Consider the following 115343-nt stretch of genomic DNA (forward strand, 5'->3'; position numbering starts at 1 on the left):
AGCTCACCCCGGTCGAGTTTGAGACCATCTACACGACCGCAGCAGCGGCCTGAGAAACAGTCAGCTCCGGTGTCAACCGAAGTCTGGGCAGACCCGAGTCCCCTTAGCTCCACAGACGTATTTTGGACACATGACGTCGATTGACTCGGTTTCGTCATGTAGACCGGTTCGGTCGATGATTGATCAGGGGCCGATGCTGCCCGGTGTCGCCTGAGCGAACGCCGAGGTCGACACCCATTCATCAATCAGGTCAGGACGGGCATGAGCAGTCGGCCGCCGTTTTCGCCTCCGTGACAGAGGTAGCGGGGTCGACAGCGTCTCGCCTGGGGTACAGCACGCGTTGACGCCGCAGCAGGCGCTGGCGGTGTCGTTGTCGGCGGTGCTGTTTGCTCGGAGCCAGCGGGTTTGGTGGCTCGGATGATCGCGGAGTGCATCCCGTCGGCAACTGTGGGGGTCGGGTGACCTGGATATCGGAAACCCTGCGGCTTCCAGGCTGGCGCGGTACTCGGCGAAGGCGAGCGCTCCGGCGATGCAGCCGAGGTGGCCGCCGCGTTCGGCGCGCTGCTCCGGGGTGAGGTGGGCGTCGGTGATGCCGACCCGGCCGCCTCGCACCAGGACGCGGTGGGTCTCGGTGAACACGGCGGGCTTGTCGACGGACAGGCAGCCCGCGGGGCGGTGCAGGTGGACATCGGGTGGTCGCGCGATTCCACGCGCTTGAAGTGGTCGCTCACAAGCCGGGACTGGACCGCCAGAGGATCGCCTGTTTCATGAGCGGCCACCTATCAAACGCATCGTGTCCGTGACCGCTTGCGTGGTGGTTATGGTCCGGCCGTTGCGGTGCGCTCGCGGTTGGCGCGGATCTCGTCGTGGTGGTCGGCGGCCCAGCCGATCAGCGAGGTGACGATCTCGTGCAGGCCGCGGCCCAGCGGGGCGAGGGTGTACTCGACGCGCGGGGGTACCTCGGCGTAGGCGGTGCGGGTGATCAGGCCGTCCTGCTGGAGCTGGCGAAGGGTGAGGCTGAGCATGCGCTGGGAAATGCCCGGGACCTGCCGTTGCAGGTGGGTGTAGCGCAGCGGTCCGGACTCCAGGACCGCGATGAGCAGCAGGCTCCACTTGTCGCCGACGCGGTCGAGGGTCTGGCGGATGAACTCCATGTGCTCGGCGGGGATGGCCGCGCACGGCCCGATCGCCGCCGCTCGTGCCGTCACCTCTGCTCCGTCGGCCGTCTCCATGACGCACATTCCTCTCCGGTACGCACACCGGTGTGCCTTTTGTATCGCCTTCCATACTGGTCCACCATGGCGTTACACACAAGTTGTAAGAAATGGAGGTGCGTGATGAAGGTGGACATCTGGTCCGAGGTGACCTGCCCCTGGTGCGGCCTGGGGAACCACCGGGTGGCCAAGGCCATCGAGCGGTTCGAGCACGCGGACGAGGTGCACCTGGTCCACCACTCGTTCCCGCTCAGCAGCAGCTTCCCCGAGGGCGACACCTTCTCCGTCCGCGAGGCCCTGCTCCGCCGGCACGGTATGGGCGGCAGCCAGGCCGAGACCTCGACCCGGCGGATCGAGAAGCTCGCCGAAAGCGAGGGCCTGATCCCCTACCAGGTGCTGGACAACAAGGTCGGCAACACCGACCTGGCCCACGAGTTCCTCGCCCACGCCGGCGCCCAGGGCAAGAACCGCGAGGCCTGGGACGCGATCTTCACCGCCTACTTCGGCAAGGCCGAGCCGGTCTTCTCCCTGGACGATCTCCTGGTGCTCTCCGACGAGCTCGGCCTGGACCGCGAGCAGAGCCGCCAGGCCCTCACCGACCGCCGCTACCGCCGGCAGGTCCGCGACGACGCGGCCCGCCCCCAGCGCCTGGGGGCGACCGGCGCGCCGTTCATCGTCGTCGACGACCGCTACGGCGTGCCCGGCGCCCAGGACAGCGACAGCTTCCTTGAACTGCTGCGCGAGGCCTGGGACGACAGGCGCCCCCTCACCCTCGCCGGCGATGCCCCGGTCTGCGGACCGGACGGCTGCGCCGTCCCCGAGCGCGCCTGATCCCGGCCCCACACGTGCTGATGCCGGCCCCGCTGCTCCCGACGCACGAGGCGTCCATGACCAAGTCGCACGACGAGGCCCGCCGCCTGGGCTCTGCCCTGACCGGTCGGCCGGCCGCCTGATCCACCCCTGAACTCCCCGAAAGGCATTTTGATCACCATGAGCAACCTCCTGGTCTTCGGCGGCAGCGGCCGCACCGGCGCTCACGTGCTGGAGTACGCAGCCCGACGCGGCCACCACGTCCGCGCCCTCGTCCGCAACCCCGACACGGTGCGGGCACCGGCCGGCGTCGAACTGATCCAGGGCACCCCTGCCGACATCGACGACATCCGCCGGGCCGCCAAAGGCACCGAGGCCGTGATCAGCGTGCTGAACAACGGCCGTGCCTCCGACAACCCATGGGCCAAGCCGGTCAGCCCGCCGACGTTCATGACCGACGCCGCCCGCCACACTCTCACCGTCATGGGCGAGCAGGGCATCCGCCGCATCGTGTTGACGTCCACGCAGGGCGCGGGCGACGACTGGGCCCGGCTCAACCCGCTGGTGAAGGCGTTCATCAAGCTGTCGAACATCAAGGCAGGCTTCGCGGACCACAGTGGCGTCGACCAGGTCATCCGCGCTTCGTCCGGCATCGACTGGACCCTGGCCCGTGCCGTCACCCTGGCCGACAAGCCCGTCGGTGGCCCCGTGCGGGCCGCCGAGCCCGGCACCGAAAAGCCCGGCGCACGGATCAACCGCGCCGACCTCGCCCAGTTCCTCGTCCAGACGATCGAGGACGACGCATGGATCCGCGAAGCGCCCCTGGTCTGGACACCCGCGGCTGACCCGTCCCGTGGTTATCTCTGCGGTTTCCGACGCCATTTGACGCCCACTATCGCCATCGTCGGTGCCGGCCCAGGGCTGGGCCTGTCCATCGCCAAGGTGTTCGGCCGCAACGGCTTCTCCGTGGCACTCGTATCGCGGCCCCAGGACAAGCTCGACCGTCTCCCGGCATCACCATGTCCGGCCCGATGGACGCGACGGTCTGCTGTTCACCACATGTTCGAGCTACCTAGCGGACGACTCAGCCCCAATTACTTGACGCTGTGTCACAAAGGTCTCCAGTGACCATTCGGCCGGCATCCGAAGTCCGAGCTATCGCGAAGCAGTGCCGCGAGCCAGCGCACAAGCCTGACTCGCGATCCGCTGCATCTCAGAGCAATCAAGCCTCTTCCCGTGCCAGCTGCTGAGCCGCCCGCTCGATGGCCGTCTCGACCGCGCCTACTCGGTCGGCCAGCAGGCCCACCGCGCCGACCGCTCGGCTCAGTGGGTCCTTGCCGTCGCCGCCCAGGGCCTGCTCGCGTACGTATGCCGCCTTTACGTCGGCCCACCGCTGAGCCTGCGGAGGGGACAGCCGTCCCCGTAGCTCGGCCAGTTTGAGCAGGTTTGCCTCGGCGCCCGACGTCAGCGTCTGCGCCTCGCCTGCGTAGTGGTCGTCGATCAGGGACTCGAGCTCCGTGTCGTTCATCGCCGGCACTATCCGCTCGGTGAGCTTGTTCATGTTCCGGTACGAACCCTGTAGCTGGAACGGCGGTTCGGTGCGTGAAGCGTCTGCCTGCGCCGCTGAAGCGATGTAGGCCTGGTTGTTCGTCAGCACGGTTCGCTGGACCCGCAGGAGTTTCCGGAGAACTGACAGAATCTGCTCCAGCTCCGTGCCCGAGTACGCGTGCGAGAGCTGGTCGGCGCGCACGGAACCGTCGCCGCGGGCCATTCGGACCAGGGTGTCCACATCGGACCGCTCGCGGGACACGAGGGGCGCCAGTACGGCGTTCGACGTCAGCGCGTTCTCGACGTAGCTGAGCGCGAAGAGCTCTTCCTTGCCGGACAGCACGTCGCCGAGGTTCCAGACGTCCGCGCGGTTGGCGAGCATGTCGGGGATGCGGAAGCGCTTGCCCTGCTCGGTGTACGGGTTTCCGGCCATGCACACCGCGAAACGCTTGCCGCGCAGGTCATACGTCCGCGTGCGGCCCTCCCACACACCCTCCATTCGCCGCTGCGCGTCGCACAGGGAGATGAACTTCTGCAGCAACTCCGGCGACGTGTGCTGGATGTCGTCGAGGTACAGCAGCACGTTACTGCCCTGCTCCAGCGCGAACGAGATCTTCTCGACCTCCTGCCGCGCGGTCGCGTTGGGCGCGTCCGCCGGGTCGACCGAGGTGACGTCGTGGCCCAGCGCCGGCCCGTTGACCTTGACGAACACCAGTCCGAGGCGGCTGGCGACGTACTCCATCAGCGTCGTCTTGCCGTACCCCGGCGGTGAGATGAGCAGCAGCAGACCGGACTGGTCGGTGCGCTTGGCGTCGCCGGCTGCGCCGAGCTGCTTGGCCAGGTTGTCGCCGATCAACGGCAGGTAGACCTCGTCGAGCAGCCGGTTCCGCACGAAGGCGCTCATCACCTTCGGCTTGTACTCCTCCAGCCGGAGCCGGTCGCGTTCGGCCGCCACCAGGTCGTTGCGCAACCTTTGGTACGCGCGGAAACCCGGCACGCGGTCGCGGCGGAAGCGCTGCGTCCTGGCGAGCGTCTCGTCGAGCCGCACCGTCACCGACCGCCCGGTGATCCGCGGGTGCGCGCCGAGCAGACCGTCCACAGTGGCCGTCAGCGTCGCCGACGAGTCGTACCGCGGCAGGTCGCACAGCTCGATCGCGACGGCTTCGGGCAGCTCGTCGACCGGCAGCCCGGCCGAGTCCGCGAAGGACCGCAGCCACGCGTCGGCGAGCTGGTACCGGTCCGCCAGGTCGTCGAGGGAACCCAGGTCTTCGGCGAAGCTCCGCCGGTCCAGCCGGAACTTGTCCAGCACCGCCCGGGCGCCACCGCTGGTGACGAACCCGGCCGGCGCGACGGCGAGCTCCTCGACCAGGTACTCGCCCGAAAACTCGGTCTCGAGCCCAAGTCCGCCGGTGAACGCCGTCACCGCCTCCCCGAGCTCCCGTGCCAGCTCGTCGAGTGCGGGCACAGAACCGAAGGCCTCCCGCACCCGCGCGAGCGATGCGGCCCGCGTCGTCCAGGCAGCGCGCGCCCGCTCGTCGGCGCCGAACGCCCAGAACAGCTGGGCCGCCGCCCGGGCGGACGGCGGGTAACGCAGGAGCCCCGCGGCGGACCGCAGCCGCAGCAGGGCGCCCAGGATCGCGGCGGCGTCGTGGTCGTGGACCCCGCGCGCGTACCCCTCGTCGTACCGCTCCGCGGCCACGCTCCGGACGACGTCGAGCAGGTCGGCCTCGACCAGCTCGGCCGCCGGCCGCTCGGCGAGGATCGACGTCGCGAGGTACTCGGCCCGGTAGACCTCCGGCGACTCCGAGACCAGTAGCTGCTCCCAGTACGGCCGCGTCGCCTCGAACGCGGCGTCGCGCACCGGCGCCCGGTAGTCGGTGCCGGTGATCGCGAACTTCATCGTCCCGTCGTGCGGCACCAGCGTCAGGTCGATGTCCTGGGTGTTGACGGCGAAGGTGTTGCGGCCGAGGCGGATCGTCTCGCCGCCCTCGCCGTAGAGGTCGAGCCGGTCGCGCAGGGCCCGGCCGGCCTCCTGGCGAGCGGCCTTCACCCGGCCTTCGAGCTCCTCGGCCCGCACCTGGTCGCCGAGCGCCCGCAGGTCCTCGACGACGCTGCGCAGCTTCGAGACCATCGGATCGGCCGCGAAGTAGGTGTTGATCTCCTCCGCCGAGCCGAGCGAACCGACCCGGCGCGTCACGCTGCCGAGGATGCGCCCGGCCGACTCGACCAGCCGGTCCGCCCGCCGCGCCCGCTCGTCGAGCAGCGCCTGCTTGCGCGAGGAGAACGCCTCGTAGACGTCGGTGCGCTTCTCCCCGAGCGAGGTCAGGAAGTCGTCGAACTCCCCGAACCGCGATTCGAGGTTCTCCAGCTGCAGCAGCAGCCGGCCCAGCTGCTCGTCGCAGCGCTCGGGGGTGTCCGCGACCGCGAGCCCACCCGTGATGGCCTGCGCGAGCAGCGCGAACTCGGCCGCGAACTCCGCCCGCCCCTCGGTCTCCAGGAGCTCCTTGCGGCGCGCGTCGAGCGTGGCACGGGCGCGGTTGACGGCGCCGATCACCTCGCCGACGCGCTCCAGGATCTTGGTCCGGACGACGGCGTCGGCGATGTCCAGCCCGCCCACGACGTCGGTGAGGACCTCCAGACCGGCGGACTGTTCGTCGAGCTGCTCGGCGACCGGACCCGCCTCGGCGACCGTCTTGATCGCGCCCGCCGCCGCGATGAGCCCGTCCACTTCGGCGTAGTAGCCGGTGAACGCCTCCTCGCCCTGCAGGAACCGCACGGCCCGCTGCGCGGCCTCGGAGAACTCGGTGTCCAGCCCGGCGATCAGCTCGTCCACGCGGGTGGTGTCGGCGTACCGCAGTTCCCGCACGGTGACCAGCCGCCCGCGCGCCCGGTGCATCTCGGCCAGGCGCCGCACCCACGCGTCCGCCGCGTTCAGCGCCTCGCCCCGCACCCGCCGCACGAGCGACGCCGTGTCGGCTGCCGCGGTGTCGACGGCTTCGGCCGCCTGTGCGGTCAGCGAGGTGACCGTCTCGAACTCGTCCAGCACCTGCTCGGCGGTGACGCGGACGTCGGACAGCGGCGAGCGCAGGTCACCCAGCTCGCTCTCGCCCAGCCAGTGGTAGTGGTCGAAGACCCGCCCGCAGGCGGCGATCAGCGCCTCGAACACCGCCGCCGACGGCGCCATTTCCCCGATCATCCTGGTGATCGACAGGCAGTCGGAGATCCCGCGGACGAGGTCGGCGTTCCCGACCCGCTCGAGCGGTCCGGTGCCGGTCGGCTGCGACGCGGCGTAGGTGTCCGACTGGAACGGCGTCCGCCACACCTGCATCGGGTGGACCCGGCTCGGTTCGTCGGACAGCGCGCGGAACAGGATCATCGTGCCGTCGTCGAACAGCGAGTACCCGTGGCACGGGATCGGGTTGGCGACTTCCTTGCGGATCACGTTGTAGGGCAGCAGGAGTGAGCGCCCTTCGGCCCGCGCGTGGAAGACGTACAGCACGTCCTCGCCGTTGGGCGAGCGGATCACGCGCTCGAACTCGAGACCGTCCACAGTGGTGTCGAACGTCTTGCTGACGCCGGTGTCGAGGTAGTAGCCGCCGGGGAAGATGATGCCGTGGTCCTCGGGGAGCCGCTGGCAGGCCTGCCCGATGCCGTCGAGCCGCACGACGTCCTGGGTGCGCGTGTTGAACACCAGGTAGCGGTTCGTGGTTTCCTTGTACGGCAGCATGCGCAGCAGGATCAGCGGGCCGATCCGGGCGTAGGATACCTCGGCGTCGGCGAGGCTCTGCAGCGGCTCGTCCACCGGCTCGGCGTACACGCCGGCGCCGGTCTCGGTGTTGTTCTCGACCTTGACCGTCAGGTTGCCGCCGACGGTTTCGACGAAGACCTCGTCCTCGATCGAGATGTGCGGGTGCCGGCCGAGGACGTGGTCCTCGCGGGTCGTCTCGATCCACTCGAAGTCGTGCGACGGCGGGAACACGTGGTCGCGCTCGCCGCGGCTGTCCAAGTAGGACACAGTGCCGTCGGCCGCGACGGCCCAGCGCAGCACCCGGATGTCCTCGGTGCGCGGGCCGATCTGGAACACCGCGAGCAGCTTCCCGTCCAGCCGGCGCAGCTGCAGCAGCTTCGCCTGCCGGTAGTACCGGTACAGCTCGCCGAAGTCCCGCCCGAACTGCTCGTCACGCAGCAGTTCGGGCAGTTCCTCGGCGCTGACGTCGTCGAAGCGGAACGCGTCTTCGTCGCGGCTGAAGCGCTGCAGCGAGAAGACGTCGTCGATCGCCGTCTCGGGCTTCAGGCCGATGAAGACGTTGTAGCCGAACAACATCCGCCCGTCGACCGCGACGATGTCCCGGGGCACGCAGTTGTTGGCGGTGCGGATGCGTTCGGTGCCGACCAGCGCGAGCTGCGCGCTGCCGAAGACCTCCAGCCGCCGCGCGTTGAGCTCGTCCGCGCGTTTCGCCAGCTCGGCGGCCTGGGCGGCCAGCCGGACGCGGAGCACGTCATAGGTGCCCGCGTCCAGCTCCGTTGCGGCCGCCGTCACTGCTTCGCGGCGACGACGGTGGCGACCGACGTCTCGGCGAGGCCGAGCTTCTGCGCCGTGGTCATCAGCTCACGGAGCTTGTCGCTGTCCGGCCCGCCGGCCTGCAGCTGCTTCGCCAGGAAGGCCGACAGCGTCAGGTTTTTCACGTCTTCGGTGCTCACCGCGCCGATCAGCTTGGCGAGGTCGTCGGTGAAGCTGGCCGACCCGTCGAGGTAGGGCCGCGCGAGCGACTGGACGACGTCGGAGTGCTGCACGAAGCCGTCCACGCTCTTGCCGAGGCCGATCGAGCCGACCACCCGGTCGAAGAACATGGTCTCGCCGCCGACGATGTCGATGTCGGCCTTCTCCAGGCCGGCGCTGAGCACGACCGCCTGCGCTTCGGCGACGTCACGCTGCACTTCGAGCGCGGCCAGCCGGATCTCCTTCTCGGCGTCCAGCCGCAGCCGGTACTCCTCGTGCTCCCGGCTCGCGCTGTCGAGCGCGGCCAACGCGGCGGCCTTGTCGGTGAGGCCCTCGGCTTCGCCCTTCAGCTTGTCGCGCAACGCTTCGGCGATCACGACGGCCTTCTCGCGCTCGACGATCGCCTCGGCGCGGCCGACCTTCTCCAGCGCGACGGCGTCGCGTTCCCGCACCTGCGCGGCGGCGAGCCCGGCGGCGGCCTCCTCGGCCTGGATGCCTTCGGCGAGCCGGATCTTGGCCCGCGTCTCCAGCTCGGCGGTCTGCTGGCGCGCCTCGGCGAGGGTCAGCTCCTCGCGGGCCTTGTGCTTGGCGGCCTGCTCCGCGGCCTCGGCGGCCTTGATGCCCTTGACCAGGTTCTCCTGGGCTTCGGCCTCGGCGCGGATGACGACCGCCTCGCGGGTGCGCTGGGCCTCCTCGACCACCCGCAGCTTCTTGATGTTCTCTTCCTGCTCGGCGACGGTCTTCTCGACGGCGATCCGCTCCCGGATCACCTCGGCGATCGACCGCTTCTCGGTTTCGAGTTCCTTGTCCTTCGAGATCCGGGACAGCTCGGTCTCGCGCTCGCGGCCGATCACCTCGAGCAGGCGGTCCTTTTCGATCCGCTCGGACTCGATGGCGATGACGCGTTCGCGGTTCTTGCCGGCGACTTCGATCTCGCGCTGCTGGTTCTGCTGCTGGATGCCGAGCTGCTCGTCGGTGCGCAGCTGCGCGGCCTGCGACTTGAGCCGCTCCTCGGCCTGCACCTTCGCGATCTCGGCTTCTTCGCGCGCCCGCATGGTCTCGACTTCGCGACGCTGCTTGATTTCCGCGTCGGCCTGGCGTCGCTCGAGTTCGAGGATCGCCTCCCGCGCGTCCACGTTCTGGCGCGTGATCTCTTTTTCTTCGTGGCGGCGGAATTCGTTGGTGCGCACGTGCTCGATCGCCGTCAGCTCGGTGATCTTGCGGATGCCCTGCGCGTCGAGGATGTTCGCCGAATCCAGCGAAGCCATCGGGGTCTGCTCGAGGTAGTCGATCGCCGCGTCTTCGAGGCTGTACCCGTTCAGGTCGGTGCCGATGACGCGGATGATCTGGTCGCGGAACTCGTTGCGCTTGGTGTAGAGGTCGACGAAGTCGAGCTGCTTGCCGACGGTCTTCAACGCCTCGGAGAACTTCGCGTTGAACAGTTCCTGCAGGGTCCCCTGGTCGCTCGCGCGTTCGGTGCCGATCGCCTGGGCGACCTTCACGACGTCCTCGACCGTCTTGTTGACCCGCACGAAGAACGAGATCCGGATGTCGGCGCGGATGTTGTCCCGGCAGATCAGGCCTTCCTGGCCGGTGCGCTCGATGTCGATCGTCTTCACCGAGATGTCCATGACCTCGGCCTTGTGCAGCACGGGCAGCACCATCGCGCCGGTGAAGGTGACGTCGACCTTGCGCACCTTGGAGATGATCAGCGCCTTGCCCTGCGGCACCTTGCGGAACAGCCGGCTCACGACGAACAGCAGCACCAGGACGATCAGGGCCACGACGGCGATCAACACGCCGGCCCCCAGGCCGATGGCATCCATTCCGGTTCAGTCCTTTTCTGCTTCGAGTTCCATGGGACCGACCCAGAAGAACTCACCCGCGGAGTCGTAGTCGTAGAGGACAACGCGGCTGCCCACGCCGAGGTTGCCTTCGCCCGCCAGTCGAATTTGGATGATCGCCGACGAGCCGTCGGCAGCGGTGGCTTCGGCCTGCCCGAAGTCCTCGGTGACACTCGACGTCCGCACGACGGCGACCCGGCCGACGAAGTCCTGCCGCGTCGGTTCGGCCCCGGCGAAGACGCGGCGCAACGGCACGATGACCAGCCGGGTGCCGAGCGCCCCGCCCACGAGCGCTCCGGCCAGGACGCCGAAGCCGAGCGGGATCCGCAGGGGCGAGTCTTCGATGAGGACCGTGCCGACGAGGCTGAGGAACCAGCTGAACGCGACGAACAGCGACAACGAGAGGGACAGCGGGACGCCGCCGAAGAACCCGATGTCACCGTCTTCGATGTCGAGGACGCCGAGCAGGGCCAGCCCCCAGTAGCCGATCACGACGACCAGCAGGAAGCTGAAGAGCACGGCAGGAAATGCCAAAGCCGCGGAGACGAACCCGCTCATCGTTTTTCTTCCCCCCAAGGACGGGCCCGGCAGTGCAAGGCCCTGGCCAGCGACTATATCGGGCAAGCACGAGGGCGGGTGAACATTTCGGACACGAAGCGGTCACGCGCGAGACGGCTCGAACGAGACCTGGGGGTGACACTTCGCTTCTGAGTGGTCACGTTTCGTCGACGCAGAGCACCGTCGACGAGCGTGCCGGTTGATCCGTGTGGCGGGTCGGACCTACTCTTCAGCGTCGATGATTGCCGAGGAGGACCCATGCGAGGCGTCAACCGTAGCCGTGGCCACTTGGTGATCATTTCTTGCGCCCTGTCCGTAGGTCTGCTGGCCGCGACGAGCACGGCGGCTGATGCGGCACCAGCGCCGCGGTACTCGCCCGGTGCGTCGGGCGCCGGGGATCCGTACTTCCCCGACATGGGCAACGGCGGCTACGACGTCGGCCACTACGACATCCGGCTGGCGTTCAGCCCCAAAACCAAGGCGATCGACGCGACCACGACGATTTTCGCCACGGCCACCCAGGATCTCTCCCGCTTCGACCTGGACTTCCAGGGACCGCTGACGATCAGCAAGCTCTCGGTGAACGGCCAGAACGCCACCTTCACCCGCAGCGGTGCCCAGGAGCTGGTGATCACCCCGCCGTACGGACTGCGGAAGGGCAGCCCGTTCGTCGTCTCGGTGAGCTACACCGGCGTCCCGCAGAAGATCGACGATCCCGCGCTGGGCCTGTCCGGCTGGGTCGCCACCAAGGACGGCGCGATCGCGCTCAACCAGCCGATCGGCGCGGCGACCTACTACCCGGTGAACGACACCACCGACGACAAAGCGACCTACACGCAGACCATCACCGTCCCGACCGGACTCACCGTGGTGGCCAACGGCGAACCCGGGCCCACCACCACGCGCGATCACCAGACCACCTTCCGCTGGAGCATGAACCGCCCGATGGCCAGCGAGCTGGCCATGATCGCGATCGGGAATTACAACGTCACCCGCGGCGTGACGGCCGGCGGCCTGCCGAACATCACCGCGATCGGCCAGTCGATCGACACCAAACCCGGTCAGGGCAAGGTGTTCAACCAGACCACGGCGCAGGTCATCCAGTGGGAGTCGTCGGTGTACGGGCCGTACCCGTTCGACTCGACCGGCGGCATCCTCGCCGACGTCGGCGTCGGCTACGCCCTCGAGACCCAGAGCCGGCCGGTCTACGACCAGAGCACCAGCGACGTCGACGGCGACCTGCTCGCCCACGAGCTCGGCCACCAGTGGTTCGGCGACAGCCTCACTCCGGTGCACTGGTCGGACATCTGGCTCAACGAAGGCTTCGCGACCTACTCGGAGTGGCTGTACCAGGAGAAGTTCAACGGCGTCCCGGTGCAACAGACTTTCGCGAAGACGTACGCCGACGAGAAGGACTGGAGCGGCGCGGTCGCCGACCCCGGACGTGATCGCATCTTCGACGACCTGGTGTACAACCGCGGCGCGATGACACTGCAGGCGCTGCGCATGAAGATCGGCGACCGCGCTTTCTTCGGAGTGCTCAGGTCATGGCCGACGGCTCACCGGTACGGCAATGTCTCGACGCGGCAGTTCATCCAGTTCGTCGAGCGGCAGACCAACCGCAACCTCGATTCGTTCTTCCGCACCTGGCTCTATCAGCCGGGCAAGCCGACGCTTTGAGCCCTTCGCCGCCGAGGTCAATCACTGGTCCGAGCAGTACCGGTCCCGCGCCGTCGACGGCGAAGTTGCCAGGGAGGCAGCGGTGGTCTTGTTGCGAACATCTGCAGGCCTCAGTGTGAACGCGCCTGACGAGAGCAATATTCGTGCAGTCCTGGAAGGACTACCTCGAGGTGGTCACGTCATCCTTGAACGCGAGAAAAGCGCTAGCGGCAGTGAGCACTACATTCAAGTGCGACTTCAACCTGAAGGTATCTATCAACTGGAGTACCGAGAAGGGAATTCGGACAATCACTACCAGACTTTGACCATTTCGCGCGAGAAGGCGGGAGATGCTCTCATCGGCTGGCTTGCACCCGAAAGTTCCTGGCGTGAAAAGTTCCAATGGAAGTCAATCGGTGATTGGCTTGCCGGGAGGCAGTGACCGGACGACCTCGGACAGCGGCAAGCTCCCGTGGAGTTCGTGGTTGCCGATGAGGTCATCGCCCAGTGCCCTCATTGCCGGGTCGCTGCAGGGATGGCGTTGTCGATGAGGATGGCAGCGATGGCCGCGGCCGTCGGGAACGTTTCGGTGTTGGTGGCTCGGTTGCGGGCTGACGCGCCGTCCAGGAGTAGGGCCAGTTGTTCCCCTAGCTCTTCCGGGTTGGAGGCGCCCGCTTCGCGAGCCGCTTCGGCAAGCCGTGCGGCGATGGCTTTCTTGTAGTCCTGCGCGCACTGGCGGGCGGGGTGGTCGGGGTTGGGGATTTCGACCGATGCCGCGATGAAGGGGCACAGCGGTGTGATGCCTTCCTTTGTCGGCAGGTCGAATGCCGCCAGGAGACGCTCGCGGGGCGTGAGGTCTGCACGGTCGAACACTTCTGGCATCACCCCGGGGTCGAAGCGGCGCAGGTACTCGGCGACCAGTTCGTCCTTGCCGGTGAAGTGCTGGTAGGCCGTTCGCTTCGACACCTGGGCCACCGCGCAGAGCTGGTCCATGCCCGTCTGGTTGATGCCCTGCTCGCGGAACAGCTCCTGTGACGCGCCGAGGATGCGCTCGCGCGCGCCCCTGCCGCGGCGGACGCCCTGGGGGCCCTTCTCCAACTCCGTCATCTTCCCAGTCTAGCCGAGTTGGGTACTGATCGGTGTACATAGCTTGCGCTCCAGGTGGCCGTCGGGCTACGTTAAGGACACAGAGCGGTGTACTTAAGGAGTGGTTGTGGGAAAGCTCGATGGCAAGGTCGCGGTGATCACGGGCGGTACCAGCGGTATGGCGCTGGCCGGTGCCAAGCTGTTCGTCGATGAAGGCGCGTATGTCTTCATCTCGGGACGGCGGCAGGAAGCGCTGGATGAGGCCGTCGAGGTGATCGGGCGGAACGTCACCGGTGTGCGGGGCGATGCCGCCGACCTGGCGGATCTGGACCGCCTGTTCGACACCGTCAAGCGGGAGAAGGGCTCCATCGACGTCCTGTGGGCCAGCGCCGGGATGGGTGAGCAGCGCAAGCTCGGCGAGATCACCGAGGAGCACTTCGACGCCGCCTTCGGGCTCAACGCGCGCGGCACGCTCTTCACCGTGCAGAAAGCGCTGCCGCTGTTCAACGATGGCGGCTCGATCTTCATGACCGGGTCCAACGCTTCACTCAAGGGCTACCCCGAGTGGAGCGTCTATGCGGCGAGCAAGGCCGTCCAGCAGGCCTACGCCCGCGTCTGGCTGTCCGAGTTGAAGGACCGGCGGATTCGCGTGAACGTGCTGACTCCCGGCCAGGTCGCCACGGCGAAGCAGGAGGAGCTGTTCGACGAGGCGACGATGCGACAGTTCGAGTCCCTGATCCCGCGGGGAGAGATGGGCCGGCCCGAGGAGATCGCGACCGTCGCGTTGTTCCTCGCCTCCGACGACTCGAGCTACGTGAACGGGATGGAACTGGCCGTCGACGGTGGCACCGCGGCGATCTGAGCGGCGCTTACGGTGTCCGCAGCCTCACTCGCTGTCGACGCAGGTGATCGTCTCGCCAACGGGCCCTGGACGTCGAAATGCTCGTCGAGAAGCTCTGTGCACAGGGTCGAATGCATGCCGAGGTTGGCGCCGGAGTGCGTCAACACCGGGTCCGAGCCTCCCGGAAGATTGTGCGCGTCGGCGGTGCGGCGGCTGGGACGCGCCGATCGGTGGCGACATCTGACGCGGGATATCGCCGGCTTATCGAAAACCGCATACGTGACGGCAACACGAGGCCGGTTTGACTGGCCGGCATGACCCACCGCGGACCAGCACGGACAGCGGCCGCGCCTCATCCGGCCGCGGCGGCTACGGGAATCACGATCTACGGGTGCGAGCCGGACGAGGCCGTCCTGTTCCGGGAACTGGCGCCTCGCTTCGGCGTCGTGCCGACCATCACCGACGCCGCCGCGTCCGAAGCCACCAGCGAACTGGCGGCCGGCAACCGGTGCGTCAGCGTCGGGCACAAGACCCGGATCACCGATTCCGCTCTCTTCGCGCTCAGCCGGGCCGGGGTGGAGTACATCTCCACGAGGAGCGCGGGGTTCGACCACATCGACGTCGACTACGCGCGGCGCGTCGGCATTTCCGTGGGAAATGTCGCCTACTCCCCCGACAGCGTGGCCGACTACACCCTGATGTTGATGCTGATGACGGCGCGGAACGCGAAATCCGTCCTCGGCCGCGCGGAGGTCCACGATTACCGGCTGGGTGAAGTACGCGGGAAAGAACTGCGCGACCTGACCATCGGCGTGATCGGGACGGGACGCATCGGCGCCGCGGTCATCGACCGGCTGCGGGGTTTCGGGTGCCAGACGCTCGCTTACGATAGCCGTCCGCAGACTTCCGCTGACTACGTTCCGCTCGACGACCTGCTCATGCAGAGCGACATGGTCACGCTGCACACGCCACTCGACGCGAGTACCCATCACCTCCTGGACCGCCGGCGCATCGAGCAGATGCGGCGCGGCGCGGTCGTCATCAACACCGGACGCGGGTCCCTGCTCGACACCGAAGCGCTGATCCTCGCGCTGGAGAGCGGAAAGCTGGGCGGCGCGGCCTTGGACGTCCTCGAAGGAGAAGAAGGAATCTTCTACGCCGACCGCCGGAACGGGCCCGTCGGAAGCGAAGCACTGCTGAAGCTGCAAAGAATGCCGAATGTGCTGATCAGCCCGCACACCGCGTACTACACGGACCACGCACTGAGCGACACCGTCGAAAACAGTCTCGTCAACTGCCTGACCTTCGAAAGCGGGAAACAGCATGGACAGGGTTAAAGTCGGAATCATCTTCGGGGGATCCACGGAAGAACATCCCGTTTCCGTCAAATCCGCGCGAGAGGTCGCGAAACACCTCGACACCGAAAAATACGAACCGTTCTGGATCGGGATCACGAAGACCGGCGAGTGGCGGCTGTGCGACGGCCCCGGCGAGGGCTGGGAAGACGGCCGTCCGGTGGTGCTCTCGCCAGACCGAAGCGTCCACGGACTGCTCGTCCTCGGGCGGGGACAGTACGAGACGATCAGGCTGGACGTCGTGCTGCCCCTCCTGCACGGCAGGCTCGGCGAGGACGGCGCGATGCAGGGTTTAGCCGAACTCGCCGGCGTCCCCTACGCCGGCTGTGACGTCCCGAGTTCCGCTCTGTGCATGGACAAGTCGCTCACCTACCTCGTCACCGGGAACGCGGGAATCGCGACGCCGGAGTTCCGGACCGTCACGGCGGACGAGACCGTCGATCCCGCCGGGCTCACCTATCCCGTCTTCGTCAAGCCGGCCCGCTCGGGATCGTCTTTCGGCGTCAGCAAGGTATCCCGCGAGGAGGAGCTGCCGAGTGCGGTGGAGGCCGCGCGGCGGTACGACTCGAAGGTGCTGATCGAGGCGGCGGTCGCCGGCAGCGAGATCGGGTGTTCGATCCTGGGGAACGACCAGGACCTGATCGCGGGCGAACTGGACCGCGTCGCGCTTTCCCACGGCTTCTTCAAGATCCACCAGGAAAGCGACCCCGAAAGCGGTTCCGAGAACTCGACGTTCATCGTTCCCGCGGACATCTCGCCGGAGTCGCGCGCGCTCGTCCAGGAGACGGCGAAGGCCGTCTACCGCGCCTTGGGCTGCCGGGGACTCGCGCGGGTGGACATGTTCCTGAAGGAGGACGGGACAGTGGTCCTCAACGAGGTCAACACCCTGCCCGGGCTGACTTCGTACAGCCGCTACCCGAGGATGATGGCGGCCGCCGGGTTGCCGCTCGGCGAGGTGCTCGACCGGCTGGTGTCGCTGGCCTTGACCGGGAAGTTCCAGTGAAGGACGACTTCGTCTTCGTGGACGAGTTCGCGCCCGGAATACGCTGGGACGCCAAGTACGCCACCTGGGACAACTTCACCGGCAAACCCGTGGACGGCTACCTGACGAACCGGGTCGTCGGCACGCGGGCGCTGTGCACGGCCCTGGAAAGAGCGCAGGAGAAAGCCGGATCCCTCGGCTTCGGCCTGCTCCTGTGGGACGGCTACCGCCCGCAGCGCGCCGTGGACTGCTTCCTGCGCTGGTCACGGCGGCCCGAGGACGGCCGGACGAAGCCGCGGCACTACCCCAACATCGACCGGGCGGAGATGTTCGAAAAGGGTTACGTGGCCGCGAAGTCCGGGCACAGCCGGGGCAGCACCGTCGATCTGACGCTCTACCACCTGGCCACCGGTGAGCTCGCCGCGATGGGCGGTGACCACGACCTGATGGACGTGATCTCCCACCACGGCGCGACGGCGGTCACGCCGGCCGAAGCGAGAAACCGGCGTCACCTCCGGTCCGTGATGGAGACGTGCGGGTTCGTTCCGTACGACGCCGAGTGGTGGCACTACTCGTTGCGGGACGAGCCCTACCCGGACACGTACTTCGACTTTCCCGTCGGGTAGCCGCGGTCAGCGCAGCCACCAGCGCGGCAGCTCGACGCTGATGCGGAGGCCGCCGCCGGGGCGGGGGGTCAGGGTGAGGGTCCCGTCGTGGGCCTGGGTGATGCTCTTGACGATCGCCAGGCCGAGGCCGACCCCCGCGTGGTCGGCGCGGATGCGTTCGGTGCCGCGCCGGAACGGTTCGACGAGCGTGGAAACCAGCTGCGGGGTGAGCGGCTCGCCGGTGTTCTCGACGGTGAGCGCCACCGTCTTGGACCCGACGCCGGTCGTCACCCACACCGTGCCGCGGCCGGGCCGGTTGTGGACGATCGCGTTGTGCACGAGGTTCGTGGTCAGCTGCAGGAGAAGCGCCGGCGATCCGTGCGTGGGCGCGATTTCGCCGGACGTCTCGATGGCGAGGCCGCGCTTTTCCGCCAGGGGCAGCAGGGTTTCCGTGGCCTCTTCCGCGACGAGCGACAGGTCGACGCGTTCCCGGGTGAAGGAGCGCTGGTCGGCCTGGCTGAGCAGGAGCAAGGCCTCGGTGAGGTCGATCGCCCGTGTGTTGACGGCGTGGAGGCGGTCGACGAGCTCACCGGAGAGCTGCGCCGGATCCGTGCGGGCCACCTCGAGCAGTGCCTGCGAGATCGCCAGCGGCGTGCGCAGTTCGTGGGAAGCGTTGGCGGCGAACCGCTGCTGCTCGGCGACGTGCGCTTCGAGGCGGGTGAGCATCGCGTCGAAGGCGTCGGCGAGCTCGCGGAACTCGTCCTTGCGGCCGTCGAGCCGGATCCGGTGGGACAGCGATCCGTCGGTGGCCATGCGGGTGGCGTCGGTGATGCGGGTCAACGGGGCGAGCATGCGGCCGGCGAGGATCCACCCGCCCAGGAGACCGAACACCAGCAGGAACACCACGACCACGCCCGCGGCCGACGTGAAGGTGCTCATCAGGGTGGCGCGGTTCAGCACCCCGCCGGGCATGACCGCGATTTCGGGCAGGTGGCTGCGCAGGAACGCCCACACGGTCAGGAGCAGCAGGGCGCCGGCGAGCATGAGGAAGCCGGCGTAGCTGACGGTGAGTTTGAGGCGGACGCTCAGCCCCGGCTTCCGGTCCACGGTCTCCTCAGGTGTCGATGCGGTAGCCGGCCCCGGCCACGGTGGCGATGACCCAGGGCTCGCCGAGTCGCTTGCGCAGGGCCGAAACCGTGATGCGCACGGCGTTGGTGAACGGGTCGGCGTTCTCGTCCCACGCCCGCTCGAGGAGCTCTTCGGCGCTGACGACACCGCCTTCGGCCGCGACGAGGACTTCGAGCACGGCGAACTGCTTCCGGGTGAGCGCGACGTAGTGGCCGTCGCGGTGGACCTCGCGGCGGAACGGGTCCAGGCGCAGGCCCGCGATCTCCCGGACGGGTGGCCGGTTGTGGGCGCGCCGCCGGTCGAGCGCCCGGAGCCGGAGCACGAGTTCCCGCAGCTCGAACGGCTTCGTGAGGTAGTCGTCGGCGCCGAGGCCGAACCCGGACGCCTTGTCGTCGATCCGGTCGGCGGCGGTGAGCATGAGGATCGGCATGCCGCTGCCTCCGGCGACGATGCGTTCCGCGACCTCGTCGCCGGAGGGGCCGGGGATGTCGCGGTCGAGGACGGCGATGTCGTAGGCGTTGACGCCGAGCAGTTCGAGGGCGGTGTCACCGTCGCCGGCGATGTCGGCGGCGATCGCTTCCAGGCGCAGGCCGTCGCGGACGGCTTCCGCCAGGTAGGGCTCGTCCTCGACGATCAGCACACGCACGGTTCCGATGCTACGAGCTGATCGATATCGCCGGCATATCGAAAGCGGGATACGGGCCGGCAACACGGCGTCGCCTTGACTGCGGGCATGTCTCCTGTGACGGTCTTCGACGAGACCCCGGCCGTGACCGGCCTCGACCCCGCGCTGCTCGACGCCTTGCGCCGAGCCTCGATGGACGCCGGGATCGCGTTCGTCGTCAACAGTGGCCGGCGTTCGCGCGAGTACCAGGCGAATCTGCTCGCGGCGGCGGTGGTGAAGTACGGATCGGCGGCGGCCGCCGCCAGGTGGGTGGCGACGCCCGACACGTCCGCGCACGTTTCGGGAGACGCGGTGGACATCGGGCCCGCGGCGGCCCGGGCGTGGCTGTCCGCGCACGGCGCCCGGTATGGGCTGTGCCAGATCTACCGCAACGAACCGTGGCACTTCGAACTGCGGGCCGTCGAGCACGGGTGCCCGCCGATGTACGACGACCCCAGTTGTGATCCGCGGTCAGTTTTCCGGGAGTGACTCGCGGTACCAGTCCGTGGCCTCGGCCAGGCGGGAGCTCGGTGTGACGCCGGTGAGTTCCCAGATGCGGGTGCTCTCGTACCAGTGATCCCGTGTGAGCAGGGAGTACTGGTGGTCGGTGAGCCACGGGAGGGCGGCTCGGGTGCGGTCGCGGTGTTCGGTCAGGGGCAGGTCGTTGGTGGGGGGTGGGAGGTCGAGCAGGTCGCAGACGGCGGTGACCAGGGTGCGGATCGTGACCGGGAGGGGGTCGGCTACGTGGAGGACCTCGCTTGGCCGGGTCAGGCTGGGATCCAGGGCCAGTGCGGCGATGGCGGCGGCTAAGTCGGCCACGGCGACTAGCGACGTGCGGGCTGCGCCGCCCTCGGCCCAGGCCGGGACCGCCTGGATCCAGCGGACCAGCGCGGGCACGACGTGGCGGTCGCCGGGGCCGTGGATGAGGTGCGGCCGTAGGACGGTGCCGCCGGCCGCCAGGACGAGCCGCTCCCCGGCCAGCCTGCTGCGGCTGGTGGGGGAGGTTGGGTCGGTGACCAGCTCGGAGTCTGGGGGCGGGTGGTTGTTTTGGGTGGTCGGTGGGCTTGGGGGCGTTGTCGGCTCGGGGTGCGGTCCTCGGCTCGTCACGCCACTCCCGGCGGCTGGCGGGTTCGGCTCGGGCCCGATGGGCGGGCGCTCGGCCGCCGGGTTGCCACGGCCGGTCGGCGGCCCCTGCACCGCCAGCGACTCTGCCCCAGCGTGCAGCCCCCGGTCGGCTAGGCCACTCCCGCCGCCCGACGATCCCGGCTCGGGCTCGGTAGGCAGGCGCTCGCCCGCCGGGTTGCCACGGCCGGCGGGCGGCCCCTGCACCGCCGCCGACTCCGCCCCAGCGTGCGGCCCTCGGCCCGCCACGCCACTCCCGCGGCCCGACCGCCCCGGCTCGGGCTCGGTAGGCCAGCGCTCGCTCGACAAGCCATCGCAGCCGGTCGGCGGCCCCTGCTCCGCCACCAACTTCGCCCCAGCGTGCAGCCCCTGATCCGCCACGCCACGCCCGCCGCCCGACCGTCCCGGCTCGGCCGCCGGCCTGGGGCCGGTCGGCGGGCGTTCGCCCGCCAGGGCGCCCCGGCGGGCCGCAGGCTCCGGCCCGACCTCCGGGCACCAGGCCGACGGGCCCGGATTCGCCTGCGACTCGGCCGCTGACCCATCCCCGCAGGTCAGCGACCCCAACTCACCTCGCGAACCCCCGTTCGCCCGGGTCGGTGGCGGCCCCGGCTCGGCCGCTGCCCCATCCCCGCTGGCCAGCGACCCGAACCCACCCGGCAAACCCCCATCCGCCCGGGTCGACGGCGGCCCCGGCTTGGGCGCTGACCCGTCCCCCGACTCACCCGGCAAACCCCCGTCCGCCCCGGTTGGTGGTGGCCCCAGATCCGCCGCCATCCCAGGCTCTTCGGGCGGCGGGCCGGAGGCGGCCCCCAGGCCGCTCCGGTCCGCCGTCCCTTCCGCCGGTACCTCTGCCCCCCGGTGCACTCCGTCCCGGTACACCGCGCACGTGCTCAGGTACAGCACCCTCCCCGTGCCGGCCCTCCCCGCCTCCGCCAGGAGGTTCGCCGTTCCCCGCTCGTTCACCGCCGTGCACAGGCCGGGATCCCCTCCGACCTGCGACGCCAAGTGCACCAGCGTCGAAATCCCCGTGCACGCCCCCGCCAGCGCCCCCGGGTCGGTGAGGTCGGCTCGCCACGTCCTCACTCCCGCGTCGGTCATCCAGGCCGGCGGGGGGCGCCGGACAAGGATGCGGACGCGGGGGCCCATTCCTCGTCCGAGCAGGTCTCGTAGCACCGCCGTGCCCACGAAACCCGTGGCGCCGGTCAGCAGGATGTCCGGCTCACCCGCGCTCACGACAAGCGCATCCCCAGTGTGCCGCTCGCCGCCGTCGCGCCCTTCTGGCGGACTTCGACCCGGACCGTCCTCGTGCGCTCCGGGCCGGCCTTGTCCGCTTCGACCACCAACAGGCACTCGGAGTCGAACTCCACGTACGCGTCGAACCGGAAGTCCGCGAGCGCCGGCAGGGCGTACGGGTCGCCGATCGCCAGCAGGGCCGCCTGGCGCGCTCCCTCCAGCAGCAGCATGCCCGGTACGTGGTCGGCCGGGTGGTCGAACAGCACCGCGTGGTCCGGGTCGAACCGCAGTGCCCACGTCCCCTCCTTCGGGGTGGCCGCCACCAGCACGTCCTCCGCGCGGTCCCGGCCGACCGACGCCGGGGCGACGCCCGGCAGGGCCGCCGCCTGGAACGGGGTCGCCGCGAAGTGGTCGCCCCGGACCCGGCGGTAGACCGCCGAGGACACGCAGCGCCAGCGCTCCGACGCCGTCCCGATGCGGCGGCCGTCGCGGAAGCACTCGAAGTCCAGCCGCATGCCGCCGACGTTCTTGCCCCGGTACTCGACGTCGTGCGCGGTGACCCTCAGCACCACGTCGACCGGCCGGCCCAGCGTGGCCAGCCCGGTCTCCTCGACCGAGTAATCCTTGCGGTCGGACAGAAAGCTGTGGCTCAGCGGAACGCCGTAAGCACGGTGCGCGATCAGCAACGCCGCCTGGCGAATGGTTTCCGCGTACAGCATCGGGTCGTGGAACACGGGCGTCCGCGGCCCGAAGAAGCTGTGCCGGCGCGGCCACTGCGCGCCCACCTCGAACCGGCCTTCGCCGAGGATGTTCAGATCGGTGACGAAGACCTCCGAGACGGCCGCGCGGTGCACGAGGCTCCGCGGGATCGTCTGCTGGAAGTCGACCGCGCGCGCCACGGCCACGTCGATGATCTTCGGATCGGAAATTTCGCGCGCAGACTCCTGAAGGATGGTGCCGACCATGACGGTCCTCCTAGAATTTGCTACCCCAGTACCCCAGTACTCCCCCGCTTCATTTGTAGCCGAACCGGACACCTAAAACCATACCAACCGAGCGGTTTTTTTTAGTGGCTTTCCCTGCCCCTGGGACGTAGACTGGCCATTGACGCATGAGGTACCGCCGAATGGTCTACTGTGGACCGGCCGGCCACGAGCGAGAGGGGCTGGGCGTGGCTCGCCAAGAACGTGCCGAGCAAACACGGAACGCGATCCTCGAGGCGGCGGCCTCCCGGTTCGACGCGGTCGGCTTCCTCGGCGCGAGCCTGTCGGACATCCTGACCGAAGCGGGTGTCACCAAAGGCGCGCTGTACTTCCACTTCAAGTCGAAAGAAGATCTGGCCGACGCGCTGATCGACGAGCAGTTCACCGTCTCGGACCCGCTCGCGGAGATCGAAAACCCGGGGCTGCAGACGGTCATCGACCTCACCCAGGGCATGGCGGCCAGCCTGCAGTCCGACGTCCGGGTGCGGGCCAGCATCCGGCTGGTCATCGAGCAGGGCTCGTTCATCTCGCCCGCGAACAACGCCTACAAGCGGTGGGTCGACACGCTGCACGCCTGCCTGCTCGCCGCGAAGGCGGCGGGTGACGTGCGCAAGGAGATCAACGCGCACGACCTCGCGCAGTTCGTGCAGGCGTCGTTCACCGGGATCCAGCTGAGCTCGCAGGTCCTGACCGGGCGCGCCGACCTGCTGGAGCGGATCACGTTCATGTGGAACACGATCCTGACGTCGGTGGTACCGCCGCGCCGGCTGCACCGGTTCCTGCCGGCGGGCACGTCGGCCGAGGCCGCCACGGTCTGACCACACCCGAGGAACGGGCGGCCGGGAACTCTGCCGGACCGCCCTCTTTACTTTCCCGTCACGCTCCCGCCCCCGCCGTCGGGCGCGGTGACCGCTCGGCCAGCTCGATCAGCCGCCACAGCTTTCCCAGCGTCACCGCGAGGTCGCTGTCCGGCACGACGATCCGGCTGGAGACCACGGATTCGAGGCCGACGCACGTGACGACCACCAGCAGCTCCGCGGTCTCGAGCGGCACGTCGGCGCCGAGCTCGCCGCCGTCGATCGCGTCGGCGACGTACTCGTGGATCTGCGCCAGCCAGGTCCGGGAGAACACGACGAACCGCTCGTCGACGGACCCCATCTCGCGGGCCATCCGGAAGCTCGCGCCGACCTTCGGATCGGTTTCGAGCCAGTGCATGAGGGCGCGGCTGAGCTCGGCGAGGCGCCGCAGGGCGGGCCGTGCCACCGCGAGCTGACGGCCCACGTGCGCGCGCAGCACCTCCGTCGCGGCGATCTGCACCTCGTCGCAGATCTCGTCCTTGGAGGAGAAGTGGAAGTACAGGCCACCCTTGGTGACGCCGGCCGCCTGCGCGATGCCCACCATGCTGGTGGCGGCGTAGCCGTCCCGGTGCAGCAGCACGGCCGCGGCCTCCAGCAACAGGCGCCGCGTGTGTTCCGAGCGTGCCTGCTTGGTCACCGTCGGTCCCCTCCGCTCGTGCCGTTCCGGCGCAGGGACCCTGCGCGTCCCGATCATGATTACATACCAACCGCCCGGTTTACAACTAGGGGAACCCCAGAAATCGGCCCCTGGCAAGGCACTTGGCCACCGCTCGAAGAACAAACCGACCGACCTCCCGGTTTTGTCTTGAAAACCGACCTCCCGGTTTAGTACGCTGCCGGAGTGGGACCGGGCACATGGGCGCTGGAGGACACACTGGGGGCGCCAGGCCGGGCAGATCCGATCGACACGCGGACACCGGAGGCACTGGAAATGGACTACGAGATACTGGGGCAGATGAAAGTCGGCGGGCGGCCCGGCGTCAGCGCCCCGCGGGCGCGCAAGATCGAGACGCTGCTCGCCGTGCTGCTGGTCAAGCGCAACCAGGTGGCGACCACCGAGCACCTGATCGGCGAGCTCTGGGGAGAGCACCCGCCGGCCCGGGCGAGCGCCGCCCTGTACGTCTACGTCTCGCAGCTGCGGAAGCTCCTGCGCGGCACGGGTGACGACGTCGACGACAGCCCCGTCGTGACCAGCCCGCGCGGCTATTCACTGCACGTCACCGACGGCGAGCTCGACGCCGACCGCTTCACCCGCCTCTACGAGCGCGGCCGGGCCCTGTACTGGGACCGCAACTACAAGGAGGCCGCGGCTGTCCTGCGTCAAGCGGCGAACCTGTGGCGCGGCGAGGCGTTCGGCGGCTTCACCGACTCCCCCGACGTCCAGGCCTACGCCGCTCTGCTGGAGGAGACCCGGCTGGAGTGCCTGGAGCTGCTGATGGAGACGGAGCTGCTGATCGGCCGGCACCGCGAGGTCGTCGGGCAGCTTTCCGCGCTGGCGAAGGAGCACACGCTGCGCGAGACGTTCTACGAGTACCTGATGACGGCCCTGCTGCGGTCGAACCGCCGGGCCGAAGCACTGGAGACGTTCGCCTCCGCCCGGCAGCACCTCGTCCAGCAGCTGGGCATCGAGCCCGGCAGCTCGCTGCGGAAGCTGCACCACAGCATCCTCGTCGGCGAGATGTCGGACGCGGTCTGAGCACGCCCCCACGCCCAGCAGTCCGGGTCCCCGCCACCACGGCGGGGACCCGGCTTGCGTTAGGGCACTTGCTAGCTGCGGTAGAGCGAAACGACCTGGTCGCCGCACGCGGCGGGCTCGCCGTACCAACCGCCCCAGCGACTGTCCAGCGCGAGGTCGGCCAGCTCGGCCATCAGGTCCAGCTCCGCGGGCCACACGTAGCGCAGCGGCACCCCGTCGCTCAGGAACAGCGTCTGGCGGGCGCAGTCGTGCCCGGTGACGAGCGGGTGCGCCGCCCAGCGGGCCGGGTCGGGGTGGAACCCCTGGACCACCAGCCCGCCGCCGGGACGCAGGAGCGTCGCGAGCCGGCGGACCAGGCGGACCTGCTCCCGCTGCACGAGCAGCCGCGAAAGGACGTCCGAACCGGCGTAGACGACGTCGAAGCGCTGAGCGGGCCGGCTGTCGAAACCTGCCTCGGTGACGGCATACCCGTCGGCCGCGAGCCTGTCCGCCACCGGGCCACCGCCCGGGACGAGCACACGCGGACGTCGGGAGACGCGGTCGGCGACCTCGGCGACGAACGCCGCCGCACCGGCCGGGTCAGCGGCCAGCGGGGCGAACCAGGCGTCGAGGGCCACGGCCGGGTTCTCGGCGATGCGGGTCGGCATCGGGGCCACCTCACTTCACGGACTGGTCGGATGTTCTCTACGCAGAGTGCCGGACCGATCTAAAGTCGACCTAGCGCACGCGAAAAGGCGGCCCGTGCCGGAGCACGGACCGCCGCTCGCTTCGAGAAATCAGCCGCGAGCGCGCTGGTGGAACTTGCGGATCGCCAGGTAGGCGGCCCCGGCCGTGATGACGGTCCACCAGGCCAGCGCCAGCCAGCCGGTCGAGCCCAGGTCCGTGCCGTTCATCAGGCCGCGGAGGGCGTCGATGAGCACGGTCACCGGCTGGTTGTCGACGACCACCCGCAGCACCGACGGCATCGACGCCGTGGGCACCAGCGCGCTGGTGGCGTACGGGATGAAGACGAGGATCATGCCGAGGCCGCCCGCGCCTTCGACGGTCTTGGCGATCGACCCCAGGAGCGTCGCGAGCCAGAACACGCCGGTGGCGAACAACGTCAGCAGGCCGATCGCGCCGAGCCAGCCGAGCACGCCGGCCGCGGGCCGGAACCCGACGGCCAGGCCGACCGCGACCATCACCACGAACGAAAGCAGGCTGCGCAGCACGCCGGAGACGACGTGGCCGACGAGCACGGCCGGGCCCGCCATGGGCATCGACCGGAACCGCTCGACCAGACCCTGCGTGAGGTCCGAGGCCACGCCCACGACCGTGGACGTCGAGTTGAAGGCGACGCTGATGGCCAGCAGGCCGGGCACCAGGTAGTCGATGTAGGCCATGCCCGGGACGTTGATGGCGCCGCCGAACATGAAGCGGAACAGCAGCAGGAGCGTGATCGGCAGCGAGACCGCCTGGATCAGCATCTCCATGTTGCGGGCGATGTGCTTGACGTTGCGCCCGACCAGCACGCGGCAGTCGGACAGCGCCAGTGCGAAGGACGAACGGCTCGGGGTGTCGGGGATCTGCGTTCCCTCGACCTCCCTGGACAGGGTCTGGGTCATCGCTTCTCTCCCGCGGTTCCGGTAAGGGCGTGGAAAACGTCGTCGAGGGTCGGCTCGGACAGCTCGAGGCCGGTGGTCTCGAGGCCCGCGTCGGCGACCTGGTTGAGCACCCGCCGGACCTGGCCGGGCTGGTCGATGGCGACGCTGACCGTGTCGTCGATCAGCACGCCGCCGGTGATGCCGTACGCGCGCTCGGCTTCGGTGCCGGTGGCGAAGGTGAGCTTCAGCCGTTCGGTGCCGACCTTGCGCTTCAGCTCGGCCGCGGTGCCCTCGGCGACGACGCGGCCCTTGTCGATCACCGCGATCCGGTCGGCCAGCTGGTCGGCCTCCTCGAGGTACTGCGTGGTGAGCAGGATCGTGGTGCCGCCGTCGAGCAGCTCGCGGATCGCGTCCCACATCGCCGAGCGGCTGCGCGGGTCGAGGCCGGTGGTGGGCTCGTCGAGGAACAGCACCGGCGGCGAGGTGATCAGGCTGATGGCCAGGTCGAGCCGGCGGCGCATGCCGCCGGAGTAGGTCTTGACCTGGCGGTCGGCGGCTTCGGTCAGGTCGAACTGCGTGAGCAGCTCGACGGCTCGGGTCTTCGCCGCGGCCGTGCCCAGGTGGAACAGCCGAGCCATCATCTGCAGGTTCTCGCGGCCGGTGAGCAGTTCGTCGACCGCGGTGTCCTGCCCGGTGAGGCCGATCTGCTCGCGCACCTTGCGCTTGGGCCCGTCGAGGTCGTGGCCGTTGATGGTCACGGTGCCGCCGTCGGCGTCCAGCAGGGTGCTCAGGATCCGCACGGTGGTGGTCTTCCCGGCGCCGTTCGGGCCGAGCAGCGCGAACATCGTGCCGCGCCGGACGCTCAGGTCGACGCTTTCCAGGACGTCCACGTCGCCATAGGACTTGCGCAGCCCCCGTGCTTCGATTGCGTAGCCGGTGACCATCGGTTACCTCTCCTCATTCGGGTCAAGATCGTGGTGAAGCCGGGGAACTGTCCGTTCCAGTGGGCCATGCGCCGCTCGGCGGCGGCAATAATGGCCGGGTCGGGCCGGGTTAGGGGTGGACTCCTCAGTCGTCGTCCCCACCGCCGATCGCCATGCTGATCAGGGCGTCGGTGTCGAGGTCGTCGATCGTGGCCTCCTCGACGGCTTCGGTCTCTTCTTCTTCGGGCAGACGCACTCCGGCCAGCTCCAGCAGCCCGTCCAGGAGCCCCGCGGCGCGCAGCTTCTCCAGCGGGATGCCCGCCAGCGCGTCCCGGACCCCTTGCTCCGTCACGGCTTCCGCGACGACCTCGACCTCGGCCGGGGCCAGTTCGCCGACCAGGTGCTCGGCGAGGATCCGCGGGGTCGGGTAGTCGAAGATCAGGCTCACCGGCAGTTTCAGGCTCGTCACGAGGCTGAGCTTGTTGCGGAACCCGGTGGCGGACAACGAGTCGAAGCCGACCTCGTTGAACGAGCGGTCCGGTTCGACCGCCTCCGGCCCGGCGTGCCCGAGCAGGGCGGCGGCGTGCGTGCGGACCAGGGTCAGCACGGCCGGGACGCGCTTGGCCACCGGCAGGCCCGCGAGCTTGCGGGCCAGCGTTTCGGTGTCCTCGGCCTCGTCCTGCGCCGCGCGACGGCCGGGCGTGCCGGCCAGCCCGCGCAGCACGGCGGGCAGGTCGTCGTCGCTCGACGACGCCAGCACCCGGGTGTCCAGCGCGATCGGCACCAGGAGTGCGTCGGCGGCACCGGCCGTCGAGTCCAGCAGCCGCAGCCCGTCCTCGGTGGACAGTGCCGTGATCCCGATGTGGTGCGTGTCCGCGCCTTCCAGCGCTTCACCCATGCCACCGGCCCACAGGCCCCACGCGAGCGACGTGCCCGGGAGACCTTCGGCCCGGCGCCGGACGGCGAGAGCGTCGAGGAACGCGTTGGCCGCGGCGTAGCTGCCCTGTCCCGGTGCGCCGAGGACGCCGGCGGCCGAGGAGAACAGCACGAACGCGGTCAGGTCCAGGTCCCGGGTCAGTTCGTCGAGGACCGACGCCGCGTCGGCCTTCGGGCGCAGCACGGTGTCCAGGCGGTCCGGGGTCAGCGACGTCAGGATGCCGTCGTCGAGGACACCGGCGGCGTGCACCACCGCCCGCAGCGGCGCTTCCGCCGGGATCCCGGCCAGCAGTGCGGCGACGGCGTCGCGGTCGGCGACGTCGCAAGCGGCGATCGTGACGTCCGCGTCGAGCGCGGCCAGTTCGGCCGCGCCGGGAGCGTCCGCTCCGCGACGGCTGACCAGCAGCAGGTTCCGCACGCCGTGCTCGGCGACCAGGTGCTTCGCCACGGCCGAGCCCAGCGCGCCGGTGGCGCCGGTGACCAGGACCGTGCCTTCGGGGTCCCACACCGGGGCGGAGGCCGCGTCGGCCGCCTTCGCCAGCCGCGGCACCAGGACCGCACCGGCCCGAAGGGCGACCTGCGGCTCGTCGGAGGCGGCCACCGCGGCCAGCGTCCGGCCCGCCGGGGTACCCGCGCCGAGGTCGACGAGGGTGATCCGGTCCGGGTGCTCGGCCTGCGCCGAGCGGACCAGGCCGGCCACCGCGGCACCGACCGGGTCGGGGTTCTCCCCTTCTTCGGCCGCCACCGCACCGCGGGTCACGACGATCAGCGACTCCCCCGGTCCGGCCAGCCAGGACTGCAGCAGGCCGAGCACGCGGTGCAGTTCGGCGTGCAGGTCGTCGCCGGCCACCGGGAGCACGGCGTGGCCGGTCTCCTCCGTCCGGGCGCCCAGGGCCTCGGTGAGGCCGAAGGCGTCGTCGCCCAGCACGGACCAGTCGGTGACCTCGGCGACCGCGTCCAGCTCGGCCGGCTCCCAGGCGACGCGGAACAGCGAGTCGCCGCCGCTCGGAGCCGCGGCCTGCGGAACGGCGGACATCGGGCGCAGCAGCAGCGACTCGACCGAGGCGACCGGGGCACCGGCACCGTCGGCGACGTCGAGCGCGACCGCGCCGGTGCCGACCGGCCGGACGTGGACCCGCAGCGTCGTCGCGCCGACGGCGTGCAGCCGCACGCCTTCCCACGCGAACGGCAGGGCGGGCTCGGAACCGGCCGCACCGGAGACGCCGATCGTGTGCAACGCGGCGTCGAGCACGGCGGGGTGGACGCCATAACGGTCCACATCGGACACCGAAGCAGGCAGCCGGATCTCGGCGAACGCCTCGCCGTCGCGCTTCCAGGCCGCGACGAGCCCGCGGAACGCCGGCCCGTAGACCAGACCGTCGGCGGCCAGCTCCTCGTAGGTGCCTTCCAGGCGCACCTGCTCGGCGCCCGCCGGCGGCCACGCGGTCAGGTCGAAGCTTTCGGTCTTGCCCGCCTTGGCGAGCTTGCCGGTGGCGTGCCGCGTCCACGCGCCGGTCGACCCTTCGGGCCGCGAGTGGACGCTGAACGGCCGGGTGCCGCCCTCGGGCGCGCCGAGGGCGAACTGGACGCGGACGCCGGTCCGGTCCGGCACGACCAGCGGGTACTCCAGGGTCAGCTCGTCCAGGCGCGGGCAGCCGGCCTCGTCGCCCGCCCGGATCGCCATCTCGACGAACCCGGTGCCGGGGAACAGGATCGCGCCGCCGACGACGTGGTCGGCCAGCCACGGGTGGGTGCCCACGGACAGCCGTCCGGTGAACAGCAGCCCGTCGGCGTCGGCCAGTTCGACGGCCGCCCCGAGCAGCGGGTGGTCCTCCTGGCTGACGGCGCCCGTGGTGCTCTCCAGCCAGAAGCGCTGCCGCTGGAACGGGTAGGTCGGGACGGCGACCGGCCGGGCGTCGGTAGGTTCGTAGATCGCGGCCCAGTCGACGTCGACGCCGCTGACGTGCAGCTGCGCGACGCCGGTCAGCGCGGCCACGGCCTCGTCGTTCTCCTTGTGCAGCATCGAAGCCAGGACCTCCGGCCGTTCGTCGAGGCAGCCCGCGGTCATCGCGGTGAGCGTGGTGTCCGGGCCCAGCTCCAGGAACCGGGTGACGCCGTCGGCCGCGACGCGGGTGACCGCGTCGAAGAACCGGACGCCTTCGCGGACCTGCTGGACCCAGTACTCCGGCGACGTCAGGTCCGCGGTCTCGGTGACCGTCGAAACCACCGGGATCCGCGGCGACGCGTAGGTCAGCTCCGAAGCGACCGCGCGGAACTCGTCGAGCATCGGGTCCATCAGGCGGGAGTGGAACGCGTGCGACACCTTCAGCTGCTTGGTGCGCTCGAACTTCGCCGCCACCTCAGCGACGGCGTCGGCCGCGCCCGAGATGACGACGGCGTTCGGGCCGTTGACCGCGGCGATGTCGACGGTGTCGTCGCGTACCTCGTCGGGTGTCGCTTCGATCGCCACCATCGCGCCACCTTCGGGCAGTGCCTGCATCAGCGCACCGCGGACGACCACCAGCTTCGCCGCGTCCGCCAGGGACAGCACGCCGGCGCAGTGGGCCGCGGCGATCTCGCCGATCGAGTGGCCGACGAGGACGTCCGGCTTGACGCCCCAGGCCCGCACCAGGCGGAACAGGGCGACTTCCAGCGCGAACAGCGCGGGCTGGGTGTAGCGGGTCTCGCCCAGCTCCTCGACGACGTCTCGGATCGGCCGGTCGAGGTGACGGTCGAGTTCCGCGCAGACCTCGTCGTACGCGGCGGCGAACGCCGGGAACTGCTCGGCCAGCCGCGCGCCCATGCCGGCGCGCTGCGAACCCTGGCCGGCGAACAGGAACGCCGTGCGTCCGCCCGCGGAAGCGATCCCGCTGACGACGCCGCGCGCTTCTTCCTCGTCGACCAGAGCGGCGAGGCCGCGGACGAACTGCGGCGACCGGCTGCCGATCAGCACCGCGCGCCGGTCGAACGCGCTGCGCGTGGTGGCCAGCGAGAACCCGATGTCGGCGAGGCTGCCCGCCGGGTCTTCGTCCACATAGGACATCAGCTGCTCGGCCTGTGCCCGCAGCGCCACCGCGCCGCGACCGGAGACCGGCCAGGCGACCGGGCCTTCGTAGTCGTGCCCGCCGGTCACCTCGCGGCGGTCGCCCTCTTCGAGAATCACGTGGGCGTTGGTGCCGCTGACGCCGAACGACGAGACGCCGGCCCGGCGGATGTGCCCGTTGGGCAGCCACTTCACCGGCTCGACCAGCGCGCGGACCGAGCCGGACGACCAGTCGATCTCGGTGGACGGGCGGCCGACGTGCAGTGTCGCGGGCAGCTCGCCCTGGCCCATGGCCATGACCATCTTGATCACGCCGGCCGCACCGGCCGCGGCCTGCGTGTGGCCGAGGTTCGACTTCACCGAGCCGATCCACAGCGGACGGTCGGCCGAGGTCTCCTTGCCGTAGGTGGCCAGCAGGGCCTGGACCTCGATCGGGTCGCCGAGCTTCGTGCCGGTGCCGTGCGCCTCGACGGCGTCGACGTCGGCCGCGGTGATGCCCGCGTCGGCCAGCGCCGCGCGGATCACGCGCTGCTGGGCCGGGCCGTTGGGGGCGGTGAGGCCGTTGGACGTGCCGTCCTGGTTGACCGCGCTGCCCTTGAGGACCGCGAGCACCGGGTGGCCGAGGCGGCGGGCGTCGGAGAGCCGCTCCAGGACGACCACGCCGACGCCTTCGGACCAGGTGGTGCCGTCGGCGTCGTCGGAGAAGACCTTGCAGCGGCCGTCGGCGGCCAGCCCCTTCTGGCGGCTGAACTCGACGAACGTCTCCGGCGTCGCCATCACGGTCACGCCGCCGGCCAGGGCCAGCGTGCAGTCGCCGCCGCGCAGGGCCTGGGCCGCCATGTGCATCGCGACCAGCGAAGACGAGCACGCCGTGTCGACGCTGACCGCCGGGCCCTCCAGGCCGAGGGTGTAGGACACGCGGCCGGTGACGATCGAGCCGGCGCTGTTCGCGCCCACGTAGTCGTGGTACTGGACGCCCGCGTAGACGCCGGTCGGGCTGCCCTTGAGCGATGTCGGGTCAATGCCCGAGCGCTCGAGCGCTTCCCAGCAGGCTTCCAGGAGGAGCCGCTGCTGCGGGTCGATGGCCGGGGCTTCCTTCGGCGAAACGCCGAAGAACGTCGCGTCGAAGTCGCCGGCGTCGTGGACGAACCCGCCGCGGGCGACGTAGGTCGTGCCCGGACGGCGGCCGGTCGGGTCGAGCAGGCCGTCGACGTCCCAGCCGCGGTCGGCGGGGAAGTCGCCGATGGCGTCACGGCCGTTCGCGACCAGCTCCCACAGCTGCTCCGGCGAGGTGACCCCGCCAGGCAGGCGGCAGGCCATGCCGACGATCGCGATGGGCTCGTCGGATGCCTTGGACGACGCCGTGGCGATCTCTTCCGGCGCGCCGACGATCTCGGTGAGCAGGTGCGTGGCCAGCACCGACGGCGTCGGGTGGTCGAAGATCAGGGTCGCGGGCAGCCGCTGCCCGGTCGCCGCGGTGAGGCCGTTGCGCAGCTCGATCGCGGTGAGCGAGTCGAAGCCGAGCGACTGGAACTGCGCGGCCGGCTCGATCTCGTGCGCGCCCCCGTAGCCCAGGACAGTGGCGGCGTGGCCGCGGACCAGCTCGAGGACGGCGTCGGCCCGGTCGGCTTCCGGCAGGGCCAGCAGGCGGGTGGCGAACGAGTCGGCCACGGTCTGGGTTCCGGCCGCGACCCGCCGGGCGGGGCGTCCGGTCAGCTCTTCGAGGGTCTTCGGGATGGCGTCCAGCTTCCGCAACGCCGGCAGGTCCAGCTTCACCGGCACGACGGCGGCCTGACGGGACGCCAGCGCGCGGTCGAACAGGCCGAGAGCGTCCGAAGTGGACAGTGGCACGATGCCGCCCGCGCCGAGGCGGGCGACCTCGGCCTCGGTGAGGGTGCCGCCCATGCCGCCGACCTCGCCCCACAGGCCCCAGTCCAGGGACAACGCGGGCAGGCCGTGTGCGACGCGGTGGGCGGCGAGGCCGTCGAGGAACGCGTTCGCGGCGGCGTACCCGCCCTGGCCCGGCGCGCCGAGGACGCCGGAGACCGACGAGAACAGCACGAACGCCGAGAGCGCGGTGTCGCGGGTGAGCTCGTGCAGGTTGAGGGCGCCGTCGACCTTCGGCCGCAGCACGGTGTCGAGGCGCTCGGGTGTCAGCGCCGTGATGACGCCGTCGTCGAGGACGCCGGCGGCGTGCACGACGGACGTGAGCGAGTGCTCGGCGGGGATCGCGGCCAGCACGGTCTCGAGGGCCGCGCGGTCGGCGACGTCGCAGAGCGCGATGTCGACGTGCACGTCCAGCTCGGCGGCCAGGCTCTCCAGCGCGGGCGTGCTGCGGCGGCTGACCAGCAGGAACCGCCGGACGTCGTGCTGTCCGGCCAGGTGCCGGACGAGCGCGCCGCCGATGGCGCCGGACGCGCCGGTGACCAGCACCGTGCCGCCCGGGTGGAAGTACGCCGGTTCGGCGGCCGCGGCGGTGCGGACCAGCCGCGGGACGAGGACCGTGCCGAAGCGGACCGCGGATTGGGGTTCCCCGGTGGCGAGGACCTGCCCCACGACCTCGGCCGCGGTGCTTTCCGCGTCCAGGTCCAGCAGCACGAACGTGTCCGGGTTCTCCTCCTGCGCCGAGCGCACGAGGCCCCAAGCCGCCGAGGCGGCGAGGTCGCTGACCCCGCCGGCGGCCGCGACGGCCCCGCGGGTGACGACGACCAGGCGCGTGTCCTCCGGGTGCTCTTCACCGAGCCAGTTCTGCAGCGCGGCCAGCACGCTGTGGGTCACTTCGTGGGTGTCGGTGCCCGCGCACTCGAAGACCTCGGCGGCGGAGGCGTCCACAGTGGACTCGGCGGGGATCCGCTGCCACTCGACCCGGTAGAGCGGGGCCTCGGCCGCGACCGGAGTGGTGAACGCGCGGAACACGGTCTCGGCGACGGTGGCGACCGGCGCGCCGGTCGTGTCGGCGAGCGCGACCGAGAAGCCGTCCTCGGTGGTCGGGGTGAAGCGCACCCGCAGCGCGGAGGCGCCGGTGGCGTGCAGTTCGACGCCGGTCCAGCAGAACGGGACGCGGCCGACACCGCCGTCTCCCCCGCCCGCGACGCGCAGGGCGTGCGTGCAGGCGTCGAGCGCGGCCGGGTGGAGGCCGAAGCGCTCGGCGTCGCTGTCTTCGGGCAGGGCGACCTCGGCGAAGACCTCGTGGCCGCGCTTGAAGACCGCGCGCAGCGAACGGAACAGCGGGCCGTAGGTGAGGCCGGTGTCGGCGAAGTCGTCGTAGATGCCGTCGATGGCGACCGGCTCGGCGCCCGCGGGCGGCCACTCGGTCAGCTCGGTGCCGCGGTGGGTCTGCGGCGCGACGGTCCCGCCGGCGTGCAGGACCCACGGCTCGCCGGAGTCTTCGGGGCGCGAGTGGATCTGCACCGGACGGACGCCGTTGTCGTCCGCGACCCCGACCGTCACCTGCACCTGGACGCCGGTGCGGTCCGGGACGACCAGCGGGCTGCCCAGGGTGAGCTCTTCGATCCGGCCGCAGCCGACCTGGTCGCCGGCGCGGATGGCCAGCTCCAGGAACGCCGTGCCGGGCACGGTGGCGACGTCGCCGAGGCGATGCCCGTCGAGCCACGCGTGCGTCTCGAGCGACAGGCGGCCGGTGAGGACGACGCCGTCGGTGTCGGCGAGCGCGATGGCCGCGCCGAGCAGCGGGTGCCCGGCGGAGGTGAGACCGGCCGCCGTGACCTCGTCGCGGTTGGCGCGGGCGTCGAGCCAGTAGCGCTTGCGCTGGAAGGCGTACGGCGGCAGGTCGGCGCGCCGGGCGCCACGGCCCTCGAAGACCGCGGCCCAGTCCGGGTTCAGGCCGCTGACGTACAGCTCGGCCAGTGCGGTGAGCGCGGCCCGCGGCTCGGGGCGGTCCTTGCGCAGGACCGGCACGACCACGGCGTCGAACGTCTGGCGAGCCAACGCCGACAGCACGCCGTCCGGCCCGACCTCGACGAACCGCGAGACGCCCTGGTCGCTGAGCGCGGTGAGCCCGTCGTGGAACCGGACGGCCGCGCGGACGTGCGAGACCCAGTACTCCGGCGTGGCGACCTCTCCCCCGGCGAGTGCGCCGGAGACGTTGGAGACCAGCGGGATCGTGGGCTCGGAGTAGGTGAGCGTGCGCGCGACCTCGGCGAACTCGCCCAGCATCGGCTCCATCAGCGGCGAGTGGAACGCGTGCGACACCTTGAGCTTCGACGACTTGCGGCCCTCGAACCGCGCGACCACCGCGGTGACGGCGTCTTCGGTGCCGGAGAGCACCACGGAGTCCGGGCCGTTGATCGCGGCGATGCTGACGCCGTCGGTCAGGTGCGGGGTGACCTCGTCCTCGGTCGCCTGCAGCGCGACCATCGCACCGCCGGTCGGCAGCGCCTGCATCAGCTTGGCGCGGGCGGCGACCAGCGTGCACGCGTCGGCCAGGGACAGCACCCCGGCGACGTGCGCGGCGGCCAGCTCGCCGACCGAGTGGCCGAGCAGGAAGTCGGGCTTGAGACCCCACGAAGACAGCAGCCGGAACAGCGCGACCTCGATCGCGAACAGCGCGGGCTGGGTGTAGCCGGTCTGGTTGATCAGGCGCGGCTTGTCGAACACGACCGTCTTCAGTGGACGGTCGAGGTGCTGGTCCAGCTCCGCGCAGACCTCGTCGAACGCGGCCGCGAACACCGGGAACGCGGCGGCCAGCTCGGCCCCCATCCCGGCGCGCTGCGCGCCCTGACCGGAGAACAGGAACGCGGTCTGCCCTTCGACCAGCTCGCCGGCTTCCACGGCCGCAAGACCCGCCTTGCCGTCGAACACCACCGCACGGTGGCTCAGCGGCGAGCGTGACGTCGCCAACGAGAACCCGATGTCGAGTGCCGAGGCGTCCACTGCGTCCATATCGGACAGCCGGGCTGCCTGCGCCTTCAGCGCGGCGGCACCGTGCCCGGAGAGGGGCCACGGGACCGGCACGTCCGCGGGCCAGCTCGGCGTGACGTCCTCGACGTCGATGGCGGGTGCCTCTTCGATGATCACGTGCGCGTTGGTGCCGCTCACCCCGAACGACGACACACCCGCGCGACGCGGCGTCGAGCCCGCCTCCCACGAACGTTCCTCGGTCAGCAGCTCGACGTTGCCGGCGGTCCAGTCGACCTCGGTGGTCGGTTCGGTGACGTGCAGGGTCTTCGGCAGGACGCTGTTCTGCAGGGCCTGCACCATCTTGATCACGCCGCCGACACCGGCCGCGCCCTGGGCGTGGCCGATGTTCGACTTGATCGAGCCGAGCCACAGCGGGCGGTCGCGGTCCTGGCCGTAGGTGGCGAGCAGGGCCTGTGCCTCGATCGGGTCGCCGAGGGTGGTACCGGTGCCGTGGCCTTCGACGGCGTCCACATCGGACGCCGACAGCTGCGCGTTCGCCAGCGCCTGGCGGATGACGCGCTGCTGGGACGGGCCGTTCGGAGCGGTGAGGCCGTTGGACGCGCCGTCGGAGTTGACCGCCGAGCCGCGCACGACGGCGAGGACCGGGTGGCCGTTGCGGCGCGCGTCGGACAGCCGCTCCAGCAGGAGCGTGCCCGCGCCCTCGGCCCAGCCGGTGCCGTCGGCGCTGTCGGAGAAGGGCTTGCAGCGGCCGTCCGCGGCGAGCCCGCGCTGGCGGCTGAACGCGACGAACGGGCCGGGCCGCGACATCACCATCACGCCGCCGGCCAGGGCGAGCGCGCAGTCGCGCTGGCGCAGGGCCTGCACGGCCAGGTGCAGCGCGACCAGCGACGACGAGCAGGCCGTGTCGATCGTGATGGCCGGGCCCTCGAGACCCAGCGCGTAGGCGATCCGGCCGGAGATGACCGAGCCGGCGTTGCCGGTGCTCAGGTAGTCCTGCACTTCGCCGGCGAGCACCGACGGCGGCAGCTCGTCGTAGTAGTCCTGGTCGCCGCTGCCGAGGAAGACGCCGACCTGCTGCTTCGCCAGCGAGTGGGGCGCGATGCCGCCGCGCTCGAAGGTCTCCCACGCCAGCTCCAGCACGAGCCGCTGCTGCGGGTCCATGGCCAGCGCTTCGCGCGGCGAGACACCGAAGAAGGGCGCGTCGAACTGGGCGACGTCGTGGATGAACCCGCCCTCGCTCACGTAGCTGGTGCCCGGGCTGTCGGGGTCGGCGTCGAACATCGAGTCCAGGCCCCAGCCGCGGTCGGTGGGGAACGGGCCGATGGCGTCACGGCCTTCCGCGACCAGGTCCCAGAGGTCCTGCGGGGAGCGGACGTCGCCCGGGTACCGGCAGCCCATCGCGACGATCGCGATCGGCTCGGCGTCCGCGGCCTCGACCTCGCGCAGCCGCTCCCGCGTCTCCTGCAGGGTGGCGGTCACCCGCTTCAGGTAGTCGACCAGCTTGCTTTCGTCAGTCATCGTGGACTTACCTCTCAGGCGCCGAGCTCGTTGTCGATGAGGGCGAACAGCTCATCCGTGGTCGCGGTCTCCAGCACGTCGGTGGTCTTGGTGCCGGACAGGGTCTTGTGCAGGGTGGTGACCATCGCCTGCAGCCGGGCGACGATCCGGGACCGGTCGATCTCGGCCGCGTCCAGAGCCGCCGCGACGGCTTCGAGGCGGTCCAGCTCCACTTCGAGGGGGACCGCTGCCTCGCCCCCGCCGAGCTGGGTCCACAGGTGTTCGGCGAGCGCCTGCGGGTTGACGTGGTCGAAGGCGACGGTCGCCGGGAGCTTCAGCCCGGTGGCCGCGCCGAGCCGGTTGCGCAGGTCGACCGCGGTGACGGAGTCGAAGCCGAGCTCCTTGAACGCGCGGGCCGGCTCGACCGCCGATCCGCCGTCGTAGCCGGCGACCACGGCGACCTCGGTGCGCACCAGTTCCAGCAGCGTCCGCCGCAGCTCGGCGGACGGCAGCCCCCGCAGGTCACCGTTGTCGGCCGGGGCCTCGGTCTTGTCCTCGGCGACCTCGGGCAAGGCGCGCAGCAGCGGCCGCGGGCGGGCGAGCTGGTACACCGGGGCGAACGCGGCCCAGTCGATGTCGGCGACCACCAGGTGTGTCTCATCGTGGTCGAGGGCCTGGCCCAGTGCTTCGACGGCCAGTTCCGGCGCCATCTCGGCGAGACCCATGCGGCGCAGCAGGTCGCTCGCCTCGGCGTCGACCATGCCGCCGCCACCCCAGGAACCCCAGGCGATCGCGGTCGCGGTGCGGCCCGCGGCGCGCCGGCGCCGGGCGAGCGCGTCGAGGTAGGCGTTGCCCGCGGCGTAGGCGGGCTGGCCGGAGGTGCCCCACACGGCGGCGCCGGAGGACATCAGCACGAACGCGTCGAGTTCGGTGTCGCCGAGCAGCTCGTCGAGCAGCGCGGCGCCGGTGACCTTGGCGCGGGTGGCCGCGGCGAACTCGGCGGGCGTGACGTCGGACAGCGGTGACTCGGCGGTGAGGACGCCGGCGGCGTGGACGACGGCGGTCGGCGGGTGCTCGGCCAGCAGGGCTTTCAGCTGCTCCCGGTCGGAGACGTCGCAGGCCACGACCGTGGCGCCCAGCTCGTCGGCCAGCGCGCGGGCGCCTTCGGCGTCGAGACCGCGACGGCTGGTGAGCACGAGGTTCTGCACGCCGCGGCCGGCCAGCCACCGGGCGACGTGCGCGCCGACCGCGCCCGTGCCGCCGGTGACCAGGACCGTCCCGCGCGGCTGCCATTCGTCCGCGGTGCCCTTGAGCGGAGCGTGGACCATGCGCCGGGCGAACACGCCCGAAGGCCGGATCGCGACCTGGTCCTCACTGTCCACACCGGACACCACCGCGGCCAGGCGGGCGGCGTCGGCGGGGCCGTCGACGTCGACCAGGCCACCCCACGTGGCGGGCTGGTCGAGCGCGGCGACCGTGCCGAGGCCCCACACGGCGGCGGCGGCCGGGTCGGCGCCGGAGAAGGCGTCGACCGCGACGGCGCCGCGAGTGACGACCCACACCGGAGCGTCGCTGTCGCGCAGGACTTGCAGCAGGGCGATGGTGGCGGCGACCGCGGTGCTGAGCGCGGGGTGCTCAGGGTGTTCACGGGTGTCGAGGGCCAGCAGCGACAGCACGCCGTCGAACGGCCGCACCGCCGTCGCTTCGGTGAGCGCCGTTGCCAGTTCCCCGTGCTCGGCGATCACCCGGACGACGTCGCCCTGCTCGGCGAGTGCGTCGGCCAGTTCGGCCGCCTCGGGGACGCCGGCCGGGACGACGACCAGCCAGGTGCCGATCAGCCCGCCCGTGACGGTCACCGGCGCCCAGGAGACGCGGTAACGCCAGGACTCCACTGTGGACAGTTCGGTGCGGCGGCCGTGCCACGCGGCGAGCGCCGGGACGACCTCGGCCAGCGGCGCGGTCTCGACGCCGAGCCGCTCCGCGAGGCTGTCGACGTCACCGCTCGTGACGTCCTGCCAGAAGTCCTGGTCGGCGACCGAGGCTTGCGGCACTGTCGTGGCCGCTTCCTCTTCGAGCCAGAAGCGCTTGTGTTGGAACGGGTACGTCGGCACGTCGACGATCCGGCCGCCGGGCACCAGTGACGCCCAGTCCGCCGCGCCGCCGCGGACCGAGTGCTCGGCCAGCGAGGTCGCGAAGCGGGTCAGGCTGCCTTCGTCACGGCGCAAGGTGCCGGTGACCGAGCCGCTGTGGCCGCCTTCGTCGAGGGTTTCCTGGATGCTCATGGCCAGCACCGGGTGCGGGCTGATCTCGACGAACCGGGTGTAGCCCGCCTCGGCGAGCTTCGCGACAACCGGGGCGAACCGGACCGTGGTGCGCAGGTTGGTAAACCAGTACCGGGCGTCCATGGTGGCCCCGGGCTCCTCGGTCACCGTGGACGTCATCGCGACGCTTCCGGCGCCGGGCGCGATCGGGCCGAGGTCGGCCAGCAGGCGGTCGGCGAGGTGCTCGACGTGCGCGGAGTGCGACGCGTAGTCCACCGGCACACGCTTGGCGCGGAACCCTTCGGCGAGGAGCTGGTCGCGCAGCTCGTCGAGGGCCTCGCCGTCGCCGGACAGCACGGCCGAGGTCGCGCCGTTGTCGGCGGCCAGCGAGATCCGGCCGTCCCAGGCGTCCAGGCGCTTCAGCAGTTCGGCGGCGGGGAGACCGGCGGCGAGCATGCCGCCACCACGTCCACCGAGGACGTCCCCGATCGCCTTGCTCCGCAACGCGACCACGCGAGCACCGTCCTGAAGGGACAGTGCGCCCGAGACGCTCGCGGCGGCGATCTCGCCCTGCGAGTGGCCGATCACCATGTCCGGCTCGACGCCGTGCGCGCGCCACAGCGCGGCCAGCGAGACCATCACGGCCCACAGCATCGGCTGCACGACGTCCACACGGTCGGCCGGCGGCGTGCCCGGCTCGCCGCGCAGCACGGCGATCACGGACCAGCCGGTGAACTCCTGCAAAGCCGCGTCACACTCGGTCATCCGCTCGGCGAACGCGGGCGACTGCTCGATCAGCTCGATCGCCATGCCGGTCCACTGGGAGCCCTGGCCGGGGAAGACGAACACGGTCTTGCCGCGGACGTCGGCGGTCCCGGTGACGACGTCGGGGCGTGAACCGCCCGTGGCCAGCGACTCCAGGGCCTGCTTGGCGTCGGCGGAAAGCACCACGGCGCGGTGGTCGAGCTTCGCGCGCCCGGTGGCGAGGGTGTAGGCGATGTCGGTGAGGTCTGTGTCCACTTGGGACGCGAGCTGTGCGGCGGCTTCGGCCAGCGCGGCCGGAGTCTTGGCCGACAGCACCAGCGGGTGGACCGCGGCCTTCGGCGGTTCGACGGCTTCGGTCTCGGGGGCCTGTTCGAGGATGACGTGCGCGTTGGTGCCGCTGACACCGAACGACGACACCGCGGCCCGGCGCGGCCGGTTGACCTCCGGCCAGTCGCGCGGCTCGGTGAGCAGCTCGACCGCGCCCGCCGTCCAGTCGACGTGCGTCGACGGCGTGCCGACGTGCAGGGTGCGCGGCGCCTTGCCGTGCCGCAGCGCCTGCACCATCTTGATCACGCCCGCGACACCGGCGGCGGCCTGCGGGTGACCCATGTTGGACTTGATCGAGCCGAGCAGCAGCGGTGCGCCGGTGGCGCGCTGCCCGTAGGTCTCCATCAGCGACTGCGCCTCGATCGGGTCGCCGAGGGCGGTGCCGGTGCCGTGCGCTTCGACGAGGTCCACATCGGACCGCGACAGCCCGGCGTCAGCCAGCGCGGCCTCGATCACCCGGACCTGCGACGGGCCGTTGGGCGCGGAGAAGCCGTTGCTGGCACCGTCCTGGTTGATCGCGGAGCCGCGCAGCAGCGCGAGGACGCGGTGGCCGTTGCGGCGCGCGTCGGACAGCTTCTCGAGCACGAGGACGCCGACGCCCTCGGCCCACGACGTCCCGTCCGCATCGTCCGAAAAGGACCGGCTGCGGCCGTCGGCGGAGAGGCCGCGGCGACCGCTGAAGTCGACGAACATCTCGGGGGTACCCATCACGGCGACGCCGCCGGCGAGCGCGAGCGTGCAGTCGCCGTCGCGCAGGCCTTGGGCGGCCATGTGCAACGCGACCAGCGAAGACGAGCACGCGGTGTCCACCGACACCGACGGGCCTTCGAGGCCGAGGGTGTAGGAGACCTGCCCGGAGACGAGGCTGCCGTCGGGGCTGCCACCGCTGTAGTCGTGGTACATGACGCCGGCGTAGACACCGGTCGGGCTGCCCTTGAGCGCGTGCGGGTCGAGCCCGGCGCGCTCGAAGGCCTCCCACGAGGCTTCCAGGAGGATCCGTTGCTGCGGGTCGGAGCGGCGGGCGTCGCGCGGGCTGATGCCGAAGAACTCGGCGTCGAAACCCGGTGCGTCGTAAAGGAATCCGCCGTGGCGCGTGTAGGTCTTGCCGGGCCGGTCGGGGGTGGGGTCGTAGATGCCCTCGAGGTCCCACCCGCGGTCGGCGGGGAACTCCCCGATGACGTCGCGGCCCTGGTCGACCAGGTCCCACAGGTCGTCCGGCGTGCGGACGTCCCCGGGGTAGCGGCAGCTCATGCCGATGATGGCGATGGGTTCGGAGTGCTGAGCTTCCAGCTCCTGCACGCGCCGGCGGGCCGCCTGCAAGTCCGCCGTCGCGCGCTTCAGGTAGTCGCGGAGCTTGTCCTCGTTGCTCATGAGATCCCCAGTTCTTCATCGAGCACGGCGAAGAGCTCGTCGTCGGTGGCTTCGTCCAGGTCGGCGGCCTCGGGGGCGCCCGCGTTCGCCTCGGTCCACTTGCGGGACAGCGCCTCGAGGCGGGCGGTGACCTTCGCCGTCGAGCCGTTCAGCGAGCCCGCCGCGGCCAGGGACGCCTCCAGGCGGTCGATCTCGGCCAGCAGCGAGTCGGCCGGGCCGCGGCCCGGGCCCAGCAGGGCGTGCAGGCGGGCGGCCAGCGCGGCCGGGGTCGGGTGGTCGAACACGATCGTCGCGGTCAGCTTCAGGCCGGTCAGCGCGCCGAGCTGGTTGCGCAGCTCCACCGACGTCAGGGAGTCGAACCCCATCTCCTGGAACGCGCGCCCGGGCTCGACGAACCCGAGTCCCAGCACCGCCTTGACCTGGCCGGAGACGACCTCCAGGAGGTACGTCTCGCGCTCGGACTCCGGCAGCGTCGCGAGCCGGGCGGTGACCGCGCCGTCGTTCTTCGCCGCCGTGCGGCGGGCTGCCGGCCGGACCATGCCGCGCAGGACTGGCGGCAGCGAGTCCGCGCGGGACCGCAGCGCCGCGACGTCCAGCTTGACCGGCGCGAGGACGGCGTCCTCGGCGACCAGGCACGCGTCGAGCAGGACGAGCGCGTCGGCGGTGGCCATCGGCGGGGTGCCGAGGCGGCGCAGCCGGCGGAAGTCGGCCTCGACGAGTTCGCCGGCCATGCCGCCGTCCTCCGCCCAGGCGCCCCAGTCCAAGGCCGTCGCCGGGAGGCCGTGGGCGTGGCGGTGGCGGGCCAGTTCGTCGAGGAACGCGTTGGCCGCGGCGTACCCGGCCTGCCCGGCGGCCAGCACCGTGCTCGCGGCCGAGGAGAACAGGATGAACGCGTCGAGGTCCCGCGTGAGCTCGTGCAGGTGCCAGGCACCGTCGACCTTCGGGGCGAAGACGCGGTCGAGCTCGTCGTCGGTCAGGTTCTCCACGCGGCCCGCCGACGGGACGCCGGCGGCGTGCACCACCGCGGTCAGCTCGGCGCCGTCGAGCAGCGCCGCGACGGACGCGCGATCGGTGACGTCACAGCTCGCAATCGTGACTTCGGCGCCCAAGCTCGTCAGTTCGTCACGCAGGTCCGAGGCGCCGGGAGCGTCGATACCGCGGCGGCTGGTGAGGAGCAGGTGCCGGACGCCGCGGTTCGTCACCAGGTGCTTCGCGACGACCGCACCCAAACCACCGGTACCGCCGGTGATCAGGACCGTGCGCTCGAGGTTCCAGCCCAGCTCGCCGGACGGCGTCGCCGCGACCAGCCTCGGCACGTACGCCTTCCCGTCGCGGACGGCCACCTCGGGCTCGCCGGTGGCCAGCGCGGGCCCGGCGTCGCCGTCGACCAGCACGAACCGGCCCGGGTTCTCGGCTTCGGCCGCCCGGACCAAGCCCCAGACGGTCGCGAGGGCCGGGTCGACGTCCTCGCCGGCCACCGACACCGCGCCACGCGTGACGACGGCGAGGCGGTCGTCGGAGCCCCGGATGGCGGCGAGCACCTGACGGGTGGCTGCCCGGGCCCGCTCGGGCACCGTTCCGTCCGATGTGGACACTTCGAGGACGCGGGCGGTGCTCGCCGAGCCCGCGGGGGCCGGTTCCCAGGCCGTGCGGAACAACGAGTTCGGCGTCAGCTTGTCGAGCGAGATCGGCCGGGCGGCCAGGGAGTCGACCGTCAGCACCGGAGCGCCGGCGGCGTCGGCGATCCGCAGTGTGATGGTGTCGGGAGCGGCCGGCGCCACGTGGACCCGCAGCTCGGACGTGCCCGCGGCGTGCCAGGTGGTGCCGCCGAAGGCGAACGGCAGCATCGGCTTCGCCTCGCCGTCCTCCGGGGCCGGGCCGAGCAGCTGGGCGTGCATGGCGGCGTCGAGCAGGGCCGGGTGCAGGCCGTAGTCGCGGGCGTCGGCCAGGGCGACTTCGGCGTAGACGTCGTCGCCGTGACGCCACATCGCGCGCAGGCCCTGGAACGCCGGGCCGTAGTCGTAGCCGAGGTCAGCGAGCTGCGCGTAAGGGTCGTCGAGCGCGACCTCGGTGGCACCTGCGGGCGGCCACTCGGTGAGGTCGAACGACGGTTCGTCCGCTTCGGCGGTCACGAAACCGTCGGCGTGGAGCGTCCACGCGTCCTCGCCGTCGGGTCGCGAGTGGACGGTGACGCGGCGGCGGCCGTCCTCCTCCGCGCCGAGGGACACCTGCAGTGCGGCGCCCGAGCCCTCGGCCAGGGCGAGCGGCGCCTGCAGGGTCAGCTCTTCGATACCCGCGTAGCCGATCTCGTCGGCGGCGGCGCGCGCCAGCTCGACGAACGCCGTGCCCGGCAGCAGGATCGTGCCCAGCACGACGTGGTCGGCGATCCACGGCACAGTGTCCGCCGACAGCCGCCCGGTCAGCACCACCGTGTCCGACTCGGGCACCCGGACGACGGCGCTGAGCATCGGGTGCGCGGCCGGCTGCTGGCCGTGGTCGGCGGCGTCGCCGGTCCCGGTGGTGGCGGACAGCCAGTAGCGGGTGCGGCGGAAAGCGTAAGTCGGCACCTCGACGCGTCGGGCCCCGGCGTAGAACGCTTGCCAGTCCACGGGAATCCCGCGCGCGTGCAGGGTGGCGACCGCGGTGACGACGGCGTGGGCTTCGTCGCGGTCCTTGCGCGCGGCCGGGACGAAGGCGAGCGTCTCGTCGTCCAGTGCGGTGTTCGCGGCGGCGGTCAGGACCGGCGCCGGGCCGATCTCGACGAACGTCCGGACACCTTCCTCGACCAGCGCGCGCAGGCCGTCGTCGAACCGGACGGTCGCGCGGACCTGCTCGACCCAGTACTCGGGGGACGTCAGGTCGGCGTCGGCGGACACCGTCGAAGAGATCGAGATCTCGGGCTTCGCGTAGGTGAGTTTCGCCGCCACGGCCGCGAACTCGGCCAGCATCGGCTCCATCAGCGGCGAGTGGAAGGCATGCGAAACGTGCAGCTTCTTGGGTCGTTCGAAGTGCGCGACGACGACGGCGACCTCGTCCTCGGCCCCCGAGACGACCAGGGAGCCGGGGCCGTTGATCGCGGCGATGCTCACGCCGGCCGTCAGCAGCGGGGTCACCTCGGCCTCGGTGGCCGGGATCGTGACCATCGCGCCGCCGGCGGGCAGGGCCTGCATGAGCCGGGCGCGGGCGGCGACGAGCGTGCAGGCGTCGTCGAGCGAGAGGACCCCCGCGACGTGCGCCGCGGCCAGCTCGCCGATCGAGTGGCCCAGCAGGTGGTCGGGCCGCAGGCCCCACGACTCGAACAGCCGGTATAGCGCGACCTCGAACGCGAACAGCGCGGGCTGCGTGAAACCGGTCCGGGACAAGGCATCGGCGTCGTCGAAGACCGCACGGTCGAGGTCCAGCCGGGAGCAGACGGCGTCGAGTGCGGAGGCGAACACCGGGTACTTCGCGGCGAGGACCGTGCCCATGCCGGCGCGCTGGGCGCCCTGGCCGGTGAAGAGGAAGGCCGTCCGGCCGGTGCCGCGGCGGTCGCGGACCACGTTCGGCGCGTTCTCACCGGCGACCAGGGCCGTCAGCCCGGCGCGCAGCTCGGCGGCGTCGGAGCCGACGACGACGGCGCGGTGGTCCAGCGCCGAGCGGGTCGTGGCCAGGGAGAACCCGACGTCCGCCAGGTCTCCGTCGTGGTCGATGAGCTGTTGCGCCTGCGCGGCGACAGCGTCCGCCGAGTCCGCCGAGACCGGCCACGCGACCACCGGAAGTTCGACCCCGGCGGCCTTGTCGGCGACGGGTTCGGCCTGCTCGATGATCACGTGGGCATTGGTGCCGCTGATGCCGAACGACGACACCGCGCCGCGGCGGGGCCGCTCCACCGACGGCCATTCGCGGGCCTCGGTGAGCAGCTCCACCGCACCGGCCGACCAGTCGACGTGCGGCGACGGCGTGTCCACGTGCAGGGTCTTCGGGAGCACGCCGTGCCGGATGGCCTGGACGAGCTTGATCACGCCGCCGACCCCGGCGGCCGCCTGGGTGTGGCCGATGTTGGACTTGAGCGAGCCGAGCCACAGGGGCTGGTCCGCGGACCGGTCCTGGCCGTAGGTGGCCAGCAGGGCCTGCGCCTCGATCGGGTCGCCGAGCTTCGTGCCGGTGCCGTGGCCTTCGACGAGGTCGACGTCCGTTGTGGACAGTCCGGCGGTGGCGAGGGCTTGGCGGATCACGCGTTGCTGCGCGGGTCCATTGGGGACGGTCAGGCCGCTGGAGGCGCCGTCGGAGTTGACCGCGCTGCCGCGGACGACCGCGAGGACGTCGTGGCCGAGGCGCTGGGCGTCGGACAGGCGCTCGACGACGAGCACACCGACGCCTTCGCCCCAGCCCGTGCCGTCGGCACCGGCGGCGAACGCCTTGCAGCGGCCGTCGTCGGACAGGCCGCGCTGCTCGGTGAAGTAGACGAACGTCTCGGGGGTGGCCATCACCGTGACGCCGCCGACGAGGGCCAGCGAGCAGTCGCCGCGGCGCAGCGCCTGTGTGGCCCAGTGCAGGGCGACCAGGGACGACGAGCAGGCGGTGTCGACCGAGACCGCGGGGCCTTCCAGCCCGAGCGCGTAGGCGACGCGGCCGGAGACGACGCTGCCGGCGGCCGCGTGGCCGAGGTAGTCGTGGTACATCACGCCGGCGAAGACGCCGGTGCTGCTGCCGCGCAGGGTTTCCGGGACGATGCCCGCCCGCTCCAGCGCCGTCCACGACGTCTCCAGCAGCAGCCGCTGCTGGGCGTCCATGGTGAGCGCCTCGCGGGGCGAGATCCCGAAGAACTCCGGGTCGAATTCCGCGGCGTCGCGCAGGAAGCCGCCCTCGCGGGTGTTCGTGGTGCCAGGCCGCTCCCCCGCCGGGTCGTAGAGGCGGTCGAGGGGCCAGCCGCGGTCGGCCGGGAACGCGCCGATGGCGTCGGTCCCGGTGCCGACCAGCTCCCAGAGGTCGTCGGCGGAGGCGACCCCGCCGGGGTACCGGCAGTCCATGCCGACGATCGCGATCGGCTCGGTGTCCCGCCGCCGGACCTCGTGGAGGGCACCCTTGGCCTCACGCAGGTCGGCGGTCGCGCGCTTGAGGTAGTCGAGCAGTTTCCGCTCGTTTTCGGCGCTCACGCCATTACCCCCTGGAAAATGGCAAGAAGAACGGTACTCACGTAATCGACCACCTAACCGCGAAAAGGGTGGGTGCCACGTCGAAAACGCTACCTACGGTCGTGGTGCCGCCCCACCCCTAACGGCCCCACAATCAGCGGGTCAGGGCGGCGACCAGCTCGCGCGGTGCCGGCAAGGCGGCGATTTCGTCCCGCAGCGCGGTCGCCGCGGCACTCAGCGAAGCCAGCTCGCCGACCTGCTCGGCCGACCCCACGAGCCCGGCCCCGACCGCCGCGATCCGAGCGCCGATCGCCGTCTCCGTCAGGGAAAGCTGGGGAACCCCGTGCGTCGCCGCCGCGAGCGCGAGCGTCGCGTCGCCGTCGTGGACGAGGGCCGTGCACGTCGGCAAGAGCGCGGCCGGCGGTGCCGTGTCGACCAGACGGACGTTGGGCGGCATCGAGACGCCCTCCAGCGCGGAGTCGGTCGCCCAGACCACCTCGGCCGGCAAGCCGCCGACGGCGTCGAACACCGGCCCGGCCAGTGACGTGTCGGTGAGCGAGAGCAGTACGCGGCTGCGCCTTGCCTTGCGGCGCAACCACTCCGGCACCACGACCGGCCCGAAGTAGGGCACGTGCCGGACCGGGCGCACGTCCGACGCGTCCCGCAGCGACGGCGGCACCGTGTCGAAAGTGCCCGGGCCGGAGGCGTCGAGCGGACCCAGCAACCGGACCGTGTCGACGCCGGCGACCGGGGCTCCCGGGGAGGAGACGACGACGTCGGGGCCCCACAGCGCGGCGAACTCCTTCAGCGCCGCGGACTCCGTGTCCTCGGTTCCGAGGTCGACCGCGACGCACCCGGTGCTGAGGATCTCGCCGACGAACGACGCCCGTCCGGCGATCTTCACGTCGTGGCCCGCGGTGCGCAGCGCCCACGCCAGCGGGACCAGGTTGTGCAGCCGCGCGGGCGACGGCGGAGCGGCCAGGAGAACGCGCATGGGATCCACTCCAGAAAAGGAAACCGGGCCGGCCCGGTGCGGATAGTCGAATTCGAGACTATCCGCGCCGAACCGGCCCGCGAACCCCTACAAATCTTTACTGCCCCGGCAACGTCACCGCTTCGATCGGGCTGCGCCGCATCGCCAGCCGCGCGGAAAGCGCGGTGACCGGCCAGACGATCAGGAACACCGCGGCGATGACCGCGAGGAACACCCACAGCGGGCCGACCGGCACGATGGTGCCGGACGAGAGCGCCATGGGAATCACCGTGAACAGCGAGATCCCCGTCCCGAGCACCAGGCCGAGCACGGCCAGGATGCCGCCCTCGATCATCAGCATCGACCGGACCTGCCCCCGCCGCGCACCCGCCAGCCGCTGCACGCCGAACTCGCGACGCCGCGAAAGCACCGCCACGGCGAGCGTGTTCACCGCCGCGATCGCGGCGTACGCGATCGCGAGCACGGCCAGCAGGAAGTGGATCATCGCCTCGATGTCGGCGCTCGCCGCGAAGCTTTCCGTCACCGCGTCGGAATCCCCGACGACGGCTCCGGGCCAGCTTGCCGTCGCCGCCGTGACCGCCGAGACGACCGCTGCCGCGTCCTGGCCGTCCGCGGCACGAACGAGCAGCCTGCTCGCCACGCCCGAAGTCGTGTGCGGAGCGAGGAGCGCGGCCGGCAGCACGATGCTGGGGTAGCCCGACGGGCTGTCCAGCAACGCGACGATCTTCACCTTCACCTGCGCGCCGTCGCCGAGGCGCATGGTGATCTGGTCGCCGAGCTTCAGGTCCAGGTCGTCCGCGATGCCTTCGGGCAGCGCCACCGTCTCGCCGGTGAGCTCGCCCAGCGAACCGGACGTCACCGGCGTCGCCAGCACCCCGTTCGCGTCCCGGACGTCGAGGCCGAGCAGCCGGCCGGGGTCGCTGCCGTTGCCGTCGTAGGGCTCTTCGATCCAGCCCTGGCTGGTGACCAGCGGCGACACCGACCCGACGCCCTTCGCCTGCCGGACGGCGTCGGCCAGCGCCGGCGAGACCGCCCCGGTGCCACTGGTCACCACCGCGTCGGCCTGAAGCTGGTCGGCGTAGGCACCGATGATGGCGTGCTGCTGCGTGGTTTCGGCGTACACGTTGCCGAGCGCGACCGCCGTGGCCAGCGTGATCGGCGTCAGCACGGCGGCGAACGCCACCGCCCGCGTCCGCGAGTTGATCACCGCGAGCACCGCGTCCCGGCCGCCGATCCGCCGGATCAGCGGGCCGAAGCGGGTGGCGACGAACGCCATCAGCTCCGGGCCGATCAGCGCGACGGCGATCGAGCCGGTCAGCACGGCGGGACCGCACACGGCCGACGCTATGTCCACCGGCATGAACAGGGTCGCGACGGCGAGCAGCACGGTGACCCCGGCGAACACCTTCGCGCCGAAGCGGCGCACGTCGTTCACCTTCGCGGGCGGGATGGACGCCTCGACGAGCGCCTGCAGCGGCCGGGCCCGCGCCGCCGGCAGCGCGGCGAACCACGCGGCGGCGAACGAGATGCCGAGCGAGAGCACGAGACCGCCGCCGAAGGCGATGATCCCCTGCTGGAACTCCAGCTGGGGCGGCAGCATGCCGTTGCCCGTCGTGAAACCGAAGATCTCCGTGCCGAGGAAGCGGCCGCCGGCCAGCCCGGCGAGGGCACCCAGCGCCGCCACCACCATCGTCTCGGCGAGCACCATGCGGTGCACCTGACGCGGGGTCGCGCCGGTGGCCCGCAGCAGCGCGAGCTCCTGCTGCCGCTGCCGCACGGTGAGACTGATCGTCGCCGACACCACCAGCGCCATGACCACCAGGACCATGCCGCCGAACACGCCGGCGAGCAGGATCAGGGGCAGCTGGGCGCCGTCGATGCCGGGGAACTCGGCGGACCCGCGGTCCGCGCCGGTCAGCACGTTCAGCCCGGGCACCTTTTCGGCGATCCGGCCGGCGAGCTCGCCGGCGTCCACGCCGTCGGCGGGGAAGATCCCGGCCAGGTCGACCGTGCCGGGGTGCACCGAGAACTGCTGGGCGTCGGCGGGTGAGAAGAACAGGGCCGGTCCGACCGTGTCCGCGTGCGCGATCCCGGTGACCACGAAGTCACGCGGCGGCGCGCCGTTCACGGCGATGCCGACCTGGCCCCCGGTGCCGACTCCCGCGGTCTGGGCCGAAGCTTCGTCGAGCACGACCTGGCCCGGGGTGTGCGGCTGCGCACCGTCCACAAGGGAGTAAGGCGCCAGCGCGGCCGAGTCCCAGCCGTGCCCGGCGAGCGGAGCGTCGGCGCTCTGCGGACCGGACCCGGTGACGACGACCGCGGCGAACGTGGTGTCCGGCACGACCTGCCGCACGCCCGGCACGGACGCGAGCTGGGCCAGCTGACCCGCCGGGATCCCCGACCGCTCCCCGTAGGGAACGACCTGCGACTCCTCGTCCGGCAGCTTGAAGCCGGCCGAACCGGTCACCACGACCGGCGCGGCCGCCAGCCGCTGCGGCTGGGCGTCGAGCGACAGCGCCGTCTCGAACAGGCCGCCGCACGCGATCAGCAGCGAGCAGCCGACCAGGACCGCGACCAACGTCGCCAGCGAGGCGGCCGCGCGGAACCGCAGGCTGGCCAGCGCCATCCGCAGGACCACCCGCCGCGGGCTCACTGCCGCCCCCTCGCCTGCTTGGCCCGGGCACCGAGCCGCGCCAGCTCCGCCGCGACCATCTCGACGGCCGGGGTGGCCATCTTGGTCACGATCTGCCCGTCGACCAGGAAGAGCACCTCGTCGGCGAACGACGCGGCGACCGGGTCGTGGGTGACCATGACGATCGTCTGGCCGGCGTCGGCCAGCTCTCGCAGCAGGCCGAGCACCTCGAGCGCGGTGGTCGTGTCCAAGGCACCGGTCGGCTCGTCGGCGAAGGTGACCGCCGAGCGGCCGGCGAGCGCGCGGGCGATCGCCACGCGCTGCTGCTGGCCACCGGACAGCTCGCCGGGACGGTGCCGGACCCGCTGTGACAGGCCGACCCGCTCGACGACCTGGGCGATCCACGCCCGGTCCGGTTCCTTGCCGGCCAGCAGCATCGGGAGGGTGATGTTCTCCTCGACGTTGAGGGCGGGCATCAGGTTGAACGACTGGAACACGAACGCCACGTGCTCGCGGCGCAGCTCGGTCAGCTGGGTTTCGTTGCGGCCCTTGAGGTCGACGCCGACGAGCGTGACGCTGCCCTCGTCGGGCCGGTCGAGCCCGGCGGCGCAGTGCAGCAGGGTGCTCTTGCCGGAGCCCGACGGGCCCATCACCGCGGTGAAGCTGCCGGCGGGGAACTCCACGCTGACCCCGGCGAGGGCGACCACGCCGCTCTCGCCGCGCCCGTACGTCTTCTTCACCGAGTCCAGCCGGACGGGCGACCCGGTGGTCGTCAAGGTAGTCATCCCCGCGCGATCCGTTCGTTCGAGCGGTTGCGGGTCGCGAGGTACCAGGGCACCACGATGACCGCGCCGCCGATCAGCGGCCAGATGAAGAACGGCGAGTGCAGGCTGAGCGTCGCGAAGCACATGATCAGCCAGATCAGCAGGTGAATGCCGGTGCCGGCGAGCCACACGATCGTGACCACCTTGAGGGCCGTGCGCCCCCCGGTCGTGGAACCGTCTGTCGTCTCGGCCATCTCGGCCCCCCACTCTCAGGTACGGATAAATCTGTGTATGGGTTGCACAGTTTAACGCAGTCCTGCTCCGAGGGGAACCCGGACCCCGGTGACCGGGAACAGGGGTCGCCCCTACTCGGTCAGCCGCATCCGGCGGTCCCGCTCCCGCGTGGACCACAGGCCGAGCACGAGCAGGCCGCCGCCGAGCACCGGCCACAGCACCCACGGGCCGTCCCACTGGCCGCTGACCATCCCCAAGGTCAGGTAGACCACGACGTTGACGAGGCTGACCACGACCCAGACCGCCAGCCCGACCCGCGGGGCGGCCTCCAGGATCGGCGGGACCGTGGAGCCGGACCGCCCGGAGACGGCGCTGTCCAGCTCCGCGTGGGTGGTGGCCACCCGGACGCGCGCGAGCCTGACCTCGGCGTCTTCGCACCGGCCCTCGGCCCGATCGTGTTCGATCCGCGTCACGGCGAGCTTGCGATCCAGCTCGGTGACCCGCGTACGCTCCGGCCACAGGAGCCGGCCGACGGCCGTGGCCACCGGCCTGTTCTCGCTCACGTCGCTCGCCCTCCGCCCAAATCAGTGTAAGACTCTCACAGTTTACTGCCGGAGCACTCGCCAGGGAAGACGCACCATGCTGGACAGGGACACGACACCGGAGCTGCCCCCCGGGATGACGCTGGCCTGGGGTGGCACGCCGCCGCCCCGCCGCGGACCCAAGCCGTCGCATTCGGTGGCGCAGATCGTCGCGGCGGCGGTGGAGCTCGCCGACGCCGACGGCGTCGCGAACGCCTCGCTCCCGAACATCGCCCACGAGGTGGGCGTGACGACCAACGCGCTGTACAGGTACGTGAGCTCCAAGGAGGAGCTGACGGTCCTGCTCGCCGACGCGGGCTGGGGCCCGCCGCCGCCGGGGCTGGCGTCCTCGGGCGACTGGCGGGCCGACGTCCGCGACTGGACGCGGGCGGTGCTCGACCGGCTGCTGAGCCGGACGTGGCTGCTGGACCTGCCGATGCGCGGCGACCCGGTGACGCCCAACCGGCTGGCCTGGACGGAGCTGCTGCTGCGTGCGTGCGCCGCCGCGGGCGTCCGCGGCGAGCACCTGCTCGGGTGCGAGACGATGGTGTCGGGATTCGCGACGGCGGCGGCGGTCCGGCTGGCCACCCCGGCGTCGGCCGCGGAGGCGTCGGCGGTGCGGGAGCACCTCGGGTTCCACCTTCCCCGGCACGGCTCGGCCGAGCTGGCGGCGCTGGTGTCCGACGGCCGGTACCCCGTCACCGCGGAGGACCGGGAAGCGTTCTTGACCGCCGGGCTCGAGCCCGTGCTGGCCGGTGTGGCCGGGATGGCGAGCATCTTCTGACCGGGGTCTGCCGCGGCTGGTCGTGAGTGAGAAACAGTGTTCTAACCCTGTTTCTCACTCACGACCGCGTCAGTCCAGGCCGGCGAGCCAGTCGGCCACCGTGGCCGCCGTGGTCGGGGCGTCGGTGTCGATCAGCGTGAAGTGGTGCCCCTTCGCCGTGCGGACCTCGTCCGCGTGGGACCACGTCGTCTGCCAGTTGCGGGCGTCCGCGTCGAACGGCTCGCCGGCGCGGACCAGCAGCGACGGCGTCGAGATGCCGCTGATCGCGATGTTCGGCAGCAGGTCCATGTACCGGGCCATCGCCGTCAGCTTCGCCCGGTCGAACGAGCCGTACTGCGACTCGTTCGCCAGCATGCCCTTGGCCAGGTCCGCCGCGCCATCGCCGATCGCGTCGTCGCCGTTGATGACGTACGTGTCCAGGAGCACGATGCCCGCCGCCGGGGTTCCGCCGCGCTCCAGGCACTCCGCCACCGCGTGCACCAGGATGCCCGCCGACGAATACCCGAGCAGCGCGAACGGCCGGTCGCCGGCCGACTTGCGCAGGCTCTCCGCCAGCACCTCGACGATCGCCTCCGGGGTCGACGGCAGCGCCTCCCCCGGCAGGAACCCGGGCATCGGCACGGCGTGCAGCTCCCGGCCGTCGCCGAAGCCCGCGGCCAGCTTCGCGTACTGGTAGACGCCACCGGTCGCGACCGGCGTGCTGAAGCAGAACAGCTCCACCCCGGCCGTGCCTTCCTTGAGCCGCACCGGAGCCGGCAGGCCGTCGATGTCGGCCGGTGAGGTGAACGCCGGACGGAGGTTGGCCACCGCCGCCAGCATGCTCAGCCCGTCCTCGACGCGTCCGGCCCGCACCGCGTCGGCGAACACGTCCGCCAGCGCGTCGGGTTCGCCGGCCGGGGCCACCACCACGTCACCGTCCAGTTCGGACAGCAGGTGCGCGGCCAGCCCCGCCGGGGTCTGGTGGTCGAAGACGACGGTCGGCGGCAGCCGCAGCCCGGTGTCCTCGTTGAGTCCGTTGCGCAGCTCGACGGCGGTCAGCGAGTCCAAACCGGACTCCAGGAAGTGCCGCTGCGCCTCGATCGCGCTGCCCCCGGCATAACCGAGCAGGCCCGCGGTCCGGTCGAGGACCAGGTCGAGCACGGCCCGTTCCCGCCGCAGCGGTTCGAGCCCGGCCAGCCGCTCCTTCAGCGACGGACCACTCGTCGACGCCGTCCGCCGCGTTTGCGGCACCAGCGCCCGGAACGCCGGCGGGACGTCGCCCGCCGCCGAACCGGTGTCGACCTTCATCGGCACCAGCAGGGCCTCCGGCCGGGCGACGGCCGCGTCGAACAGCGCCAATCCTTCCTCTGTGGACAGTGGTGCCAGGCCGGTGCGCGCCATCCGCGTCCGATCCACTTCGGACAGTCCCGCGGTCGCCTCCCACAGCCCCCAAGCGAGGGACTGCGCGGGCATTCCCTGGGCACGCCGGTGCGCGGCCAGTCCGTCGAGGAAGCTGTTCGCGGCGGCGTACGCACCCTGACCGGCGTTGCCCAGGAGCCCGGCGACCGACGAGAACAGCACGAACGCCGTCAGGTTCGACGTCAGCCGGTGCAGGTTGAGCGCCGCGTCGACCTTGGGCCGCAGGACGGCGGCCAGCCGCTCGGGGGTCAGGGACGGCAGCGTCGCGTCGTCCACCACGGCCGCCAGGTGCACCACCGCGGTCACCGGGTGCTCGGCGAGCACTTCCGCCAGCGCGTCGGCATCGGCGGCGTCGCACGCGGCGACCGTGACGTCCGCACCCAGCTCGGTCAGCTCCTCGACCTGGCCGGGAGCCGCGCCCCGGCGGCTGACGAGCACCAGCTTCCGGACGCCGTGCTCGGTGACCAGGTGCCGCACCAGGTGCGAACCGAGCGCGCCCGTGGCTCCGGTGACGAGCGTGGTGCCGTCGAACTCCGACGCGGGCCCTTCGGTGGACGGCGCGAGCCGGGTCAGCCGACCGCCGTACGCGACGCCGTTCCGCACCACGAGCTGCGGCTCCCCGGCGGCCACGAGCCGCGGCAGCAGGTGGGTGGAGTCGGTGTCGAGCAGGACGAACCGGCCCGGGTTCTCCGACTGCGCCGAGCGGATCAGGCCCCACACGGCCGCGCCCGCCAGATCGGTGACGTCCTCGCCGTCGAGGGCGACGGCGCCGCGGGTGCGCACGACCATCGTGGCCTGCGACTCGCGCACCCGGTCCAGCACCAGGGTCAGCGTGTCCTGCACGGAGTCCGAAGTGGACACGTCGAAGATCTCGAAGTCGGTGGCGGCGGTCGCGGGCACGGGGACCGGTTGCCACGCCCAGCCGTGGAGCGAGCGCGGCGGCCGGACCACCGAGACGTCCGTCGCCCCGGCCCGCAGCACGAGCGAACCGACCGAAGCAACCGGGCGGCCCGTCTGGTCCGACAGTTCCAGGGACACGGAGTCGGCACCGAGCGGGACGACCCGCACCCGCAGCCGGGACGCGCCCGCCGCGTGCAGCTCGACACCCGTCCACGCGAACGGCAACCCGCCCGCGACCGTGACCGTGTCGCAGAGGCCGATCGCGTGCAGGGCCGCGTCGAGGACGGCCGGGTGCAGTCCGAACCCGCCAACAGCCTCGGCTGCGACGACCTCCGCGAACACCTCGCCGTCGCGGGTCCAAGCCGCGGCCAGGCCCTGGAACGCGGGCCCGTAGCCGAGCCCGGCGGCGGCGAATCCTTCGTAGAGCCCGTCGAGTGAAATCGGCTCGGCTCCGGCGGGCGGCCAGGCCGTCAGCCCACCCGGCTCAGGACCCGCAGCGGGCGCCAGGACACCAGCGGCATGTCGGACCCAGAGGTCGTCGGCCTGCGAGTACACCGCGACCGCGCGGTGACCGGCGGAATCCGGCTCGTCGACGACGACCTGCAGCCGCACCTTGCCCAGCGTGGGCAGGACCAGCGGCGCTTCCAGGGTCAGCTCGTCGAGCCGCGGGCAGCCGGTTTCGTCGCCGGCCCGCACGGCCAGTTCGACGAAGCCCGCGCCCGGGAAGACGATCGTGCCGCCGACGGTGTGGTCGGCCAGCCACGGGTGCGTGTGCACCGAGATCTGCCCGGTCAGCACCACCTGCGTCGAGCCCGCCACCGCGAGCGCGGCGGAGACCAGGGGGTGTTCGGTGGAATCGAGCCCGGTCGCGGCGAGGTCGCCGGTCGCGTGCAGGGCTTCCATGTCGACGTCGGGCCAGTACCGGCTGCGGTGGAAGGCGTACGGCGGCAGCGCGACGCGCTCGGCGCCGCGGAACAGCTTCGCGCCGGCCAAGCCGAGGCCGTGGGCGAAGAACCGTCCCGCCGCGAGCTGCGCGCCCCGGACCTCTTCCTGGGTCTTGGCCCGCAGGGTGATCACGACGGCGTCGCGCGGGTCGCCGGCCAGGCAGCTCTGGGTCATGGCCGCAAGGGTGCCGTCGGTGCCGAGTTCGACGTACCGGCTCACTCCGGCGGCTTCGAGGGCGTGGACGCCGTCGAGGAACCGGACGGACTGCCGGCAGTTGGCGACCCAGTACTCCGGGTCGGTCCAGCGTTCCGGGTCGACCGCAGCGCCGTCCACTGTGGACACGATGGGGATCCGGGCGGGCTCGTAGGTGAGCTCCTCGGCGATCTCGCGCAGCTCGTCCAGGATCTCGTCGAGCAGCGGCGAGTGGATCGCCTGGCTGATCACCAGCCGCTTGGTGCGGCGGCCGAGCGCCTTGAAGTGTTCGGCGATCGCGAGGACGTCGGACTCGTCCCCGGAGACCACCAGGGACGTGGGGCCGTTGATCGCCGCGATCCCGCAGGCGGCGGTGAGCAGCGGCGTCACCTCGTCCTCGACGGCCTCGACCGCGACGACCGCGCCGCCGGACAGCTCCTGCATGAGCTGGCCGCGGTGGGCGACGAGCTTCACCGCATCCTTCAGCGAGAGCACCCCGGCGACGTGGGCCGCGGCGATCTCGCCGACGGAGTGCCCCATCAGCACGTCGGGACGCAGGCCCCACGACTCGACCAGGCGGTAGAGCGCGACCTGCATGGTGAAGAGCGCGGCCTGGGTGAACGCCGTCCGGTCGAGCAGCTGGGCGTCGGCCGAGCCCTCCTCGGCGAACATCACCTGACGCAGTGACCGGCCGAGGTGGCCGTCGAACAGCGCGCTCGTCTGCGTGAACGCGTGCTCGAAGACGCCGAACGCGGCGCACAGCTCGCGGCCCATGCCGGGGCGCTGGGTGCCCTGGCCGGGGAACAGGAACGCCGTCTTGCCGCCGCGGGCGGTCCCCCGCACGACGGCCGGCGAGTCCTCCCCGGCGGCCAGCGCGGTGAGCCCGGCGACGAAGTCGTCTCCGACCACCGCGGCGCGGTACGGCAGCACCGGCTCGCGGACGGCCAGCGAGAAGCCGACGTCGAGGGGGTCCAGGTCCGGGTTCTCGGAAAGGTGGGTCAGCAGCGCGGCGGCCTGCAGCGGCAGTGCTTCCGGCGTGCGCGCGGTCAGCAGCCACGGCGGGAGCACCGCGGGCCGCTCCCCCGCGGCACGCACCGGCTCGACCGCTTCGGCCGGCGGGGCCTGCTCCAGGATCACGTGCGCGTTGGTGCCGCTGTAGCCGAAGGCCGAGACGCCGGCGCGGCGCGGGTGTCCCCGGTCGGGCCACGGGATCGTCTCGGCGAGCAGCCGCACGGCGCCCGCGGACCAGTCGACGTGCGGCGACGGGTCGTCGCCGTGGCGGGTCATCGGCAGCTCGCCGTGGCGCATCGCGAGGATCATCTTGATCACCCCGGCGACGCCGGCGGCTGCCTGCGCGTGCCCGATGTTCGACTTGACCGACCCCAGCCACAGCGGTTCGTCGTCGGCCCGGTCACGGCCGTAGGTGGCGAGCAGGGCGTTGGCCTCGATCGGGTCGCCCAGCGTGGTGCCGGTGCCGTGGCCCTCGACGGCGTCCACTTCGGACGTCGTCAGGCCCGCGAGCTTGAGCGCGCGCTTGATCACGCGTTCCTGCGAGGGACCGTTCGGGGCGGTGAGGCCGTTGGACGCGCCGTCGGAGTTCACCGCGCTGGAGCGGACCACGGCGAGGACCTCGTGCCCGTTGCGCCGGGCGTCGGAGAGCCGTTCGACGACCAGCAGGCCGACGCCTTCCGCCCAGCCGACGCCGTCGGCCGCGGCCGAGTAGGCCTTCGTCCGCCCGTCGGTGGCGGTGCCGCTGTTGTCGAAGTGCACGAACGGTTCCGGCGAGACCAGCGCGGCCACGCCGCCGGCCAGCGCCAGCGAGCAGTCACCCTGGCGCAGCGCCTGGACGGCCAGGTGCAGTGCCACCAGCGACGACGAGCACGCGGTGTCGATCGAGACGGCGGGTCCCTCGAGCCCGTAGGTGTAGGCGACCCGGCCGGACACGACGCTGCCGAGCGCGCCGGAACCGCGGAAGAGGCCGTTGTGCTCGACCGTGCCGAGCGGGCCCGGGTCGTAGTCGGACTGCATGACGCCGGCGAACACACCGGTGTCGGTGCCCTTGAGCGACAACGGGTCGATGCCCGCGGACTCGCACGCCTCCCAGCACGCTTCGAGGAGCATCCGCTGCTGCGGGTCCATCATCACGGCTTCGTTCGGGCTGATGCCGAAGAAGCCGGCGTCGAAGTCGGTCGCGCCGGTGACGAACCCGCCGTTGGGCTCCTTGCCCGCGGCGGAAGCCATGCCGAGCCAGTAGTCGAGGTCCCACGAGCGGTCCTCGGGGAACCGCGAAGTGCCGTCACGGCCGGCCGCGACGAGCTCCCACAGCTCGTCCGGCGTGGTGACGCCGCCGGGGAACCGGCAGGCCATGCCGACGATCGCGATCGGCTCGTCGGTGCTCGCGACGACGGTGGTTTCCGCGGACTCGGCGGCGTCGTCGAGCTCGCCGAGCAGCGAGTCGTGCAGGTGCGCCGCGAGGTCGCCCGCGGTCGGGTAGTCGAAGACGAGCGTCGCGGTCAGGCTCAGGCCGGTGGCCTCGTTGAGCGCGTTGCGCAGCTCGACCGCGGTCAGCGAGTCGAAGCCGAGGTCCTTGAACGCGCGGTCGGCGTCGACCAGGTCGGCCGAGCCGTGGCCGAGCACCGCGGCCGAGTGCTGGACCACCAGGTCGAGCAGGTGGTCGCGGCGCTTGTCCGCGGGGAGCCGGATCAGCTTGCCCAGCAGCGAATCCGCGCCGGCCTCGCGGTCGGACACCGTCCGCCGCGACGCCGGGACGAGGCCGCGCAGCAGGTCGGGGACGCCGCCGGCCGCGTCGCGCAGGGCGGGCAGGTCGAGCTTGATCGGGACGTACTCGTCGCCCGCCGCGCCGACGGCGGCGTCGAACAGGGCCAGGCCCTCGTCCACGCCGAAGGCGCCGAGGCCGCGCTTGCCGTGGGTTTCGCCGGCCATGCCGGCCGCCGACTCCCACATGCCCCAGGCGAGCGAGTGCCCCGGCTTGCCCTCGGCGCGGCGCGCCGCGGTGAGCGCGTCCAGGAAGGCGTTGGCGGCGGCGTAGTTGGCCTGACCCGGCGCGCCCAGCACACCGGCGGCCGAGGAGAACATGACGAACGCGGTGAGGTCGCCGGCCAGCTCGTGCAGGTGCCAGGCGGCCAGTGCCTTCGGGTCGAAGACGCCGTCGACGCGCTCGGGCGTCATCGAGGCGAGGACGCCGTCGTCGAGCACACCGGCCGCGTGGACGACGGAGTTCACCGGGTGCTTCTTGAGCAGGGCCCGGACCTTCGTGCGGTTGGCGAGGTCGGCGGCCACGACGACCGCCTCGGCCCCCAGCTCGGCCAGTTCGGCGACGAGTTCCGCGGCCCCCTCGGCGTCCGGGCCACGGCGGCTGACGAGGACGAGGTTCTTGACGCCGTGCTGCCGCACGAGGTGCTTCGCGACGAGCTTGCCCAACGCGCCGGTACCGCCGGTGATGAGCACGGTTCCCCAGTCCGGCGAGTCCCCGGCCTCGGGGGTGGCGCGGGCCAGGCGCGGCACGGTCACCTGGTCGCCGTCGACACGCACGGACGTCTCGTCGGCGACGGCGATCGCGGCGAGCTGTTCCGGCGTCGCGGCGCCCTCGACGAGCACGAGCCGGCCCGGGTTCTCGACCTGGGCCGAGCGGACAAGCCCGGCGACGGCGGCACCGGCCAGGTCGCCGTGGGTCACCACGAGCAGGCGGCCGTCGGCCTCCTGCACTGTGGACAGTGCACTGTGGACGGCCTTCTTCGCCGCGGTGGCCGTCGTTCCGGGCTTGACCTCGTACACCGTGAAGTCCGCTTCGGACGCTTCCGGCAGGGTCGTGGACACCCAGTCGACGCGGTAGAGGGAGTCGGTCCCGCCGGGCTTCGCACGGGCCGCGGCGAGCTGTTCCTCGCTGATCCGGCGCAGGCCCAGCTGCCCGACGCGAGCGACCGGCGCCCCGGCCGAGTCGGCCAGGCGCAGCTCGACCGTCTGCTCGCCGGTCGGGCGGACGTGCACCCGCAGCGAAGCCGCGCCCGCGGCCAGCAGCTCGACGTCGGACCAGGAGTACGGCAGCGTGGTGCCCTCGCCGGCGGCCGAGCTGAGCCCGACGGCGTGCAGCGACGCGTCGAAGACCGCGGGGTGCAGGCCGAACGCCTCGGCGCCGAGCCGCTCCTGCTCGGGCAGGGCGACTTCGGCGAAGATGTCGTCGCCGGACTGCCAGGCCGCGCGCAGGCCCTGGAAGACCGGGCCGTAGGCCATGCCGGCCTCGGCGAGCAGGTCGTACATGCCGTCGAGGTCGACGACCTCGGCACCGGTGGGCGGCCACACACTGAGGTCGAACGTCGCGGCGGCCGTGGCCGGGGCGAGCGTGCCGTCGGCGTGGCGGGTCCAGCCGCCGGTCGCGGCGAGGTCGTCCGGTCGCGAGTGGACACTGATCGGGCGTGACCCGTCGGCGGCGGGCTTGCCGATCCGGACCTGGATCCGCGCGGCGCCCCTCGCGGGCAGCACCAGCGGGGCGTGCAGGGTCAGGTCGCGGACGCGGCCGCAGCCGGCCTCGTCGCCGGCGCGGACGGCCAGCTCGACGAAAGCCGTGCCGGGCAACAGGACCGCGCCACCGACGACGTGGTCATTGAGCCACGGGTGGGTGGCGGCGGAGATCCGGCCGGACAGCACCAGGCCGTCGGCGTCGGCCAGCAGCGTGGCCGCGCCGAGCAGCGGGTGGTCGACCGGGTCGAGGCCGAGCGAGGAGAGGTCACCGGAGTCGGACGAGACCTCCAGCCAGTACCGCTGGTTCTGGAAGGCGTACGTCGGCAGGTCGGCCCGGCCCGCGCCGCGGGAGGCGAAGTGCTTCGCCCAGTCCGGCACGACGCCCCGGACGTGCAGGGTCGCGAGGGCGGTGGCGAGCGCGACGTCCTCGGGGACGTCCCGGCGCTGCGCCGCAACCGCGACCGCGGTGTCGGCGGACTGCGGGACGGCGGCGGTCAGCGGCGCGTCCGGGCCCAGCTCCAGGAACCGGTTGACGCCCTCGGCGGCCAGCGCGCGCACGGCGTCGGCGAACCGGACGGGCTGCCGGACGTTGTTCACCCAGTACTCGGGGTCGGTCAGCTCGGCGGAGACCTCGGCGCCGGTGACGCTCGAGATGACGGTCAGCTCGGGCTGCGCGTAGGTGAGGCTCTTCGCCACGGCGCGGAACTCGGCGAGCATCGGCTCCATCAGCCGCGAGTGGAACGCGTGCGAGACCTTCAGCCGCGTGGTCCGGCGACCGGCGTCGACGAACTTGTCGCCGACCGCGATGACGGCGTCTTCCGCCCCGGAGATGACGACGGATCGCGGGCCGTTGACGGCGGCGACGTCGACCGTCCCTTGTGGATCGTAGGCGGCGACTTCGTCGGGATTCCCTTCGACGGCGACCATCGCGCCGCCGACCGGCAGGGCCTGCATCAGACGGCCGCGGGCGGCGACCAGCTTCGCGGCGTCAGCCAGGGACAACACGCCGGCGCAGTGCGCCGCGGCCAGCTCGCCGATGGAGTGGCCGCACACGGCGTCCGGGACCAGGCCCCACGACTCGACGAGCCGGAACAACGCGACCTCGAAGGCGAACAGGGCCGCCTGGGTGTTCCCGGTCTGGGACAGGGCGTCCGCGTCGGTGTCGATCACCTCGCGGATCGGGCGGTCGAGGTGCCGGTCCAGCTCGGCGCAGGTCTCGGTGTACGCCTGGGCGAACACCGGGTACTTCGCGCCGAGGACCGCGCCCATGCCGGGGCGCTGGGAACCCTGGCCGGAGAACAGGAACGCGGTGTTCGTCTCACCACGAGCGACGCCGGTCAGCGCGCCCGGCTCGCCGTCGGCGAACGCGCGCAGCGCGGCGAGCAGCTCGTCACGGTCGCTCGCCACGACGGCGGCGCGGTGGTCGAGGTGCGTGCGCCCGGCGGCCAGCGTCGCGGCGACGTCGAGCAGCGCGGCGGGGTTCTCGTCGAGGGTCGTGATCAGCCGGGTGGCCTGGGCGCGCAGTGCCTGCGGCGTCCGGCCGGACAGGACGAACGGGATCGCGGCGTCGTCACGCGGGGTCTCTTCGACGGCCTCCGGGTCCGGGGCCTCTTCGAGGATGACGTGCGCATTGGTGCCGCTCAGGCCGAAGCACGAGACGGCGCCGCGGCGCGGGTGGCCGTTGCGCTCCCACGGCCGTCGCTCGGTGAGCAGCTCGACCTGCCCGGCGCTCCAGTCGACCTGGCGGGTCGGCTGGTCGACGTGCAGGGTCTGCGGCAGCACCTCGTTGTTCAGCGCCAGGACGATCTTCAGCACGCCGGCGACACCGGACGCGGCCTGCGTGTGGCCGACGTTGGACTTCACCGAACCCAGCCACAGCGGCGAGTTCTCGGGACGCCCCTGGCCGTAGGTCGCGAGCAGCGCGCCCGCCTCGATCGGGTCGCCGAGCTTGGTCGCGGTGCCGTGCGCCTCGACGACGTCGACCTCGTCGGGGCTGACGCGGGCGTTGGCGAGCGCCTGACGGATCACGCGCTGCTGGGCGGGACCGTTGGGGGCGGTCATGCCGTTGGACGCGCCGTCCTGGTTGATCGCGGTGCCGCGCACGATGGCGAGCACCGGGTGGCCGTTGCGGCGGGCGTCGGAAAGCTTCTCCACCAGCAGCATCCCGCAGCCCTCGGACCAGCCGGTGCCGTCGGCGGAGTCGGCGAAGGCACGGCAGCGGGCACTGCGGGCGAGCGTGCCGTCGAGGCTGAACTCGACGAAGGTGCGCGGCGTCGACATCACCGAAACGCCGCCCGCGAGCGCGAGCGAGCACTCACCGGAGCGCAGCGCCTGCACGGCCATGTGCAGCGCGACGAGCGACGACGAGCACGCCGTGTCGATGGTGACCGCGGGCCCTTCGAGGCCGAAGGTGTAGGCGAGCCGGCCGGAGATGACGCCGGAGGAGCCGTAGCTGCCCTGGTAGTTGTGGTACATCGTGCCGGCGAAGACGCCGGTGGGGCTGCCCTTGACCGAGTGGGGCGCGATCCCCGCGCGTTCGAAGGCCTCCCAGGAGGTTTCCAGCAGGAGCCGTTGCTGCGGGTCCATGAGCAGGGCTTCGCGCGGGCTGATGCCGAAGAGGTCGGCGTCGAAGTCCAGGGCGTCGTGGAGGAACCCGCCTTCACGCACGTAGCTCGAGCCCTCGCGCTCGCCGGACGGGTCGTAGAGCCGGTCCAGGTCCCAGCCGCGGTTCGCGGGGAACTCGCCGATCGCGTCGACGCCGCCGTCGAGGATCCGCCAGAGCTCTTCCGGGGTCGTGGCGCCGCCAGGGAACCGGCAGGCCATGCCGATGATCGCGATCGGTTCCCGCGCGGCTTCGGTCAGCCGCCGGTTCTTCTCGCGCAGCCGTTCGCTCTCCTTGAGGGAGGCACGGAGCGCACCGACCAGCTTGTCTTCGGAGTTGCCCACGAGTCCTCTTTCCTTCCACGTCGCCTGCGCTGGAAAGGGGGATCGCGCGCCCCCACAGCAATACGGCTGACGATACGAGCGCGTCGCGGGCGCACCCACCCCTAATGGCCCCGGACAACGCGGGAATCGCGCCCCTAGGCCGCCGGCCCGCTCCCCCGCCAAGGTCCGCTTTAGACGGTCTTTAGGGGTTGTCGGTCGCCGCGAGCGGATGTCAGATTCCGGGAAGAAACTTCTGTTGCTCGTTGATGCCGTGCGACGGCACTTCCATCAGCACCAAGACTGGGGATCCGTTATGCGCAGGAAAATTAGCAAGCTGCTGGTCGTGGGAGCGCACGGCGACGACGAGACGCTCGGCGCGGGCGGCACCATCGCCCGGCTCGCCGACGAGGGCGTGACGATCGCGCTCTGCATCCTCACCAACGACGACGGCTCACGGTCGGCGAACGGCGCCGGGGTCGTCAACCGCACCGCCGCGATCGAGCTGGCCGCGAAGACGCTGGGCATCGAACGCGTGCGCATCCACGAGTTCGGGGACAACCGCCTCGACACCGTCAGCCACCTCGAGCTCAACCGGATGGTGGAGAACGAGGTCCGGGACTTCGAGCCCGACACGATCCTCACCACGAGCATGTGCGACCTGAGCACCGACCACGCGCTGGTCAGCCGGGCCGCCCGGGTCGCGGGCCGGCCGGGCAAGGGCAGCGTCCAGGAGGTGCGGACCTTCGAGATCCGCTCGGCCACCGACGTCGGCGAGGCGTCCGGGCTGCCGGTCACCTTCCGTCCCAACTGCTGGCAGCGCCTCGAGGAGACGCACATCGAGCGCAAGATCGAAGCCCTGCGCGCGTACGGCAAGGAGCTCGAGCCCTGGCCCCACCCGCGCAGCGAGCGGGGAGTCCGCGCCCTGGCCGAGTACCGGGGTTCGCAGATCTCCACCGAGCTCGCCGAAGCCTTCGAAATCGTCCGGGTCGTGCACTGACCCTTCCACCGCGCGAGAAACGGGTGAACCACAATGACGAGTACTGTCGCTGAACACGAAATCCTGGCCGAACTGAACGAGCTGACCTCCGTCGCGGTGATCGGGATGGGGTACGTCGGCCTGCCGACCGCGCTGGGCCTGCACGAGAGCGGTGTCGCGATCATCGGCATCGACCTCTCGCAGAACCGCCTCGACGCGATCCGCACCGGCGAGGTCGACCTGATCGAAGCCGACCACCGCCGGCTCGAGAAAGCCGTGCACCAGGAGGACTTCCAGCTCACCGCCGATCCGGAACGGATGGCCGAGGCCGACGCGGTGCTGGTGTGCGTGCCGACCGGGCTGGACGAGTACCTGCTGCCCGACCTCGGTCCGCTGGAAAGCGCCTGCACGGCCGTGATCGCGCACGCCAGGGCCGGCCAGACGCTGATCCTCACCTCCACCAGCTACGTCGGCACCTCCGAGCGAATGCTGGTGAAGCCGCTGGTCGCCAAGGGCTTCAAGATCGGCCGCGACATCTTCGTCGCGTCCAGCCCCGAGCGCATCGACCCCGGCAACGTCACGCACACGCAGCAGGAGACCCCGCGTGTCCTGGGCGGGGTGACGCCGGCGTGCACCGCGATGGCCCGGCGCGTCATCAACCTCCTGACCCCGCAGGTGCACTGCGTCAGCTCGGCCGAGGTCGCCGAGCTGACGAAGCTGTACGAAAACACGTTCCGCGCGGTGAACATCGCGCTGGCCAACGAGTTCGCGGAGATCAGCGACGGCTTCGCGATCGACCCCATCGAGGTGATCGACGCGGCGGCGAGCAAGCCCTACGGCTTCATGGCCTTCCACCCCGGCCCGGGCGTCGGCGGCCACTGCATCCCGTGCGACCCGCACTACCTGCTCTGGCAGCTGCGCGCGACGCAGCACAACGCGCCGCTCGTCACCCAGGCCATGCACGCCATCGCCGAACGGCCCAAGCAGGTCGTCGACCGCGTCGCCAACACCCTGTCCCGCGACGGGAAGGGCCTGGCCGGCACCCGCGTGCTGGTGGTCGGCGTGACGTACAAGCCCGGCGTCCAGGACGTCCGGTCGTCGTCCGCTTTGGACATCATCGACCTGCTGGCGGCCAAGGGCGCGAAGGTCGGCTACCACGACCCGCTGGTCCCGACCATCCGCGTCACCGGCGGCCAGCTCGACAGCGTCGTCGAGCCGGACGGTGACGACTGGGACGTCGCGCTGATCCACACCGTCCAGCCCGGCCACGGCTACGACTGGCTCGGCGACTGCCCGCTCGTCATCGACGCCACCTACCGCTTCGACCCTTCGCTGTTCGCGAACTGAGAGGAAATCCGACGTGCGTTACCTCATCACCGGCGGCGCCGGCTTCATCGGCTCCCACCTGACCGAGCACCTCCTGGAGCGCGGCCACGAGGTCGTCGCGCTCGACAACCTCAGCACCGGCACGCTCGACAACCTCGCCGGCGTCCGCGACCAGCCGGGCTTCCGCTTCGTGCGCGGCTCGGTGACCGACCCCTCGGCGGTCGAGGCGTGCATGGCCGGCATCGACGCGATCTTCCACCTCGCGGCCGCGGTCGGCGTGTTCACCATCCTCGACAAGACGATGGAGAGCCTGCGCACCAACCTCCACGGCACCGAGACGATGCTGGACGCGGCGCTGCAGCACGACGTGCCGATCCTGGTGGCGTCCACGAGCGAGATCTACGGCAAGAACACCGCCGACGGCCTCACCGAGGACGCCGACCGCATCATCGGCTCGCCGCTGAAGAACCGCTGGTCGTACGCGGAGGCGAAGGCGCTGGACGAGACGTTCGCGTACCTGTACGCGGTCGAGCACGGCCTGCGCACGGTGATCGTCCGCCCGTTCAACACGGTCGGCCCCCGCCAGACCGGGCGGTACGGCATGGTCATCCCGCGCTTCGTCAAGCAGGCTTTGGCGGGCGAGCCGATCACGGTGTTCGGCGACGGCCAGCAGACGCGCTGCTTCTGCCACGTCCACGACGTCGTCCCGGCACTGGTGGCGCTGCTGTCCGACGAAACGGCGTACAGCAAGGTGTTCAACCTCGGCAGCACCGAGCAGACGACGATCGCCCAGCTGGCCGAGCGCGTGATCTCGGCGACGGGCTCGGCGAGCACGATCGCGAAGGTGCCGTACGAGGAGGCGTACGGCGACGGGTACGAGGACATGCAGCGCCGGATCCCGAACTGCGAGAAGGCGTTGGGGCAGATCGGCTTCTCCCCGACCCGCACGCTGGACGACATCATCGCCGCGGTGGTGGCGGACCAGCGCGGTTCCTGACCCCGGTTGTGCTGAAGGGGCCTTTTCCCGCTTGGGTGCGGGAAAGGGCCCCTTCCGCGCTTCCGGCCGCGCGCCCGACCCCGGCAGAGCCGCACCCGGCGCCCGCGAGGGGCACCGCTGTTCGCCGCGCCCGGCTTGCGGTACACCGTCTCCGGTGCAGGGAAGGGCCCCTTCAACGCGTTCCGGGCCGGGTCGACCGGCTCGGCACGCCCGACCCCGGCAGAACCGCACCCGGCGCCCCGAGGGGCATCTTCATGGCCTAAGAGCCGTGAAGGTGCCCCTCACGGCTTTTCGGGATCGCACTGGTCGCCGCGCCCAGCTTGCGGTACACCGTCTCCAAGATCCCCGCGGCCTCCTCCGGCCGCACCCCCAGTGCCTCCGCGATCGCCTCGATGCCCGTCGCGTCGGCGGCCAGTTCGGCGACTCGCAGCTCCACCTCGCTCAGCAGCACGTTCACTGTCCGCCCTCGGCGTCGGCGAACTCGCCCGCCAGTGCGGCCCGGCCGGCCACGCCCAGCTTGCGGTACACCCGGGTCAGGTGCTGCTCCACCGTGCTCACGGTGATGTACAGCGTCTCCGCGATCTGCCGGTTCGTCCGGCCCTCCACCGCCAGCTCGGCCACCCTCAGCTCCGCCTCGCTCAGCACCGACGCCGACTGCGACGCCGGCTCGGGGCGCACCGCCGGGCGGGGCGCGGCCGGCCGGGACCTCCCCTGGCGCGGCACGTGCACCGCCTTCACCAGGCTCCCCGCCCGCTCCGCGCGCTGGCTCAGGTGGTTGATCGTGCGCATCGTCTTCGCCAGCTCCAGCCGGTCGCCGGACGCCCGGAACGCCTCCGCCGCCCGGTTCAGCAGGCCCGGGCGGGCCGCCGCGTCGCCGGCCAGTGCCAGTACCCGCAGGGCCGATCCGCGCGAGTACGCGTCGGCCGGGCCGGCCAGTGACTGCTTGGCCAGCTCGACGGCGATCGCCGTGTTGCCCAGGCCGAGGTTCGCCTCCGCCAGGTCGGCCTGCCACGGCAGGACCGCCGGGAGCTCCAGGTCCTGCTCGTGCAGGATCCGGCGGCACTGCTGCAGGTCGCTCACCGCCGCGAGACCGCGGTTGGTCGCCAGGTGGAAGTGCCCGCGGGCCCGCAGGTAGCGGACGCCGCCGAGGGTCGTCCACGCCGCGTCCGGCAGCGGGTGCCGGAGCACCGCCGCCGCGTCCTTGAACGCCCCGGCCGCGGTGTGCGCGATCAGCAGCGTCGCCAGCGGGTAGCTGATCGCGACGCCCCAGTTCGGCGCGTCCAGCATGCCCAGCGCCCGGCTCCCGAGGTCGACGGCGCCCGGGACGTCGCCCCGGCGCAGCAGCAGGCTCGCGCCGATCGCGTCGAGCATCGCCTTCCACGTGATCGCGCCGCGGTATTCGGCTTCCTCGCTGAGCGACGTGCACCAGCCTTCCGCGCGGTCGGCCTTGTCGTCGTGGGCCAGCGCGAGGATCGCCGTCGCCAGCGCTTCCAGCGAGGTGTCCGAAAGCCGGCAGTTCTGCAGGATCCGTTCCGCGCACGCCGACGTCGTCTCGGTGCCCCCGGTGCGCCACACCGCGGCCAGTGAGTTCGCCGTGTGCAGCCAGGGATCGCCCGGGTCGGCCGTCGTCGTCGAGACGCCGTGGTGCCAATAACCCGCGAGGATCAGCTCCGCGGACGTGCGCGGGTCGAGCGGTTCGACGTCGTGCTCGAGCGCGGCGAACGAGCGCTCGAAGGTGTCCCGGTCGCCCAGCCACAGCGACTGCCGCGCGAGCCCCAACCGGTCGGAGGAGTCCAGCGAACCCGCCTCGCGCAGCGATCTCAGGTGCGGCGCGGCGGCGGCCGGGTTGACGCGCCAGGTGATCTTGGCGAGCAGCTGGGAGATCGTCTGCTGCTCCCACCGCGCCGTCGAGACCGACGCGGCGAGCTTCAGGCAACGGGTGGCGAACTCGATGTCGTCGGCGAGCATGACCTGCTCCGCCGCCGCGACCAGCACCGGCAGCGCCCACTCGGGCTCCGCCTCGCCCGCGGCGACGAGGTGCCGGGCGACTTCGGCGGGGCTCAGCCCGCGGGCGTGCTTGACCTCGGCGGCCCGGGCGTGCAGCCGGACCTTCTCGGGCCCGCGCAGCCCGCAGACCACCGCGGCGGCGGCCGACGGCCGGAACCGGACACCCGCGACCAGGCCCGCGTCGGCGAGGCGCCCGGTGGACGTCTCGGCCTCCAGGGGGTCGACCCCGGCGACGATGGCCACGGCCTCGGTCGTGACGTCGCTGTCCAGCACCGCGATCGCGGTCGCCACCTCGCGCAGCGGCGAGCCGTAGCGGTGCAGCAGCCGCTGGACGGCCTCGGAGTAGGCCGAGCCGGTGTCCACGCTGCCGCGGTGAGCGTCGACCAGGGCCCGGACCAGCAGCGGGTTCCCGGCGCTCAGCTCGTGGATCTGCTCGGGCAGCCCGGCACCGGCGGCCGGCACCAGCTCGGCGATGGCCTGGACGGACAGCGGCGTCAGCTCGACGTGCCGGTGCGGCAGCGAGGTGAACGGCGAATCCGCGTACGACCCGTCGGTGTGGTTCAGGACCAGCAGCAACGCGGCGGACGGTGCCCGCCGCTGCAGGCGCAGCAGGAGCCGCGCCGAGGTCTCGTCCACGTGGTGGAGGTCGTCGACCGCGACCAGCACCGCGCGTTCGCGGGCCAGCCGGTGGATCGCGCTGCACAGCTCGGCGATCCGGTCATCGGTGTCGTCGGTGAACGGGCCACCGGTCAGCGACGGCGGCAGCAGCGGGTTCGCCAGCAGCTGGTCGATCACCCCGCCGTCCACGTCGCGTTCGTCGGCGGCACCGGCGGCGGTGAGCGTGACGATCCCCAGTTCCTTCGCCCGCACCACCACCTGGTGCTGCAAGTGTGTCTTCCCGCTGGCCGGCCCCCCACCGACCAGCACCGTTTCCCCTGTGCCGGCGTCGCATTCGATCAGCAGGTCCTCGAGAAAAGCCAAGGCCCCCTGCGGATTTTCGCGGCGGTTCTGCCCCCAGATCGCGCCCATCGCAAGCTCCTCGAAGCAGGCGGTTGTCTTCCTGCCCCTACGACGTTCGCAGCAGGCGCCTAAGCAGGGCCAACCGCAACCTAAAGTCACCCAACGGAGTGAATCGCACACAGTTTCGGTAGGGGTTGTCAGCGCGGGGAAAGCCCCGAACACTTCGGAAACTGTGACTGCTGTGAACGAAAGAACGAGCCGGTGGATCCGGCGCTTCCACGCGGCCGACGACGCCGCCGTGCGGCTGGTCTGCCTGCCGCACGCGGGCGGGTCGGCGACCGCGTACTTCCCGTTCTCGCGCGCGGCCGCCGGCGCCGGGCTGGACGCCGACGTCGTCGCCGTCCAGTACCCCGGCCGCCAGGACCGCCTCGGCGAGAGCTGCTACGACGACGTCGACGCGATGGCCGACGCGATCGCCGACGACCTCGGCCCGTGGTTCGACCGGCCGGTGGCGCTCTTCGGCCACAGCATGGGCGCGACGCTCGGCTACGAGGTCGCCCGCCGGCTCGAAGCGCGGGGCGCGCGGCCGCTGGGCCTGTTCGCGTCCGCCTGCCGGGCGCCGTCCGCCCAGCGCATCGAGTACGTCCACCAGCGCGACGACGACGGCCTGATCGCGGCCATCCGGGAGCTCAGCGGCACCGACAGCGCCGTGCTGGGCGACGACGAGCTGCTGCGCATCGTGCTGCCCGCGATCCGCGGCGACTACACGGCGGTGGAGACGTACCAACACCGCCCGGGGCGTGAGCTGGAGTGCCCGATCCAGGTGCTGGTGGGCGACGACGACCCGGTGACCGACCTGGCCGAGGCGGACGCCTGGCGCGTCCACACGACCGGCGGCTGCGCCGTGGAGGTGTTCCCCGGTGGGCACTTCTACCTGAACGACCAGCTCGACGGCGTGCTGGCCAGTGTCAAGGCCCGGCTGGGTGACTGGATCCCCTAGGGGGTGGGGTGGGGAAACCCCAGGCGGAGTTCAGGTGCGGACCCCATGGTCCGGGAGGGCCCAGTCCGCGAAACTTGGTACATCGAGAAAACGACCCGCCCCTCGGAGGTAGTCATGATGGCGATCCAGACCGTTCCCGGCGTCACCCAGCGGATGCTCCCCACCGGCCACCTCCAGCTGAGCTGCCGCAACTCGAGCCGCCAGGTCGAATGCGAGCCGGTGGCGGCGGCGATGTGGATCGCCCTGAAGCAGCACAACGGCGACGTGGACCGCGCGAGCGCGGTGCTGGCGGCGCTGTGGGAGACCGACGTCGAGGACACGCGGTACGACATGATGCTGCTGGCGGGCTCGCTGTGCTCCCTGGGGCTGCTCGCCGAGGTGTGACGGGCTTGGAGAGGCGGTGCACGGCTCGGGTCGCCGTACACCGCCTTTTGGCTGCGCTCACGAACTTTCACGGCGCGCACAAACGAAAGGGACCGCCTCCGACGCCGTTGGCGGAAGCGGTCCCTTGATCCCGGCCGGGGGAGGCGGCCGGGAGACTCAGCCCTGCGACTCCAGTTCCTCGTCCAGCATCGCGAACAGCTCGTCCGCGCCGGCCTCCTCGAGTTCACGGTCGGCCGGGGAGAACGTCGCCACCAGCTCGCGAAGGCGGCCGAGAACCGCGGCGCGAGAAGACGAATCCAACGCGCGCAGCTCGGTCTCCAGGTCCGTCAGCCGGACCTCCACCGCGGACGGCGGCTCGGCCAGCCCGTCGCCGAGGAACGCGGCCAGCGCGCCGGCCGACGGGTGGTCGAAGATCAGCGTGGCCGGGAGACGTTGCCCCGTCAGGGATTCCAGGCGGTTGCGCAGCTCGATCGCCGTCAGGGAGTCGAAGCCCAGCTCGATGAAGCCCTTGCGCGGGTCGATCGCGTCGCGGCGTTCGTGGCCCAGTACCACCGCCGCCGTGCCGCACACCAGGTCCAGCAGCGCACGTCCGCGCTCGGCCGCCGGCAGGGCGACCACCCGGGACCACGAGTCGTCGACGACCTCCGCACGACGTCGCGCGCCACCGCGGACCAGGCCGCGCAGCATCGCCGGAACGCTGTGCGCGTCCGCCCGCACCCCGGACATGTCCAGCCGGACCGGCACCAGCGACGGCTGCTCGGTCCCGAACGTCGCGTCGAACAGCGAAAGCCCGTCCGCGAACGACAAGCCGAGCACGCCCGAGCGCGCCATCCGGATCAGGTCGGTGTCGGCCAGCTCGTTCGACATGCCGCCCTCGGACCACAGCCCCCACGCAAGCGACACCGCGTGGCGCCCGGACGCCGCCCGGTGGTGGGCCAGCGCGTCCAGGAAGACATTCGCCGCCGAGTAGTTCGCCTGGCCCGCCGCGCCGAGCGTGCCGCCCGCCGACGAGTACAGGACGAACGGGACGTCCAGGTCCGCCGTGAGCGCGTGCAGGTTCCACGCCGCGTCGACCTTCGGCCGCAGCACCGCGTCCATCCGCTCCGGCGTCAGCGCCAGCAGGACGCCGTCGTCGACGACGCCGGCCGTGTGCACCACCGCCGCCAAGTCGACGCCGGTGAGCAGCTCGGCCACCGCGTCGCGATCGGCGAGATCGCACGCCGCGAGCGAAACCTCGGCCCCCAGCTCGGTCAGCGACGAAACCAGCTCCGAGGCTCCCGGCGCCGAAGCACCGCGACGGCTCGTGAGGAGCAGGTTCGTGACGCCGTGCTCGGTCACCAGGTGCCGCGCGATCAGCTGCCCGAGCACCCCGGTACCGCCGGTGACCAGCACCGTTCCGGCAGGATCGAGGCGGGCCGGTTCCGATGTGGGCACGAACTTCGCCAGCCGGTGCACCAGCACCGCGCCGTCCCGCACCGCGACGCCCGGCTCGTCGGCGTACATCGCCCCGAGCACCGCGTCGAGGGGCAGGTCACCACCGTCGACGTCCACGACCATGAACCGATCCGGGTACTCCAGCTGCGCCGTCCGGATCACGCCCCACAGCGCGGCGTGCGTCAGATCGTCGACGCCCTCCTCGGGACGCGTCCCGATCGCGTTCGCCGCGACCACGACGAGCCGGGACGACGCCAAAGTCTCTTCGGCGACCCAAGCCTGGGCCAGCGCCAGCAACCGATGCGTCGCCTCGCGCGCCGCGCCAGGAGACGCCGTCGCGGGCGCCACGAACGGCGCGAACACCACGTCCGGCGCCACCCCGGCGGAAACCAGCGCGGGAAGGTCCACATAGGACTTACCCGGCAGTCCGAAGCCGGCCCCGAGCACCGCGGAGGAGACGCCCGAAACGGCGTCGCCCGCGAACGGCTGCCACTCGACGCGGAAGAGCGAGTCGTCCACCGCCGAGCGCGTGGCGCGGAACGCGTCGGCCGCGATCGGCCGCAGCGACAGCGATTCGACGCTGAGCACCGGCGCACCGGTGGCGTCGGTCGCACTCAGCGAGACGGTGTTCTCGACGTCCGAAGAGATCAGCACCCGCAGCTCGGCCGCGCCGGCGGCGTGCAGCGACACGCCCGACCACGCGAACGGCAGCACCGGCTTGTCCTCCGTCGGCCCGGCGAGGCCGATCGTGTGCAGCGCGGCGTCGAGCAGGGCCGGGTGCAGGCCGAACGCCGAGGCGTCCGCGTCCTCCGGCAGCGCGACTTCGGCGGCCAGCGTGTCGCCGTCCTGCCACACGCGGCGCAGCCCGGCGAACACCGGCCCGTAGTCGAAGCCCTGGGCGGCGAGGTCGTCGTAGCGGGAGGTCACGTCGATCTCGACCGCGCCCGCGGGCGGCCACTCGGGGACCGCGGCCGGCCCACCAGCCGAAACGGACAGCCGGCCAGTACCGTGCTGGACCCACTCCGCGGAGTCCTCGGCCTGCGAGAAGATGCCAAGAGAGCGCTGCTCCGATTCGAGAGCACCCACGACGACCTGCAGCCGGACGGCCCCTTCCGGGGGCACGATCAGCGGCGCGGCCAGGGTCAGCTCGTCGAGCCGTCCGCAGCCGACCTCGTCGCCCGCGCGGACCGCCAGCTCGACGAACGCCGTCCCGGGGAACACCAGCGAGCCCTGCACGACGTGGTCGGCGAGCCACGGCTGGGTCCGCGCCGAAAGCCGGCCGGTCAGCACGGCGCCACCCGAGTCGGCCGCGACGACGACGGCACCCAGCAGCGGGTGCTCGGCGTCGCGCTGCCCGACCTCGGCGACGCCGCGGACGCGGGCACCGGTCGGGTTCTCCAGCCAGTAGCGCTTGCGCTGGAACGCGTACGTCGGCAGTTCGACCACAGTGCCGCCGGCGTAGAACGCCGAGAAGTCCACAGTGGACCCGCTGACGAACAGCGACGCCACGGCGGCGGCCGCCGACTCGGCTTCGGGCCGGTCCTTGCGCAGCACCGGGACGAACGTCGCGTGGTCGTCCGCGCCCAGGCACGTCTGGCCCATCGCGGTGAGCACGGCCGACGGCCCGACCTCGACGAACGTCGTGACGCCCGCGTCGAGCAGCGTGCGGATCCCGTCGGCGAACCGGACGGCGTCGCGCACCTGGCTCACCCAGTACTCCGGCGAGGTCAGGTCGGCGTCCGGCGAAACCGTCGAGATGACCGGGATCTCCGGCGTGCGGTAGGTCAGGTTCCGGGCGATGAAGGCGAAGTCCGCGAGCATCGGCTCCATCAGCGCCGAGTGGAACGCGTGCGAAACCTTGAGCCGCGTCGTCTTTTCGAACTTCGAAGCCACGGTGAGCACCGCGTCCTCGTCGCCGGAGAGCACCACGGACGCGGGCCCGTTGACGGCGGCGATCGACACGCCGTCGGTCAGCAGCGGCACGACGTCGGCTTCGGCCGCCGCCACGGCGACCATCGCGCCGCCGGTGGGCAGCGCCTGCATCAGGCGCGCCCGGGCGGTCACCAGCGTGCAGGCGTCTTCGAGCGAGAGCACGCCGGCGACGTGCGCCGCGGCCAGCTCGCCGATGGAGTGCCCCAGCAGGTAGTCGGGCTGGACGCCCCAGGACTCGAGCAGCCGGAACACCGCGACCTCGATGGCGAACAGCGCCGGCTGCGTGTATCCGGTCTCGTCCGAGCCGAGCACGGACTTCAGCGGGACGTCGAGGTGCTTGTCCAGCTCGGCGGCCACCAGGTCGAAGACCTCGGAGAACGCCGGGAACGCGGCCGCCAGCTCCAGGCCCATCCCGGCGCGCTGAGCGCCCTGGCCGGTGAACAGGAACGCCGTGCGTCCCGCCGCGGCCACGCCTTCGACGACACCGGACGGACGGCCCGCCGCGTACTCGGTGAGCGCCCGGATCGCGCCCGCGCGATCGGCGGCGACGACCCCGGCGCGGTGCTCGGCCAGGGTACGGGTGGTCGCCAGCGAGTAGCCGACGTCCACAGTGGACGCGTCCACAGTGGTCAGCTTGCCCGCCTGCGCTCGCAGCGCCTCCGGGTCGTTGGCCGAAAGCAGCCAGGTCACCGGACCTTCCTCCGGGGAAGGAGCGGCCACCGGGTCGCCCTGCTCGACGATCACGTGCGCGTTGGTCCCGCTGATGCCGAACGACGACACACCGGCGCGGCGCGGCCGGCCGGTCTCCGGCCACGGCCGTTCGGCGGTGAGCAGCGAAACCGTGTCCGTCCATTCGACGTGCGGCGATGGCTCTTCGGCGTGCAGCGTGCGCGGGAGGACGCCGCGCCGCAGCGCCTCGACCATCTTGATCACGCCGCCGACGCCGGCCGCCGCCTGCGTGTGGCCGACGTTCGACTTGAACGACCCGACGTGCAGCGGCCGTTCGGGCGTGGCCACCTTGCCGTAGGTCGAGATCAGCGCCTGCGCCTCGATCGGGTCGCCCAGCTTGGTGCCGGTGCCGTGCGCCTCGACGGCGTCCACATCGGACAGTTCCAGGCCGCCGTCGGCCAGCGCCGCGCGGATCACCCGCTGCTGCGCCGGCCCGTTCGGCACGGTGATGCCGCTGGACGCGCCGTCGGAGTTCACCGCGCTGCCGCGCAGCACGGCCAGCACGTGGTGGCCGTTGCGCCGCGCGTCGGAAAGCTTTTCCAGCAGCAGCATCCCGGCGCCCTCGGAGCAGCCGACGCCGTCGGCGCCGCTGCCGAAGGCCTTGCACCGGCCGTCCGGGGACAGCCCCTGCTGCTCGCTGAAGTAGACGAACATGTCCGGCGTCACCATCACGGTCACGCCGCCGGCCAGCGCCAGCGAACACTCGCCGCGGCGCAGCGCCTGGGCCGCCCAGTGCAGGGCGACCAACGACGACGAGCACGCCGTGTCCACCGACACCGACGGGCCTTCGAGGCCGAGGGTGTAGGAGATGCGGCCGGAGATGAGGCTGCCGTCGCTGCTCCCGGCGCCGTAGTCGTGGTACATGACGCCCGCGAAGACGCCGGTCTTGCTGCCGCGCAACGTCGACGGCACGATGCCCGCGCGTTCCACGGCCTCCCACGCCGTCTCCAGCACGATCCGCTGCTGCGGGTCGAGCGTCTTGGCCTCGCGCGGCGAGATCCCGAAGAACTCCGGCTCGAAGTCGGCGGCTTCGTAGAGGAAGCCACCCTCCTTCGAGTACGTCGTCCCGGGCCGGCCCGCGGGGTCGAAGATCGACGCGGTGTCCCAGCCACGGTCTTCCGGGAACTCGCCGATGGCGTCGGTGCCGCCCGCGACGAGGTCCCAGAGCTCCGAAGGCGTGGTGACGCCGCCGGGGTACCGGCAGCCCATCCCGATGATCGCGATCGGCTCGCTCATCGCCGCGGTGAGCTTCTGGTTGTCCGCCTTGAGCCGCTCGTTGTCCATCATGGACTGACGCAGCGCGGCGACGATCTGCTCGGTGGACGGCGCCTGGGTCACTTCGAGTCCCCTCCATCGGTCTGGGTGCCCGCCATCGCGGACTTGACCAGGTCGGCCAGGTCCATCCCGGCGATCGCGGCCACTTCGTCGGTTCCGTTGGCCTCGGCGACCTCTTCGACCGGCTCGCCCAGCTCGGGCAGCAGCTCGCCGAGCAGGAAGCGGGTCAGCGGCAGCGGGCTCGGGTAGTCGAAGATCAGCGTGGCCGGCAGGCGCAGCCCGCAGGCCGCCCCGAGCCGGTTGCGCAGTTCCAGCGCGGCCAGCGAGTCGATGCCCAGGTCGGTGAAGCCCTTCTCGACGCCGACCGCCGAAGCGTCGTCGTAGCCGAGGACGGCCGCCGCGTGCTCGCAGACCAGCTGCAGCAGCGCGGATTCCCGCTCGTCGGCCGACATTCCGGTCAGCTTCTCGGCGAACCCGGTTTCCGGTGCCGCCGTCGCCGGACCCGCTGCCGCGGCCGCCCGCCGTGGGGTGGCCGTGACCAGGCCCCGCAGCAGCGGCGCGATCCGGTCGGCTTCCCGCAGGTCGGCGAGCTTCACCGGCACCAGCGCCGGCTCACCGGCCGCGAGCGCGGCGTCGAAGAGCGCGAGACCGTCGGTGACGGCCAGCTCCGCGACCCCGGACCGGGCGATGTGCGTCAGGTCGACCGCGTCCCCGCTGCCTTCCCACGGACCCCAGGCCAGCGCCGTCGCCGGGAGGCCCAGCGCCGCGCGGTGCTCGGCGAGCGCGTCGAGGAAGACGTTGCCCGCCGCGTAGTTCGCCTGCCCGGCGGCGAGCAGCAGGCCGCCCGCCGAGGAGTAGAGGACGAACGCCTTGAGGTCCAGCGACGCGGTCAGCTCGTGCAGGTGCCAGGCCGCGTCCACCTTGGGCCGCAGGACGTTCGTGACCTGCGACGGCGTGAGCGCGCTGAGCACCGCGCTGTCCATCTGCCCGGCGGCGTGCACGACGGCGGTGAGGTCGGGCAGCGAGCCGATGAGCGTGGCCAGCTCGTCCCGGTTCGTGACGTCGCAGGCCGCGACGGTCACCGAAGCGCCCAGCTCCTCGACCAGCTCACGCGCTCCCGGCGCGTCCAGGCCACGGCGGCTGGTGAGCACCAGCTTCCGGGCCCCGCGAGCCACGAGGTGCCGGGCCAGGTGGCCGCCGAGCAGGCCGGCGCCCCCGGTGATGAGGACCGTGCCGTCGGCGTCCCACTCGACCGGGTCACCGATCGTGGTGACCTTGGCCAGCCGCGGGACGCGGACCTCGCCGACCCGGACGATCGCTTCCGGCTCGCCGGAGGCGACCACCGCGGGCAGCGCCCGCATCGACTGGGCCAGGTCGTCGACGTCGACCACCTGGATCCGGCCCGGGTTCTCCGCCTGCGCGGCCCGGACGAGACCCCAGACCGGCGCCTGCGCGAGGTCCGGGCTCTCCGCCACGGCATTGCGGGTGACGACCAGGAGCTTGCCCTCGAAGCCGTCGAGCCAGGTCTGCAGCCGGCCCAGGGTTTCCTGGACGGTCGCGTGGACCCGGGCGGGGACGTCGCCTTCGGTCGAGCCGACCGGCAGGACCAGGACGTCGGCCGCCACCAGTTCTTCGTGCGTCGGGACGCCGAGACCGAGGTCGTCGGTGCCGAGCACGGCCCAGCCCTCGATGGACTTGACCAGCCGGACACCGGCCGCGGGCTGCCAGTCGATCCGGTAGAGCGAGTCGGGCACCTTCGCGCCCAGCTGCCCCTCCGACACCGGCCGCGTCACCAGCGACTCGATCGAGGCGACCGGCGAACCGGTGGCGTCGGCCAGCGCGAGCGAAGCGTCCTTGCCCTCCTTCCGGACGTGCACCCGCAAGGTGGTGGCCCCGGCAGCGTGCAGCGAGACCTGGTTCCAGGCGAACGGGATGGTCGTCTCGGTCAGCGCCTTCGGGCCGCCGGGGACGAGGAAGTCCGTGGCGCCCAGCGCCGAGTCGAGCAGCCCCGGGTGGAGGCCGAACTCGCTCGCCGCGGTGCCCTCGGGCAGCGCCACCTCGGCGAACACCTCACCGTCGCGCAGCCACACCGCGCGCAGGTTCCGGAACACCGGGCCGTAGCCGAAGCCGAGGCCGGCCAGGTCGTCGTAGAGGCCGGTGAGGTCGACGGCTTCCGAGTTCTCCGGCGGCCACACCGAGAGGTCGAACTCCGCCGGCCGGGCCCCGGCGGCCAGGGTGCCGGCCGCGTGCTGGGTCCAGACGTCCTCGACGCGGGAGTGCACCGACAGCTCGCGACGGCCGCCGGCGCCCGGAGCTCCGACGACGACACGGATGTCGACGCCGCCCTCGGCCGGCAGCAGCAGCGGAGCCTGCTGGGTGAGCTCTTCCAGGACGTCGCAGCCGACCTGGTCACCGGCGTGCAGCGCCAGCTCGACGTACGCGGTGCCCGGCAGCATCGTCCGGCCCATCACCACGTGGTCGGCCAGCCAGGCCTGCCGGTCGACCGCGAGCCGGCCGGTCAGCACCGCGCCGCCGTCGGGCAGCTCCACCAGCGCGCCCAGCAGCGGGTGCCCGGCGGACTTGGCGCCGAGCGAGCCGACGTCGCCGGCCCGTTTCGTCGCGTTGAGCCAGTAGGCCTTGTTCTGGAAGGCGTACGTCGGCAGGTCCACAGTGGACGCACCGCGGCCGGCGAACACAGCGGCCCAGTCGGGCTTCGCGCCCCGCGAGTACAGCGTGGCCAGCGCGGTGAACAGCGTGGCCACCTCGTCGCGGCCCCGGCGCAGCGCGGGAACGCCCACGACGCGGTCGGGCCGGTCGGCGACGGAGGTGTCACACTCGCGGGCCATGCCGGTCAGGACGGCGTCCGGGCCCAGCTCGACGAACCGGGTGACCCCGGCGGAAAGGAGCGTGCCGACGCCGTCGGCGAAGCGGACGGCCTCCCGCACGTGGTTCACCCAGTACGCCGGCGAGCAGAGCTGCTCGGCGGTGGCGATCCGGCCGGTGACGTTGGAGACGACCGGGATGGTCGGCGCGGTGTAGGTCAGCTTCTCCGCCACCACGGCGAACTCGTCCAGCATCGGCTCCATCAGCGCGGAGTGGAAGGCGTGCGAGACGACCAGCTGCTTCGTCCGCCGTCCGGCGTTCTTGAAGGCCGCCATCGCGGCCTGCACCGCGGCCTCGGGGCCGGAGATGACCACCGAACGCGGGCCGTTGACCGCGGCGACGTCCACGCCGGCCGGGAGCGCGGCGCGCACCTCGTCCTCGGTGGCCGCGATCGCCGCCATGGCTCCGCCGGCGGGCAGCGCCTGCATGAGCCGGCCGCGAGCCGCGACCAGGGTGCACGCGTCGACCAGGGAGAGCACCCCGGCGACGTGCGCGGCGGCCAGCTCGCCGATCGAGTGCCCGGCGACGTAGTCCGGCGTGATGCCCCACGACTCGACCAGGCGGTAGAGCGCGACCTCGATCGCGAACAGCGCGCACTGCGTGTACGCGGTCTCGTTCAGCAGCGGGCTGCCGTCCCGGATGACGTCCTTGAGCGGGACCTCGGTGTCGAAGAGGCCACAGGCCTCGTCGAACGCGCCGGCGAAGACCGGGAAGGCCTCGTACAGCCGGCTTCCCATACCCGGCTGCTGAGCGCCCTGCCCGGTGAACAGGAACGCCGTCAGGTCGGCGGCGCTGGTCGCGCCGGTCACCGTGCCCGCCGGGGTCCCGCCGGTGGCGAGCCCGTCGAGGGCCTTCAACGCGGCGTCCCGGTTCGCCGCCAGGACCACCGAGCGGTGGTCGAGCGCGGCTCGCCCGGTGGCGAGCGAGTAGCCGACGTCGGTCAGGTCCAGCTCCGGGTTCGACCGGATCCACGCGGCCATCCGGGCCGCCTGGTCGGCGAGCGCGGCGGCCGTGGTCCCGGCGATCGGGAGCGGAACGGTCGGCAGCTCCGGTGCCGTCCGGCGTGGACGTTCCACAGTGGACGGCGGTGCCTCTTCGATGATGATGTGCGCGTTGGTACCGCTGATGCCGAACGACGAGACGCCGGCGCGGCGCGGACGCCCGTTGGGCAGCCACGGCCGGGCCTCGGTCAGCAGCTCGATGTCGCCCGTGGTCCAGTCGACGACCGGCGACGGCGCGTCGATGTGCAGCGACTTCGGCAGCGTGTTGTGCCGCATCGCCTGGACGACCTTGATGACCCCCGCCGCACCGCCGGACGCCTGCGCGTGGCCGATGTTGGACTTCACCGAGCCCAGGTACAGCGGCCGCCCGTCCGGACGGTCCTGGCCGTAGGTGGCCAGCAGCGCCTGCGCCTCGATCGGGTCACCCAGCTTCGTGCCCGAGCCGTGCGCCTCGACGGCGTCCACTTCGGACGGTGTCAGACCGCCGGCCGCGAGGGCCGCGTGGATCACGCGTTCCTGCGACGGCCCGTTCGGCGCGGTGAGGCCGTTGGACGCGCCGTCCTGGTTGACGGCGCTGGAGCGGACCACCGCGAGGACCTCGTGGCCGTTGCGCTGGGCGTCGGACAGCCGCTCCAGCAGGAGCAGGCCCGCGCCCTCGGCCCAGCCGACGCCGTCGGAGGCCGCGGAGAAGGACTTCGACCGGCCGTTGGGCGAAAGCACGCCCTGACGGCTGGAGTCGACGAACAGGTCCGGCTGCGAGAGCAGCGTGACACCGCCCGCGAGGGCCAGCCCGCACTCCCCCGCCCGCAGCGCCTGCACCGCGAGGTGCAGCGTGACCAGCGAGGACGAGCACGCGGTGTCGACCGTCATGCACGGGCCCTCGAGGCCGAGCAGGTAGGAGATGCGGCCGGAGACGACCGCGCCCGAGCTGCCGTTGGGGATGTAGGCGGCGACGTCGAGGGGCGCGCCGGGGACGCGGCTGCCGTAGTCGTCGTACATCGCGCCGGTGAAGACGCCGGTCATGCTGCCGCGCAGCGCGGTCGGGTCGATGCCGGCCCGCTCGATGGCCTCCCACGCCGTCTCCAGCAGGAGCCGCTGCTGCGGGTCCATGGCCAGGGCCTCGCGCGGGCCGATGCCGAAGAACGCCGGGTCGAAGTCGGTGCCCTCGTGGAGGAACCCGCCTTCGCGAGCGTAGGTCTTACCGCGCTTGCCGCGCTCGGGGTCGTAGATGCTGTCGATGTCCCAGCCGCGGTTGGTCGGGAACTCCGACACGGCGTCGACCTCGTCGACCAGCAGCTGCCAGAGATCCTCCGGCGAGCGGACGCCGCCGGGGTACCGGCAGGCCATGCCGACGATCGCGATCGGCTCCTGCATCGACGCGTTGGTCCGGGTCGTGGTGGCCGGGACCTTGGCGACCGCGCCGAGCAGCTTGCCCTTGACGAAGTCCGCCACCGCCTTGGCGGTCGGGTGGTCGAAGATCAGCGTCGCGGGCAGGGTCAGCCCGGTCGCGGTGCCGAGCAGGTTGCGCAGCTCGACCGCGGCGAGGGAGTCGAAGCCCAGCTCCTTGAACGCGCGGGTGCCGTCCACTTCGGACTTGTCCGCGTAGCCGAGCACGGTGGCCACCTGCGTGCGGACGATGTCCAGCAGCACGCGGTCCCGCTCGTTGTCGGCCAGCGCGGCCAGCTCGGCGGCCAGCGCGTTGTCGGCCGCCTTCGCTGCCTTGGCGGTCCGGCGGGCCTTCGGCGGGACGAACCCGCGCAGCAACGCGGGCAGGTCGTCGGTCCGGGCCCGCAGCGCCGCGACGTCCACCCGGAGCGGAGCGATCACGGCGTCCTCGGTGGCGGTCGCCGCGTCGAACAGCGCGAGGCCCTGTTCCGCGGTGACCGCGGGGAGGCCGAGCCGCGCCATCCGGGCGAGGTCCGCCTCGGCCAGCTCACCGCCGAGGCCGGTGTTCTCGGCCCACAGACCCCAGGCCAGCGCCGTCGCCGGCAGGCCCGAAGCCCGCCGGTGGGCGGCGAGGCCGTCGAGGAACGCGTTGGCCGCGGCGTAGTTCGCCTGGCCCGCGGGCAGCACCTGGCCGCCGGCGGAGGAGAACAGCACGAACGCGGCGAGGTCGTGGGTCAGCTCGTGCAGGTGCCAGGCGGCGTCGACCTTCGACCGCAGGACCGAGTCGAGCCGGTCCTGGGTCAGCGAGTCGAAGACGCCGCTGTCGGCCGTGCCCGCCGCGTGCACCACGGCGGTCAGGTTGTCGATCGCGCCGAGCAGGCTCTCGACCTGGGCGCGCTCGGTGACGTCGCACGCGGCGACCCGCACCCGGGCCCCCAGGTCCTTCAGGTCCTCGACCAGCTGCTTGGCGCCCGGCGCGCCGAGCCCGCGACGGCTCGTGAGCACCAGGTCGGTGACGCCGTGCTCGGCCACCAGGTAGCGGGCCAGCAGGCTGCCGAGCCCGCCGGTGCCGCCGGTGATCAGCACCGCGCCCGCTCCCCAAGGGGAAGCGCCATCGGACTCGGTCTTGACGTACCGCGGCACGAGCACCGCGCCTTCGCGGATCGCGGCTTCCGGCTCCCCGGAGGCGACGACCGCCGCGACGGACGCGGCCACCGTGTCGGAATCGGCGTCGACGACGAACACGCGCCCGGGGTGCTCGGCCTGCGCCCCGCGGGCCAGGCCCCAGAGCAGGCCCTGCGTGACGTCCACAGTGGACTCACCGGCGGGCACCGCGTCCTGGGTGACCACGGCCAGCTTGGTGATCCCGAACCGGGACTCGGCCAGCCAGGCCTGCAGCTCGGCGAGCAGCCACGCGGTGTTCTCGCGGGCCGCCACCGGGACGTCCCCTTCGGCGCCGGGCACGGTCACCGTGATCAGGGCCGGCACCGGCTCGCCGCGGTCGATGGCCGCGACGAGGTCGGCGAACCCGGCGTAGGTGGCGGCCACCCCGACGCGGCCGCGGCCGATGGCGACCACCTCGGCGTCGGACTGCGGCACGGACACCGGCTGCCAGGCGATCTTCAGCAGCGAGCCGTCGATTTCCGCAGGCTGAGACAGTTCCCGGCGAACCGGACGCGAGACCAGCGAGTCGATGGTCGCGACCGGACGGCCTTCGCTGTCGGCCACCTCGATGGCCGACACCTCGTCGCCGTTCAGCCGCTCGATCCGCACCCGCAGCACCGAAGCGCCGGCGGCGTGCAGTGTGACGCCGTTCCAGACGAACGGCAGCAGCGTCGCGCCGCCCGGGTCGCCGAGGAGGTCGGCGTGCATGGCGATGTCGAGCAGGGCCGGGTGCAGGCCGTAGAGGCTCGCCGTCGACGCCGCCGGTTCCGGCAGCGCGACCTCGGCGAAGACCTCGTTGCCCCGCTTCCAGGCGGCTGTGAGCCCCTGGAAGGACGGGCCGTAGCCGTACCCGCGCTCTTCGAGCAGGTCGTACGCGCCTTCGACCTCGATGCGGTTCGCCCCGGCCGGCGGCCATTCGGTGAGCCCGGCGGGCTCGGGCCGCGGCGCCGCGGACAGCGTGCCGATCGCGTGCTGGGTCCACTCGTCGCCGTCGATCGGGCGGGAGAAGACGGTGACCGGGCGGCGGTCGCCGTCGGCGGGACCGACCACGACCTGGAGCGCGACGGCACCGTCCGGCGGCAGGATGAGCGGCGCCTGCAGCGTCAGCTCCTCGACCGTCGAGTGCCCGACCTGGTCGCCGGCCGCGATGGCCAGCTCGACGAACCCGGTGCCGGGCACCAGGATCGCGCCCTTGACGACGTGGTCGGCCAGCCACGGCACCGACCCGGCCGACAGCCGGCCGGTGAGCACCGTGGTGTCCGAACCGGACAACGGCACGACCGCGCCCAGCATCGGGTGCGGCAGCGGCTGCTGCCCGACCGCCGTCACGTCGCCGGACGGCGTCGCGTCGAGCCAGAAACGCTTGTGCTGGAAGGCGTACGTCGGCAGGTCGAGCCGGATGGGGCCGTCGCCGAGCACGCGGTCGAGCTTCGCGGTGCCGCGGGTGTGGAGGCGGCCGAGTGCGGCCAGCGCGGTGCGGACCTCGTCCCGGTCGCGGCGGCCGAAGGGCACGAACGCGGCCTCGGCGTCGGTCTGCCGGCCGAGCGCGGTCAGCACGCTGTCCGGGCCCAGCTCGAGGAACGTTCGCACGCCGTCGGCGGTCAAGGCGGTCACCGCGTCCCCGAAGCGGACGGCTTCGCGGACGTGCGTGACCCAGTACTCCGGCGAGGTCAGGTCCGCCCCCGGCGAGACCGTGGAGAAGATCGGGATCCGCGGCGCGTGGAACGTCAAGCCCGCGGCGATCTCGCGGAACTCGTCGAGCATCGGCGCCATCAGCGGCGAGTGGAACGCGTGGCTCACGCGCAGCCGGCGCGTCCGGATGTCGGCGACCGTGGCCGCCCGCTCGATGCGGGCCACGACGTCGGCGACCCCCGAGACGACGACCGACGCCGGACCGTTGACCGCGGCGACGCTGACCTCGTCCTCGTGCCCGCGGATCAGCTCCCGCGCGGCCTCCTCGGACGTGGCGAGCGAAACCATCGCGCCCCGCGGCTCGCCCAGCGAGCCCATGAGCCGTCCACGGGCCGCGACGAGAGCGGCCGCGTCCTCAAGGGAAAGCACCCCGGCGACGTGCGCCGCGGCCAGCTCGCCGATCGAGTGGCCGGCCAGCGCGTCGGGCACGATCCCCCACGACTCGGCGAGCCGGAACTGCGCGACCTCCACGGCGAACAGCGCGGTCTGGGTGTACTGCGTCTGGTCGAGCAGGCCGCGGTCGGCGAGCGCGGTCGTCCCGAGGACGACGTCCCGCAACGGCACGTCGAGCAGCGGGTCGAGCGCGGCGCACACGGCGTCGAACGCGTCCGCGAAGACCGGGTAGGTCTCGGCCAGCGCGGCGCCCATCCCGACCTGCTGCGCGCCCTGCCCGGAGAAGAGGAACGCGAGCTTGCCTTCGGTGACGACGTCGCCGTTCTGCTCGCCGCCGGCCAGCGCGTCCAGGCCGTCGGCCAGCTCGGCCGGGGTCCCGGCGACCACCACGGCGCGGTGTTCGAGCGCCGCGCGGGTCGAGTTCAGCGAACGCGCCAGCTCGGCGACGGTGAGGTCGTCGTGGTCGGCGAGGTACTCCCGCAGCCGGGCGGCCTGGCCGCGCACGGCGGCCGGGGTGCGGCCGGAGAGCGCGACGGGGACGACGGCCTCGGGCTGCGGCTCGGCCGGCTGCGCGATCTCGGCGTCGGCCGGAGCCTGCTCGATGATCACGTGGGCGTTGGTGCCGCTGATGCCGAACGACGAGACGGCGGCGCGGCGCGGGTGACCGTTGGGCGACCAGTCGCGCGACTCGGTCAGGAGCCGAACGGCGCCGGTCTCCCAGTCGACCACAGTGGACGGACGATCGACGTGCAGGGTCTGCGGCAGCTGCTCGTTGCGCAGCGCCATGACCATCTTGATGATGCCCGCGACACCCGCGGCGGCCTGCGTGTGGCCGATGTTGGACTTGATCGAGCCGAGCCACAGCGGCTGGTCCTCGGCGCGGTCCTGGCCGTAGGTGGCGAGCAGGGCCTGCGCCTCGATCGGGTCACCCAGCGTGGTGCCGGTGCCGTGACCTTCGACGGCGTCCACTTCGGACGGTGCGAGACCCGCGTCGGCCAGTGCCTTCGCGATCACGCGCTGCTGCGAGGGCCCGTTGGGGGCGGTGAGGCCGTTGGACGCGCCGTCGTGGTTGACCGCGGAGCCCTTGAGCAGCGCGAGCACCGGGTGGCCGTTGCGCTTGGCGTCGGAAAGCCGCTCGACGAGCAGCATGCCCGCGCCCTCGCCCCAGCCGGTGCCGTCGGCCGAGTCGGCGAACGAGCGGCAGCGGCCGTCGGCGGACAGGCCGCGCTGGCGGCTGAAGTCGACGAAGGTGTCCGGAGTGGACATCACGGTGACGCCACCGGCGAGGGCCAGCGTGCACTCGCCGCGGCGCAGCGCCTGGACCGCCCAGTGCAGGGCGACCAGCGACGACGAGCAGGCCGTGTCGACCGTGACCGTCGGGCCCTCCAGGCCGAGCGCGTAGGACACGCGGCCGGAGACGACGCTGGCGAGGCTGCCGTTGCCGAGGTAGCCCGCGATGTCGTCGGACACCGTGCCGAGGCGGGTGCCCCAGTCGTGGTACATGACGCCGGCGAACACGCCGGTCGCGCTGCCGCGCAGGGAAACCGGGTCGATGCCGGCCCGCTCGAACGCCTCCCAGGACACCTCGAGCAGCAGGCGCTGCTGCGGGTCCATCGCGGCCGCCTCACGCGGGCTGATCTCGAAGAAGTCGGCGTCGAACTCGGCGGCGTCGTGCAGGAACGCGCCGTGCTTGACGTAGCTGTGGCCGGGCTTGCCGGGCTCGGGGTCGTACAGCGCGTCGACGTTCCAGCCGCGGTCGGCCGGGAACGGCGTGAGCGCCTCTTCCCCACCGGCGACGAGCCGCCACAGGTCTTCCGGCGTCGCGACGCCACCGGGGTAGCGGCACGCGATGCCGACGATGGCGATCGGCTCCTCCGGGTCGACCGTGGTCACCGGCGCGATCGGCGTCGTGGGCGCCAGGCCGACGACGCGCGTGACCAGGTACTCGGCCAGCGCCCGCGGGGTCGGGTGGTCGAACACCAGCGTCGCGGGCAGCCGCAGGCCGGTGACGGAGTCGAGGATGTTACGCAGCTCGACCGCGGCGAGGGAGTCGAAGCCGATCTCGCCGAACGGGCGGGACGGGCTGATCGCCGACGGGCCGTCGTGGCCGAGCACGGCCGCGACGTGGGTGCGCACCAGGTCGAGCACCGCGCGGTCGCGGTCGGCCTCGGACAGCGAGACGAACCGCTCGGCGAACTGCCGCTCCGGCGTGAGTTCGCCCGTGGTCGCGGCGACCCGGCGTCGGCTCGCGGGAACCAGGCCGCGCAGCAGCGCCGGGACGTCGTCGCGAGCGCTCAGCGCGGCACGGTCGACGCGGGTCGGCACGACGTTGGCCGTCCCCGAGGCGATCGCGACGTCCAGCGCGGCCAGGCTTTCGGCCGCGGTCAGCGGGGCGAGGCCCAGCCGGCCGATCCGGCTCAGGTCCTTTTCGGACAGTCCGGCGCTCATGCCGAGCGCGGCGCCGTCGTCGGTCCACAGGCCCCAGGCCAGCGACGTCGCGGGCAGGCCCTGCTCGCGGCGGTGCTCGGCGAGCGCGTCGAGGAAGGTGTTGCCGGCCGCGTAGTTGGCCTGGCCCACGCCGTCGACCAGCCCGGCCGAAGACGAGAACAGGACGAACGCGGCCAGGTCCGAGGTCAGCTCGTGCAGCGCCCAGGCGGCGTCGACCTTGGGCGCGAGGACGGTGTCGAGACGCTCGTCGGTGAGCGAGCCGATCAGGGCGTCGTCGAGCACACCGGCGGTGTGGACGACTGCGGTCAGCGGCTGCTCGATCTTCTTCAGCGCGGCCGACAGCGACCGCTTCTTGGTGACGTCACAGGCGATGACCTGCACCGTCGCGGTTTCGGACAGCTCGGCGACCAGCTCGGCCGCGCCCGGGGCGTCGCTTCCGCGACGACTGAGGAGCACCAGGTGCCGGACGCCGTGGGTGGTGACGAGGTGCCGCGCGACCTGCGCCCCGAGGCCGCCGGTGCCGCCGGTGATCAGCACGGTGCCGTCGGGCTGCCACGCCGGCGCGTCGGCGGCCAGGCGGACCAGCCGCGGGGCCAGCACGCGGTCGCCGTCGACCCTCACCTCCGGCTCGCCGGACGCGAGCGCGGTGGCCAGCGTCGCGGCGGTGGTCTCGCCCTCGACCAGGACGATCCGGCCCGGCTGCTCGGCCTGCGCCGAGCGCACCAGCCCGCGCACCACGGAGTCGGCGAGCGACCCGCGGGTGTGCAGCACGAGCTTGGCCGAAGTGTCCTCGGCGAGGAACGACTGGAGGATCTCCAGAACGTGGTGCGCGGTCCGGCGGGCGGCAGCGGGAACCCGCCCGCGTTCGCCCGGAACACTCACGAGCCTGACCTCACCCGGATCCGCGTCGGAGGCCGCGACCGGCGTCCACTCGACGGTGTGCAACAGGTCCTGGGCCCGCGGGCCCAGGTCGGCGCCGCTGACCGGGCGGGAGCGGAACGACTCGACCGACAGCACCGGCGTCCCCGCCGGGTCGGTGACCTCCAGGGAGACACCGCCGGTGGCGGGCGACGTGATCCGCACCCTCACCTCGGCCGCGCCGGAGGCGTGCAGCCGCACGCCGGTCCACGCGAACGGCAGGCGGATCTCGTCGGCTTCCCGGGCCTCGCCCGGGGCGAAGTCGGTGGCGTGCAGGACAGCGTCGAGCAGCGCGGGGTGGATGCCGAAGGAGTCGTCCCGCGTGGGCAGGGCGACCTCGGCGAACACGACGTCCTCGCGCTTCCACGCGGTCCGCAGCCCTTGGAACAGCGGGCCGTAGCCGTAACCGTGCGCGGCCAGCTCCTCGTACAGCTCGTTCGTGGCGACGACCTCGGCGCCGGACGGCGGCCACTCGGTCATCGGCGCGGGTTCGACGGCCGGCGCCTCGGCCAGCACGCCGACGGCGTGCCGGGTCCAGGCGACGTCCTGCTCGGCGCGCGAGTAGAACTCGATGGTGCGGCGGCCGTCCTCGACCGGGCCGACCACGGCCTGCACCTCGACGCCCCGGCCCTCCGGGACGGCAAGCGGTGCCTGCAGGGTCAGCTCGTCGACGACGTCGCAGCCCGCGCGCCCGGCGGCGTGCAGGGCCATCTCGACGAACGCGGTGCCGGGCAGCAGCGCGGTGCCGGCGATGGTGTGGTCGGCGAGCCACGGGTGCGACCGCAGGCCGATCCGGCCGGTCAGGACCAGACCGTCGTGGTCGGCGAGGCCGATCTCGGCGGCCAGCAGGGGATGCCCGGAAGCGAGCTGCCCGAAGTCGGTGGCGCCGCGCGCGGTGAGCCAGAAGTGCTTGCGCTGGAAGGCGTACGTCGGCAGGTCGACGGCGTTGGCCGGGCCGAAGAACGCGGTCCAGTCGACCGGGACGCCGCGGGTGTGCAGGCGGCCGAGCGCGCCGGCGAGCGCCGGGACCTCGGCGTGGCCGCGGCGCTGCGCGGGGACGAAGGCGATGTCGCCGCCGTGCGGGCCGGTGGCGGCCATGGCCGCGAGGACGGCGTCCGGGCCGACCTCGATCGCGGTGGTGACGCCGGCCGCGGCGAGCGCGGCGACGCCGTCGGCGAACCGGACCGGCCGCCGCACGTGGTAGAGCCAGTAGCCGGGCGAGCACAGCTCTTCGGTGGTCGCCAGGCGGCCGGTGACGTTCGAGATGACCGGGATGGACGGCGGCGCGAAGTCGACGACGTCCAGGACCTCGCGGAACTCGGTGAGCATCGGCTCCATCAGCGGCGAGTGGAACGCGTGCGACACGCGCAGCTCGCTGGTCTTGCGGCCCTGCGCCCGGAACACCGAGACGACGGCCTCGACCGCGTCACGCTCGCCGGACACGACGACCGACGTGGGGCCGTTGATCGCGGCGATGCTGACGCCGTCGGTGAGCAGCGGGCCGACCTCGTCCTCGGTCGCGGCGATGGCGACCATCGCGCCACCCTCGGGCAGAGCCTGCATGAGACGGCCACGCGCGGCGACGACCAGGCAGGCGTCCTCCAGCGACCAGACGCCGGCGATGTGCGCGGCGGCGAGCTCACCGATCGAGTGCCCGAGCAGGACGGCCGGCTTGACGCCCCACGACTCCAGCAGCCGCGCCAGCGCGACCTCGATCGCGAACAGCGTGCACTGGGCGTACTGGGTGCCGTTCAGCTCGTCGGCGTCGTCGCCGAAGAGGACGTCGCGCAGCGGGCGGTCCATCTGCACGTCGAGGTGGTCGATGGCCTCGTCGAAGACCTCGGCGAAGACCGGGTGGGCCAGGTACAGCTCCTTGCCCATGGCGAGCCGCTGCGCACCCTGGCCGGTGAACAGCATCGCGAGCTTGCCCGGCGTGCGTTCGCCGGTGACGACGGCGGAATCCTGCTCCCCCGCGGCGAGCGCGCGCAGGCCGCGGACGGCGTCCTCGGTGCTCTCGGCGACGACGACGGCGCGGTGGTCGTGCGCGGCGCGCGTCCCGGCCAGCGAGTAGCCGATCTCGGTGAGATCCGCGGACTCCACTGTGGACAGGAGCTTGCCCGCCTGCGCCCGCAGGGCTTCCTCACTGCGGGCCGAGACGACGAGCGGCACGACCGGGAGCGGCTGGGTGTCGACGGTCTCGTCGGCGATCTCGGGCGCCTGCTCGATGATGACGTGCGCGTTGGTGCCGCTGACACCGAACGACGAGACGCCCGCGCGGCGCGGACGCTCGACCGCGGGCCACTCGCGGGCCTCGGTCAGCAGCTCGACGTCGCCCGCGGTCCAGTCGACGTGCGGGGTCGGCGCGTCCACGTGCAGGGTCTTCGGGAGCCGGCCGCGGCGGATCGCCTCGACCATCTTGATCACGCCGGCCACGCCGGCCGCGGCCTGGGTGTGGCCGATGTTGGACTTGATCGAGCCGAGCAGCAGCGGCGTCTCCCGGCTCTGCCCGTAGGTGGCGAGCAGGGCCTGCGCCTCGATCGGGTCGCCGAGCCGGGTGCCGGTGCCGTGCGCCTCGACGGCGTCCACTTCGGACGCTTCGAGGCGCGCGTCGGCGAGCGCGCGGTGGATCACGCGCTGCTGCGACGGGCCGTTGGGGGCGGTGAGGCCGTTGGAGGCGCCGTCGGAGTTGATGGCGGTACCGCGGACGATCGCGAGCACGGTGTGCCCGTTCGCGACCGCGTCGGAAAGGCGTTCCAGCACCAGGACGCCGACACCTTCGGCGAACCCGGTGCCGTCGGCGGCCGCGGCGAAGGCCTTGCAGCGGCCGTCTTCGGCGAGGCCGCGCTGGCGGCTGAACGCGGTGAACGTGCCGGGCCCGCCCATGACGGCGACACCGCCGGCGAGGGCGAGCGGGGTCTCGCCGCGGCGCAGGGCCTGCACGGCGAGGTGGAGCGCGACGAGCGAGCCGGAGCAAGCGGTGTCGACGGTCAGCGTCGGGCCTTCGAGGCCGAGCGCGTAGGCGACGCGGCCCGAGACGACGCTCGGCGCGTTGCCGGTGAGCATGTAGCCGTCGAGGCCGTCGGGGGCCTCGTGCAGGCGCGGGCCGTACTCCTGGGCCTCGGCGCCGATGAAGACGCCGGCGGGCGTGCCACGCAGCGTCGTCGGGTCGATCTTGGCGCGCTCCAAGGCTTCCCACGCCGTCTCGAGGACGAGCCGCTGCTGCGGGTCCATCGCGGACGCCTCGCGCGGGGCGATGCCGAAGAAGCCCGCGTCGAACTCGCCGGCGTCGGGCAGGAAGCCGCCGGAGGTGACGTAGCTGCTGCCCGGGCGGTCCGGGTCCGGGTCGTAGAGGCCGTCGAGGTCCCAGCCGCGGTCGGTCGGGAACCCGGTGATGGTGTGGACTTCCTCGGCGACGAGCCGCCAGAGGTCCTCGGGCGAGGCGGCCCCGCCCGGGTAGCGGCAGCCGATGCCGACGATCGCGACCGGCTCGTCCGTGTCGCCCGACAATGCGGGTCCACTGTGGACGGCCTCGGCGCCGAACACCGCCGCGTGCAGGAAGCGCGCGACGGCGACCGGCGTCGGGTGGTCGAAGGCCAGGGTGACCGGCAGGTCGAGCCCGGTGGCCTCGGTGAGCCGCGCGTGCAGCTCCACCGCGGCCAGCGAGTCGAACCCGTGGTCGGAGAACGCCTTTTCCGGGTCGAGCACCGCCGGGACGTCCGGCCGGGCCGCCAGGAGCGCGGCCCGGGTGGCGTCGTGGACGACGTCGGCCAGGAATGCCGCGCGGTCACCGGAGGGCAGTTCGGTCAGCCGCTCCGCGAACCCGGACGCCCGATTCGATTCGGTCTCAAACTCACGCATTCCGCACTCCACCGCTGTAGCAAGCCAGCACTCAAGGTCGTCTTTTTCGATCGTAGGTCGGCGCGCGACGCGGCCGGATCCCCTGAAAACGCTTCTAGGGGCGGGAAGTCACCACGCGATGCGCAGCAGCGAAGGCCCCCGCACGATCACGCCGTACTCCCACTTCACGCCCTCGCGCCCGTCCGCGAACCGCAGGTCCGGGAACCGCGCCAGGATCGCCTTCAGCGCTTCCTGCAGCTCCAGCCGGGCCAGCTGCGCGCCGATGCAGTGGTGCGGGCCGTGCCCGAACGCCACGTGCGGGTTCGGTTTGCGGGTCAGGTCGATCCGGTCCGGGTCGGCGAAGACCTCCGGGTCGCGGTTGGCCGCGTGCAGCGCCGGCAGCACCGGGTCGCCCGCGCGCACGACGACGTCGCCGAAGCGGATGTCCTCGGTGGCGTAGCGGGCGAACATCGCCGCGGTGTTGATCGGCACGTACCGCAGCAGCTCTTCGATCGCCGTGGGCATGATGTCCGGGTTCGCGCGCAGCTGTTCGAGGAGCTCGGGCTGCGTCAGCAACGTGAAGACGAAGCTGGGCAGCGCCGTCGACACCGTCTCGACGCCGCCGGTCAGCAGGCCCGCGCCGGCGATCGAGATCAGCTCGTTCTCGGTCAGCTTGTCCCCCGCGTCACGGGCGTAGACGAGCGCGCCGAGCAGATCGTCGGTCGGCTCTTCGCGGCGCTGAGCCACCAGGCCGGCGACGTAGTTGTCGAGCTGGTCGCCGTAGACGTCCAGCACGTCACCCTTGGCCGTGGCATCGCTGACCAGCGCCTGGGTCCACTCGCGGAAGATCTTGTGGTCCTCCTGCGGCACGCCGAGCAGGTCGCAGATCACGGTGACCGGCAACGGCCGCGCGAGGTCCTCGATGAGGTCGGCGCTGTCGCCCTGGGCCTGCATGTCGTCGAGCAGCCGGTTGACCAGGTCCTTCACCCCGTCGCGCATCTGCTCGAGCCGACGCGCGGTGAACGCCTTGCCCACCAGGCGGCGCAGGCGGGAGTGGTCCGGCGGGTCCATCCCCATGATGCCGTCGCCCATCTGCTGACGGCGCATCCGCGGCTGGTCGAGGCCCTGCGCGAGCTCCCGGCTGAACCGCGGGTCGGTCGTCACCAGCTTGACGTCGGCGTACTTCGTCGCCAGCCAGGCCGGTTCGCCGAAGGGCATCTGCACCCGGCTCATCGGCTCTTCGCGCTGCAGGACGTGGTACTGCTCGGAAACGGAGATCTCGTGCATGTCGAACGGATACGCACGGACTGTCCGGCGTGAACTCGTCACGACTCGCCCCCAATCGCTCTCATCGGTTGTTCCAGCGCCTCGGCGTCGTAGGCGTTCTGGACGTGGGAAAGCGCCGACATCAGCGTCGACGAGGTGATCCGGGCCGCGTGGTGGCTCTCGACCACGCGGCGCAGCGGCAGCGACCCGAGCTCCGACCAGCCGAGCCGGCCCGCCGGGTCGAGGTAGCTGCGCGCCTGCCCGGCGTTGTCCGGGTGCAGGCAGTACGGGACGTCGAGCAGGCCGCGCTTGAATGCGACCACGATCGCGCGGCCGAGGTCGGCGTGGCTGTTCAGCACGGCGTCGACGAGGGCGTACGCCTCGCGGTAGACCTGGTTGTCACTGTCCACAGTGGCCCGGCCGGTGATCGGCCGCGCGACCGCGCCCGCGTGCTCCAGCGCCGCGACGTTCTCGGCGACGGTCGGGATCCGGTGGGCCTCGGCGGTGGTCTTGACGATGAGCCGTTCCGACCCGGTCGACACGGCCAGTTCGGCCGCCGTCCCGAGCAGGCCCCGCGCGCCTTCCGACGTCCGCGGGAACAGGCCCATGTAGGCGTAGATCACGACGTGCCAGGTGGCCTCGGGCAGCAGCGCGGCGCACAGCCGGCGCAACGCGGAGACGGCTTCCTGGTCCTGCGTCATGTTCGTCTGCTGCGCGTAGCTGACCGAAATGCTGCGGACGCCCTTGCGGTAGAAGAACAACGCCTCCAGCACGGACAGCGCCACCAGCTCGCTCGGCGGGCAGAGCTGGCCCATCATGCAGCCGCCGAACGTCTCCAGGTGCGGCCGTCCACCCGGGTGTTCGGCGTCGAGCAGCAGGTCACAGCAGTGCGCCCAGTTGCGGACGCTCTCGTCCAGCGGCGTGCGGCTGTAGGGCAGGCAGTAGGAGACCGGGCCGCCCTCGGTGGCGTGCAGGCCGGCGGCGATCATGGCGCGGAAGATGTCCGCGGGCCGGGCCGAACCGTGGCGCACCTGCACCGGGAAGTCCGGGCCTTCGAGCCCGTCGAGCATCGCGCGGGTGACCTCGGGCGGGTGGTTGACGATCGGGTAGCCGTTGAGGGCGATCCCGTTGCGCAGCGCGTGCGCCACGGAAGCGGTGTCGCAGACGCGGGTGTAGCTGTCGAGTGTGACCGTGCCGACGGTCGCGGCGGCCGCGCTCTTGGTCGCCGCGAGCCCGGCACGCATCACGGCCGGGTCGGCGAACCCCATGCGGGGCTGGACGACAAGCTCGCCCGCGGCATGGCGTCGCGCGACGAACTCTTCGAAGCTCACGCCTCCACCTGGGCCGCGCCCGCCGACAGCGTCGCGGCGAACCGGCGGAACGAGGCCGCGCCCTGCTGGTCGTCGAAGACCGCGTCGAACCCGGCGAGCAGCAGCTGCGCGGTCTCCTCCGCGGTCAGCGGCCCGCCGACGCCGAGCTTGCCGCCGATCACCACCGGCATGGTGCGCAGCTCGGGGAAGGCGCGCAGCCGCTGGATCACGCGCAGGCCGTCTTGGTGGCCGTGGCCGTTGACGCTGCTCAGCACGAGCATCGACGGGCGGCGGCTCAGGCACTCCGATTCCAGCAGCTCGTCCGGCACGCACGCGCCGAGGTTCACCACGTCGAAGCCGAGCTCGCCGACGAGCAGCTCGAGGTAGACCAGGTTCCAGGTGTGGGAGTCCGACGCCATGCTGCTGACGATCACCGTCCGCCGGGACGGCTCGGTGACGACCCCGGTGCCGTAGGCGTGCAGTTCTTCCGTCATGGCGAGACCTCGTAGACGCGCTGGTAGTCCAACCGGGACACCGAGACGACCTCGTCACCGCGCACCACGACCTCCGTCGGCGCGGGACGGCCGAGGAAGCTGATGAGGCTCGCGGTGACGCCGTAGGCGCCGACGTTCGGCACGGTGACGACGTCGCCGGAAACCAGCTCGGGCAGCTTCGCGGCCTTGGCGAGCGAGTCGCCGGGAGTACACAGTGGACCGACGAGGCTGCCCGTCGCGTCGCCGGCTTCCTCGATGCCGACGGCCGCGGGGAGCAGCCGTCCGATCCCGGACAGCCCGCCGACGACGTTGATCCCGGCGTCGAGCACGACGAACCTGCTGCCCCGGCTTTCCTTGACGTTCACCACGCCGGCCAGCAGCGAACCGCAGCTGCCGGAGAGGTAACGGCCGGACTCGCAGGCCAGCTCGATCCCGCCGTCGCGCCACTCGGGCAGGTGCAGGTCGAGCAGGGTTTCGAGCCCCGAGCGCAGCTTCGGGTAGTCGGTGCGCGGGCCCGGGACCGCGTACGGCGACGAGAACCCGCCGCCGATGTCCAGGACCTCCAGCGGCAGCCCGACCTCGTCGCGCAGCTTCGCGGCCGAGGTGAGCACGAACTCGTACTCCCCCAGCAGTGCGTCCTCGTCCTGGGCGTTGCTCATGGTGAAGAAGTGCGCGCCGACGACTCGGGCGCCGGGAACGGCCTTCAGCGCGGGCATGATCTCGGGCAGCGTCTCGGCGTCGATGCCGAACTGCGACGGCCGGCCCATCATCCGGATGCCGGTGCCGCCGCTGCTCGCGGTGGTGTTCACGCGCAGCAGCGCGGACGCCGTGACGCCGTGCTTCTCCGCGGCCGCCCCGACGTGCTGCAGGTCGGTCAGCGACTCGACGGAGAACAGCCGGACACCGGTGGCGATCGCGTGCTCGAGTTCGTCGTTCGTCTTGCCGGGTCCGGTGTAGAGGATCCCGGCCGGGTCGAACCCCGCCTGCAGCGCGTTGGCCAGCTCGCCGGTCGAGCTGATCTCCGCGCGGCAGCCGCCGCGGCGCAGCTCGCGGGCGATCTCGGGGTGCGGGTTGGACTTCAGCGCGTAGAACAGCTGGAAACCTTCGGGCAGCAGGCCGAAGAGCTGGTCGCGTGACTCGGCGACGACGTCGAGGTCGTAGACGTAGGTGGGCGTGCCGTATTCGGCGGCGATGTCGCGGCTCATTTGCGGGCGCCTTCCACGAGCAGGGCGAGTTCCTTCGTGGCGTTCTTGCCGTGCGCCGTGAGCGGGAACTCTTCGACGACGTGACACAGCGACGGGACCTTCTGCGGCTCGAGACGCTTGGCCAGCTCGCGCAGCACCGTCGTGGGCGGCAGGTCGGTCTCGACGCAGATGGCGAGGTCCCGCGCGTCGCTCGGCGGGATCGCGCCGGCCGCGCGGACACCGGGGATGTCCATTGCGGCTGCTTCGATCTCCAAAGTGGACATCCGGATGCCCTTGCGCTTGAACATGTCGTCGCGACGGCCCTCGAAGTACAGGTAGCCGTCGGCGTCGAGGCGGCCGTAGTCGCCGGTGTGCAGGCGCAGTTCGCCGGTGGTCTCGTCGCGGCGGAAGGCACGGGCGGAAATCTCGGGGGCTCGCCAGTAGCCGGGCATCACGTGCGGGCCGGCGGCGACGATCTCGCCGATGTCCCCGGCCGGCAGCTCGGTCCCGTCGGCGGCGAGGATCAGCACGGACGTGCCGGGCAGCGGCAGCCCGGACGAGCCGGGACGCTCGGTGTCCTCGTCCGGCGGCATGATCGTGATCCGCTTGCACTCGGTCTGCCCGAACTGGCGGACGACCTTGGCCTGCGGGAACGCGGCTCGGAGCTGCGCGATGGTGGCGTCCGGCAGGGCCGCGCCGGTGTTGGTGAACAGCCGGACCGGTGCCGCCGGTTCGGTGTCACGCGCGGCGAGCGTGGCGATCATGGTGGCCAGCGACGGGACGATCGGCACGACGGTGGCACCGACCTCCCGCATCCGCTGCAGCAGCCGCAGGTCCGACTCGGCGTCGGCGAGCACGATCTCGCTGCGGCCCACTGTGGACATCAGGACCTTGTAGAGGCCGTAGTCCCACGACATCGGGAACCGGCAGAACACGACGTCGTCCTGGCGGTAGCCGAGGACTTCCTGGATCGCGCGGGTGGCGAAGGTGACCTGGCGGTGCGGGCCGATCACGCCCTTCGGCGCGGCGGTGCTGCCGGAGGTGTAGACGAGGACGGCGATGTCGTCTTCTTGTACCTCGACGGCTTCCGCGTCGGTTCCGTGCGCTGCCTCGACCTCGGTCCAAAAGGGACCGAACTCCTCAGGGGTCAGCACCAGCACGGGTTCGGCGTTGGCCACGACGGAGTCGAAGTGGAACTTCTTCATCGCCGGGTTGATCGGCACGAACACCGCCCCGCGGCGGGACGTGCCGTAGAACAGCGCGACGAGCGCCCGATCGGTGGGCAGCTGCACGACAACGCGGTCGGCGTGCCCGACCCCGCGTCGCGCGAGCACCACGGCGACGGCGTGGCTCCACGCCTGGAGCTCGGCGTAGGTCCACGCACCGGCGCGATCGCGGACCGCCGACGCCCCGGCCGCGTCGGCCGCCGAGGCGTCGAGCAGAGAATGGACCAAGGAATCGTTCACGACTGCCACTCCGTATGGACTCGAAGGATCACCGGGCCGGCGTGGAAGACACACCTGGAGACCTTCGAAAAGCTAGCCGTGCCGACCTGCGGATCCCCACCCCTAACGGCCCCTAACCCCCGCCCCGGGCGACGGCACGCGAACGACCCGTTCACCGCGCCGGGCGTGGTGAACGGGTCGTTGCCGGGCTCGGTCAGCCCACCGGCACCGGCGCCAGGATTTCGGCGGCGCGCGCCGCGAGGGTTTTGCGGTCGATCTTGCGGTTGGAGTTCAGCGGGAACTCCTCCACGTGCCGGTAGTGCCGCGGGATGACACCCTCCGGCAGCACCGCCCGCAACGCGCGCACCATCTCCAGCACCGGCCGCTCGCCGCCCGTGTAGAACACGAACAGCTCGGTGCCCACGTCCCCGGCGATGCCCAGCACCACCACGTCCCCGACACCGCAGTCGCGCAGCGCGTGCTCGACTTCGGTCAGCTCGACGCGCCAGCCGAGCACCTGCACCTGGGAGTCCAGCCGCCCGAGGTAGGCGAGGCCGTCGGCGAGCCGGCGGACGCGATCGCCCGTGCGGTAGAAGCGCTTGCCGTCACGGTCGAGGAACCGGCCCTGCTCGTCGGCCGGGTCGAGGTAGCCCGGGGTCATCTGCGGCCCGGCGATGCACAGCTCACCTTCGCCGGAGTCTTCGTCCAAGAGAAGGTAGTCGTGGCCCGCGTGCACCTCGCCGATCGGCACCACGCCGTTCACCGCGACCCGCGGCGTCTCGACGTCGTCCCAGCGGTACCCCGACACCGTCACCGTCAGTTCGGTGGGCCCGTACAGGTTCTCCACGATCGAAGACGACGCCGCGGCTCGCCAGTCGGCCGTGTCACGGACCGTCAGCGCCTCGCCCGCGAAGAAGCTCCATCGCAGCCCGGGCAGCGCGCCCGGGGTCAGGCCGCCGGTGCGGCGGACCAGGTCGATCGCGCTCGGCGTGGAGAACCACACCGTGAGCCCGCGCTCGGCCGCGAACCGCGGCAGGTTCCGGTACGCCCCGCCCGGCAGCACGACCGCCGGCGCCCCCGCGCCCCACGCGCAGAACAGGTCGAACATCGCGCAGTCGAAGTTCAGGTCGAACGTCTGCGAGAAGACGTCGTCCGGGGTGAAGTCGTAGCGCGCGTCGAGCAGGCCGAAGTAGTGGTCGAGCGCCGCCCGCCCGATCCGCACGCCCTTCGGACGTCCGGTCGAGCCCGACGTGAACAGCACGTACGCGGTGTCGGACGACGGTGCCAGCGGTGCCGAGAGGGCCTGCGAAGCACGCGGCTCGCCGAGCACCGGAACGCCCTCGGGCGCCACCGTGAGACCACGCTCGTCCGCGACGATGATGTCGATCCCGGCGGCCTCGACCATCTGGGCGGTCCGCGCCGCCGGGAAGTCCGGCCGCAGCGGGACGATCGTCGCGCCGGCGTACAGGCCGGCCAGGATTCCCGCGTACGCCGTGACCCCCTTGCCGGAGAGGACCCCTACGGTGCGGGCGCCGGTCTCGGCCAGCGCGCCGCCCCACAGCAGCGCCAGCTCGTGCAGCCGCTCGTAGGTGAGGGCCTGGTCACCGACGTGGACGGCCACGCCGCCCGCGGAGCGTTCGAGGCCGCGCAGGAACCGCGTGTGCGGTCCACCCGTGAGCACCGTGTCCATCTTCGTCCTCCGAGGTAAATAGGGGTGCCGATGCGTCGATCCGAGGCGGTGACGCGCGGTAGAGTCCAAAACCGAACCGGGCGGTCGGTTTCCTCTCGGTAGATCCCAACCTAGCGATCCGGAGTAGCCATGTGGGACAGCACTTTCGACGAGACGCTGCGCTCGTACCTCCCGTTCCTGCCTGCCGAGGAGGCGCTGACCGCCGAGACGCCGCTGCGGGAGTACGGGCTGGACTCGCTCGCCACCGTGGAGCTGCTCTCCGTGCTCGAGCAGAGCTACAACGTGCGGTTCGAGGACGACGCCCTGAACCTGGAGACGTTCGAGAACCCCGGCCGGCTGTGGAGCACGCTGGCCCGGCTGCAGCCCACTAGCTGACGCGCGAGGGTCCTGCGCCCCGGCGGCGGGGCTGCAGGGCCATGCGCGGATTGACCGTGACCACCTCGAAGCGGCTCGTGGTGACGCGGACGCGCCCGAACAGCGTGTCCGGCCCCGCGACCCAGAGCTTGCCGACCCCGTTCTCCGCCAGCGTCGACACGACGTCCGGCCAGCGCAGCGGTTTCACGATGCTGTCGAGCAGCATCGTGCGCACCTGCTCGCCGCTGCGCAGGATCTCGCCGTCCTGGTCGGCGACGATCGGCAGCAGCGGGTCGTGGAAGTCCAGGCCGCCGAGCACCTCGTCCTCCGCCTTGCGGCGCAGCGCGCCGAACGCACGCGAGTGCAATGGCGGCCGCATCGTGTAGAGGGAGAGCCCGCCCATGCTCCGGACCGTCTGCTTGAGCCAGTCGAGGTTCCGCTCGCGCAGCGAGACCATGTAGAAGTCGTGGTCGATGTAGCACGAGATGTCGAACCACTCGCCCTTCCCCTCCAGCTGGGACAGGGCGTCGGTGAGCTTTTCCTCCGGGGTGCGGACGAACGAGTGCGTCACGACGTCGGTGTACTCGGTCGCGAAGAACTCGGTGAGGCAGCGGGCGAGCTCCGCCGTCATCCACACCGCGTCCGGGAAGGTGAGCGACCCGGCGTACACGCTGGCCGGCTTCTCGCCGAAGCTCGGCCCGGCGCAGTAGTCGGGACTCATCCCCTGCTCCTCCTCGGCCCACTGGGCCAGGGCGACGCAGGTGAGCATGAACCCGACCTGGGCGTAGGCCGAGTAGTCCCCCTCGGTTTCGCGGAAGCGGTCGACCAGCGAATAGCCGAGCCGGTCGTTCGCCTGCGAGATCAGTTTGCGGGCGAAGGGGTTGATGAGGAGGAACTTGCCGAAGTCGGCGAAGCGACAAGGGCTCATCCCGGGGAAGACGACCGCCGATCCCGGCCGGGTGGCCTCATCCATGGCTGGCGACCTCTCGTTCGGCGACCCGGCTCGCGGGTGCGGTGGGCTGGATGTCCCGCAGGAATCCCAGCAGGACTTCGCGGAACCGTTCGGGTTCCTCGAGGTGCGGGACGTGGCTGGAGTCCTCGAAGATCTCCCAGCGCACGTCGTGGATCCGGTCGAAGTACGGCTGGATCGTGACGGGGGTGGCTTCGTCGTGACGCCCGGACACCAGCAGCGTCGGCACCTCGATGTCGTCGAGGACGTCGATCACCGAGTAGTCCTTGAGCGTGCCGGTGACGGTGAACTCGCTCGGGCCGTTCATGGTCGCGTAGACGGTGTTGTCGTCCGCCATCTCCATGAACGAGGCCAGGTAGTCGGCCGGCCACGGCAGCACGCGGCAGACGTGCCGGTCGTAGAACGCGCGCATCAGCTCGAAGTACTCCGGGTCGCCGGTGGTGCCGGCGGCCTCGTGCGCCCGCAGCTGGTCGTCGACACCCGGCGGCAGCTGAGCGCGCAGGACGTCCATCTCCTGGCGCCACAGCGGGTACGACGCCGGCGAGTCGGCGATCACCAGCCCGCGCAGACCGTCGGGACGCTGGGCAGCGTGCCGCGCGACGACCAGGCCGCCCCACGACTGTCCGAAGAGGACGTAGTTGTCCTCGATACCCAGGTGCTGCACCAGGTTGTCCAGCTCGTCGCCGAACAGCTCGGGAGTCCAGAAGTCCGCGTCCTGGCCCGGCAGCCGCGTCGAACCGCCGCTGCCCAGCTGGTCGTAGTGCACGACCGGGAACCCGTGCTCGGCGAGCGAGCAGAGGTTCAGCAGGTAGTCGTGCGTGCTCCCCGGCCCGCCGTGCACCACGACGACGGCGGGCAGCTCGCCCCCGGCGGTGCCGGTGACCCGGTACCAGGTGCGGTACCCGCCGAAGGGAACCCAGCCCTTCGTGATGGGTGCCACGGCCATGCTCATCACCTCTTCGTTTCCCTCGCACCCGGCGCACGCGGCCGGACCCACGTTCATGTCTAGTCGCCGCGAGCCCGCCGTCACAGCCCCTAAGGGGCATCTAAAGCCGTTCTAAGCTTGCTCGCCCTGCCTAGCGCACGGCGCCGCGCCGCGGAAGGAATCCGCGCCGGAACAGGGGTTCCCGACCCCTACCGCCGCGTTGCCGGGTCGGCCTGACGGCGTCGCGCCACTACCTTTTCCTTGTAGCGGTGTTTCGCCCCCGAGTTCGGAGAGTGCGTCGATGCGCGTCATGATGATGGTGTTCCCGACGAGGACGCACGTCTACAGCATGGCCCCGGTGGGCTGGGCGCTCGCGGCGGCCGGGCACGAGGTGCGCTTCGTCGGCCAGTGCAACCCGCGCGAGGTGGCCTCGTTCGCCGAAACCGGCCTCGACGCGATGTGGTTCGGCGACGAGCTCGACATCGCCCGCCACCGGCAGCTGCAGATGGACGGCGACAACGCCATGCAGGGCGGCTTCCGCATCTCCGAGAGCCGGCCGGAGCGCTACACCGAGGAGTACGTCCGCACGGTCTACGAGCACTGGGTCGAGGTCTTCCGCTGGACCACCCCGGACTCGCTGCTCGACGAGCTGGTGCGCTTCGCGAAGGGCTGGCAGCCGGATCTGGTCCTGTGGGACCCGATGATCTACGCCGCCCCGATCGTCGCGCACGCCCTCGGCGTCCCGCACCTGCGGATGATGTACGCGGCCGACCAGACGGCGCGGATCGCCGCGCAGTACCGCGACCTGCGCGCGGCTCACCCCGAAGACACGACGCCCGACCCGTTCGTCGAGTGGATGTCCGCCGCGGTGGGCCGGTTCGGCGCGTCCTACGACGAGGCGCTGCGCCACGGCGTCAAGACCCTCGACTGTCACCCGTCCTACCTGCGCTACGACGGCGTCGACGTCGACTACGTGCCGGCGCGGTTCATCCCGCAGAACAAGCCGATGGCGATTCCCTCGTGGGTGCTGGAAAAGCCCGAACGGCGGCGCGTCATGCTGACGCTGGGCATCTCGAACCGGCAGGTGCTCGGCGTCGAGGAGACGTCGGTGGCCGACCTGCTCGACGGGCTCGCGGACCTCGACGTCGAGGTGATCGCGACACTCAACGCGTCCCAGCTCGCGTCGGTGAAGAAGGTCCCGGACAACGTGCGCGCGGTCGACTTCGTGCCGATGAACGAGCTCCTCGCGAGCTGCTCGGCCATCATCCACCAGGGCGGCGGCGCGACGATCGGCAACGCGGTCGTCAACGGCGTCCCCCAGCTCGTCATCCCCGGCACCACGTGGAGCGAGCGGGTCTCCGCCGTCGCCCAGGAGAAGCGCGGCAACGGCCTGGTGCTCGACCTCGAGGACGTCACGCCGCAGTCCGTCCGAAGTGGACTGATTCGTCTGTTGGAAGAACCGTCCTTCCGGGAGTGCGCGCTCGAGGTCCGCGACGAGATGCTGGCCACGCCGACGCTCGACGACCTCGTGCCGGAGCTGGAACGGATCGCGCGATGCCGGTGACCGCGCGGCCGAAGGTGGTGCGCACCATCGGGTTCCTCATCGGGAGCCTGCCGATGCGGATCGCCGCCTTCGTGGCCGTGCTGGTCACGATGCTGCTCGGCATCGCCACCACCATGCTGTGGGTTGGCATCCCGATCCTGATCACCGCCACGTCGATGGTGCAGAGCTTCGCCGCCTTCGAGCGCCGCTGGGTCCACCGCATGCTCGACGTCGACGTCCCGCCGCCGCGGCGCCGGGAGCACGGCCCCGGGCTGCTGCAGACGTGGCAGGTCCGGCTGGTCGACCAGACGACCTGGCGCGAGGTGAACTACGTGCTGCTCGCGTTCCCGCTGGGTATCGTCGAGTTCGTCGCCGGGATCGTCTCGGTCGCCGTGCCGCCGTTCGGGATCTTCGTGGCGCCGCGGATCGGCGCCATGCACGCCGCGCTGACGGCGTCGATGCTGGGCCCGGACCGGACGCAGCAGCTGGAGGCCCGCACCCGGCAGCTGAGCGACTCGCGCGCCCGCGGCGTCGACGCCGTCGAGGCCGAGCGCCGGCGCATCGAGCGCGACCTGCACGACGGCGCCCAGCAGCGGCTGGTGGCCGTGGCGATGAGCCTGGGCCGGGCGCAGTTGAAGCTCGACCTGGACGACCCCGTCGCCGTGCGCGAGCTGATCGGCGCGGCACACGCGGACGCCAAGCTCGCGGTGTCCGAGCTGCGCGACCTCGCCCGCGGGATCTACCCGCCGGTGCTGCAGGACCGCGGCCTCGACGCGGCGCTGTCGTCGCTGACCGCGCGGATGCCGATCCCGGTCGACGTCGAGGTGACCGTCGACCCGCGCCCGCCGGCGCCGGTGGAGACCACGACGTACTTCATCGTCAGCGAGACGCTGACCAACATCTCGAAGCACGCCGGCGCCGACCGCGCGTCGGTGCGCGTGACCCGCGACGACGAGACCGTGGTCGTCGAGATCATCGACAACGGTCACGGCGGTGCCTCCGTCCGTCCCGGTGGCGGCCTGGCCGGGCTCGCCGACCGGGCCGCGACCATCGACGGCGTGCTCACCGTGGTCAGCCCGGTGGGCGGGCCGACCGTGGTGCGCGCCGACCTGCCCGTCCGCTGGTGAACCCCTTGGGAGTGGGAACAATGCGCGTGGTCATCGCCGAAGACTCCGTCCTGTTGCGGGCCGGCGTGCAGAGCCTGCTCGCCGACGTCGGCATCGAGACGGCGGCCGCCGTCTCCAACGGCGACGACCTGCTGGTCGCCGTCCGGGAGCACCAGCCGGACCTCGTCATCGCCGACGTCCGGATGCCCCCGACGTTCACCGACGAGGGCATCCGGGCCGCGATCGCGGCCCGCAAGGAGGTCCCGGGGCTGCCGGTGCTGGTGGTGTCGCAGTACGTGGAGGGCAGCTACGCCGTGGACCTGATCGCCGAAGGCACTTCGGGGGTCGGTTACCTGCTGAAGGAGCGCGTCGCCGACGTGGGCGACTTCCTCGAAGCGGTCCGCCGGGTGGCCGGCGGAGGTTCGGCGATCGACCCGGACGTCGTGGCGCAGATGCTGTCCCGCAACCGCGACCCCTTGGAGGGCCTGACCGCCCGCGAGACGGAGGTCCTCGGCGAGATGGCGCAGGGGCTGTCGAACGCGGCCATCGCGAAGAACCTGGTCGTGACGCAGGGCGCGGTGGAGAACCACATCAGCAACATCTTCGCGAAGCTCGGCCTCGAAGCCAGCCGCGACCAGAACCGCCGCATCCGCGCGGTCCTGACCTATTTGGACAGTACGACGGTCCGGAGCTGACCGGCTCAGCTTCGCCAGCTGGTCGCCGGCTGGAACCGGGGCCGGCGGCAGGGACGCGCGGGCTTCGGCGGTTCAGGCTCGGCCGGCTTGGCGGCGCCGACCGCGGCCAGGACCGCCATCAGCGCCGCCAGTTCGGTCTCGTCCGGCGCACCGCGCAGGACCCGCACCACCGGCTCGCCCATCAGACCGGCGGGTTCCCGTGCTTGCGCGCCGGGATGTCGGCGTGCTTGGTGCGCAGCATCGCGAGCGAGCGGATGAGCAGCTGCCGCGTCTCGCCCGGCTCGATCACGTCGTCCACGAGGCCGCGCTCGGCCGCGTAGTACGGGTGCATCAGCTCGGTGCGGTACTCCTTGATCTTCTGCGCCCGCACGGCTTCCGGGTCGTCGGCCGCCTTGATCTCGCGGCGGAAGATCACGTTCGCGGCACCCTCGGCGCCCATCACGGCGATCTCGTTCGTCGGCCACGCCAGCGAGACGTCCGTGCCGATCGAGCGTGAGTCCATCACGATGTACGCGCCGCCGTAAGCCTTGCGCAGGATGAGCTGCACCCGCGGCACGGTGGCGTTGCAGTAGGCGTAAAGCAGCTTCGCGCCGTGCCGGATGATGCCGCCGTGCTCCTGGTCGACGCCGGGCAGGAAGCCGGGGACGTCCACCAGCGTCACGAGCGGGATGTTGAACGCGTCGCACGTCTGCACGAACCGGGCGGCCTTCTCGCTCGCCTCGATGTCGAGCACCCCGGCGAGGACGGCGGGCTGGTTCGCGACGATGCCGACGACGTGCCCGTCCAGGCGGGCGAGCGCGCAGACGACATTGGTCGCCCAACCGGCGTGCACCTGCAGGAACTCGCCGTCGTCGACGATCTCGGCGAGGACGTCGCAGATGTCGTACGCGCGCGCGGGGTCGGTCGGGACGACGTCGAGCAGGCGGTCGGTGCGGCGGCTCGGTGAGTCGCCGGCGGGCACGTGCGGCGGCGTCTCGTTGTTGTTGGCCGGCAGCAGGGAAAGCAGGTACCGGACGTCGGCGAGGCAGGTCGCCTCGTCGTCGTAGGCGAACGCGGCGACGCCGGAGGTCTCCGCGTGGACGTCGGCGCCGCCGAGGCCGTTCTGCGTGATCTCCTCGCCGGTCACCGCCTGCACGACGTCGGGGCCGGTGATGAACATCTGCGAGGTCTCACGGACCATGAACACGAAGTCGGTCAACGCGGGCGAGTACGCCGCGCCGCCCGCGCACGGGCCGAGCATCACGGAGATCTGCGGGATGACCCCGGAGCACCGGGTGTTGCGCCGGAAGATGCCGCCGTAGCCGGCGAGCGCCGTGACGCCCTCCTGGATCCGGGCGCCGGCGCCGTCGTTGAGCGACACCAGCGGCGCGCCCGCGGCCTCGGCGAGGTCCATCACCTTGTGGATCTTCTGCGCGTGCGCTTCGCCGAGCGCGCCGCCGAAGATCCGGAAGTCGTGGGCGTAGACGAAGACCGTCCGGCCGTCGACCGTGCCCCAGCCGCAGACGACGCCGTCGGAGTGCGGACGGCGCTGCTCCAGCCCGAACCCGGTGGCCCGGTGCCGGCGCAGCGCTTCGATTTCGGTGAACGAGCCCGGGTCGAGGAGCAGCTCGATGCGTTCGTGCGCGGTCAGCTTGCCGCGGTCGTGCTGGCGCTGCGTGGCGGCGTCGTCGGGCCCGCGGCGCGCGGCGTCCTTGATCTCGCGCAGTTCGTCGAGCCGGTTGGCGAACGTCGTTGCCTCAGACACGGACGCCTCCCAGCTCGTCGGCCAGGCGCCGCAGGATGACGCCCTGGTGGCGCGTGAGGAAGAAGTGCCCACCGGCCAGCTCGTTCAGCTCGAAGCCGCCGGCGGTGTGCTCCGCCCAGGAGGCGACCTCGTCGACGGTGGCCATCGGGTCGTCGCTGCCGGTGAAGGCCACGATCGGCGCGTTGAGGGGTGCGCCCGGGGCGTACCGGTAGGTCTCGACGGCCCGGTAGTCGTTGCGCACGACGGGCAGGATCATGCGGACGACGTCGTCGTCGCCGAGCAGGTCCGCCTCGGTGCCGCTCAGCCGCCGCAGCTCTTCGATGACGCCGTCGTCGGTCCGGGTGTGGACGCTCTCGTCCCGCGTCCGCGAGGGAGCGCGCCGTGCGGAGACGAACAACGCTGCGACTTCCTGGCCGGCGCGTTCGAGCCGGCGAGCCGTCTCGTACGCGACCATCGCGCCCATGCTGTGCCCGAACAGCGCGAGCGGCCGGTCGGTGTGGTTCCGGAGCAGGTCGGCGACGCGGTCGGCCATGGCATCGATGCTGGTCAGGAAGGGCTCGTGCCGCCGGTCCTGCCGCCCGGGGTACTGGACGGCGAGCACCTCGATGTCCGGGGCGAGCGCCTTGGCCACGGGGAAGTAGAAGGGGGCCGACCCGCCGGCGTGCGGCAGGCAGACGAGCCGCGCCTTCGCCTCGGGTGACGCGGCGAACCGGCGGAACCAGTTCTCCTCGGCGTGGTCAACGGGGGCGACCATGTCGTCCACCGCCCTTCGGTGTCGGAGGCTCCTCCCGGCCAAGCTAGCCAGCGTTCGCGGCGGCCGACGACCCCTAAGGCGTCTCTGACGAACAGGCAGGGGTCAGGGGGAACGTATGATCGCGGCGAGCACCGGCGGGTGGGAGGGGGCTGGGTGTTCGGCTGGAAGAAGAAGCTCAACAATCTGAACGGTCTGATGGAGCAGCTCAGGCCCGACCTGAGCCGGGAATCGCTCGGCGTCGGACCCGCCTTCCCGGGCGTCGCCCCGAACCCGTTCCTGAGCGGTGACGCGGGGAAGCGCACCGCGGAACTGCGGACCGGGACGCTCGCGCTCGGCGTTCTCGTCGACTGGCGCGAGGTCAACAGCAATCCCCGCGTGGTCCTGATGTTCGACGTGGAGACCGCCGACGGCCTCTCGTTCCGCGGTATCGCGGACGAGGACCTCACGATCACCGAGCTCACCCGGCTCGCCCCGGGACAGACGTTGCCCGTGCGCTACCGGCCGGCCGTCATGGACCACTACGTCGCCCTCGCCCGGGACGCGGACCCCGCCCAGGTGCGGCAGCTCTCCGACAAGATCGCGAGCCGCAAGCGGACCTGACCCGCACCCAGTCCCCCGAACGCGACGGGTAAACGCGGCCGATCCGGGTAGCCGTAGCGCGGACGCTGCCGCACTCCGGGGGAAGCGCGGCAGCGGAAGGAGTCACCGTGCGCGTGAGCTGGAGTGGAGCCGACCAGGCGGGCTGGCAGGTGCTGGACGTCGACGGCATCGACCGGGCCGGGCTGACCGCCGCCCGCCGCTGGGCCGAGGTCAAGCTGGGCACGCTCCGCGAGACGGACCTGATCGACACGCTGATCATCGTCGGCGAGCTGCTGGAGAACGCCTACGTCCACGGCGGCGGGCCGCGGCAGCTGCGGATCCACCACGCGCGGGAGCCGTGCGAAGTGACGGTCGCGGTGGCCGACGCCGGCAGCGCCGAACCGAGGCTGCGGGCGCCCGACCACGGCGGCGGACGCGGGTTGCTGCTGGTCGACCAGCTGTGCCGGGACTGGGGCGTGAGCCGCCACGACGGCGGGAAGCTGGTCTGGGCCCGGATGGAGTGCTCGGCGGGCTAGGACAGCTGCGGCACCAGCTTCAACCAGGCCAGCGCTTCGTCCACGCTCCAGTGCACCGGCAACGCATGGTCCAGACCAAGCACGGCGATCGGCCGGAGCAACGCCCGGCACCGCCCGGCCACCGCGAACGGCACCCCGGCCGCCGCAGCGTCCAGCAGGATGGTCAGCACACGGGCACTGCAGAACGTCACGGCCGACGCGTCGAATACCAGCGCCGGCGGAGCCAGCTGGAGCTCCCGGTTCAGCAGCGCGGCGAGACGGCCGGTGACGGCCAGGTCGAGGTCGCCGGCCGCGGTCACCACGGTCGCTTCGGACGTCGTCGTCACCTCGAACGTCGTGGACCGGTCGGTGTGCGGAGCGGGGATCAGCATCGCGAAGGCCTCCTTGGCGAACCACCGCGAGGCCGGACGTCGGTCCGGACCCACGACAAGCCCGGGCGGGGTTGCGGGGGATCGAGGCACGACGGCTGCAGGCTGAACCGCTAAGACCCCACCCTACAACCGATGCGTAACCGATGCGTCACGAGCCTCGCCGGAACCGGGCCGGCGTCGTCCCGAGCTCGGCCCGGAACGCTCGGGAAAACGCGGATTCCGACTGGTAGCCGACCCGGCCGGCCACCGAAGCCACCGTCGCGTCGGAGGTGGACAGCAGCTGGGCCGCCGCCATCATCCGGGCCCGGGTGAGGAACGCTCCCACCGTCATGCCCGTCTCCCGGACGAACCGTCGCAGGAACGTCGCGCGGGACATCGCCACCTGACGGCTGAGCCGCTCGATCGTCCACTGCGCCCCGGGGTCGTCCAAGACGCCGGCGACCGCCGACGCGATCCCCGGGTCGGCCACCGCCGTCCACAGCACGTCCGCCGTGGCCGCGCCGCGGGCCGTCCGCAGCACCATCGCCAGCAGCACCGTGCTCAGCGCGGACAGGATCGCCGCCGACCCGGAGCCCTCGCGGCTCGCCTCCCCGCGCATCAGGAAGCTCAGCCCGCGCAGGACCTCGTCCGTCTCGGGCGACTGCCCGAACGACACGTGGATCGCGCCAGGCAGGCTCCGGAACAGCAGCGCGCCCGGGCCCGCGTTGACCGCGTAGTGGCCGCAGAACAGGTCGATGACCGGGTCGCCGCCGCGCTCGCTGCGCTGGGTGGCGAGCACCTCGCCGCCGGTCTCGACAGTGCCGCGCGCCCGTCCAGGCCCGGCCGTGACCACCCGGTGCTCGGCGCCGCTCGGGATCAGCACGACGTCCCCGGCGCGCAGCTCGAACACCTCGTGGCCGACGTGCAGCCGGCACTCCCCCTCGAGCAGCACGTGGAACGGCACGGTCAGCTCCCGGGACCGGGCGACGTCCATGCACGTGCCCGCCCCGAGCAGGCAGTGCTTCTCGAGCGAAGCCACGAGGTCGGCCATGCGAAGTAAGCGGCTGACAGCGTCCACGGTGATACTTTCGAGCAGAAAACTGATACTGGCAAGCCTGGTCGTCTCATCGGGACCGTCGCACACTCGACCACATGGAAAAGCTCACCGCGGATGTCCTGGTCATCGGGTTCGGCAAGGGCGGGAAGACCGCCGCCCACGCCCTCAGCGACGCGGGCAAGCGCGTCGTCCTCGTCGAACAGTCGGAAAACATGTACGGCGGCACCTGCCCGAACGTCGGCTGCGTGCCGACCAAGATGCTCGTCCACTACTCGAACGCCCGGCGCATCGAAGACGACGCGCAGGAGTTCTTCGCCCACTCGATCGCCGGCGTCCGCGCCCTGACCAGCGCTTTCCGCGCGGGCAACTTCGCGTCGCTCGACGGCAAGGACACGGCGACCGTCATCACCGGCACCGCCCGGTTCACCGACCCGCACACCGTCGCCATCGGCGAGGGCGACGACCGCATCACCGTCACCGCGCCGACGATCATCCTCAGCACCGGCTCCGCGCCGGTCGTCGCGCCGATCCCCGGCCTGGCCACCAGCAAGCACCTGGTCAGCAGCACCGAGCTCACCCAGGCGGCGACGCTGCCGGAACGCCTGATCGTCGTCGGCGGCGGCTACCTCGGGCTCGAGTTCGCGTCGATCTACCGGCACTTCGGCACGCACGTCACCGTTCTCGAAGGAGCCGAGCGGCTGCTGCCCCGCGAAGACGAGGACATCGCCGGGACCGTAAGGGAAATCCTCGAAGGCGACGGCATCCGGATCATCACCGGCGCGAAGATCACCAAGGTCGAGGACAGCGGCGCCGTCGCGAAGGTCGGCTACGAGAAGGACGGCGAGACCCACGAAGTCGAGGCGAGCGCCCTGCTCCCGGCCACCGGACGGCGTCCCGTCACCGACGGCCTCCGCCTCGACGCGGCCGGCGTCCGGACCTCGCCGAACGGCGCCGTCGAGGTCGACGAGCACCTGCGCACCAGCCAGCCGCACATCTACGCCGTCGGCGACGTCAACGGCGGCCCGCAGTTCACCTACGTGGCCCTCGACGACGCCCGGATCGCGCTGGACGAGCTGCTCGGCGAAGGCAAGCGCACCACGACCGACCGGGTCGCCGTACCGCACACGCTGTTCATCACCCCGCCGCTGGCGACGGTCGGCCTGACCGAGCGCGAAGCCCGCGAGCAGGGCCTGAACATCAAGGTGGCGAGGGAAAAGGTCGCCGACATCGTCGCCATGCCGCGGGCCTACACGGTCGAGGAGACGCGCGGGATCATGAAGTTCGTCGTGGACGCCGACACCGACCTGATCCTCGGCGCGGCGCTGCTCAGCATCGACGCGCAAGAGGTGATCAACACCGTCGCGCTGGCCATCCGGCACAACATCACCGCCACCGAGCTCCGGAACTCGATCTACACGCACCCGAGCTCGACCGAAGCCTTCAACGAGGTCTTCGGCAAGGTCGTCAGCGGGTAGAACGCACACCCCCGGGCGCATCCGGTGGGGATTCTCCCCATGGCCAGACGGGCGCCGCCGCCCTAGCGTGGGAACCCGGTGACGAGGAGGTTCCCGCGGATGCTGATCGACGACCTGGCCGCCCGGCTGCCGGCGGACCGGCTGGTCCGCGACCCGGACGTCGTGGCGAGCTTCGCCCACGACGAAGCCGAGTGGGCGCCCTACGCGCAGCCCGCGGTGGTCGTCCGGCCGCACACGGCCGAAGAGGTCCAGGCCGTGGTCAAGGCCTGCCTGGCGAACCGGGCCCCGCTGGTCACGCGCGGGGCCGGCACCGGCCTCTCCGGCGGGGCGAACGCCGTCGGCGGCTGCGTCGTGCTGGTCACCGACCGGCTCACCGCGATCAAGGAGATCGACGAGCGGGAGCGGTACGCCGTGGTCGAGCCCGGCGTCGTCAACGACGACCTGCGCGCGGCCTGCGCGGAACACGGCCTCTGGTACCCGCCCGACCCGGCCAGCTCGCCCTGGTCGACCATCGGCGGCAACGTCGCCACCAACGCCGGCGGCGTGTGCTGCGTCAAGTACGGCGTCACCCGCGACTACGTCCTGGGCCTGCAGGTCGTCACCGGCACCGGCGAGCTGGTCCGGCTCGGGCGCCGCACCGCCAAGGGCGTCGCCGGGTACGACCTGACCGGGCTGATGGTCGGCTCGGAGGGCACGCTCGGCGTGATCACCGAGGTCACCGTCCGGCTGCGGCCCGCCCGGGCCGCGGAACGCACGGTCGCCGGGTACTTCGACACCACGGTCGCCGCCGGGCAGGCCGCCGCGGCGGTCGCGGCCCGGGGCGTGCTGCCGTCGGCGCTGGAGCTGGTCGACCGGCACTGCCTCGCCGCGGTCGACCAGTGGAAGAACATGGGCTTGAGCGCCGACGCCAACGTGGTCCTGCTGGCCCGCACCGACTCCCCCGGCGCGCTCGGCGAGCACGAAGCCGCCGAAATCCTCGACTGCTTCGAGCGGTCCGGAGCAACGTGGGCCGCCCAGTCGACCGACCAGGCCGAGGCCGACGCGTTGTTCGCCGCCCGCCGCCTCGCCTACCCCGCGCTGGAACGGCTCGGCCCGCTGCTCACCGAGGACGTCTGCGTCCCGACGCAGGCCGTGCCCGAGATGCTCGCCCGCATCGACGTGGCGGGGCAGCGGCACGGCGTCCACATCGCGAACGTCGCGCACATCGGCGACGGCAACCTGCACCCGCTGCTCGTCACCCCGGCCGGGGACGAGGCCGCGCGGAAGAACGCCCAGGCGGCCTTCGACGACATCATCGCCGACGCCCTCGACCTCGGCGGCACCGTCACCGGCGAACACGGCGTCGGCCTGCTCAAGCAGCCCGGCCTCGCGCGCGAGCTCGGCGCGGACGTCCTCGCGATGCACCGCGCGGTCAAGAACGCCCTCGACCCGCACCACATCCTCAACCCCGGCAAGGTCTTCCCCGAAGGGACACCCGCATGATCGTCCGCACCACCGCCGGCGAGGTCCGCGGCGAGCCGATCGCCACCGGCGTCCGGTTCCGCGGCATCCCCTACGCCGCCGCGCCCGAGGGCGAGCTGCGGTTCGCCGAGCCCGTCCCGGCTCCGGAGTGGGACGGCGTGCGCGACGCCCGCGAGGCCGGACCCACCGCGCCCCAACGGCATCGGCGGATCCCGGGTCTCGACCTGTCGGCCGTGGTCGGCACGGGCTGGCAGCCCGGCCCGGAGTACCTGACGGTCGACGTCTGGGCCCCGGACCCGGCCGCGGAAAACCGGCCGGTGCTGGTGTTCGTGCACGGCGGCGCGTTCATCGGCGGTACCGGCTCGGCCCCGGTCTACGACGGCACGGCGTTCACCCGCGGCGGCGCCGTGCTGGTGACCGTGCAGTACCGGCTCGGCATCGACGGCTTCCTGCCGCTCGACGGCGGCGCGACCAACCTCGGCCTGCGCGACCAGCTCGCCGCGCTGCGCTGGGTCCGGGACAACATCGCCGCGTTCGGCGGCGACCCCGCCAACGTCACGCTGTTCGGCGAGTCCGCGGGCGCGATCAGCGTCGCGTGCCTGCTCGGTTCGCCGTTGTCGGAAGGGCTCTTCCGCCGCGCGATCGTCCAAAGCGGACACGCGAACATGGTGCGCGGGCAGGCCGAGCTGACGCGCGTGACGACGCTGGTCGCCGACCGGCTCGGCGTAGCACCCACCGCCGAGGCCTTCCGCGAGCTGAGCACCGAGCAGCTGCTCGACGCCCAGGACGCCCTCCTCAAGCCCGGCGGCGGACCTGACCTGCGTGGCGAGGACGGCCTCGACCGCAGCTTCGGCCTCAGCCCGTTCCTCCCGCTGGTCGGCGACGACGTCCTGCCGGTGCACCCGGGCGAGGCGATCCGCGGCGGCGCGGGCGCCGGCGTCGACCTCATCGCAGGTACTTGCCGCGAGGAGATGCTGCTCTACTTCGGCCCGACCGGGCTGCTCGACGTCCTGACCGACGAGCAGGCCGTGGCCATGCTGTCGGCGTCGCACCCGGACCCGGCGGGCGTGCTGAAGAGCTACGGCCTGGGCGACGGCCGGAAGGCGGGCGAGGTGTTCGTGGAAGCGATGACCGACCTCGTCTTCCGCGACGGCGTCAAGGAGCTCGTCGAAAGCCACCAGGGCCGCTCGTTCCGGTACGAGTTCGAGTGGCGGGCGCCGAGGCTGGGC

At 72.0% G+C, this 115343-nt stretch carries 64 protein-coding genes and 3 pseudogenes (1 of these 67 running past the window's edge); 26 read left to right on the plus strand and 41 right to left on the minus strand.

What is annotated here, in order from left to right; genetic code table 11:
• Nucleotides 1-183: 183 nt before the first annotated feature.
• Together ACZ7OU_RS48915 and ACZ7OU_RS48920 are read right to left on the minus strand one after the other, a co-directional pair.
• Entirely contained in the window at nucleotides 184-639 is a 456-nt protein-coding gene (locus ACZ7OU_RS48915; protein ID WP_470260589.1) for a hypothetical protein, read from the minus strand.
• A gap of 179 nt (nucleotides 640-818) precedes the next feature.
• Complete coding sequence (locus tag ACZ7OU_RS48920) at nucleotides 819-1208, minus strand: winged helix-turn-helix transcriptional regulator (protein ID WP_470260590.1); 390 nt, start codon at nucleotides 1206-1208, stop codon at nucleotides 819-821.
• 129 nt (nucleotides 1209-1337) lie between these two features.
• Between ACZ7OU_RS48920 and ACZ7OU_RS48925 the strand changes: the two genes are divergently transcribed.
• Both ACZ7OU_RS48925 and ACZ7OU_RS48930 read left to right on the plus strand, forming a co-directional pair.
• Nucleotides 1338-2045 (plus strand): DsbA family oxidoreductase, encoded by a 708-nt coding sequence (locus ACZ7OU_RS48925; RefSeq protein WP_470260591.1) that lies wholly within the window; start codon nucleotides 1338-1340, stop codon nucleotides 2043-2045.
• A 159-nt stretch (nucleotides 2046-2204) separates the two neighbouring features.
• Nucleotides 2205-3152: an NAD(P)-dependent oxidoreductase gene (locus ACZ7OU_RS48930; protein ID WP_470260592.1), complete on the plus strand. Its 948-nt coding sequence runs from the start codon at nucleotides 2205-2207 to the stop codon at nucleotides 3150-3152.
• Nucleotides 3153-3246: 94 nt separating this feature from the next.
• On the opposite strand, the gene ACZ7OU_RS48935 is transcribed toward ACZ7OU_RS48930, so the two are convergent.
• Genes ACZ7OU_RS48935 through ACZ7OU_RS48945 form a run of 3 tightly spaced genes read right to left on the minus strand, consistent with a single transcriptional unit; the run spans nucleotide 3247 to nucleotide 10694 of the window.
• On the minus strand, nucleotides 3247-8112 hold the full coding sequence (locus ACZ7OU_RS48935) for a DNA repair ATPase (protein ID WP_470260593.1): 4866 nt from the start codon (nucleotides 8110-8112) through the stop codon (nucleotides 3247-3249).
• Nucleotides 8109-10118, minus strand: coding sequence for a flotillin family protein (locus ACZ7OU_RS48940; RefSeq protein WP_470245426.1), 2010 nt, complete (start codon nucleotides 10116-10118; stop codon nucleotides 8109-8111). Before ACZ7OU_RS48940 ends, ACZ7OU_RS48935 begins: the two co-directional genes overlap by 4 nt.
• 6 nt (nucleotides 10119-10124) lie before the next feature.
• Nucleotides 10125-10694 carry a hypothetical protein gene (locus ACZ7OU_RS48945; protein ID WP_470260594.1) on the minus strand — a complete coding sequence of 190 codons (570 nt, stop codon included), beginning with the start codon at nucleotides 10692-10694 and terminating at the stop codon, nucleotides 10125-10127.
• Between the two features lie 291 nt (nucleotides 10695-10985).
• Here ACZ7OU_RS48945 and ACZ7OU_RS48950 point away from each other — a divergent pair, with 291 nt between their 5' ends.
• Together ACZ7OU_RS48950 and ACZ7OU_RS48955 are read left to right on the plus strand one after the other, a co-directional pair.
• Complete coding sequence (locus ACZ7OU_RS48950; RefSeq protein ID WP_470260784.1) at nucleotides 10986-12374, plus strand: M1 family metallopeptidase; 1389 nt, start codon at nucleotides 10986-10988, stop codon at nucleotides 12372-12374.
• Between the two features lie 82 nt (nucleotides 12375-12456).
• Nucleotides 12457-12795: a hypothetical protein gene (locus ACZ7OU_RS48955; protein ID WP_470260595.1), complete on the plus strand. Its 339-nt coding sequence runs from the start codon at nucleotides 12457-12459 to the stop codon at nucleotides 12793-12795.
• A 71-nt stretch (nucleotides 12796-12866) separates the two neighbouring features.
• Here ACZ7OU_RS48955 and ACZ7OU_RS48960 read toward each other — a convergent pair whose 3' ends face one another.
• The gene (locus ACZ7OU_RS48960) at nucleotides 12867-13460 is read right to left on the minus strand and encodes a TetR/AcrR family transcriptional regulator (protein WP_470260596.1); all 594 of its coding nucleotides are present in this window, start codon (nucleotides 13458-13460) and stop codon (nucleotides 12867-12869) included.
• Nucleotides 13461-13566: 106 nt separating this feature from the next.
• Here ACZ7OU_RS48960 and ACZ7OU_RS48965 point away from each other — a divergent pair, with 106 nt between their 5' ends.
• The 4 genes from ACZ7OU_RS48965 (at nucleotide 13567) to vanX (ending at nucleotide 17243) form a co-directional block, all read left to right on the plus strand.
• Entirely contained in the window at nucleotides 13567-14301 is a 735-nt protein-coding gene (locus ACZ7OU_RS48965) for an SDR family NAD(P)-dependent oxidoreductase (RefSeq protein WP_470260597.1), read from the plus strand.
• A gap of 293 nt (nucleotides 14302-14594) precedes the next feature.
• Nucleotides 14595-15617: a D-isomer specific 2-hydroxyacid dehydrogenase family protein gene (locus ACZ7OU_RS48970; RefSeq protein WP_470260598.1), complete on the plus strand. Its 1023-nt coding sequence runs from the start codon at nucleotides 14595-14597 to the stop codon at nucleotides 15615-15617.
• Nucleotides 15604-16638, plus strand: a complete 1035-nt coding sequence (gene vanA / locus ACZ7OU_RS48975; RefSeq protein WP_470260599.1) for a D-alanine--(R)-lactate ligase — start codon at nucleotides 15604-15606, stop codon at nucleotides 16636-16638. Before ACZ7OU_RS48970 ends, vanA begins: the two co-directional genes overlap by 14 nt.
• A complete protein-coding gene (gene vanX, locus ACZ7OU_RS48980; RefSeq protein WP_470260600.1) occupies nucleotides 16635-17243 on the plus strand; it encodes a D-Ala-D-Ala dipeptidase VanX in 609 nt (202 codons plus the stop codon). The genes vanA and vanX overlap by 4 nt, the downstream gene beginning before the upstream one ends.
• A 6-nt stretch (nucleotides 17244-17249) precedes the next feature.
• Here the strand turns inward: vanX and ACZ7OU_RS48985 are convergent, their stop codons facing one another.
• Nucleotides 17250-18329 carry a sensor histidine kinase gene (locus ACZ7OU_RS48985; protein WP_470245436.1) on the minus strand — a complete coding sequence of 360 codons (1080 nt, stop codon included), beginning with the start codon at nucleotides 18327-18329 and terminating at the stop codon, nucleotides 17250-17252.
• A gap of 7 nt (nucleotides 18330-18336) precedes the next feature.
• Nucleotides 18337-18996, minus strand: coding sequence for a response regulator transcription factor (locus ACZ7OU_RS48990; RefSeq protein WP_470245437.1), 660 nt, complete (start codon nucleotides 18994-18996; stop codon nucleotides 18337-18339).
• 87 nt (nucleotides 18997-19083) lie between these two features.
• Between ACZ7OU_RS48990 and ACZ7OU_RS48995 the strand changes: the two genes are divergently transcribed.
• Nucleotides 19084-19503, plus strand: coding sequence for a M15 family metallopeptidase (locus ACZ7OU_RS48995; protein ID WP_470260601.1), 420 nt, complete (start codon nucleotides 19084-19086; stop codon nucleotides 19501-19503).
• Here the strand turns inward: ACZ7OU_RS48995 and ACZ7OU_RS49000 are convergent.
• The 3 genes and pseudogenes from ACZ7OU_RS49000 to ACZ7OU_RS49010 form a co-directional block, all read right to left on the minus strand.
• The gene (locus ACZ7OU_RS49000; protein WP_470260792.1) at nucleotides 19486-20121 is read right to left on the minus strand and encodes an NAD-dependent epimerase/dehydratase family protein; all 636 of its coding nucleotides are present in this window, start codon (nucleotides 20119-20121) and stop codon (nucleotides 19486-19488) included. The two genes, ACZ7OU_RS48995 and ACZ7OU_RS49000, sit on opposite strands and share 18 nt — an antisense overlap.
• 885 nt (nucleotides 20122-21006) lie before the next feature.
• Nucleotides 21007-21369: pseudogene (locus tag ACZ7OU_RS49005) on the minus strand (NAD-dependent epimerase/dehydratase family protein); the annotation flags it as partial.
• Nucleotides 21366-22334, minus strand: coding sequence for a ScbA/BarX family gamma-butyrolactone biosynthesis protein (locus ACZ7OU_RS49010; protein ID WP_470260602.1), 969 nt, complete (start codon nucleotides 22332-22334; stop codon nucleotides 21366-21368). The pseudogene ACZ7OU_RS49005 and the gene ACZ7OU_RS49010, both read right to left, overlap by 4 nt.
• A gap of 206 nt (nucleotides 22335-22540) precedes the next feature.
• On the opposite strand from ACZ7OU_RS49010, the gene ACZ7OU_RS49015 reads away from it, so the two are divergent.
• Nucleotides 22541-23170, plus strand: coding sequence for a ScbR family autoregulator-binding transcription factor (locus ACZ7OU_RS49015; protein WP_470245440.1), 630 nt, complete (start codon nucleotides 22541-22543; stop codon nucleotides 23168-23170).
• Nucleotides 23171-23228: 58 nt separating this feature from the next.
• Here ACZ7OU_RS49015 and ACZ7OU_RS49020 read toward each other — a convergent pair whose 3' ends face one another.
• Nucleotides 23229-23846, minus strand: coding sequence for a ScbR family autoregulator-binding transcription factor (locus ACZ7OU_RS49020; protein ID WP_470245441.1), 618 nt, complete (start codon nucleotides 23844-23846; stop codon nucleotides 23229-23231).
• A gap of 294 nt (nucleotides 23847-24140) precedes the next feature.
• Between ACZ7OU_RS49020 and ACZ7OU_RS49025 the strand changes: the two genes are divergently transcribed.
• Nucleotides 24141-24905, plus strand: a complete 765-nt coding sequence (locus ACZ7OU_RS49025) for an AfsR/SARP family transcriptional regulator (RefSeq protein WP_470245442.1) — start codon at nucleotides 24141-24143, stop codon at nucleotides 24903-24905.
• A 71-nt stretch (nucleotides 24906-24976) separates the two neighbouring features.
• On the opposite strand, the gene ACZ7OU_RS49030 is transcribed toward ACZ7OU_RS49025, so the two are convergent.
• The 11 genes and pseudogenes from ACZ7OU_RS49030 to ACZ7OU_RS49080 all read right to left on the minus strand — a co-directional run bounded on the left by ACZ7OU_RS49030 (nucleotide 24977) and on the right by ACZ7OU_RS49080 (nucleotide 52793).
• The gene (locus ACZ7OU_RS49030; RefSeq protein WP_470260603.1) at nucleotides 24977-25552 is read right to left on the minus strand and encodes a methyltransferase domain-containing protein; all 576 of its coding nucleotides are present in this window, start codon (nucleotides 25550-25552) and stop codon (nucleotides 24977-24979) included.
• Between the two features lie 129 nt (nucleotides 25553-25681).
• On the minus strand, nucleotides 25682-26509 hold the full coding sequence (locus ACZ7OU_RS49035; protein WP_470260604.1) for an ABC transporter permease: 828 nt from the start codon (nucleotides 26507-26509) through the stop codon (nucleotides 25682-25684).
• On the minus strand, nucleotides 26506-27432 hold the full coding sequence (locus tag ACZ7OU_RS49040; RefSeq protein ID WP_470260605.1) for an ATP-binding cassette domain-containing protein: 927 nt from the start codon (nucleotides 27430-27432) through the stop codon (nucleotides 26506-26508). Before ACZ7OU_RS49040 ends, ACZ7OU_RS49035 begins: the two co-directional genes overlap by 4 nt.
• Nucleotides 27433-27556: 124 nt before the next feature.
• A complete protein-coding gene (locus ACZ7OU_RS49045) occupies nucleotides 27557-37750 on the minus strand; it encodes an SDR family NAD(P)-dependent oxidoreductase (RefSeq protein WP_470260785.1) in 10194 nt (3397 codons plus the stop codon).
• A gap of 53 nt (nucleotides 37751-37803) precedes the next feature.
• Nucleotides 37804-42492 carry a type I polyketide synthase gene (locus ACZ7OU_RS49050; protein WP_470260606.1) on the minus strand — a complete coding sequence of 1563 codons (4689 nt, stop codon included), beginning with the start codon at nucleotides 42490-42492 and terminating at the stop codon, nucleotides 37804-37806.
• Nucleotides 42489-47603 (minus strand): annotated as a pseudogene (locus tag ACZ7OU_RS49055) (type I polyketide synthase); the annotation flags it as partial. The pseudogene ACZ7OU_RS49055 and the gene ACZ7OU_RS49050, both read right to left, overlap by 4 nt.
• A 157-nt stretch (nucleotides 47604-47760) precedes the next feature.
• On the minus strand, nucleotides 47761-48600 hold the full coding sequence (locus ACZ7OU_RS49060; RefSeq protein ID WP_470260607.1) for a nucleotide disphospho-sugar-binding domain-containing protein: 840 nt from the start codon (nucleotides 48598-48600) through the stop codon (nucleotides 47761-47763).
• Nucleotides 48601-48697: 97 nt separating this feature from the next.
• Entirely contained in the window at nucleotides 48698-51253 is a 2556-nt protein-coding gene (locus tag ACZ7OU_RS49065) for an ABC transporter permease (RefSeq protein ID WP_470260608.1), read from the minus strand.
• Nucleotides 51250-52017, minus strand: a complete 768-nt coding sequence (locus ACZ7OU_RS49070; RefSeq protein ID WP_470245448.1) for an ABC transporter ATP-binding protein — start codon at nucleotides 52015-52017, stop codon at nucleotides 51250-51252. The genes ACZ7OU_RS49065 and ACZ7OU_RS49070 overlap by 4 nt, the downstream gene beginning before the upstream one ends.
• Complete coding sequence (locus tag ACZ7OU_RS49075) at nucleotides 52014-52250, minus strand: hypothetical protein (protein WP_470245449.1); 237 nt, start codon at nucleotides 52248-52250, stop codon at nucleotides 52014-52016. Before ACZ7OU_RS49075 ends, ACZ7OU_RS49070 begins: the two co-directional genes overlap by 4 nt.
• Nucleotides 52251-52361: 111 nt before the next feature.
• On the minus strand, nucleotides 52362-52793 hold the full coding sequence (locus ACZ7OU_RS49080) for a hypothetical protein (protein WP_470260609.1): 432 nt from the start codon (nucleotides 52791-52793) through the stop codon (nucleotides 52362-52364).
• A 76-nt stretch (nucleotides 52794-52869) separates the two neighbouring features.
• Here ACZ7OU_RS49080 and ACZ7OU_RS49085 point away from each other — a divergent pair, with 76 nt between their 5' ends.
• Nucleotides 52870-53595, plus strand: coding sequence for a TetR/AcrR family transcriptional regulator (locus tag ACZ7OU_RS49085; RefSeq protein WP_470245451.1), 726 nt, complete (start codon nucleotides 52870-52872; stop codon nucleotides 53593-53595).
• A gap of 69 nt (nucleotides 53596-53664) precedes the next feature.
• Here ACZ7OU_RS49085 and ACZ7OU_RS49090 read toward each other — a convergent pair.
• Nucleotides 53665-64452: pseudogene (locus tag ACZ7OU_RS49090) on the minus strand (SDR family NAD(P)-dependent oxidoreductase); the annotation flags it as partial.
• Between the two features lie 295 nt (nucleotides 64453-64747).
• Between ACZ7OU_RS49090 and ACZ7OU_RS49095 the strand changes: the two are divergent.
• The 3 genes from ACZ7OU_RS49095 to ACZ7OU_RS49105 are packed head-to-tail and all read left to right on the plus strand — an operon-like array spanning nucleotide 64748 to nucleotide 67733.
• Entirely contained in the window at nucleotides 64748-65431 is a 684-nt protein-coding gene (locus ACZ7OU_RS49095) for a PIG-L deacetylase family protein (RefSeq protein ID WP_470245452.1), read from the plus strand.
• A gap of 33 nt (nucleotides 65432-65464) precedes the next feature.
• On the plus strand, nucleotides 65465-66757 hold the full coding sequence (locus ACZ7OU_RS49100) for a nucleotide sugar dehydrogenase (protein WP_470245453.1): 1293 nt from the start codon (nucleotides 65465-65467) through the stop codon (nucleotides 66755-66757).
• Between the two features lie 13 nt (nucleotides 66758-66770).
• On the plus strand, nucleotides 66771-67733 hold the full coding sequence (locus tag ACZ7OU_RS49105) for an NAD-dependent epimerase/dehydratase family protein (protein ID WP_470260610.1): 963 nt from the start codon (nucleotides 66771-66773) through the stop codon (nucleotides 67731-67733).
• A gap of 259 nt (nucleotides 67734-67992) precedes the next feature.
• On the opposite strand, the gene ACZ7OU_RS49110 is transcribed toward ACZ7OU_RS49105, so the two are convergent.
• Together ACZ7OU_RS49110 and ACZ7OU_RS49115 are read right to left on the minus strand one after the other, a co-directional pair.
• The gene (locus ACZ7OU_RS49110) at nucleotides 67993-68190 is read right to left on the minus strand and encodes a hypothetical protein (RefSeq protein ID WP_470260611.1); all 198 of its coding nucleotides are present in this window, start codon (nucleotides 68188-68190) and stop codon (nucleotides 67993-67995) included.
• Entirely contained in the window at nucleotides 68187-70769 is a 2583-nt protein-coding gene (locus ACZ7OU_RS49115) for a helix-turn-helix transcriptional regulator (protein WP_470260612.1), read from the minus strand. The genes ACZ7OU_RS49110 and ACZ7OU_RS49115 overlap by 4 nt, the downstream gene beginning before the upstream one ends.
• Nucleotides 70770-70941: 172 nt before the next feature.
• Here ACZ7OU_RS49115 and ACZ7OU_RS49120 point away from each other — a divergent pair, with 172 nt between their 5' ends.
• Nucleotides 70942-71700 (plus strand): thioesterase II family protein, encoded by a 759-nt coding sequence (locus ACZ7OU_RS49120; protein WP_470260613.1) that lies wholly within the window; start codon nucleotides 70942-70944, stop codon nucleotides 71698-71700.
• A 114-nt stretch (nucleotides 71701-71814) separates the two neighbouring features.
• Nucleotides 71815-72084: a hypothetical protein gene (locus tag ACZ7OU_RS49125; protein WP_470245458.1), complete on the plus strand. Its 270-nt coding sequence runs from the start codon at nucleotides 71815-71817 to the stop codon at nucleotides 72082-72084.
• A 156-nt stretch (nucleotides 72085-72240) separates the two neighbouring features.
• Here ACZ7OU_RS49125 and ACZ7OU_RS49130 read toward each other — a convergent pair whose 3' ends face one another.
• The 8 genes from ACZ7OU_RS49130 to ACZ7OU_RS49165 all read right to left on the minus strand — a co-directional run bounded on the left by ACZ7OU_RS49130 (nucleotide 72241) and on the right by ACZ7OU_RS49165 (nucleotide 100565).
• Entirely contained in the window at nucleotides 72241-77517 is a 5277-nt protein-coding gene (locus ACZ7OU_RS49130; protein ID WP_470260614.1) for an SDR family NAD(P)-dependent oxidoreductase, read from the minus strand.
• Entirely contained in the window at nucleotides 77514-93197 is a 15684-nt protein-coding gene (locus ACZ7OU_RS49135) for an SDR family NAD(P)-dependent oxidoreductase (protein WP_470260615.1), read from the minus strand. The genes ACZ7OU_RS49130 and ACZ7OU_RS49135 overlap by 4 nt, the downstream gene beginning before the upstream one ends.
• Before the next feature lie 108 nt (nucleotides 93198-93305).
• Nucleotides 93306-94463, minus strand: coding sequence for a cytochrome P450 (locus ACZ7OU_RS49140; RefSeq protein ID WP_470245461.1), 1158 nt, complete (start codon nucleotides 94461-94463; stop codon nucleotides 93306-93308).
• A gap of 38 nt (nucleotides 94464-94501) precedes the next feature.
• Complete coding sequence (locus ACZ7OU_RS49145; RefSeq protein ID WP_470260616.1) at nucleotides 94502-95773, minus strand: methylaspartate mutase; 1272 nt, start codon at nucleotides 95771-95773, stop codon at nucleotides 94502-94504.
• Nucleotides 95770-96246, minus strand: coding sequence for a cobalamin B12-binding domain-containing protein (locus ACZ7OU_RS49150; protein ID WP_470260617.1), 477 nt, complete (start codon nucleotides 96244-96246; stop codon nucleotides 95770-95772). Before ACZ7OU_RS49150 ends, ACZ7OU_RS49145 begins: the two co-directional genes overlap by 4 nt.
• Nucleotides 96243-97451 (minus strand): type III PLP-dependent enzyme domain-containing protein, encoded by a 1209-nt coding sequence (locus ACZ7OU_RS49155; RefSeq protein WP_470260618.1) that lies wholly within the window; start codon nucleotides 97449-97451, stop codon nucleotides 96243-96245. The genes ACZ7OU_RS49150 and ACZ7OU_RS49155 overlap by 4 nt, the downstream gene beginning before the upstream one ends.
• The gene (locus tag ACZ7OU_RS49160) at nucleotides 97448-98896 is read right to left on the minus strand and encodes an AMP-binding protein (protein WP_470260619.1); all 1449 of its coding nucleotides are present in this window, start codon (nucleotides 98894-98896) and stop codon (nucleotides 97448-97450) included. Before ACZ7OU_RS49160 ends, ACZ7OU_RS49155 begins: the two co-directional genes overlap by 4 nt.
• Before the next feature lie 193 nt (nucleotides 98897-99089).
• Nucleotides 99090-100565 carry an AMP-binding protein gene (locus ACZ7OU_RS49165; RefSeq protein ID WP_470260620.1) on the minus strand — a complete coding sequence of 492 codons (1476 nt, stop codon included), beginning with the start codon at nucleotides 100563-100565 and terminating at the stop codon, nucleotides 99090-99092.
• A 129-nt stretch (nucleotides 100566-100694) separates the two neighbouring features.
• Here ACZ7OU_RS49165 and ACZ7OU_RS49170 point away from each other — a divergent pair, with 129 nt between their 5' ends.
• The gene (locus ACZ7OU_RS49170) at nucleotides 100695-100940 is read left to right on the plus strand and encodes a phosphopantetheine-binding protein (RefSeq protein ID WP_470260621.1); all 246 of its coding nucleotides are present in this window, start codon (nucleotides 100695-100697) and stop codon (nucleotides 100938-100940) included.
• Here the strand turns inward: ACZ7OU_RS49170 and ACZ7OU_RS49175 are convergent.
• The gene (locus ACZ7OU_RS49175) at nucleotides 100933-101892 is read right to left on the minus strand and encodes an ACP S-malonyltransferase (protein WP_470245467.1); all 960 of its coding nucleotides are present in this window, start codon (nucleotides 101890-101892) and stop codon (nucleotides 100933-100935) included. The genes ACZ7OU_RS49170 and ACZ7OU_RS49175 overlap by 8 nt on opposite strands.
• On the minus strand, nucleotides 101885-102835 hold the full coding sequence (locus ACZ7OU_RS49180) for a proline iminopeptidase-family hydrolase (protein ID WP_470260622.1): 951 nt from the start codon (nucleotides 102833-102835) through the stop codon (nucleotides 101885-101887). The genes ACZ7OU_RS49175 and ACZ7OU_RS49180 overlap by 8 nt, the downstream gene beginning before the upstream one ends.
• Before the next feature lie 280 nt (nucleotides 102836-103115).
• On the opposite strand from ACZ7OU_RS49180, the gene ACZ7OU_RS49185 reads away from it, so the two are divergent.
• Genes ACZ7OU_RS49185 through ACZ7OU_RS49195 form a run of 3 tightly spaced genes read left to right on the plus strand, consistent with a single transcriptional unit; the run spans nucleotide 103116 to nucleotide 106158 of the window.
• Nucleotides 103116-104378: a nucleotide disphospho-sugar-binding domain-containing protein gene (locus ACZ7OU_RS49185; RefSeq protein WP_470260623.1), complete on the plus strand. Its 1263-nt coding sequence runs from the start codon at nucleotides 103116-103118 to the stop codon at nucleotides 104376-104378.
• On the plus strand, nucleotides 104369-105484 hold the full coding sequence (locus ACZ7OU_RS49190; protein WP_470260624.1) for a sensor histidine kinase: 1116 nt from the start codon (nucleotides 104369-104371) through the stop codon (nucleotides 105482-105484). The genes ACZ7OU_RS49185 and ACZ7OU_RS49190 overlap by 10 nt, the downstream gene beginning before the upstream one ends.
• Nucleotides 105485-105504: 20 nt before the next feature.
• Complete coding sequence (locus tag ACZ7OU_RS49195) at nucleotides 105505-106158, plus strand: response regulator transcription factor (RefSeq protein WP_470260625.1); 654 nt, start codon at nucleotides 105505-105507, stop codon at nucleotides 106156-106158.
• Nucleotides 106159-106163: 5 nt separating this feature from the next.
• Here the strand turns inward: ACZ7OU_RS49195 and ACZ7OU_RS49200 are convergent, their stop codons facing one another.
• The 3 genes from ACZ7OU_RS49200 to ACZ7OU_RS49210 are packed head-to-tail and all read right to left on the minus strand — an operon-like array spanning nucleotide 106164 to nucleotide 108656.
• Nucleotides 106164-106340: an acyl-CoA carboxylase epsilon subunit gene (locus ACZ7OU_RS49200; RefSeq protein WP_470260626.1), complete on the minus strand. Its 177-nt coding sequence runs from the start codon at nucleotides 106338-106340 to the stop codon at nucleotides 106164-106166.
• Nucleotides 106340-107902, minus strand: coding sequence for an acyl-CoA carboxylase subunit beta (locus ACZ7OU_RS49205; protein ID WP_470245473.1), 1563 nt, complete (start codon nucleotides 107900-107902; stop codon nucleotides 106340-106342). The genes ACZ7OU_RS49200 and ACZ7OU_RS49205 overlap by 1 nt, the downstream gene beginning before the upstream one ends.
• Nucleotides 107895-108656 (minus strand): thioesterase II family protein, encoded by a 762-nt coding sequence (locus ACZ7OU_RS49210; RefSeq protein ID WP_470260627.1) that lies wholly within the window; start codon nucleotides 108654-108656, stop codon nucleotides 107895-107897. The genes ACZ7OU_RS49205 and ACZ7OU_RS49210 overlap by 8 nt, the downstream gene beginning before the upstream one ends.
• Before the next feature lie 138 nt (nucleotides 108657-108794).
• Between ACZ7OU_RS49210 and ACZ7OU_RS49215 the strand changes: the two genes are divergently transcribed.
• Together ACZ7OU_RS49215 and ACZ7OU_RS49220 are read left to right on the plus strand one after the other, a co-directional pair.
• Complete coding sequence (locus ACZ7OU_RS49215) at nucleotides 108795-109256, plus strand: hypothetical protein (RefSeq protein WP_470260628.1); 462 nt, start codon at nucleotides 108795-108797, stop codon at nucleotides 109254-109256.
• 107 nt (nucleotides 109257-109363) lie between these two features.
• The gene (locus ACZ7OU_RS49220) at nucleotides 109364-109771 is read left to right on the plus strand and encodes an ATP-binding protein (protein WP_470260629.1); all 408 of its coding nucleotides are present in this window, start codon (nucleotides 109364-109366) and stop codon (nucleotides 109769-109771) included.
• Here the strand turns inward: ACZ7OU_RS49220 and ACZ7OU_RS49225 are convergent.
• Together ACZ7OU_RS49225 and ACZ7OU_RS49230 are read right to left on the minus strand one after the other, a co-directional pair.
• A complete protein-coding gene (locus ACZ7OU_RS49225; RefSeq protein ID WP_470260630.1) occupies nucleotides 109768-110142 on the minus strand; it encodes an STAS domain-containing protein in 375 nt (124 codons plus the stop codon). The two genes, ACZ7OU_RS49220 and ACZ7OU_RS49225, sit on opposite strands and share 4 nt — an antisense overlap.
• Nucleotides 110143-110290: 148 nt before the next feature.
• Nucleotides 110291-111265, minus strand: a complete 975-nt coding sequence (locus ACZ7OU_RS49230; RefSeq protein WP_470260631.1) for a cupin domain-containing protein — start codon at nucleotides 111263-111265, stop codon at nucleotides 110291-110293.
• 8 nt (nucleotides 111266-111273) lie between these two features.
• Here ACZ7OU_RS49230 and ACZ7OU_RS49235 point away from each other — a divergent pair, with 8 nt between their 5' ends.
• From ACZ7OU_RS49235 to ACZ7OU_RS49245, 3 genes are all read left to right on the plus strand, one after another.
• Nucleotides 111274-112653, plus strand: a complete 1380-nt coding sequence (locus ACZ7OU_RS49235; protein WP_470260632.1) for a dihydrolipoyl dehydrogenase family protein — start codon at nucleotides 111274-111276, stop codon at nucleotides 112651-112653.
• Nucleotides 112654-112752: 99 nt separating this feature from the next.
• Nucleotides 112753-114135, plus strand: a complete 1383-nt coding sequence (locus ACZ7OU_RS49240) for an FAD-binding oxidoreductase (RefSeq protein WP_470260633.1) — start codon at nucleotides 112753-112755, stop codon at nucleotides 114133-114135.
• Nucleotides 114132-115343, plus strand: the 5' portion of a protein-coding gene (locus ACZ7OU_RS49245; protein ID WP_470260634.1) for a carboxylesterase/lipase family protein. 174 nt of this gene lie beyond the right edge of the window; only the first 1212 of its 1386 coding nucleotides appear in the window; the start codon lies at nucleotides 114132-114134; its stop codon lies off the right edge, out of view. Before ACZ7OU_RS49240 ends, ACZ7OU_RS49245 begins: the two co-directional genes overlap by 4 nt.

This window comes from Amycolatopsis sp. NPDC114505 (genome assembly GCF_055633615.1).

Coding starts and splice junctions, on each gene's coding strand:
- ACZ7OU_RS49095 (WP_470245452.1), top strand. CDS start 64,748: ATGCGCAGGAAAATTAGCAAGCTGCTGGTCGTGGGAGCGCACGGCGAC.
- ACZ7OU_RS48970 (WP_470260598.1), top strand. CDS start 14,595: ATGACCCACCGCGGACCAGCACGGACAGCGGCCGCGCCTCATCCGGCC.
- ACZ7OU_RS48930 (WP_470260592.1), top strand. CDS start 2,205: ATGAGCAACCTCCTGGTCTTCGGCGGCAGCGGCCGCACCGGCGCTCAC.
- ACZ7OU_RS49165 (WP_470260620.1), bottom strand. CDS start 100,565: ATGGACACGGTGCTCACGGGTGGACCGCACACGCGGTTCCTGCGCGGC.
- ACZ7OU_RS49100 (WP_470245453.1), top strand. CDS start 65,465: ATGACGAGTACTGTCGCTGAACACGAAATCCTGGCCGAACTGAACGAG.
- ACZ7OU_RS49210 (WP_470260627.1), bottom strand. CDS start 108,656: ATGGTCGCCCCCGTTGACCACGCCGAGGAGAACTGGTTCCGCCGGTTC.
- ACZ7OU_RS49035 (WP_470260604.1), bottom strand. CDS start 26,509: ATGACCCAGACCCTGTCCAGGGAGGTCGAGGGAACGCAGATCCCCGAC.
- ACZ7OU_RS49050 (WP_470260606.1), bottom strand. CDS start 42,492: ATGAGCAACGAGGACAAGCTCCGCGACTACCTGAAGCGCGCGACGGCG.
- ACZ7OU_RS48945 (WP_470260594.1), bottom strand. CDS start 10,694: ATGAGCGGGTTCGTCTCCGCGGCTTTGGCATTTCCTGCCGTGCTCTTC.
- ACZ7OU_RS48995 (WP_470260601.1), top strand. CDS start 19,084: ATGTCTCCTGTGACGGTCTTCGACGAGACCCCGGCCGTGACCGGCCTC.
- ACZ7OU_RS48940 (WP_470245426.1), bottom strand. CDS start 10,118: ATGGATGCCATCGGCCTGGGGGCCGGCGTGTTGATCGCCGTCGTGGCC.
- ACZ7OU_RS48960 (WP_470260596.1), bottom strand. CDS start 13,460: ATGACGGAGTTGGAGAAGGGCCCCCAGGGCGTCCGCCGCGGCAGGGGC.
- ACZ7OU_RS49200 (WP_470260626.1), bottom strand. CDS start 106,340: ATGGGCGAGCCGGTGGTGCGGGTCCTGCGCGGTGCGCCGGACGAGACC.
- ACZ7OU_RS49060 (WP_470260607.1), bottom strand. CDS start 48,600: ATGCGCGTTCTCCTGGCCGCTCCGCCGTCGCCCGCGCGGCTGCACAAC.
- ACZ7OU_RS49125 (WP_470245458.1), top strand. CDS start 71,815: ATGATGGCGATCCAGACCGTTCCCGGCGTCACCCAGCGGATGCTCCCC.
- ACZ7OU_RS48925 (WP_470260591.1), top strand. CDS start 1,338: ATGAAGGTGGACATCTGGTCCGAGGTGACCTGCCCCTGGTGCGGCCTG.
- ACZ7OU_RS49175 (WP_470245467.1), bottom strand. CDS start 101,892: ATGGATGAGGCCACCCGGCCGGGATCGGCGGTCGTCTTCCCCGGGATG.
- ACZ7OU_RS49135 (WP_470260615.1), bottom strand. CDS start 93,197: ATGCGTGAGTTTGAGACCGAATCGAATCGGGCGTCCGGGTTCGCGGAG.
- ACZ7OU_RS49155 (WP_470260618.1), bottom strand. CDS start 97,451: ATGAGCCGCGACATCGCCGCCGAATACGGCACGCCCACCTACGTCTAC.
- ACZ7OU_RS49075 (WP_470245449.1), bottom strand. CDS start 52,250: ATGGCCGAGACGACAGACGGTTCCACGACCGGGGGGCGCACGGCCCTC.
- ACZ7OU_RS49195 (WP_470260625.1), top strand. CDS start 105,505: ATGCGCGTGGTCATCGCCGAAGACTCCGTCCTGTTGCGGGCCGGCGTG.
- vanA (WP_470260599.1), top strand. CDS start 15,604: ATGGACAGGGTTAAAGTCGGAATCATCTTCGGGGGATCCACGGAAGAA.
- ACZ7OU_RS49070 (WP_470245448.1), bottom strand. CDS start 52,017: ATGACTACCTTGACGACCACCGGGTCGCCCGTCCGGCTGGACTCGGTG.
- ACZ7OU_RS49170 (WP_470260621.1), top strand. CDS start 100,695: ATGTGGGACAGCACTTTCGACGAGACGCTGCGCTCGTACCTCCCGTTC.
- ACZ7OU_RS49225 (WP_470260630.1), bottom strand. CDS start 110,142: ATGCTGATCCCCGCTCCGCACACCGACCGGTCCACGACGTTCGAGGTG.
- ACZ7OU_RS49180 (WP_470260622.1), bottom strand. CDS start 102,835: ATGGCCGTGGCACCCATCACGAAGGGCTGGGTTCCCTTCGGCGGGTAC.
- ACZ7OU_RS49040 (WP_470260605.1), bottom strand. CDS start 27,432: ATGGTCACCGGCTACGCAATCGAAGCACGGGGGCTGCGCAAGTCCTAT.
- ACZ7OU_RS49030 (WP_470260603.1), bottom strand. CDS start 25,552: ATGCCGACCCGCATCGCCGAGAACCCGGCCGTGGCCCTCGACGCCTGG.
- ACZ7OU_RS49140 (WP_470245461.1), bottom strand. CDS start 94,463: ATGCACGAGATCTCCGTTTCCGAGCAGTACCACGTCCTGCAGCGCGAA.
- ACZ7OU_RS49150 (WP_470260617.1), bottom strand. CDS start 96,246: ATGACGGAAGAACTGCACGCCTACGGCACCGGGGTCGTCACCGAGCCG.
- ACZ7OU_RS49235 (WP_470260632.1), top strand. CDS start 111,274: ATGGAAAAGCTCACCGCGGATGTCCTGGTCATCGGGTTCGGCAAGGGC.
- ACZ7OU_RS49185 (WP_470260623.1), top strand. CDS start 103,116: ATGCGCGTCATGATGATGGTGTTCCCGACGAGGACGCACGTCTACAGC.
- ACZ7OU_RS49085 (WP_470245451.1), top strand. CDS start 52,870: ATGCTGGACAGGGACACGACACCGGAGCTGCCCCCCGGGATGACGCTG.
- ACZ7OU_RS49240 (WP_470260633.1), top strand. CDS start 112,753: ATGCTGATCGACGACCTGGCCGCCCGGCTGCCGGCGGACCGGCTGGTC.
- ACZ7OU_RS49010 (WP_470260602.1), bottom strand. CDS start 22,334: ATGGTCGGCACCATCCTTCAGGAGTCTGCGCGCGAAATTTCCGATCCG.
- ACZ7OU_RS49115 (WP_470260612.1), bottom strand. CDS start 70,769: ATGGGCGCGATCTGGGGGCAGAACCGCCGCGAAAATCCGCAGGGGGCC.
- ACZ7OU_RS49025 (WP_470245442.1), top strand. CDS start 24,141: ATGGACTACGAGATACTGGGGCAGATGAAAGTCGGCGGGCGGCCCGGC.
- ACZ7OU_RS49190 (WP_470260624.1), top strand. CDS start 104,369: ATGCCGGTGACCGCGCGGCCGAAGGTGGTGCGCACCATCGGGTTCCTC.